The following is a 114,130-nucleotide window of genomic DNA, read 5'->3' as shown; positions in this document are numbered from 1 at the left end:
CAAACTGCCGGCCTGGTTCATCAGCCACAGCACGACAAACAGCAACGGCAGGCCGAACGCGGCGCCGAGCAGCACGCCCTTGATGCGGTCGAGGAAAAAGATCCCTTTGCTCATGCGGTTAAAGCCAAAGCGTTGCTCGACCACGAATTGCCGGTAATAGTCGAACGGCAGGTCGATCACGCTGGTGATCGCGATCACCGCGGCAACCAGCGCGATCTGGCCGGCATAGCCGCGGCCCAGCCAGTCGGAGATCGCCAGATCGAGCGCCTGCACGCCGCCCAAGAGCGTCAGGCCGATCAGCACTGCGGCGCTGACGACGATCTCGATCATGGTCAGCCGGGTGCGCTCGACGGTGTAGTCGGCGGCGCGTTGGTGCGCGGTGAGGGCGATGGTGCCGGCAAACTGGCTCGGCACCTGCTCGCGATGGCCGGCGACGAAGCGGATCTGCCGCGACGCGAGCCATAGTTTGGTGCCGACCATCGCCACGACGGCGACGACGAACAGAACGGTGAAGTACAGGGTAGGCATCCGGGGATTCCGTGGTATCTATGCGAGAATTATATGTTTCTTCCCGCCTGCCGGCGGGGACGCGCTCAAACCAATCTCAAACGAACCATCGCCGCGGCAAGCGCGCTTCCAGCAAGCTGCCTGCCCGGCCCTCAGGGCTGCCTTCATGACTGACATCCTCGCATCCACCGACCAGCCGCCGCTCGTACGCAGCGACATGAACCTCGTCTGGCTGGACATGGAAATGACCGGGCTCGAACCGGATTCCGACCGCATCATCGAAATCGCGGTAGTGGTGACGAATTCCACGCTGGAGCGGCTTGTCGAAGGCCCGGTGCTGGCGATTCATCAGAGCGACGAAACGCTCGCCAAAATGGATCAGTGGAACCAGAACACGCATGGCCGCTCGGGTCTGATCGACCGCGTAAAGGCGTCGACGGTCAGCGAGGCCGACGCAACCGAGCAGATTCGCGAGTTCCTCGCGCAATACGTGCCGCCGGGCAAATCGCCGATGTGCGGCAACTCGATCTGCCAGGACCGCCGCTTCATGGCGCGCTGGATGCCGGATCTGGAGCGCTTCTTCCACTACCGTAATCTCGACGTCAGCACGTTAAAGGAACTGTGCCGCCGCTGGCAGCCGGCCATCTACAAGGGCTTTCAGAAGCGCGCCATGCACACGGCACTCGCCGATATCCACGAATCGATCGACGAACTGAAGTACTACCGCGAGCACTTCCTGATTCCGTCGGCTCCGCAGGCTCAGGATTCGCAGGCAGACGAATAAGCTGCCGGCCGTTTCAGTTTCAACCCTGCCGAGGCGCGCGCACCGCGTTCTTCGGCCGGAACGCCTTTACCACCTCGGCGTTGGTCTCCACATACGGACCGCCGATCAGGTCAATGCAATAGGGCACCGCGGCGAAAATCCCCGGCACCTTCACCGCGCCGCTTTCGCCGTCGCGCAAACCCTCCAGGGTTTCCCTGATCGATTTCGGCTGACCCGGCAAGTTGACGATCAACGCCGCGTGCCCAGCCGTTTCGCGGATCACCGCCACCTGGCGCGACAAAATCGCCGTGGGCACGAAATTCAGGCTGATCTGGCGCATCTGCTCGCCGAAACCCGGCATTTCCTTTGTGGCCACCGCGAGGGTTGCTTCGGGCGTCACGTCGCGGCGCGACGGGCCCGTGCCGCCGGTGGTCAGCACCAGATCGCAAGCCACTTCGTCCACCAGTTCGATCAGCGTCGCGGAAATCGTGGGGGCGTCGTCCTGAATCAGGCGTGTGACCACCTGGAACGGTGAAGTCAGCGCTGCGCCGAGCCATTCCTGCAGCGCCGGAATGCCCTTGTCCTCATACACGCCGGTGGACGCCCGGTCGCTGATCGACACGAGGCCGATCACGATTTCGTCCGGATGATTACGCGTGGGCTTACGCGTCGCGGTCGTCATCGTCGTCTTCCAGGCCTTCTTCAGCGTCGGAATCGGTCGCGGTGGACGGGCCGTCCGCGTTCTTGATCCACTGGAACAGCTCGCGGAAGTACCGCGGCGGCTTGCTCTGCTGCGCTTCCTTGCGGGCGTTGCGGATCAGCGTGCGGCCTTGCTGCGGGTCGGCGTTCGGGTGCTGGCGGATGAAATCGGTCAGCGCGACGTCGTCAGCGAGAAGTTTCTCGCGGGTACGCTCGATCCAGTGCAGCTTGGCCGTTTCCGCCTTGTTGACGCCGTTATAGGTGTCCAGCGCGGTGCGCAGCGCGGCGGTTTCCTCGTCCAGCAGCGAGCGCATCACGCGACCCACATACTGCACCTGGCGGCGCTTGCCTTCGTGATCGGTGATGCGGCGCGCTTCGCGTACTGCGTCGTCGAGCTTTTCGGGCATCGGCATGCGCTTGAGCGCGTCTTTCGGCAGGGCGATCAGCGCCGAGCCCAGTTCCTGCAGCTCGTGCATTTCGCGCTTGAGCTGGGACTTGCTGGGACGGTCGTAGCCGTTTTCGTCGACTTCCGGCTCGGCGGATTCGATGGGTTGAATGCGGGTTTTGCGTGTCATACCGATATTGTAGCGTGCCGCGCCCACCGTACCCTCCGTGCTGCTGTGCACAAGGCGTCGCGCCCGGCGCGAGCTCGTACGCGAAGGCTCAGCGAATGCCAGGTACGGCAGCGCGTACCTTGCTATGATCGCGGGATACGTAGCGACGCAAATGCGGACGCAAATGCGCATACAAGTGCGCACACAAATGCGCGCGCACGAGCGTGACATGTGCAAACACCCAGGGCCGCTCGGCCCCGAACAGGACGGCAACGACAATGGCAGCAGACATGGACGTCAAGCAGCGCTTTTTTCCGCATACCCAGGATGAACTGAAGGAAATCGCCTCGGACATCCTTCGTCACGCGAAGTCGCTCGGCGGCACCGACGCCGCGACCGAAATTTCCGAAGGCGACGGCCTGTCCGTCTCCGTGCGGCGCGGCGAAGTCGAGACGATCGAACACAACCGCGACAAGATGGTTGGCGTGACGGTGTTCATCGGCAACAAGCGCGGCAACGCGAGCACTTCCGACTTTTCGTCGCAGGCCCTGAAGGACACGGTTGCGGCGGCCTACAACATCGCGCGCTTTACGGCGGAAGACGACTGCGCGGGTCTCGCCGAAGCCGAGCTGCTCGAAACCGCGCCGCGCGATCTTGATCTGTATCACCCATGGAATCTTTCCGCCGACGAAGCAGTGGAAATCGCCCGCCGTTCGGAAGACGCCGCTTTCGCAACCGATCCGCAGATCAAGAATTCCGAAGGCGCGAGCGTCTCGGCGCAGCACTCGCAGTTCGTGCTCGCCACCTCCCGCGGCTTCCTCGCCGGTTATCCGTACTCGCGCCACTACATCGCCTGCGCGCCGATCGCCGGCAGCGGCCGCAATATGCAGCGCGACGACTGGTACACGTCGACCCGCAGCGCGGCGGATCTAGCCGATCCTGAAGCGGTGGGCCGTTACGCGGCGCAACGGGCGCTGTCGCGCATCGGCGCGCGCGGGCTCGACACCCGCAAGGTGCCGGTGCTGTTCGAAGCACCGCTCGCGGCCGGCATTCTCGGCGCCTTCGTGCAGGCAACCAGCGGCGGCGCGCTGTATCGCAAGACGTCGTTCCTCGTCGACAGCCTCGGCAAGCCGGTGTTCGCGCCGCACATCCAGGTGGTGGAAGACCCGCACGTCGCGCGCGCCATGGGCAGCGCGCCGTTCGACGAAGAAGGCGTGCGCACCAAACAGCGCTCGGTGGTGAAAGACGGCGTGGTGGAAGGCTACTTCCTGTCCACCTACTCGGCGCGCAAGCTCGGCATGCAGACCACCGGCAACGCGGGCGGCTCGCACAACCTGTCGCTGCGCAGCTCGAACACGCGCCCCGAAGACGACTTCGAAGGGATGCTGAAGAAGCTCGGCACCGGCCTTCTGCTGACTGAATTGATGGGGCAGGGCGTGAACTACGTGACGGGCGACTATTCGCGCGGCGCGTCGGGCTTCTGGGTGGAGAACGGCAAGATCCAGTATCCGGTGGAAGAAATCACCGTGGCGAGCACCTTGCAGGAGATGTTCCGCCATATCGTCGCGATCGGCGCGGATACCATCACGCGCGGCACCAAGCAGACCGGCTCGGTGCTGATCGAACGGATGACGATCGCTGGGCAATAAACGGCGTACTCAGCTCAGTTGCGAATCTGCTGCAAATAAAAAAGCCACGCAAGCGCTTGCGTGGCTTTTTTATCGTCTGTCTGCATCACATGCGGCCTGCGTGTCCTGCAGCCGTACCGCAGAAACCTTAAACGCCCTTGCGCTTATAGGTGACGAACGCGTAGTCGAAATCGTTCGGCGCATCCGCGCGATGCGTTTCGTGCGCGACTTCTTCCCATTCGTTTTCATCGAGTGCGGGGAAGGTGGCGTCGCCGTCGAAGTCGGCGGAAATCTCGGTGATGATCAGTTTGTCCGCCTGACGCAGACCTTCCGCATACAACTGCGCCCCGCCGATCAGAAACGCCTCCGGCGCCTGATCCTGGGCGGCCAGCGTCAGCGCGTCCTCGAGGGTGGTGGCCGCGTCGCAGCCCTGAAAGCGCCGCGTGGCATCCCGTGTCACGACAATGTTGCGGCGTCCCGGCAAAGGCCGGCCGATCGATTCATGCGTCTTGCGGCCCATGATGATGGGCGCGCCCATCGTGGTGCGCTTGAAGAACGCGAGGTCTTCGGGGAGTCGCCAGGGCAACTGGTTGTCGCGGCCGATCACGCCGTTATTGGCGCGAGCGACGATCAGGGTGAGCGTCGTCATCGAGTGGAAAGGAGAACGTAACCGGATTGATTCTACCTGACGCGCAAGATGGCGCGTCAGCGCCGCCAGGCGGCGAGTCGCAACGCGGCGCCGGCGGGCCGCACGGGATGTAGCCGGCGCGGCGTCATTCCTGGATGGGGACGTCGGCGGTGCTCATTTCGCGCAACCCATGCTGACCCATCAACCGGTACAGCGTCACGCGCGAAATATTCAGATCCACCGCCGCTTCATTGAGCCGATGACGATGGCGCAACAGCGCCGCTTCGATCGCCCGCTTCTCGGCGGCCTCGCGCGCCTCTGACAGGCTCATGGCCTGCTGGCCGGTGAAGTGCGCGAGATCGAGGTCGTCGGCGGAAATCAGTTTGTTCTCCGCCATCACGATCGCGCGGCGCACCCGGTTGATCAGTTCGCGCACATTGCCGGGCCAGTTGTAGTTGTACAGCGCCTCGATCGCCGATGGCGTGAAACCGCGAATCTTGCGCGCGCTGTCAGTCTTGAACTTGTGCAGAATGTGATGCGCGAGGATTTCGATGTCCTTGCCGCGCGCGCGCAACGGCGGTTCATCCACGCGCAGCACGCAGAGGCGATGGAACAGGTCGGCACGGAAGCGTCCGTCGCGCATCGCGCCTTCCAGATCGACGTGGGTGGCCGAAATGATGCGTACGTCCACTGGAATCGATTCGCGGCCGCCAAGGCGTTCGATCTTGCCTTCCTGCAGGAAGCGCAGCAGGCTCGCCTGGCTTTCGAGCGGCAAGTCGCCGATTTCGTCGAGCAGCAGCGTGCCGCCGTCGGCCGCTTCCACCCGGCCGATCTTGCGCTGATTCGCGCCCGTAAAAGCGCCGCGCTCGTAGCCGAATAGTTCGGACTGCAACAGATGGTGCGGAATCGCGCCGCAGTTGATCGCCATGAACGGCGCCTTGCGGCGCGGTGAGCGTTCGTGGATCGCCAGCGCGGTGAGCTCCTTGCCGGTGCCCGACTCGCCGGAAATGAATACGCTCGCATCGGTGTTCGCCACCTTGCGAATAGTGCGAAAAAGATGCTGCATCGCTTCGCAGGTGCCGACCATCTCCTCGTCGCCTGACTCGCTCGCGGGCGGGGTCACATCGGGGTCGCACAGCGTCACCATGCCGAATGCGTGACCGACCAGATAATCGATCGTCGCGTGCGCCACGGGCGTCTTCACGTAGTCGAAGCAGTAGTGGCGCACGAGGCGACGTACTTCCGGATCGGTGAGCCGTTCGCTGGTGGCGAGCGCGATCCAGCCGACCTGTTGCTGGCGCAGGCTCGCTTCGAGCCCGCTCAGGTCGCGTGGCGGAAAGCTCGCCAGATCGACGATACCGGCACACGCCACATCCGGTTTGACGAGCTTGCCGAGTTCATGCGCCGAGCGCGCCGCCGCGACCTTCCAGCCGTGGCTTTTCAGATGCGCGACGAGGGTCTCGTCCGGCGTGCGCGCCAGATACAGCAGCGTGCGTTCTGCCTGCGCACAGGCGCCCTGAGCCGCGCCCATGGCAAGCGACGCGACTGCCGTCCGGTTCGCCAGCGCTTCGACGGAACGGCCCGCGGGCACTTCCTTCGGCCGTGCAAGCGTCATATGCGATCCCGCGCCCGCAACCGGCGCAATACTAGTCAGATGAGGTGATTCACGCACGTTCGACCTCGTATCGTTGACACGTCAGAAGGTGTAGGGAAACCGCACGCCGACCACGAAGTTCGGCGCATCCGGCGTCATGCCGACGGATACCGAGCCGTTGATGGTGAGGTGCTTGTTCACGACGTGGTTCAGGCCAAAGTTCAGCGCAGCCGCAGTGGTCTCGCTGCCCGGCACTTTTTCGTAGGAGCCGCCCGGCGCACGGGTCTTCGATTCGGGTTCGAGCGCCATGGTGAACGAAATGCTGGCCGAGTCCTTGTCGGAGAATGCCAACGCCACGCCGCCGCCGAACTGCACGATGTCGCCGAGCTTGACTGTGGCCGGCTGGGTTTGTCCCTGCACCGACGAGATGTCCGCAAACGAGCGCGCGATGTTGTAGGTGTACGAAACACTGCCGAACAGCACCACCGGGTCGTAGGTTTTCAACAGCGACACGCCGGCCGTGATATTCCACATGCCGGTGCCGGTGGGCAGCTTGTTGGGCGCCACGAGGTTGGTGTTGTTGGCGTCGATCTGCACGAGCTTCTCGCCGAACGGCGAGGTGCCCGTCGGCGCCCTGACGCGCAGACTGCCGACCACGTCCGGCAGGCTGTTGGTTTCCTTCAGGAACTGGTAGTAGATCCCGAAATTCACGTCGCCGATATTGCTGCCGTTCACCGAAGCGTCGGACAGCGTGCTTGCCGAGCCGCCCGCGCCGCCGACAATGAAGTTGCTATGCCGGTAGATGTACGGCACGTCGACATCGATACTCATGCGGTCGGTCAGGCCGTAGCGCGTATCGAGATCGGCCATCACCTGGTGCGACTTGGTTTCGCCGAGGTTGATGTTGCCGAGGAAAATCGCATCGAGCGCGAGGAAGCCGGACAGTTGCAACTGACGGCGATCGTAGTACGTGTCGCTGATGCCCCAGTCCATCGTCAGTTTGTGGTCGAAGAGCGGCGCGTGTTCGCGCTGCACGACCGCTTCCTCGGCCTGCGTGCGCACGGGTTCAGCGGCCTTCTGGGTCTGGCCGACCGCGCCGTTGCTGCCGCTGCCGTCGGTGGCGGCCGGCAGGCCACCCGCCGTGTTGCCCACCGGCACCGGCGGATTGACCGGCACGCCGGTCGCCGTGCCGGTGTTACCGCCCGTTGCGGGAGCGCCGGGCGTGATCTGCGCGAGTAGCGGCAGCGGCACGGGCAAGCCGTCCGCGCCCGGCTGTTCCGCCACCGCTTCGCTGCCTGCCGGCGCCCCGTATCCTGGCGCGCCGCGGCCGCGCTGCGCCATCTCCAGACTGGTCACCTGGCGCTCAAGTGAATGAATCTGCCGCTGCTGTTCGTCCACGACCCGCATCAACGTATTCAAACGATCTTCGACGGATTGTCCAGCGAGCGCCTGCGCGCTCGCCCCTTGTGAAAGTGCAAATAGCATGACGGCGGCCGGAATGGCCGCCAGTGCCATGCGCGGCACCCTGGTCGATGAAAAATTGTTCATTATGTGTTCCCCCGGTGTTCCCCCGGCCGCGCGTCACCTGCCTCCTGGTTGTGCGCTACCGAATCTGTACTGCGTGTACTGCTTGTGCTGCGACAGGCGGGTGGCGGCCCGCGTTTTTATCTCCTTGAATTTTGCAGAGCTTGTAGTACGCCGAGCTGACGAATCATTGCGGCCGACATTTGCTGCGTCTGCAAATGCAACTGCAACTGGTTGGCGACTTGCTGGTTATTGCCTGCAATCTGCAGCAACTGGGCGATCTGCCCGTTGCCTGGCATGATGGTCTGCGAGGCGAGCCCGGCTGGCGTCTGTAGCGCGACGCTTACGCCGTTGCTGCCGAATGAAATGCCGGCTTTGATCGAGCCGGTCGAATTGCTGGCCGCCGCGGACGGTGCATTGGCGGCACCCGCGAGCGACACGACGTTACTATTGAAATCAATCAGCGCGGAGTTGGAACCGGCGTTCCGGTCGCCGGCCACTTGCGTGACTTGCGAAACGCCGTTGACCGTGATGCTTTGTCCGCCGCTTACCTGAGCGTTGGGGTTGGCCCCCGAGTTGGACGCGGCATCGCCGAGCCTGCCATTGGTCACGCGCGCGAGCGTGTTGACAGTGCTGGCGACCTGGCCGGCCGCGCTCTGCACGGCGGTGAGCGTGCCCTGGGCGAGGGCGGTCGCTCCGTTGGGCAGCTGCCACTGTGAAAGGACATTCAGAACGAAGCCGGAAATCATCGTGCCGCCGACATATTTGCCGGTCTGTCTGGCGAGGACCTCGTCGTCAACCATCTGCACCTTGATGGCGGCGGAGTCGATATCGTGTGAAGCAAGGAACGCAGGCACCGGTGGCGAGCCGGCATCTGACGCATAGGCGCTGCTGGTCAGGCCGCACAACATGGCGCAGATCGCGAGGCCTGATGGTGAGAGTGGGTGCTTCATGGTTGGGTCAGAACAGGTCTGCCTTGATCAAGCCGTACTCGACAAAGGGAGTCGCCGCGGTACCGTTGGCCAGTGCGTTGGCACGCAGCTTGAGCGCGAGCGACTCGTTGTCCTGCAACAGCGGTGAATCCTCCCTGAAGGGTTTGCCGAGGACCGCGAATACCAGGCCGTTCCAGGTTTTGGCGAAGTCCTCTTCGAGCACGATGCGATTGCCGAGCGCCGGATCCGCAATGAAGACGCGGTCATCCTGGACGTGCTTGACGATCACGAAATGCTCGTACCCGTCGATGTTCATCAGAACCATCACGGGGATCTGTAAGTGTTCAAGCGCGTCGGCGTTGACCCGGAAGCCACGGCCGCGCAAGCCGATGGTCTCGACGAATTTCTTCATGTCGAGCATCGAGAAGCCGTTTTTGACGACCACTTCGGGCGTGGAGAACACCATCATCCGGCGAATCAGTTCGGTCTCCGGAATGTCGATGCCATAGCCGTATTTAAGGAGGGTTGCAAGCGCGGCCGCACCACAGCTGTAGTCGAACTGCTGGCTGACGATGTGGCTGTAACGAATGTCTCTCATCGAACGAACCGTCTTGTGCAACGGAACGCCCGCGAATGTGGACGTGTCGACGCTCGCCTGTGCGTAGCTGTTGGTCGCGCACAGAGTGAAACCGGTCAGCGCTACCGCGAACTGTAGCGCCGGGAACCCCTTGAACCCGGACATGCTGGTCTCCTGCTTATACACGCGCCGGCCGTTTCAATGACCGCCGGCGCGTGTTCCTCCCGATTACTTCTGGCTTCTTTTTGCCTGCCGACTGCTTAGTGGCCGCTGTTGAGCGCGGCGATTGCAAGGCCGTTGTGTTGCAGGTTGCCCGCGCCGCCGGCGATGTTCACGCCGATGTTGCCGGATGCGTTGGCCAGTGCGCCGGCGCCCAGCATGGCGGTGCCCTGGAATTGACCCTTGACCGTCATACCGGCCGACTGCGAGTTGTCATCCGTGGCGACCATCGCCGTGGTCAGCGCGTTACCCGGCGTGGCTGTCGTCACGGCACCGGCGAGGCTGTTGTTCTGCACGTTGCCGATACCCGAGGCGACGTTCACCCCGACATTGCCCGTCACACCCGACAGCGAGCCATCCCCGATCGACGCGTTCAGATTGAAGTTGTTGATCTTCGCGGTACCGGCCGACGATTGCGCGTTGAAGATCTGCGCGTTGCCGAACACGTTGCCGATATCGACCGAGGCGAGCGACACGTCGTTGCTTTGAGCGTTGCCGATGCCTTCGGCGATGTTGATGCCGAGGTTGCCTGACACGCCGGTAGCCGCATTGGCGCCAGTGGTGGCGTTCAACGTCCCCGCGACTTGCGTGTTGGTGTGCTGCGTCACCGAACCCGTGGTCGTCACGTCCGTGGTGGCGAGGCTGGCGTTGACGCTCCAGGCGGCGGCAAAACCGTCACTGGAGGACGACTGGCTGCTCGTGTGGCTGGACGATTGTTCGGCGACCGCGGCGAAGCCCGAACCCTGATTGGCCTGGAAGCCCCATGCCCTGGCTTGCCCGGAGGCTTCCGCTGCCTCGAAGCCGCCCGCTACAGCCGACTGGCTGCTGTGACTGGATTCGTTATAGCCGGCATGGAAGCCGCCGCTTGCGTGCAGCGAGCCCGAGCCGTGGCTGGGCGTATTGTGGTCCTGATAGCTGTAGCTGCCGCCGATAGCGCCGCCTGCCGCGATATGGCCGCCCGAGCTCGAGCTCGTGTGGCTGAAGCCGCCTTCAACGGCCGCTGCCTGCTGGCTGGCTTCATACCCGCCACCCACCACGGCGCTGCTCTGGTTGCCGTACGTATAGGCGATCGCTGCCTGGGCGTCTTGCGAGGTCGACGACGACGACGTGTGGCTTCGCGCGGCCGCCGCGAGGATCGAGCCGCTGCTCGTGAGCGAGCGCGAATTGTTGTTGTAGGTGGTCGTTACCTTGCCGGTGGTGTAGCTCTGTGCCTGCGGATCGAGCGAGGCGTTCAGGTTGACCATCTGGCTGTTGTTGACGACCGCGCCCGCCGTGCTGGACACGTGCACGCAGCCATACAGGCCCACCATGCCTTCAACGCCGACCGCGTCGCCGACCAGCGTCGCATTGAACAGGTAGGCCTTTTGCGGTGCGGCGAACACGCTGCTGGATGCGGCGACGAGGACCGCTGCGGCAATAAGAGTGCGCTTCATGATTCGCTCCGATACTTTAAGTGTGGTCAGTTAAAAAAAGTGCCCGCCGGGGGACGGAGCACAAAACTGTTTGCCGTGGCATTACCGGCGCCGGCTGTCTGGTTGATCTGCACGATCCCGCTGACGTTTCTGAAGGCGTCGTTTGAGATGCTTGCCTCACGTACGCCATGAACGCCGCTGGATTGACCTGGACTGCCGTTTTTCGGGGCCGTCGCGGATAGCTCCCCATCCGAGACGGTCTCGACTCCGAGTGCAGCAGTCCCCAACTGGGTGCTGTTGCGCTGCAGATTTCCTGCTCCGGCGGACTGGTTCACCAGCACCGCACCGGATGAATTCGAAAATGCATTGGCCTCGATCGACGCCCGCGCACTGGTGACTCTCGCGGCCACCGTGGCGCTTTGCGAACTGGCATTGTCGTTGCCCACCGCGCCGCCGTTCGTGACCGTGATCTGGTTGATCTGCGCGTTGTTGATGCCGGCGGTCTCATTGACCGCGAATGCGCCGGTGACACCGGCGCCCGCGCCGTTGGCGATGGTTGAGTCCGTACCGATCTGCGGCACCGATTGCGCGTAGGCGTGGCTCGCCATCAGAGCCGAGCTGCCCAGGCACACGCAGAGCGCGGCGCGCAGCGGCAGAAATTTGAGGGGGCTCATTTCAACCCTCCGAGCGCGCCGGAGAGCGCATTCGACAGCGGCGCCAGCGCGCCCGTCACCGACGAGGTGATGGTGCCGCCGATGCCCGCAGCCGGCATGCCGATGCCGCCGGCGTTCAGCGCGACGTTGTTGCCCGTCGCCTTGCCGCTCAGGATCTGCGTGACGGCCTGCATGCCGGTGCCGCCGAGCACCCCGCCGTCGGCGACGCCGCTCGAACCGTGCGCGTTCGTCAGGTCTGTGTCGCCGACCAGCTGGGCGACAGCCGGATTGAACGTATTCGCTGGGAAAGTGGTGGCGCGCACCGCGACCGGGTCCTGGTTCTTCGGCACCGGGATAAAGGCATCACGCGCAGTGACGGTGCGCTCGACGATGATGTCGCCCGGGTTGACGGCCTGCTGCGCAACAGCGTCGAAAGTGAGACCGGCGGTGAGCAGGGCGACAACGGTTGCCGCGGCAGGAGGTAACAGCGAGGGCAACAGCGAGGGCAACGCGGCCAGCGAACTGCGTGGGCGCGGCGTCCGGATTGAGGTGGTCATGTCGGTCCTTGCTTGTGTCTTGTATTCGGCGGGTGTGTCAGCTGCGCCACAGCCGCCGGTGCACCGCTAATTTGTTCGGCTACTTTCTTTGGTAACTGGCGACGTTGCCCTGGGCAGCGCGCGCGGCGTCGACCGGAATCGGCAGCGGCGAGGGCGGTGCGATCTCGTCCCACAAGGTCACGCTGTTACCGCTGCTACCCGTGCCGCGCATCAGTTGCGGCGTCGCGGCCACCATCAGCATGCCGACCGCGCCGCCGCGTTGCCGCGACAGCACCTGGTCGTCGAGTGAAAAATCGTTCGTGGGTGCCGCATCGGCTGGAATGCTCAGCGTGTTGGCCGCGAGCTGGCTGCTGTCCGTTGCGGGGGCAACCTCGTCAGCGACCGTCGCAGCCGGCGAAGCCGCCGCTGCGGGCGTCGTGCCTGCGAGGGTGGCGGAGCCGGCATGGGCGGTATCGGTGGTGTTGGCGGATTGCGCCAGTACGGATTCCTGTGCATTGACGCCAACGGGCAGCGCAATCAGAGCCACTGCTGCACACAGTGCGGCACAGGGTGCGAGGCTGCTCAGGTCGATGCGCAAAGCGAGTCGCATGATGTGTCTCCTTGGTGCACAGCATTTAGCGAAACGTGTGCCATGAGTCGCAATCCATTGGTGCATCTGGATGTGACCCGCAAACCGTGGAGTAAGCATTGAGAAATCGGACAAAAACGTTTCAGCGCTGAAACGGCAGGCAGAAAATACCGGGTATTCGTAAATTCGGACGGTATGTACTACCTTGGGGAGAACGCTAGGAAAAGCGCTTCCACAATCCTTTTATTCATCGGCTGAATAACTTTTTATTGCCCGCTAAGCCTTACGGGGTAAGGAGTCTCCGATTAAATTCGCATAATTGTTTTCCAAGCGGCGCGCGTATAGTAAGCTCTCGAAAACAGCTTCAGATTTAAAAAAGCCCGCTAACGGGCCGTCTCAAACACACACGCCGCTTTCTTGGGGATCAGCTGTCCGCACGGAATGGAATGGCCGTTCGGTTTTTGCTATTAGCGAATCCCGGACGAGTCAGCGTGTCTGAACCTTGGTTCAGGTGCGTGCGTCATCCTTAACGTTCGTTGACGAGAGGATCTGAATAATGGAACCCGCAACGCGGCAACTGATTTATGTCTCGCGCGATCCGAGCGCGGAACTGAATACGCGCTTCCTTCAGCGCGGCTGGCACGTCGAAGTGGTGGGATCGGCGCGCGATGTGCGCCGTGCTGTTCGCGCCGGAATGGCGGCGGGCGGCTTGCTCGATCTGTCTAGCCATTTTCAGCCACATGAAATTGCCGCCTTCGAGTCCTGCCTGACCATGCCGAACGTCGGCTGGGTGGCAGCCACCATGCCCGGACAACTGCAGGACGCCGCTTTGCGCCGGCTCGTGCGCGACTATTGTTTCGACTATGTAACGGTGCCTTACTCCGGCGACCGGATCGTGGATTCGGTCGGTCACGCGTACGGCATGATCTCGCTGGGCGAGCCGGCTTCAAACGATGCATCGCAGGGCGCCGAAGGTGAAATGGTCGGCTCGTGCGACGCAATGCTCGCGCTGTTCCGCTCGATCCGTAAAGTGGCGATGACCGATGCGCCGGTGTTCATCTCGGGCGAATCGGGCACGGGCAAGGAGTTGACCGCGGTCGCGATTCACGAGCGCTCGGCACGCCGCAGCGCGCCTTTCGTGCCGATCAATTGCGGCGCAATTCCCCCGCATCTGTTGCAATCCGAACTATTCGGCTATGAACGCGGCGCATTCACCGGCGCCAATCAGCGCAAGATCGGCCGCGTGGAAGCGGCCAACGGCGGCACGCTGTTTCTCGACGAAATCGGCGATCTGCCGCTCGAAAGCCAGGCGAGCCTGTTGCGCTTTTTGCAGGAACGCAAGGTGGAGCGGCTGGGCGGTCACGGCTCCATCGACGTCGACGTGCGCATCATCTCGGCCACGCACGTGGATATGACCGCGGCGATGATCGAAGGGCGCTTCCGTTCCGACCTGTATCACCGTCTGTGCGTGTTGCAGATCGACGAGCCGCCTTTGCGGGCGCGCGGCAAGGATATCGAACTGCTTGCGCGGCACATGCTGGAACGTTTCAAGAAGGATGCAAGCCGCCGGCTGCGCGGCTTCGCGCCCGACGCGATTGCCGCGCTCCATAACTATGGCTGGCCGGGCAACGTGCGTGAGCTGATCAACCGGGTGCGGCGCGCGATCGTGATGTCGGAAGGGCGTGCAATTACGGCGCGCGATCTCGAACTGGCCGAGTATGTCGAGATCGTGCCGGTGTCGCTCGCGCAGGCGCGCGAAGCGGCTGAACGCCAGGCAATCGAACTGGCGCTGCTGCGGCATCGCGGACGGTTGGGCGACGCCGCGCAGGAACTCGGCATCTCGCGCGTGACGCTGTACCGTCTGCTGTGCTCCCACGGCATGCGCCATATGGAAGGCGAGCCGCTTTCCGCGCCGCACGGTGAATTGCCGGCTTCGGTGCCGCATCTCTGAAGGACCGCGCGAGTCCCGCTCGCCGCGGCTTTCCCACTGACAGGGTTGTTTCCGCAAGCCGTGACCGGGCGCTGCCCGGCGGCGCTTGTTAAAATCGGGTTTTCCGCTCAATCTCCGTGGCGCGCGTCCACCTGTGTCCGCGCCTCGTCGAAGGAACCCGCATGAAACAATATCTGGACCTCGTCCGCACAATTCTCGACACGGGCACGTGGCAGGAAAACCGCACTGGCATCCGCACCATTAGCATGCCGGGCGCGATGTTGCGCTTCGACCTCCAGCAGGGCTTCCCCGCCGTGACGACCAAGAAGCTGGCGTTCAAGTCGGCGGTGGGCGAACTGGTGGGCTTCCTGCGCGCCTCGCGCAGCGCCGCGGACTTCCGCGATCTCGGCTGCAAGGTATGGGACGCGAACGCCAATCAGAATCCGCAATGGCTCGCCAATCCGTATCGCGAAGGTCCGGACGATCTCGGTGCGGTGTACGGGGTGCAGTGGCGCCAATGGCCGGCGTACAAGATGCTGGACGCCGGCGCGAGCGCGCAACTGGCCGACGCCACCGCGCGCGGCTTCCAGGTGGTGAGTGAATTCGAAGAGAACGGCAGCCCGAAAGTGCTGCTGTACAAAGCGATCGACCAACTGCGGCAGTGTCTCGACACGATCATGAACAACCCCGCCGATCGGCGCATTTTGTTTCATGCCTGGAACCCCGCGGTGCTGGACGAGATCGCGTTGCCGGCCTGCCATCTGCTTTACCAGTTCCTGCCGAATGTGGCGCGCCGGGAGATTTCGCTGTGTCTGTATATCCGCAGCAACGATGTCGGGCTCGGCACACCGTTCAATCTCACCGAAGGCGCGGCGCTGCTGCACCTGGTAGGCCGCCTGACGGGCTTCACGCCGCGCTGGTTTACCTATTTCATCGGCGACGCGCACATCTACGAGAACCAGCTCGACATGTTGCAGAAGCAGATCACGCGCGAACCGTACGAGAGCCCGACCTTGGCGCTCTCGGACCGCGTGCCCGATTACGCGAAAACCGGTGTGTACGAGCCGGAATGGCTTGAAAAGATCGAGCCGTCCGATTTCTCGCTGGTCGGCTACCGGCATCATGAGCCGCTGACGGCGCCGATGGCGATCTGAGCGCTTATCTGCAAGCAGACGCCCTAAAGAAAAACCCCCGCGATATGCGAATCGCGGGGGTTTTTTCTTGCTGCCGTCAGGCGATATGCTCCGGCGCGCTTAGCCTTTGTGGTGCTCGTCGTGGTTGCCGCCCCCCGAATGCTGCTCGGCATGCTGCGGTTGGGGGCGCGGCTGCTGCGCCTGTTGCGGACGCGGTTGCGGCACCTGCTGCGGGTGGAACTCCGGACGTGGCTGCTGTGGCGCTTGCTGTACGTGCTGCTCAGGACGCGGTTGCGGCACCTGCTGCGGGTGAAACTCCGGACGCGGTTGCTGCGCCTGTTGCATCGGCTGCGGATGGTATTCCGGCTGCCGCGGCGCCTGCGGCTGGGCGCGGACTTCCGGCACACGCGGCGCCTGCGGTTCAGGCTGGCGCTGCACCGGCTGCGGTTGCGTCTGTGGCTGTGGGCGGAATTGCGGCTGACGCCCCTGTTCCGCCGCAGCCGGGTTTTCCGCTGGACGCGGTGCGCCGTGCTGTTGCATGCCGGCGTTTGCCTGCGCGCCCGGTTGCGGCGTGAAACCGGGTCGTCCTGCCTGCTCCTGCTGGCCGCCATGTTGTTGCGCCTGCTGCGCCATCGGCGGATGCGGCTGCGTCCATGCTGGCTCGTGGCGTCCATCCGCGCCGGCTGGCTGTCCCGCTTGCGCCGTTACACCGTGCTGCTGGGCGTAAGCGTTCGGGTTGCCGCCGTTCGGCAAGTTCGCGACAGGCGGACGCGGCACGCCATTGGCGGGATGCGCTGCCTCGCCGGGCTGCGGCCGGCCGTTGGCCATTGGCGGCGGCATTCCCGGCCGCGCCTGCATTTCACCGCCGCGCTGCGGTTGTCCGTTGAACGGCGCTTCGCCCGGGCGCTGTCCAGCCTGCTGCGTTCCGTTAGCCATTCCCGGGTTAGCCATACCCGGCGCGCCTGGCGCCATACCCGGCGGCCGCCCCGGGATATGCGACTGCACGACCCGCACGTTCTGCGCCGGCAGCGCACCCGGGCCGCCTGCGAAATGCGCCGGCACCGAGGTCCGCACGATTGGCTCGCCTGCACCCCGCACACGTCCTCCGCTCTGCGCAAAACGTTGCGCGAGGCTGTCGTGATACGCCGCCGGCATCGCCGGACTGCGCGTGGCGACCACCGGGCGCGCCATCACGCCGGCCGGCGGCCGGTAATTCGCATTGCGCAGACCCGATCCGAAGCTGTCCCGCACCGGCGCGATCCCGGGGCCGCCCGGGTTGATCTGCGCGTTGCGCCATTGCCGTGGATCGACCTTCTGTGCGAAGCGCCCAACCGGCTGGCCATGCACGAAGGCGGTTGCCGGCACCGCGGTCACGGCGCCGGGCGCGCGATAGTTGATGTACGTGTTGTGAATGTTGGTCACATTCACATTGCGGTTGTAGTTGTTGACGATCGTCGTCTGGTTGACGCGATTGTAGTAGTGCGGACTCCAGTGATCGCCCCAGCGCGGATGCCACGGTTCGCCTGGGCCGAGCGGGAACCACGCGACACCGGCCGCCACCGCGCCGCCAATCGCCAGATCCACGCCCCAGTTGACTCCGCCGCCACCGCCGCCGCCCACGAAGGCGACCAGTGCCGGCGCGTAGACGGGCGGCGCGCTGACCACGATCGGTCCCGGCACCCACGCCCACGCGTCGTCGACCTGGGCCCAGCGGCCGTAGTGATAGGGCGCGAAGCCCCACGGCGCGTCGTCGACCCAGGTCCAGCCCCACGGCGCCTGCCAGACCCAGTGACCGTCGTGATACGGCGCCCAGCCGGCGGGCGTCGAGCTCGGCACCCACACTTCGCCGTATTGGGGGCTGCTGCGCCACGTGCCGTTGGCGTCGAGATCCTGATAGCCGGGGACGTCGCGCGACACGTAGCGGGCCGACACCGAACGGTCTTCCGCCGCATCGCGGCTCGCTGCCCATTGATCGAAGCCGTCGAGGCCCGGCGCGCCGTTGTCCGCCACCTGCTGCAGGTTGGTGCCGGCAAAGCGGATCTGCTGACCGGCGGCGACCGGCACCTGGCCGGCGTCGCCATAGACGGTAGCGCTGCCGCTGCGCACGGTGACGGTGGTGCTGGTGCCGTCCGGTGCGACATCGACCCGATAGTCGCCGGGACCGTTCAGGCCCAGCGCGAGATTCGGTGTGTCGATTTCATAGGACGAGCCGGGTGCGACTTCGCGTATCCGCGCCGACATCGTGCCTTGGGCGATTTTCAGTTGCGCGCTGTTGTCGTCGAGATTGAGCAGGTCGAGACTGGTGGACTCGCCGAGACGCACGGCGGTCGAGCCGATATGCAATTCGGAGCGCGCGTTCTGATCGTTCCACAACTGGTCGCCGGTGGTGAGCGGGCGGTTGATCTGCGCATACGACCAGTCGGTCGCGCCGGCCGGTTCGGTGGTCACGGCGCCGGCCGTGTAGTTCAGACGCGCTACGCGTCCGGGCGGATCGTCGGTATTCTGCGTGGCGGCGCCCGGCGGCGGCGGCTCGGTTTCCTGCGCGATGGTGGCTTGTGCAGCGAACAGGAAGGCTGCTGCCGCGATCAGTGTATAGCCGGTGAGGCGACGGTTCGAATGCAGGGGCGTGGTGTGTGTTCTCATGACTTATCTCCAACGGAGGCGGCATTTTGCTGCATCCGTGAATCACTGTACCCGCACCGTTTGTTTCAAGGCCCCCACTTTTGTAAGGCCACCCCACCGGCGTGTAACAAAATATCTCGACAAGGATGTTCGTAAGCAAATTGCGGCATTTCCGTCATCGCGCGTAGTACGCGGGACGGCCTTCACGCGGCGAGAAAGGCGTCGAAATGCCGATGGCCGGCCGGCGTGATGCGCAGGATCCGTGGCCGCTCCGTGCGCTCGACCCAGCCATGAGACGACCAGGAGTCGAGCAGCGCCGCGCCGAGCGCGCCGCCCAGATGCGGGCGCCGCTCGCTCCAGTCGGGGCAGGTACAGGCAAAGCGGCGCCGGCGGCCCTTCTGGGCGGACATGTCGATTCCCCATTCGGCGAAGCGCGCGGTACCCGCGGGCGTGGCCTCGAGCGAGCTGCCGTCCAGCGTCAGCAGGCCACGCTCGACCAGCCGTTCGAACACCTGCACCGACAATTCTCCCGCCATATGGTCGTAGCAGGTCCGGGCGTAGCGCATGTCGACCGGCACCGTGCGTACCGGACGCGGCACGGCCCGCTGCGGCGCGCTGACCTGCGCGACGTTGGCGAGCGCCTCGATCGATGCGGCGATGTCCGACGACGCGATCCGGAAATAGCGATGCCGCCCGCGCACTTCGAGCGCGAGCAGGCCGCCGTCGGTCAGGCGCGCGAGATGGGCGCTCGCCGCCGACGGCGACAGCCCGGCGATCATCGTGAGTTCGCCGGCGGGCCGGGCGCTGCCGTCCATCAGCGCCCACAGCATCGCGGCGCGGCCGGGGTCGGCGAGCAGCGCGCCAATCCGGCTCAGGCCTGGGAAGTGATTCTGTTCGTCTGCGAGCGAAGCGGGCATGGGGCGTCTCCGGTTGGCGGCGCGGGCAGGGCGCCATAAGTCCACTGTATCCGTCAGCGGTATTCGATGTTTCAGCTTAGCGTGAAATATCGAATGCAGCAGCTACGAAAAGACGGTGTGCGCGGCGGGCCTGCGTGCTTTGCGTGGCGCGCCGGGCCGCCAGGCTAGAATCAAAGTCTGTCTTTGCAGGAACACGCTGTCATGAAACTTCTTTTCGCCGTCGCTGCCGCGATTCTGCTGTTCAGTGCCTGCGCGCAGGGCGGTGCCGGTTCGTCGGGTGCGGGCACGGGCAGCATCACCATGTACGGCACCATCGACGAAGGCGTGACCGTCCGGAAATAGGCTCGCACGGGCGCGGCTCTCCGATGCGCCAGCCGAGCGGGTGGGCCGCTGGCTGGAATTGATGCATCATTGTCATTTCTGCCATCATCGGGCATGTGACGATCAAGCTTCGCCACTCCGACCGCCGAGGCTTACCGATGCCGCCGTCCGCCGCTTCCTCCTTGCCCGCCGGACAGACCGGTTTCCATTCCGACCCGCACGGGCGGCGCGCCGCCCGCGTGCTGGCGGTGTGCCAGGCCCTGTACACCTCGTCGGTGTCGATCGACCTGACCTTGACCGGCCTGGTCGGCTACACGCTTGCCGACGACAAGGCGCTCGCCACCCTGCCGTTTTCGCTGATCACCGTCGCCGCCGCGCTGACCACGATCTTCGCGTCGTTCCTGATGGCGCGCATCGGCCGGCGCGCGGGCTTTGTCCTCGGCGCGGGTGTCGGCGCGCTGGGCGGCGCGGTCTCGGTATGGGCGATCTTTCATCACAGTTTCTGGGCGTTCTGCGCCGGCACGGCGACGGTCGGCGTGTTTCAGGCGTTTGCGCAGTATTACCGTCTGGCCGCGGCCGACGCCGTCGGCATGGAAGCGAAAAGCCGCGCGATTTCGACCGTGCTGACCGGCGGCGTCGTGGCCGCGGTCTGTGGGCCGCTCCTCGCCGCCTGGAGTAAGGACTGGCTCGCGCCGGTCGCGTTCGCGGGTTCGTATGCGCTGGTTACCGTCTTCGGCCTCATGACAATTGCCTTGCTGGCGCTGCTGTACCGTGACGCCGCGCCATCCGCGAACGCGACGGCGACGCATGAGCCGGCGCGACCGCTCGGCGAGATCGTGCGGCAACCGATCTTCGCGGCGGCGCTCGCCAATAATGCGCTCGGCTACGCCGTCATGATGTTCGTGATGACCGCCACGCCGATCGCGGCAGTCGCCTGCGGCCACACGATCGGCGATGGCGCGGCGATCATTCAGTGGCACCTGGTTGGCATGTTCGCGCCGTCGCTGTTTTCGGCGCGCTTGATCAGGCGCTTCGGCGTGCTGCAGGTGATCGGCACGGGCATCGCGCTGTCCGCGTTGTGCGGCGTGTTGGCTTTGCGTTCGACCGATCTCCCGCACTTTTACGCCGCGCTGGCCTGCCTGGGTGTGGGCTGGAATTTCATGTTTGTAGGGGGCTCGACGCTGCTCGCGCAATCGTACCGGCCGTCCGAGCGCGCCAAAACGCAGGCGACCAGCGAATTCACGACCTTCGCGTTTTCCGCGCTCGGTTCATTGCTCGCGGGGCAACTGCTCGCGCGCTTCGGCTGGGCGACGATCAATGCAGCGATCTTTCCGCTGCTCCTGGTGGCGGCGCTCGTGACGCTCGCCTATGCATGGTCGCGCAAGCGGCAAACGGCGGAGATGCTGTCCTGATGACCGTTCGTCATATCGTTTTTGCAGTCGCGCCCGAGCTTGTGTTACTCGACGCATGCGGTCCGCTCGAAGCATTCTGGCGCGCCGAACTGACGCTCGCCGCTGCGGTTTCATCCGGATCGGACGGCAAGTCCGCGGCCCCGGTGGCCTACCGCACGACCGTTGCGTCGATCGACGGCGGCGTGCTGCAAACATTCCCTGGGCTGCCCGTCGTCACCGAGCGGCTCGACTCGCTGGACGATCAGCCGATCGACACGCTGATCGTCCCCGGCGTGCCGGTCGATGAGCAGGGCACGCTGCAGCCCGAACTCGTCGCGTGGATCCGGCGCCGTGCGCCGGATGTGCGGCGCGTGTGTTCGGTATGCACCGGCGCGTTCTATCTCGCGGCAGCGGGCCTGCTCGACGGGCGTCGCGCGACCACGCATTGGCGCGACGCGGCCCATCTCGCGCGCCGCTTTCCCAACGTGCAGGTGGACGCCGATCCGATCTTCATCCGCGACGTGCGTCCGGGCGACGGCGAGGGCCGCGCCGTCTGGACGTCGGCGGGCGTGACGGCAGGTATCGATCTGGCGCTGGCGTTGATCGAGGAAGATGTCGGCCATGCGGCCGCCATGCAGGCGGCGCGGCGTCTCGTGGTGTTCATGAAGCGTCCGGGCGGGCAGTCGCAGTTCAGCGCGGCGCTGGCCGCGCAGGCCTCGGCAGGCGGGCCGTTCGAGGCGCTCCATAGCTGGATGGCGGCGCATTTGCGGGACGATCTGTCGGTGGAGCGGCTCGCGGAGCGCGCCAGGATGAGTCCGCGGACCTTCGCGCGCCGCTATGTCGACGAGGTCGGCCGGACGCCGGCTAAAACCGTATCGGCGCTGCGCCTGGAAGCCGCCTCGCGGGCGCTCGCGGAATCACGCCGGCCGCTCAAGCGGATCGCGCTCGACTGCGGTTTCGGTAGCGAGCAGAACTTGCGGCGGGCGTTTATCCGCCGTTTCGGCGTGCTGCCACTCGATTATCGCGAGCGTTTTGCGTCGGCGGTTGCGCCGCAGCGCGTGGCGGCCCACGCCGCGCGATGAGTGGCGCTGCGGGCCTGAAGTCGTCCCGTCAAGTGAAAGCAAACGGAAAGCATGGCGGAAATTTGTGCACTAACTCGAAGCGCGCGGCCTACGTAACGCGCGCCGCAGTCAATATTGCCCTCGTATAATCGGCTCCTTTCCATGCATGCGATCGACCGGAGTCAAGATGAGCACGCCTGCCTTATCGCCGTTGGACCGTTCCGAAACCACGTTCCGTTTTCTCGCCGAGCCCACCTCGGTCAACTTCGGCGGCAAGGTGCACGGCGGCGCCTTGATGAAGTGGATCGACGAGACCGCGTATGCGTGCTCGGCAGTGTGGTCGGGACGCTATTGCGTGACGGTTAGCGTGGGCAATATCCGCTTTCGCCGGCCGATTCTGGTCGGAAACCTGGTCGAATTGCGCGCGCGCATCGTGGCTACCGGCCGCACCAGCATGCACATTCACGTGTCGGTGCAGGCGGGCGATCCGAAGGGCGGCGAGTTGCTGCAAACCACCGATTGCCTCGTCGTGATGGTGGCGGTGAACGAGAACGGTCACCCGGTGCCGGTGCCTGCATTCGTGCCGGAGACGGACGAGCAGAAGCGCCTCGCCAAATATGCAATGGACGTGAAAGAAGCGCTCGACGCGATCGTCGAACTGAAGCCGGAAGAAGTGGCGCAAGGGAAGGTTTAACCCGCGCGGGCACGCGCGTCGCTGGTACTTTGTTGCACCGTCCGGCGGGCTGCGCGAAGTTCTGATTCGCGCGGCCCGTCGTTCAAATCAGGGCAGGCTAGCCGCTCATCCAACCGATTACCCCGCCGAATGCCCGACCATATCTTTCGGGCGCACCCATTCGTCAAACTGCTGCTCGCTGACAAAGCCGAGCGCGAGCGCCGCCGCCTTCAGGGTCGTGCCTTCCTTGTGCGCTTTCTTCGCGATCTTCGCCGCCTTGTCGTAGCCGATGTGCGGATTGAGCGCGGTCACCAGCATCAGCGATTCATTGAGCAGCGTATCGATGCGCTCGTGATTCGGCTCGATGCCGATCGCGCAGTTGTCGTTGAAGCTGTGCGCGCCATCGGCGAGCAGACGGATCGACTGCAGCACGTTGTGGGCGATCATCGGCCGGAATACGTTCAACTCGAAGTTGCCGCTTGCGCCGCCGATATTCACCGCGACGTCGTTGCCGAATACTTGCGCGCAGAGCATCGTCAACGCTTCGGACTGGGTCGGATTGACCTTGCCCGGCATGATCGAGCTGCCCGGTTCGTTCTCCGGAATCGATAATTCACCCAGGCCGCAACGCGGACCGCTCGCCAGCCAGCGGATGTCGTTGGCGATCTTGTTCAGGCTCGCCGCGACGGTTTTCAGCGCGCCATGCGCGAAAACCAGCGCATCGGCCGCGGCCATCACCTCGAATTTGTTCGGCGCCGAGACGAACGGCACGCCGGTCAGCTTGCCAATGGCCGCCGCGACCTTGTCCGCGAATTGCGGATGTGCGTTCAGACCGGTGCCGACCGCTGTGCCGCCCTGGGCGAGTTCATACAGATGCGGCAGCGCGGATTCGACATGGCGAATGCCGTGGTCGAGTTGCGCGACATAGCCTGAGAACTCCTGGCCGAGCGTGAGCGGCGTCGCGTCCTGCAGATGCGTGCGGCCGATCTTGACGATGTCGGCGAACGCTTTTGCCTTGCTGTCGAGCGTGCCGCGCAATGTCTTCAGTGCAGGCAGAAGATGCTTGACGATCGCGTAGGCCGTGGCCACATGCATGGCGGTCGGAAACACGTCATTCGACGACTGGCCGCGATTCACGTCGTCGTTCGGATGTACCTTGCGCGCCTCGCCGCGCTCGCCGCCGAGCAGCTCGCTTGCGCGATTTGCGATCACCTCGTTCAGGTTCATATTGGTCTGCGTGCCGGAGCCGGTTTGCCAGACCGCGAGCGGAAATTCGTTGGGGTGCTGGCCGTCGATGATCTCGTCGGCTGCCTGCATGATCGCCTTCGCTTTGCTTTCATCGAGCACGCCCAGACCCTGATTGACCTCGGCCGCCGAGCGCTTGATCACGGCCAGCGCGGTAATCAGTTCGGGCGACTGTTTCTCGGTCGAGATGCGGAAATTCTGCAGTGAGCGCTGAGTCTGCGCGCCCCATAGGCGAGCGTTCGGCACGGCGATTTCACCGAACGTATCGCGTTCCATTCGTACGTCGTCAGTCATGTTCCACTCCGCTTCTTAAAGTTCTGCGTTGACAGGCAATAGGGAGAATAGACCCGTTAGCGCATTCCGGTAAAAACCCGCTTGCGGGTCGAAGATATAGGTGCGCGGGGTGCCGTCTTCGACGTCGGTCCAGACGAGCGGCGAGAGCGGCGCACCGATCGAGCGCAGATACGCAAACTGTGCCGGATCGGCGAGTGTGACGCGATAGCTGACTTCCGGCTTCGTGGCGCGATCGAAGATCTGCGCGACCTGTTCGGCGAGCGGCGCGCTATGGATCACCAGTGCCAGTTCGGTATTCAGATTCGCCGAGCGCGGGTCGAGATTCATCGAACCGATCACCAGAATCCTGCGATTGATCACATAGGTTTTTGCGTGCAGGCTGGCACGCGAGCGGGAACCCGCGAAGCCCACGCGCGGCGTGTTCTGCTGCGGTTTGAATTCATACAATTCGACGCCCTGTTGCAGCAGCGGCACGCGAAACGGGCTGTAGCCTGCTTGCACGGCGACTGCATCGGTGGCGGCGAGCGAGTTGGTCAGGATCGCCACCCGCACGCCGCGCTGCGTCAGTTGGCCGAGCGCCTTGACGCCGGTTTCGTGCGGCACGAAGTAGGGCGAAACGATGAGGAAATCTTTCTGGGCGTCGTGCATCAGATCGACAAGGCGCTGCATGGGCGGACTGACGTAGTCTGGCGACGGATGTTCGATTTTCTCCGGGGCGTCCGCTTTGAATTCGGCCTGCGCCCAGGTCAGGCCGAGTTGATCGTTGGCGATTTGTGTGGCGAGCGGCGTGGCGTTCAGTGGCTTTGCGTTGTACGGATCGGCGTTGGTGCGCCAATGCTGGCGCAGGTCGTTGCGGGTCTGATCGAGCTCTTTCGCGTCGAACTTCTGCTTGTTCAGCACCCGCAATGGATAGGCGATGCTGCTGTTCCAGTAGTCGTCGAAACTGGCGGAGATGTCGGCGGTAATCGGGCCTGCGGCCAGCACATCGAGGTCGCGGAACTGCAGGGTTTCGCTTGCGCTGAAGTATTCGTCGCCGAGATTGCGACCGCCGACGATTGCCAGCTGGTTGTCCGCGATCATGGCCTTGTTGTGCATGCGGCGCGTGAAGTGGCCGATTTGCGTGAACAGGTTGGTAGTGCGTTCGAACATGCCTTCCTGCGCGCTGCCGAACGGATTGAAGACGCGGATTTCGATGTTGTCATGCGAGTTCAGGCCCGCCATGATCTGGTCGATGTCCTTGAAGTTCAGGTCGTCGACCAGCATGCGCACGCGCACGCCGTGATCGGCCGCGTAGAGGGCTGCGCCGAGCAGGAGTTTGCCGGTGGTGTCTTCGTTGGCGATGTAGTACTGCATGTCAAGCGTTTTTGTCGCCGCGCGGGCGAGGGCGATGCGCATTTGCAATGCGTCGGTGCCGCTTGATAGAACGCGGAAGCCGGACTGGTCTGGATGCGTGGTTTCTAGCGGCGCCAGGGCCGTGTGGAGCGGGGTTGTTTCGGTGGGGGGCAGCGCGTGGGTGGGCTGGCGCTCGAATGCTGTGGCGGGTGGTTTGCTCGCGCAGGCGGTTAAAAGTGCCGCTGCGCAGCATAGCAGGAAGAAATGTCTCGTTCTGCTGACTATGTGAGGGGGGGCTGGCCGCTGGGCGGGGTTGGTGTTTGCGTTTTTCTCGTTTTTCTCGTTGTTCTGGTTGTTGTTCTCATGCCCCGGCACGGTGGTCTCTCCCTGAGTGGCTCGCATGTGATGTTTGCGAAAACATTCTAAGGGGAATCAGGGATTTGGTTTTGCCTTTGATTTTGCCTTTTGCGGCGGCATTTCCTTGTGCCTACGGTGTTGGCCTTTCCTTGTTTTGTTATTGGTTTATTAGTGTTCCTGTGCGGGGGGGGGACGCTAAAAAAACCAGAAACAAAACAAGGAAAGGCCCAGGAAGCCAGACCAAGGAAAGGCCACCGTCATAGGCATACAGAGAATTCAAGATCAGTTGCGCGAGCAACAACCACATCATGTTGGGCGGGCGGGCGAAGCAGGAGCCCCAACCGGCACACGCCGCAAGCTCAGCTTATGAAACCGCAGCGTCATCAACATGGCCACGCTGGCAAGCCCAGCCGCGAGCCCCCACCAAAGACCGCGCGCACCAAGCCCAAAATGAAACGCCAGCGTATAACCAGTCGGAAAACCAATCACCCAATATCCAAATGAAGCGGCAATCATCGGCACCCGCGTGTCCTTCAACCCGCGCAAACACCCCGATCCAACCGTCTGCATCCCATCAACGATCTGAAAGATCGCAGCCACCCCAAGCAGCGAACTGGCGAGCGTAACCGTAGCCGCGTTGGCCGGGTCGTCGAGATGCAGATACAACCCCACGATCCAGTGCGGCGCGGCAATCAACACGATCCCCGACAGCGTCATGAAGCCAACGCCCAACGCCAGCGCAACGAATCCCGCGTGGCGCGCCGCCAGCGGCTGGCCGGCGCCGGACCAGAAACCCACCCGCACATTCGCCGCCTGGCCAATCGCGAGCGGCACCATGAACGCCACGGAGGCTACGTTCAACGCGATCTGATGCGCGGCCAGTTGCGACTCGCCCAGCAGGCCGACCATCAGGCCGGTTGCAAGGAACAGCGTCGATTCGACACCGTAGGTGATCGCCACGGGCCAGCCAATGCCAAACAGCTCGCCCATCAGCGGCACGTTCGGCCGCGTCGCGACGACGAAATGGCGATAGCGCGGCCGCAGATGCAGCAGCGCCATCAGCACCAGCGCGCTGAGCCAGACCGTGATCGACGTGGCGGCGGCCGATCCGAGAAAGCCCAGCCGCGGCAGGCCCCAGGCGCCGTGGATCAGCCCGTAGTTGAGAAAGCCGTTCACGCCCACGCTGGCAAGCGATACCCACAGGAGCCGCTTGGCCGCGCCGATCGCGGGCAGGAACGAGCGCATCAGGCCAACCCCGATCAGACTGCCGAGCGCGCCCCATCGCAGCACCGCCGCGTATTCGCCGACGTTGTGCGCGAGCAGGGCGGGCTCGCCGAATGCCAGCAGGATCGGCGTGGCGAACGACAGCAGGAAGAACGCCGGCACCGACAGCAGCACCGACAACACAAAGCCGGTCCAGTAGATGTGCGGCACGCGGCCCTCGTCCTGCGCACCGCGCGCATGCGACACGCTCACGCTGACGGAGGTCAGCACGCCTTGCAGCAGCGTGACGACGACGAAGAACAGGTTGGCACCGAGGCCGCCGGCCGCGAGCGAATCGGGGCCGAGCGAGCCGAGCAGGATCGTGTCGGTGACGGCCATCGCCATCTGCGAAAGTTGCGCGATGGCGAGCGGCGCGGCGAGCCGGGCCGTATCGGCGGCGTGGCGGGAAAGCGTCGGCGGCCGGGTGGCCACCCGGGAGAAGCCGGATTGAGTCATGGAGCGCTTTAAGTCGGAAGTGGCGACAGAGCGGCAACGGGAGCGAGTGGCACGGGCGGAGCGTCGACGGCGGCGCAATACAAAGCACCAGGAGCCACCGGAGCGTAGGGCGGGCTGTCAGCTAACTGCTTGTCTGTCGAAACTGACAGCTTATTGCCTGGGCGCGGCAATGTCGATGGACGAAGCACGATTCTGGTGCGTACCAGACTCCGAATTTCCGGAGTGCGCCGCAGCCGAAGCCTGGCGCGCTTCGGGGCGCATCACGCTTCGTGAACGGCGATCCGGGTGTCGCCGAGCAGCACCACCTGGCCCGCGCGGATCTTGCAGGTTTTACGCGTTTCGACCCGGCCGTCGACGGTCACCGCACCATCCGCGACCATCATTTTTGCCGAGCCGCCGCTGTCGGCGAGGCCCGTTATTTTCAGGAGATTGTGCAGTTCGACGTAGTCGCCGGTCAGTGTGAAATCGAGGTTGGGCATGGCGTTTGCACTTTCAGGCAAGGGGTTCGCATCATAAGCCAGAAGCTTGCCCTGGATGGAAGTGCGCGTGAGGGCGCAGACCGCGCTCCGGCAATCGCAGGCAGGCGTTATGTAGTTGTCAGAAAATGAAACGTTCCGTAACAGGGGTCGTTTATTGCGAACTTCACTCGTAAAGTGCGTGTCTGTAGGAAGACCTGCTGGATTTTTCCGGCAACGAGCAAACCGGGCGAGGCAGAGGACGATGCGCTGCCGGACAGAACGCCCGTGTCACAACAACCTTAGAGAGGATTAGCCATGACCCAGATTCGTTCGCTCCTGATCGGTACCGCCCTGACCGCTTTTGCCGCCAGTGCCGCGTTCGCGCAGACCGTGCAGCCGGCTGCCGGCATGTCCGGCCAGGCGCAGATCCAGGCCCAGGGCGCTGATGTCGCGCCTGCGGCCCCGGCCGCGCAAGGCGTGCAGCCGGTGACGCCGGCGCCGACGCGTCTGACGGCAGCCGGCTCGACCGATCCGCTGGTGCAGAAGCGCGACGCCGACGCGCAGGCCAACGCCGAATATCGCGCATCGAAAAAGGCGTCGAAGGCGCAGTTGAAGGAACAGCAGAAGGCCGCGAAGTCGCAATACAAGGAGCAGGTGAGCGACGCCAGGATCAACCAGAAGGCGGATAAGCAGACCGCCAACAACGAAATGAAGATGAACATGCAAGGTCAGGCAACTGATCAGGAAGCCGGCGCAGACGTGAAGCGCTAAGCGGCGGCGCATCGCCATGCGATGACAGGCCGGACGCGTGACAACACACCGTCCGGCCCGGTTCGACCGGTTTCATCGGTGGTTCCAGCCGGCATTGCGCGCGGCGCGTTTTGCCGCCTTGCACGCCGGCTCGTAGGCAGTATCCCGTTTCACGGAGGTATCGTATGAGCACCCATAAACTAATGATGACCAGGATTTACGCTGCGTTGATGGTCGGCTGTCTGTCGTCGGTCGCGTTCGCGCAGACCAGCGATCCGGCCGCGGCGCCCGTGACCCATGCCGACAAGAAGGCGGCCAAGGAACAGGCGAATGCGAACAAGAAGGCTGCCGTCGCGCAAGCCAAGGCCGATAAGAAGAAAACCGACGCCCAGGCCGACGCCGACAAGGCGAACGCCGACGCCAATCTGAAGGACGCGAAGAAACAGTAGCCCCAGGACGGAAGCAGGGCGCGCAAGCGGCCTGCTTTCATGCTTCGTGAAAAATAGCCCGGCGTGCACACGCGCCGGGCTATTTTTTTTCGTCGGCCCGGCGCATGCGAATGACGGGAGGAATGACGGCGCGGTGCCAAAAATGGGGCGCTTGTCGGCGATGGTTGTATGGATATACAGTATGCGTCGCCTGCTTCCAACTCTATCTGACGTCAATCCACTGTGCTCTCCGTCGCCGAATCTCCGCCGCCGTTCGATACCGCCGCCTGGCTGGCGAAGCTCAATGACGCGCAGCGTGAAGCCGTCGAATATGGCGCCGACAAGCCCCTGGAGCCGCCTGGCGCGCTGCTGGTGATCGCGGGAGCCGGCTCGGGCAAGACCAATACGCTGGCGCATCGGGTCGCCAATCTGGTGGTGCAGGGCGCCGACCCGCGCCGCATCCTGCTGTTGACGTTTTCGCGCCGCGCGGCGCTGGAAATGACCCGTCGTGTGACGCGTATCGCCGCCGCGGCGCTCGGCACGCGGGCGGCGCTGGCCCAGGGGCTGACGTGGTCAGGCACTTTCCACAGTGTCGGCGCGCGGCTCCTGCGGGAGTACGCGGATCTGATCGGTCTCGCGCCGGCGTTCACGATCAACGACCGCGAAGATTCGGCCGACCTGATGAATCTGGTTCGGCACGAACTCGGTTTGTCGGCGAAAGAGCGGCGCTTTCCGGCCAAGAGCACCTGTTTCGCGATCTATTCGCGCGCGGTGAACACGGGCGCGGCGCTGGCCGACGTGCTCAACGGCGCGTTCCCGTGGTGCCGCGAGTGGGAGGCCGATCTGCGCATGCTATTCGCGGCGTATGTGGAGGCCAAGCAGAAGCAGAGCGTGCTCGACTACGACGATCTGCTGCTTTACTGGTCGCATATGGCCGCCGAGCCTGCGATCGCGGCCGATCTGTCGGCGCGCTTCGATCATGTGCTGGTCGATGAATATCAGGACACTAACCGCCTGCAGGCGTCGATCCTGCTCGCACTGAAGCCGGACGGCCGCGGCCTGACCGTGGTCGGCGACGACGCCCAGTCGATCTATTCGTTTCGTGGCGCGACGGTGCGCAATATTCTGGATTTCCCGGCGCATTTCAATCCGCCGGCCAAACAGGTCACGCTCGAGCGTAACTACCGCTCAACCGGGCCGATTCTCGCCGCCTCGAACGCGGTGATCGAACTCGCCAGCGAGCGCTACACGAAGAACCTGTGGACCGATAAGGCATCGGCGCAGCGCCCACGCCTCGTGACAGTCGCCGATGAAGCGGATCAGGCCCGCTACATCGTCGAACAGGTGCTCGAAGCGCGCGAACAGGGTATGAAGCTCAAATCGCAGGCGGTGCTGTTTCGGGCCGCGCACCATAGCGCCGCGCTCGAAATCGAGCTGACCCGGCGCAATATTCCGTTCGTGAAATTCGGCGGCCTGAAATTTCTCGACTCGGTGCATGTCAAGGACGTGCTTGCAGTGCTGCGCTGGGCGGAGAATCCGCGCGACCGCGTCGCCGGTTTTCGGGTGGTGCAACTGTTGCCGGGTGTCGGTCCAGCAACCGCGGCAAAGGTGCTCGACGAGGTCGTGGCCCGCGCGGGCGCCGGCAATCCGGCCGACACTGCCGGTGGCGCGCTGGCGGCGTTCGCGCCGCCCGCACGCGCACAGGAAGACTGGCATCCGTTCGTCAGACTGATGTCGAGCGTGTACGGCCGGCAAACGCCCTGGCCGGCCGAGTTCGAGATGGTGCGGCGCTGGTACGAGCCGCATCTCGAGCGCAATCACGAAGACGCGGCAATCCGTCATGCGGACGTACTGCAGATGGAAAGCATCGCCGGCACGTATGCGTCGCGCGAGCGCTTCCTGACAGAACTGACGCTCGACCCGCCCGATGCCACCAGCGACGAATCCGGCGTGCCTCTGATCGACGAGGACTACCTGATCCTGTCCACGATCCATTCGGCGAAAGGGCAGGAGTGGCGCAATGTGTTCGTGCTGAACGGCGTGGACGGTTGCATCCCGTCCGACCTCGGCACCGGCAGCGAAGCGGAAATCGACGAGGAGCGGCGGCTGTTATACGTGGCTATGACGCGCGCGAAGGAGGATCTGCATATTGTCGTGCCGCAACGTTTTTACGTGCACAACCAGACCCACATGGGCGACCGTCACGTGTGGGCATCGCGTACGCGCTTTATTCCGGCGCATCTGATGCCCTTGTTCGACGCTTATGCGTGGCCGCGCGTGCCGGTGGCGAGCGCGCCCAGCGCGGCCGGGCTCGCCGCAGCGGCGCAGGCGAAGATCGAGATTGGGGCGAAGCTCAGGAAGATGTGGGACTGAGGGCGCGGCGGCGGGTTGGAATGCGGCTGGAATGTTAGCAGGCCACACTCGCCACCGCGGCAACCGCCCCTCGGGGGCTGCCAGCGGCGGTTAGCGCGAGTGCCGTTGCTGCTGCTGTTGCGGCACCGGGCGCGGCGGCACGAAGAAATTACGTAGCCACGCAGCGAGCCGCGAGAACACGTCATACGGCTCTTCCACGAAAATTTCCGGCTTCAGCAAGCGCAGGTATTCCATGATCTGCTGCGCTTCCTGCTTCTGGAACGAGCCGTGCGAAATGCCCAGGCGCAGGAGCCCGCGCAGTTCGCCGAGTTTTTCGCGCGCCGTGCTGCCCACGCCGGTTTCGCACGCCACTTTGGCTTCGTACACGCGTTGTCGCAACGATTCCACCAGCCGCCAGGCCGGCGTTTGCATGATTTCCTCGAGCGCCTGGATGTCCTGCGCGGCGCTCTTGATCTGCGCCGCGAGCGGATCGACCAGCACCGCATCGCCTTCCGCTTCCTTGACGATGGCCGCCGCCCAGTCGCGGCACTGCTTGGCGAGCTCTTCAGGCGTCCATTCCGAACGTGCGGCAAAGCCGAAGCCGAACTCGCCCGCCTGGCGCATCAGAATCGCCACCACGTCCGGGAATTCCTTGTCCAGCGTACGTTTGGCCCACGCGTATTGGCCACCCTGCAGCATCCGCTGAACGGCGTGTTCGGTCAGCGGAACCATGTTGTCCAGCAGCTTGGCGCGCAAAAAATCCTCAAACGACGGCGTCGCGAACTGCGGATCGAGCTTCAGCGATACCCGCAGAAAAGCGTCGAAATCCTTGCGCAGTGTCGCGATGGTCTCGTCTTTGAGCGTGAGGGTGATTTGACCCATGTGTTATCCCGTTTGGTCCTGCCGCGCGGCATTGTCGTGTCGTCCGTTGGTACACGGACCGTGTGTGACGCGACGCCCATGCCGGCGCGGTTGATTCCTGCTTGTTGCCGCATAACCAGCGGGACGTATCCCGACGAGCGGACCTCGACTTCATATCGGCGGATTCAACGGAAACTTAAGGGCACGCGGGAGATTGGCGGTGGTTTAGAGGGGGGAGTCAGCGCGGCCACGCTACGCGTCCGGCAGTGGCCGCACAGGAAATACGCCGTTTTTTCTTATTTGAGCACGACGCATTGCCAGACAAAAAAGACCGCCAGACCGACTGCGATGGTCAGAAGTGGCCGCCGCGTCAGCGCGCTGACCGCGACGGCGGCCAACGCTCCGACCAGTTGCGGGTTGCGCCAGGTCAATTCAGCGTGGGTGCCGTGCGGCGAGACCGCCATCGGCACGATGATTGCGGTCAGCACGGTAACGGGCACGAAGCCGAGCGCGGTGCGCACGAGCGGCGGAAACACCAGCCGGTCGCCGAGCACGAAGACGGCGGCGCGGATGATCCACGTGATTGCCGCCATGCCGAGAATCAGGACGACATAGTTCATCGTGACGCCCCCGCGGTTTTATGCCCGCTCTCCTGAGCAGATTTGTGCGCGGGTTTTTGCGCGGTTTTTTGATCGCGCCGCGTGCCTGGCCGCAGGCGCGGCACTGACAGCAAGACACCGACTGCGACGCCGGCGAACACCGCGCCGAGCAGGCCGAGCTTGTACGGCCACGCCTGCCAGAAGAACGCCAGCGCACCCGCGGTGACGGCCGCCGCGATATAGCGCAGCGCGACGAGTTGCGGCACGACGATCGCAATGAAGGTGGCGACCATCGCGAAATCGAGTCCTAGCGACTGCAGACCCGGAAAAGCGGCGCCGAACAGCAGGCCGGCGACGGTCCAGATCTGCCAGTTCAGGTACATGGCAAGGCCCGCGCCGAAGAAGTAGTGCGGGCTGACCGTGCCGGGCTCCCGATGCCGGTAGTGCTCCCAGGCGACCGCGAAGACTTCATCGGTGAGTAACGCGCCGAGCGCCCAGCGCCAACGTGCCGACAGGTGCGCGACATGCGGCGCGAGGGTCGCGCTGTACAGCACGTGACGCAGGTTGACGACGAGGGTGGTCGCCCAGATCACGGCAAAACTCGCGTGGCCGGCGATCAGTCCCAAGGCGATGAATTGCGCTGAACCGGCGAACACGAGGAGCGACATGAGCTGCCCGTGCCACAGATGCAGCGGGCCGGACGCAACCAGGGTGCCGAAGATCACGCCGAAGGGCGCCGCGCCGACCATCATCGGGATGATGTCGCGCGCGCCGGCGGTGAATTCTTTTAAGTGGCCTGGGCTCGAGGGCCGGCCGGGGTTGGGGTGGGTCAAGCTTGCCTCCTTGATTCCGGGAAGCATAGCGGGCGGCGATCGGCGCGGCTTGTACATTCTTGCTGTGATGCGCGGGGCGCTGCGGAGGACGGTTCCTGGCTAACCGGATGGTTCCCATGCGCGAGGGGGACGGAGGGCCTCACCGATTGGAAGGGACTGTGTGAAAGTCACAGCACGCTGACGAGCTTTGAACACGGCAAGATACTGGCCGACGGCCCGCAAGATGCGCATAGCTCAGCCGATATCGTCAAATGGCTCGCGGACTGCCTTGCCAGCGTCCCGGCGGCACGCCGAACATGCGTCGGAAATGTCGCGTGAAATGACTTTGATCCGTGAAACCGCTTGCAGCGGCGACATCTGTCACGGAGACACCCGCGCGCAATGGTGCGAGCGAGCGTTGCAGGCGTACCTGGTTGCGCCACGCGTGCGGCGGTAGGCCGGTAGCCTGGTTGAAAAGACGAGCGGCGTGAAAGGGCGACAGCCCCGCTGCCCGCGCGACATCGGCCAGCGTGACCGCTTCGGCCAGATCGCCAGTCAGGCGCTCTTGCATGGTCGCGACGCGGGCGTCGTCAGTAGCCAGGCGCGACGGTTCCGGTTGCGTCTGCGAATAGCGGGCCAGCAAGGTGGACAACGCGTCGAGCATGGCAGCCTCGGCGGCGAGAGGATCGTCGCCGGCTTCCAGCAGACGGTGCGCGTGCGCCAGTCGCCGCGCCAGATCGGGATCGCGGATCACGCCCGGCGCGAACCACGGTAATGCCCGCGGCTTGCCGACGATCTCATTGGCGAGTTCGTGGATGAAATCCACCGGCGCGTACATCACGCGATACCGCCAGCCTGCCTCGACGGCCCTGGAGCCCGTGTGCAGCTCGCCGGGATTGATGATCGGCACGCTGCCCGCTTCAGCGACGTAGTCCGAGCCGCGATACCGATAGCCCTCCGCGCCCGCGACGATCACCGGAATCGTGTAGGCGTCGTGCCAATGCGGCGTGAACTCATGGTCGTGATATTCGGCCGTGAGCAGGTCCGCGCCGGGTAAAAGTGGCGTACGCCAATAGCGGGCGGAATCCTGGAAGCGATGGGCAGTCATGATGAAAGTCTGGCGGTCTGGCGCTCCGGCATGGCTGGTCAGTGTAACGCGCTGTCGCTGCTTCCGGTGCCGTTACTCCTACCGTTCATGCCTTTGGCCGGTGCGTTTTGCCGTAGGGCGATGATCACTTGACCGGGATCGTCGTGCCGGCCGGCACTGGCACGGCGCTCACGCTGTTTTTCGCGCTGCCGCTGACGACGCGGTCGCTGTAGGTCATGTACACCAGCGTGTTGCGCTTTGCGTCGACCACCCGCACCACATGCAGCGATTTGAAGATCAGCGACATGCTCACGGAGAACACGTCGGCCTGCTTCTTCACCGGTCCGGTGAAATTGATCGCGCCAACCTGACGGCAGGCGATCGACGCTTCGGTCGGATCTTCGGCAATGCCGAGTGTGCCCTTGACGCCGCCGGTGCGCGCCCGCGACACGTAGCAGGTCACGCCTTGGACAAGCGGATCGTCATAGGCTTCAACGACCACACGGTCAGAGCCTGTGATGCGGAAGTTGGTATTGACGCTGCCGACTTCTTCGCTGTGTGCGCAAGGCAGCAGCAGGACGCTGGCGGCAGTCGCGAGCGAGACACGCATTAACAGGGTGGATTTCATGGGATCGCCCAAAAACTCCCATGCTATATCGGCTAGCGCTTTATTTTTTGGATGAGCGCTGGCCGCGACTTAATTATTTGCGCATTTCGCGTTATTGGTTTGGAAAAATCCATGTCCCTGGCTCTGCTTTCGGTTTGACTTATGGCACAGGGGCAACCTGGCGAGGGGGATTGTGCGGGCCGCCGTAGGTACGGGCTTCGCGCTTAGTTGTAATTCATCGTGAAGGTCGCCAGGGCCGTGAGGGTGCCGGGCGTTAACACCGCGCCTGTCTGGATGTAACGCGCCATCAGAGGGACGTTTTGGGTTCCCGAGCGCGTGCCGAGTGAAACGTTGCTGGTACTCGGCGTGTTGCTGGTAGTGTAAGTGTAGTTTGCGGGGCCAAAAGAAATCGGCGTCATCTGATACAGCAACTGGACGCCAAGGCCTGCCGCGGAGGAGCCCGAGGCCAGCGTCAACGCGTTGGTCTGGTTCGACGGCGTCGTGGCGTCCATCAGGCTAATGGCGGGTTTGGCATTGGCATCGCATTGAAGTCCCAGATTCAGCATGGTCGTGCCCGCGTACGTGCCGACACCTTGAAAAGCGGAGCCTGATACGGTGGGCAGCGCAACGGCGATGTTTGTCGTGGTGACCGAGCAACTGGGGACTGAGTTGTTAAGGATCGTGTATTTGAAGTTGATGGTACTGGGCCCTCCTGACCCATTAGCCCATTCCCTGTAGGGGGCATGGGCCCAAGCAGAGAATCCGAACGAGCCTGGGGTTGCCGTGCCGGTCTTGACCAGCTCGAAACGACCCTGCAACACGTTTGAGCCTATCTGCGAAGGTCCCATGTCATACGTGCCAGTCGTGCCCTGGTAATAGATCGGCACCATGACGTTGCCTGCAGCGTTGCGCATTCGGAATCCCACGCCGGCTCCCATTCCGCTGGTGGTGTAGACGTCCGAATAACTTGGGACCAAGGTGATTGCTGCGGCAGGGTTGGTCGTGATATTCCAATTGACGCCTGGGTTTACTGTGCAGGTCACCGGAATCGCAAAGGCCGCGCTCGCCCCTGGGATAGGTTGTCCAGCAGGGAGGTTAGCGGGAACGCTAACGGCTGGAAGGTTGATGGTAAGAGGCATCGGGCCGGAGCAATCGTTATCTCGTGCAAATGCATATGCCGATGTGCACGCTATGGCAACGAGCAACGCTTTCCTGAAGCCACGAGATAGAGGCTGAGACATGATTCGAACCTTTTAATCTTGAGGCGTCCCTCAGCGGCACGAGACGGCGTTCCGGGAGGGATTTTGGTGTGGACATTGTCTGGCGGTGGGGAGCCGCGAGCCATCAGAGGATTCTGAAAGTAGTCAGATAATCCCTACTCATGCTTGCGCAGGTAGACCTTGCCAGGTGCGTTGCGACGACAGGTGTTTGAGGATGAGCAGACTTGCCGCCGTAGGTCCGATCGACCTCACCGGGATGAATGACGCGTTGCATACGCTCGCCGTGACGGAAAGCGTGATTACGCCGTTATCGGAATGGCGTCGCCAAAACAAAAAGGCCCGCACGGATGCGGGCCTTTCAAATTTTGGCTCCTCGACCTGGGCTCGAACCAGGGACCTACGGATTAACAGTCCGGCGCTCTACCGACTGAGCTATCGAGGAACAGCAGTACAACTTGATCTACATAAAAAAGCCCGTCTTGGTTAACGGGCTTTTGCAATTCTTGGCTCCTCGACCTGGGCTCGAACCAGGGACCTACGGATTAACAGTCCGGCGCTCTACCAACTGAGCTATCGAGGAACAGAACAACAACAGCAGAGAAGCGAAATTGTAGGAGGAGGTCAACCGCCTGTCAATACCCCTCGTGCATCTCTATTTAATCCGAATGCAACGCCGGTACCCAGGCCGCGCCGCTTCAGCGAGCGAGCAGGGCCAGCTTTTCCTTCACGTCCTTGAATTCGTCGGCTTCCGGCAGCGGCGCCTTGGTCTTGGTGATGCTGGGCCAGTTCTTCGCCAGATCGGCATTCAGTTCGGTGAAATGCTGCTGGTCGCCCGGCACGTCTTCTTCGGCATAGATGGCGTTCACCGGGCATTCGGCGACGCACACAGCGCAGTCGATGCATTCATCGGGGTCGATCGCGAGGAAGTTGGGACCTTCGCGAAAGCAGTCCACCGGGCACACATCGACACAGTCGGTATAGCGGCACTTGATGCAGCTTTCGGTCACAACGTGAGTCATTCAGGCAGCTCCTGCATGCGGTATCTGGGAAGGCGAAAACGCCAAAAGCGCTATTGTAACGTAGCGTCAAGAGCCGCGTGTTGTGGCGGCCCGCCCGGTTTATATGTTTTCGTGATTAGTTTATGGCCCACGACGCAGGCGGCCGGCGGCGCGCTGAAGCCGCGCGCATTCGGGTAACATGCGTCAGGTCGGCGCGCACGGGGCGCGTCGCACGCGCATGGGTGAGTCGGGCCTTCCGTGTCAGGCCTTCCGTTTTTCCTGCAGTCCAGTTCGCGCCATCATGATTATTACTTCGCTGCTCGACACCGATCTGTACAAGTTCACGATGATGCAAGTGGTGTTGCATCACTTTCCCGCGGCGAACGTGGCGTACCGATTCCGCTGCCGCACGCCCAATGTCGATCTCGTGCCGTACATTGGCGAGATTCGCGATGAAGTGCGCAAGCTGTGCGAGCTGCGCTTCACCGACGACGAGCTCGACTACCTGCGGCGCATGCGTTTCATCAAGGGCGATTTCATCGAATTTCTCGCGCTGTTCCATCTGAGCGAGAAATACATCTCGATCGAGCCGTCGCCCAAGGGCAATGGCGAAATCGACATCGAGATCAAGGGGCCATGGCTGCATACGATCCTGTTCGAGATCCCGATGCTTGCGATCGTCAACGAGGTCTACTTCCGCAATACCCAGCAAAGCCCGGACTACAGCGAAGGGCGCGGCCGCCTCGTCGAGAAGATCAAGCTGCTGGGCGCGCGCCCGGAATTCGCCGACTGCAAGATCGCCGACTACGGCACCCGCCGCCGCTTCTCGAAGCAGTGGCACGAAGAGGTCATTCTCACGCTCAAAGACGGACTGGGCGAGCAATTTGCCGGCACCAGCAACGTCTTTTATGCCATGAAGCACAGCCTCACGCCGCTCGGCACGATGGCGCATGAATACCTGCAGGCGTGTCAGGCACTTGGGCCGCGGCTGCGTGATTCGCAGATCTTCGGCTTCGAAATGTGGGCGAAGGAATATCGCGGCGACCTCGGTATTGCGCTGTCCGACGTGTATGGCATGGAAGCCTTCCTGCGCGACTTCGACATGTACTTCTGCAAGCTGTTCGATGGCGCGCGCCATGATTCCGGCGATCCGTTCGACTGGGGCGAGCGTCTGCTCAAACACTACGAAGCGAACCGCTGCGACCCGCGCACCAAGGTCCTTGTGTTCTCCGACGCGCTCGACATCCCCAAGGTGTTGCAACTGTACGAGCGTTTCCGTGGCCGCTGCAAGCTGGCATTCGGCGTAGGAACCAATCTGACAAACGATCTCGGCTACAACCCGCTGCAGATCGTCATCAAGATGGTTCGTTGCAACGGGCAGCCGGTGGCGAAACTGTCGGATTCGCCGGGCAAAAACATGTGCGAAGACAAGGCGTATCTCGCCTATTTGCGGCAGGTGTTCGGCATTGCGCAACCCGACGAAGAGGCCGCAAAGTAGCGCCTCAGATGCGCGTCGCATGGCCGTTCGGCCAGGGTGTTCGCGCGCGGGGCGGCCGGTATAATCCTCGTCATATCGCACGGCTGTCGACACGAGGATTTCGCATATGGATACATCGATTGCCCGCCGCAACATTCTGGCGCGTATCCGCGCAGCGCAAGGGCGCGAGCCTGAGCCGGCCGCATCCGAGCGCGAGGCTGCCGCGGACTATCTGGCGCGCCATCCCGCTGGCCCGCGTCCGCCAATCCCGGCCGAGCTGACCGCGCGCTTCATTGAAGAAGCGCAGAAAATGGCGACCACGGTCGATACGGTCGAATCGCTGGGCGACGTGCCCGCCGCCGCGCATCGCTACCTCACTCAACACGCTTTACCCGTGCAGGCGATTGCCTGGCAAACGCTGCAAGATCTGCCATGGGCCGCAGCCGGCCTCACGGTCGAATTCCGCAAGCCGGTAGACGGCGACGTGGTTGGCTTCACCGGCTGCTTCTGCGCAACGGCGGAGACCGGCACGCTCGTGTTGTTGTCCGGACCGGAAACTTACGCGTCCGCGGGCTTGCTGCCGGAAACGCATATTGCGATTGTGCCGGCTTCGCGGATCGTTGCAGGACATGAAGAAGCGTTCGGCCTGATCCGCAGCGAGCGCGGCGAGCTTCCGCGTGCGGTCAATTTCGTTTCCGGGCCGTCGCGCACCGGCGATATCGAACAGACCATCGTGCTTGGCGCGCATGGACCGTATCGGGTGCACGTGATCCTCGTACTTGGCGCGTGAGTTGGGCAGGCGTCTGCCTCTTGCGCCGCGCGACTTTGCGTGTGCTGTCGCCCGCAATAACAAGGACTTCAATAATATGAAACGACATGCCGGATGGGCGAGCATGGCGCTTGCCGCTGCACTGACGCTCGCGGTCTGGCCCGAACTGGCGTCGGCGGCAACGCTCGACGGCGCGACCTTGCCGGCGCTATGGGGCTTGCCGTTTGCGGGCGTATTGCTGTCGATCGCGGTGTTTCCGCTGATCGCGCCGGCGTTCTGGCATCACCATTTCGGCAAGATCGCGGCAGCGTGGGCGCTCCTGTTTCTGGTGCCGTTCGCGCTGACATTCGGTACGGGCGTCGCCTTCGGCACGCTGGTGCATGCACTGCTTGAGGAATACATTCCGTTCATTGTCTTGCTGACCGCGCTTTACACGGTGGCCGGCGGCATCTGCGTGCGTAGCAATCTGCACGGCACGCCGCGCCTTAACACCGCGATTATTGCGTTCGGCACGCTATTGGCGAGCATCATGGGCACGACCGGCGCTGCGATGCTATTGATCCGCCCGCTGCTGCGCGCCAACGACAATCGCAAGCATGTCGTGCATATCGTTGTGTTCTTCATCTTTCTGGTGGCGAACGCGGGCGGTTCGCTTTCGCCGCTCGGCGACCCACCGCTCTTTCTCGGTTTCTTGCAAGGCGTCAGTTTCTTCTGGACTACCACGCATCTCGCATTGCCGATGCTGTTCGTGTGTGGCGTGCTGCTGGTGGTTTTTTTCGCGCTCGACTCGTACTATTTTCATCGCCGTGAGGAGGCGCGCCCTCGTGCTCTCGACCCCACGCCCGATTCACCGGCCTTTAGCGTCGAGGGTAAAGTCAATTTTCTGCTGCTCGCCGCGGTGATTGCGCTGGTGCTGATGAGCGGGCTCTGGAAGCCGGGTATCGAGTTCGATGTGTTCGGCACCCATGTCGCCTTACAGAATGCCGTGCGCGATATCGCGCTGATCGGCGTCACCTTGCTTTCGCTGGTCTTGACGCCGCGCCCGGCGCGCGAGGGTAATGACTTCAACTGGGCGCCGATTGAAGAGGTCGCCAAACTGTTCGCCGGCATCTTCGTGACGATCGCGCCGGTCATCATGATTCTGCGCGCCGGCGAGGCGGGTGCGTTCGCGGGTATCGTTCATCTTGTCAACGACGCCTCGGGCCAACCGCACGACGCGATGTACTTCTGGGCGACCGGCCTGTTATCTTCGTTTCTCGACAATGCGCCAACCTACCTGGTGTTTTTCAACCTGGCCGGCGGCGACGCGCAGGCCCTCATGACCACCGGCGCCACCACGCTCGCCGCGATCTCGGCCGGCGCGGTATTCATGGGCGCGAACACGTATATCGGCAACGCGCCGAACTTCATGGTGAAAGCGATAGCGGAATCGCGCGGCGTTCGCATGCCGAGTTTTTTCGCGTATCTCGGTTGGTCGGTCGTGGTGCTGATGCCGCTTTTTCTCGTCACCGGCTGGCTCTTTTTTTGATGCTGATTTTTGACGCCGAGGCCATTGAACTCGACGCGCTATTCGGAGAATTGCAATGCAGAAGATCCTCGTCGCCCGTCCGATCTTTCCAGACGTAATCGAACGGCTGAAGCAATATTTCGACGTCGACTGGAACCAGGGCGACGTCCTGGCCGCCGACGAACTGATGAAACGGCTCGCCGATAAGGACGGCGCGCTGACCGCCGGCGACCCGATCGGTGCAGCAGCGCTTGCGGCGGCGCCGCGTTTGCGTGTAGTGGCGAACATGGCGGTGGGTTACAACAACTTCGACATGGCGGCGTTCAACGCGGCGAACGTGCTCGGCACGAACACGCCTGACGTGCTGAACGAATCGACCGCCGACTTTGGCTGGGCCCTGATGATGGCGGCGGCGCGCCGCATCGCCGAATCGGAACACTGGCTGCGCGCGGGCCAATGGCAGAAATGGGCTTACGACGCATTTCTCGGCTCCGACCTGTACGGCGCGACGCTTGGCGTGATCGGCATGGGCCGGATCGGCCAGGCGTTGGCGCGCCGCGCGAAGGGCTTCAACATGCAGGTGATCTATCACAACCGGTCGCGCGTCGCGGCGGAAATCGAAGCTGAGTTGAATGCCGAATACGTGTCGAAGCAGGACCTGTTGCGGCGCGCCGATCACGTGGTGCTGGTCTTGCCGTATACGCAGGAAAACCATCACACCATAGGCGCGGCCGAATTCGCGCGGATGAAGCCGACCGCTACGCTGACCAATATCGCGCGCGGCGGCATTGTCGACGACGCGGCGCTCGTCGAGGCGCTGCGCACGAAGCAGATTGCCGCGGCCGGTCTCGATGTCTACGAAGGCGAGCCGAATCTGAATCCGGCGCTTCTGACAGTGCCGAATGTCGTGCTCACGCCGCACATTGCCAGCGCAACCGAGGCAACGCGCCGCGCCATGGCGAACCTTGCCGCGGACAACCTGATCGCCGCCCTCGGTGAAGGTCCGCGCGCGGGCCGTCCGCCGAATCCGGTCAATCCTGAGGTCATCGGCAAGGCGCGTTCATGACAATGATTCTGGTGGCGGCCGTCGCGGTGCTGGCGGTCGCATTGGTCATCGCGTTGGCTTTGCTGGTGCGCGGCAATAGCCGCGCTGACGAAGGCGAGCAGTTCCAGATCCTCAGCGAGCGTATCGACGCCGCCGCGGATGCGCAGTCGCACGCTTACGAGCGGCTCGAACGGCAACTGCGCAATGACATCACCGAGACGGCGCGCGTGTCGCGCACCGAGTTGAGCAGCGGCTTCTCGCACTTTCAGCAGACGCTGGCGTCGCAGTTCACCAGTATGACAACAGTGCAGGGCGGCAAGATCGACGGCTTTGCGCAGCAACTCGACGCGGTGCGTCACAGCCTGCAGCAGCAGGCGCAACAGGCGCGTGACGAACAAGGGCGCACCCTCAAACAGTTTGGAGAGACGCTCAGCCTGCAACTGGGCCAGCTCACCGAGGCGAACGATCGCCGCTTTGCCGAAGTGCGCGCGACAATCGAACAGCGTCTGAAGGATATCGAGGCGAACAACTCGACCCGGCTCGAAGAAATGCGCCGCACCGTCGACGAAAAACTGCATGCCACGCTGGAGCAACGGCTGGGCGAATCGTTCAAGCTGGTGTCCGACCGGCTAGAGCAGGTGCATCGGGGTCTGGGCGAAATGCAGACGCTGGCTGCGGGTGTCGGCGATCTCAAGAAGGTGCTCACCAACGTCAAGACACGCGGCACGTGGGGCGAGGTGCAGCTCGAAGCGTTGCTCGAACAGCTGCTTACGCCGGACCAATACGCAAAGAATGTTGCGACGGTGCCGAAGAGCGCCGACCGCGTCGAGTTCGCGATCAAACTGCCGGGCCGTGCGGAGCCGGGCGGCCCCGCCACGCCGGTCTGGCTGCCGATCGATGCCAAGTTCCCACGCGAAGACTACGAACGCCTGATCGAAGCGCAGGAGCGCGCCGATCCGGTTGCGGTGGAAGAGGCGTCGCGCTCGCTCGAGGCGCGCATTCGTGCCGAGGCGCGCACGATCGCAGAGAAGTATGTGTCGCCGCCGCACACCACCGATTTTGCATTGCTGTTTCTGCCCACCGAAGGCCTGTACGCCGAAATCCTGCGACGGCCAGGCCTGACGGACATGCTGCAACGCGATTTTCGCGTGACGATCGCCGGGCCGACCACGCTGACCGCCTTGCTCAACAGTTTGCAGATGGGTTTCCGCACGCTCGCGATCGAGCGGCGCTCGAGCGAGGTGTGGCAAGTGCTTGGCGCGGTCAAGACAGAATTCGGCAAATTCGGCGACGTGCTGGCGAGGACCAAGGCGCAGCTGGAAACCGTCACCCGCTCAATCGAAGCCGCTGAAACGCGCACGCGTGTGTTGAACCGGAAGCTGCGCGACGTCGAGGCATTGCCGGGAGAAGAGGTGAGTGGGGTGCTCGGCGATGCGCTATCGGGTGTGGACCCCGACGAGCAATAGCGTGGGGCCGGGTGCGCCTGGTGGTCCGGGTGGTCCTGATGGTCCTGGTGGTCCGGATGGGAGAGCGGCCCGACTCGAAACTGAACCGCCGTCGGCTCAGGTTCAGGCGCCGGCCGTGCCGGTCATCACGCTTCTTCCGGCGCGTCGGTCAGCTGGATTTCGATCCCGCCAAAGCGCGAGGCAACCCAGTTGTACGCATGGCATGCAATCCACAACAGGATGAAGCCGAGAATCGCGTTCAGCAGCAACGCGCTGAACACCGTGCTCAACTCCACCGAGCCGTAGCGCACGAACGCGACCAGTACGCCGAGCAGCACGATCGGCACCGAGAATGTCAGGTACACGAGGATAAGCGCCTTTGCCGTCTGTCCCGGTGCGATGAACGAGATCTGTTTTTTCATGTAAGTCAAACCCGTGAGTCGTGGTGGTGATGGGTAACGCGTGGGTGGTGAGTCCAATGCTGCGTCCAATGCTGCGTCGGGTGATGCGTCAGATGAGACCGTCGAACAGCATGATCTGAACGCTTTCGCCCTCGGCTATATCGGCTTCATCATGCCCGAGTACGATGAAACAATTCGCTTCGCTCATCGAACTCAGCACGCCGGAGCTTTGCGAACCCGTGGGCGTGACGCGCCATTGACCGTGCGCATCCCGCCCGGCAACACCGCGTTGAAACTCAGTGCGGCCGGCGCGTTTGCGGATGGCCTGGCGGCTGGTTGCCTGAAATACCGGCAGCGGCTGTGGCGTCGCGCCGGCCATCAGCAGCAGCGCCTCGCGCACGATCTGATAGAACGTCACCATGACGGCCACCGGATTGCCCGGCAAGCCGAAGAATAACGCGGGTTGCCCGACGCCCGGGCGCTCGCCAGACCACACGCGGCCAAAAGCAAGTGGTCGGCCGGGACGCATCGCGAGACTCCAGAACGCGACGTCGCCGAATGTCTGAAGCAGTTGCCTGGTGAAATCCGCCTCGCCCACCGAGACGCCGCCGGAGGTCAACACCACGTCGGCGCTGGCTGCCGCGCTGCGCAATGCGGCCTCGAGCGGAGCCGGCTGATCGCGCACTACGCCGAGATCGAGTGCCTCCACGTTCAGGCGCCGGAGCATCGCAAACAGCGTGTGGCGGTTGCTGTCGTACACGCAGCCCGGGTCGAGCGGTTCGCCGAGCGAGCGCAGTTCGTCGCCGGTCGAGATGAATGCGACGCGCAAACGCCGCCTTACATGGACTTCGCCGATGCCGAGCGACGCCAGCAAACCGAGGTCCGATGCTCGCATGATGCGCCCGGCGCGCAGCGCGGCGTGCCCGCGCGCGAGGTCCTCACCGGCCAGGCGCCGGTTGGCGCCGCCCAGCACCGCGTTGGCGGCAAAGCGGATCGAGCTGGAATCGGCGCTGCGCTCGACAAGTTCTTGCGGCACGACGGTGTCGCAATCGGCCGGCATGGAGGCGCCTGTCATGACGCGCACGCATTGTTTTGCGTCGGCGCGTCCCATGAATGGATGGCCGGCCAGCGCTTTGCCGACGATCGTCAGGTTCAGCTCGGACGCGCCTGCCGCAAGGGCGGCGCGGTTGAACGCGTAGCCGTCCATGGCCGAGTTGTCGTGCGAAGGGACGTCGATTGGCGACACGATGTCGTTGGCCAGCACGCGATCGAGCGCGTCGCGCAAGGGCACACGCTCAACCGCGGTGACAGGCGTGGCCCACTGACGGACGATCGCCTGGGCGGCCGAAACAGGTAGCGCGTGAGGATCGTACTGCGCGACGCAGCGGGAAAATTCGTTAAGCGTGGTCATGAAGAGCTGGACGTCGCGACCGGAGCCTGGAGCGGCGGTTGCCGTGCGGCCGGAGCGGGATTTCAACCGTGACCTCAGCCACGTTCGAGGTCGGCGAGTTCTTGTAGCGAATTGATATTGTAAAACGCGCGCTCGTCGGCAAAGACGACTTCCACCGTCTTGTGGCGTGCGTACCACGCGCGAACCTTGCGTTCGCCGGCTTCCAGAAAGGCCGTGAGGTCGTCAGCAAGGCTCGTGCGCAGCAACGCGAACACGGGGTGGAGGGAGACGTTGCCCGCGGCGTCGGCGGTCGTGACGGTGGCGATGTCGGCGTGGTTCGAGTCCAACGCCTCGCCGAGGCGCACCGCGAGCTCATCGGGCAGCCCCGGTGTGTCGCACGGCGCGCTCAGCACGTATTGGGTGTGTGCCGCGCGCAAGCCGGCAAGCAGGCCTGCCAGTGGTCCGGGGAAGCCGGCCAGGGTGTCGGCAATGACCTCGGCGCCGAACGGCGCACCCAGCCCGGCGTAAATGTCTGGATGGCGATTGGCGCTGATCAGCAAGGCGCCCGTTTGCGGGGCGAGGCGCTTCAGGACATGAGACGCGAGCGGCTCACCGCGCAGCGGTTGCAGCCCTTTGTCGACGCCGCCCATGCGCATACCGCGCCCACCCGCGAGGACCAGACCGGTGACGTGTTCGCGCGTTGGACTCATGCGTGCGACCGCTCAGCCGCCGATGTACGACATTTCAACGCGGCGGGTGTCCTGTGCGTGCGAATGCGCCGCGCCGCTGCCGCGCAACTGCGAGTAACGATCGCCGCGGGATTGCCAGATTTCGGCCACGGCGGTGGCGATATCGGCATCGTTCGAGCCGCTGCGCAACAAGGCGCGCAGATCGTGACCCGACGACGCGAACAGGCACAGGTACAGCTTGCCCTCGGTCGACAGGCGCGCTCGCGTGCAAGCGCCGCAGAACGCGCGCGTCACGCTGGAAATGACGCCGATCTCGCCGCCGCCGTCCACGTAACCCCAGCGCTGGGCGGTTTCGGCGGCGCTGTGGGCTTCGAGCGGCACCAGCGGGAAATGTTCGGCGATGCGCGAGACGACGTCTGCGGACGGCAGCACTTCCGTCATGTTCCAGCCATTCGAGGTGCCGACGTCCATGTATTCGATAAAGCGCAGCACGGCGCCTGAGCCTTTGAAATGGCGAGCCATCGGCACGATTTCGCTGTCGTTGGTGCCGCGCTTGACGACCATGTTGACCTTCACCGGGGCGAGCGCGACTGCCTGCGCCGCGGCAATACCGTCGAGCACGTCGCCCACGGCGAAGTCGGCGTCGTTCATGTGGCGGAACAAGGTGTCGTCGAGCGCGTCCAGACTGACGGTGACGCGGTTCAGGCCGGCGTCTTTCAGACTGCGCGCCTTGCGCTCCAGCAGCGAGCCGTTGGTGGTCAGCGTCAGATCGAGCGGACGGCCTTCCGGCGTGGTCAACTGCGCGAGCCGCTCGATCAGGAACTCCAGATTTTTGCGCAGCAGCGGTTCACCGCCCGTCAGGCGGATTTTCTCGACACCATGTGCGACGAAGAGCCGCGCGAGGCGCTCGATTTCCTCGAAGCTCAGCAGCGCGCCGTGCGGCAAGAACGCGTAATCCTTGTCGAACACCGCGCGCGGCATGCAATAGACGCAGCGGAAATTGCAGCGATCCGTCACCGAGATGCGCAGGTCGCGCAGCGGGCGCGCCAGCGTATCGTGCAGCGCGCCGCGCGGTGCTTGCACGGGGCCGGAGATGACCGGCACCGCACTCAGATCGGCAACAGGGATGATGCGTCGGGACATGAATTGCTTCGTTTGGTGCTTGAATTGGGAACCTGATTATTCATTCTAGCGGAAATGCATCGGGCGACTGCCGCCTAAGGCCGCTGTCGGGGTATACGGGGAGCGGCATGAAACGTCCGATCCGGGTGCGCATCCGGCGCTCATAAAACAAAAAGCCCGCCGGGTAGGGCGGGCTCTTTGCGGGACGGCGGGCAGCTTACTGCGGGTGCTTATCCGTTTCCACTTGCTGCATCGGCGCGCTGTCTAGCGGCGGCAGCGGCTTGCGTTCGCGAACCACACGAGCCGGCTTGACGGCCAGTGCAGCAGCTTCCTGAGCGGCACGCAGCTTGCCGGCGTCGGTATTCACCCAGACGAGACCGGCCTGTTCCAGCACCGGTTGCAGGGCTTCCGCCGACACTGCGGTGTGGCGGGGTGCCTGCGGTGCTTGCGGCGCAGCGGCGACCGGTGCCGGCTCGACCACTGCCGGTTCCGCTACCGGGGCGACCGCTGCAGCGGCCGCAACAGCCGCCTGCGGCTCGACGATCTCGGCTTGCGGCGCTGGCTGAGCCGCCGGTGCTTCCACCACGGCAGCCGGGGCTACGGTTTCGACCGGAGCCGGCGCGGCGTGAGCTTCCACGACCGGAGCGGCTGCAGGTGCTTCAACCGGAGCTTCAACCGGAGCTTCGGCACGAACGACCGGCTCGACCAGCGAAACAGTCTCGCTGGCTGCGGGCGCGGCTTGTGCGGCTTCGATCGGTGCAACAGCGGCTTGCGCCACCGGCTCGACCACAGCAGGTGCCACCGGCGCTTGCTCGACCGGTACAACCGCTTCCGTCGTCGCAGCCTTCTCGACAGCCAGAGCCGGCGTTTCGGTTGCGGCGTGCAGCTCGGTGACGACCGCGGTTTCGGTCGCGACAGCTGCAACCACCACTTCCACCGGCGCCACGGCCTTCGCTTCGCTCACTTCCGCCGTACGCTCGGTCGGCTGATGCGCCGTGCGCACCGGTGCTTCGTCGGCGACGTTGGCGCTCTCGCCTTCAGCTTCCGCTACATCGGCCGCCAGGTTGCCATTCACGTCTTCTTCACGCTCACGACGACCACCACGACGGCCGCGGCGGCGGCGGCGGCGCTCTTCACCCTCGCGCGCCACTGCTTCCTGATCGACCGGCGCACCGTTCTCGCCCAAGGCGAGCTGGTTTTGCGCCAGTTCTTCGGCCGATTGCGTGTCGTTCTGCGTCAAGGCTTCCGCGGCTTCCGGCTGCTGCTTGCGGCGCTCTCCGCGTTCAGCACGGTCGCCCCGTTCACGACGTTCGCCACGTTCCGCACGCGGTGCACCGTCCACGGTTTCGGTACGGTCGCTGCCACGATTGTCGCGGTCGCGGTTTTCACGACCTTCGCGCGGCTCACGAGCCTCGCGCGGTTCGCGGCCTTCGCGTGCCTCACGCGGCTCGCGATTGCCACGCGGTTCGCGCGACTCACGTGCCTCACGCGGTTCACGCGGTTCACGGCCTTCGCGTGCCTCGCGGCCTTCGCGCGGTTCGCGTTCTTCACGACGCTGCGACGGTTGTTGGCCTTGCGCCTGACCTTGACGGCCAGTCGTCGCGCCTTCGCCACGGCCGGCTGCATCGCGGCCGCCTGCGCCGCCTGCGCCGCCACGGCGGTTGCGGTTGCGATCGCCACCGCGTTCGCCGGTGCGCTCACCGCGTTCCGTGCGCTCGCCGCGTTGCGGACGCGTCTGCTTTTCCGTCGTAGCCGGTGCGACAGGCGCCGGCGCGGCCGGCTGCATGCCGAACAGATTCTTCAGCCAGCCGATAAAACCGCCGCTCGCCGGCGTTACAGCGACCGGAGCCGGGGTGGTGGCCGCCGGACGAACCGGTGCGCTAGGCGCCGGTTTCTCAGGCGTAATGCCCTTGACCGCGGCTTCCTGCTTCGGCTTCACTTCTTCGGCACGCTTGCTGTAACCGGTTTCCGATTCCATTTCGCGGGCCGCTTCTTCAGCCATCTTCCACGAAGCGCGCGGTTCGTCGAGGCGCGCATCGTCGTGACGCAGGCGCTCGAGCTTGTAATGCGGCGTGTCGAGGTGCTTGTTCGGGATCAGGACGACATTGACCTTGAAACGCGACTCGATCTTGTTGATTTCGGCGCGCTTCTCGTTCAACAGGAAGGCGGTCACTTCGACCGGCACCTGGCAATGAATCGCCGCGGTGTTTTCCTTCATCGCTTCTTCCTGAATGATCCGCAGCACTTGCAGCGCGGACGATTCGGTATCCCGGATGTGGCCCGTGCCATTACAGCGCGGGCAGGTCACGTGGCTGCCTTCCGACAATGCCGGACGCAGACGCTGACGCGACAGTTCCATCAGGCCGAAGCGCGAGATCTTGCCCATCTGGACGCGCGCACGGTCGTGCTTCAAAGCGTCTTTCAGACGTTGCTCGACTTCGCGCTGGCTCTTGGCCGATTCCATGTCGATGAAGTCGATCACGATCAGGCCGCCCAGGTCGCGCAGGCGCAACTGGCGGGCCACTTCGTCGGCGGCTTCGAGATTGGTGCGCGCAGCGGTTTCCTCGATGTCGGCGCCCTTGGTGGCGCGCGCCGAGTTCACGTCGATCGCGACCAGGGCTTCCGTGTGGTCGATCACGATGGCACCGCCCGAAGGCAGGGGCACGGTGCGCGAGTACGCGGTTTCGATCTGGTGTTCGATCTGGAAGCGCGAGAAGAGCGGCACGTCGTCGTGGTAGCGCTTCACCTTGCTGACATTGTCCGGCATCACGATATCCATGAAGGCGCGGGCCTGGTCATGGATTTCAGTGGTGTCGATCAGGATTTCGCCGATATCCGGCTGGAAATAGTCGCGAATCGCGCGGATCACCAGGCTCGATTCGAGATAAATCAGCATCGGCTGGCCAGTCGAGCCGCTCTGCGACGCGGCCTCGATGGCGCGCCACAGTTGCATCAGGTAGTTCAGGTCCCACTGCAGTTCTTCGGCGGAACGGCCAATGCCGGCCGTGCGCGCGATGATGCTCATGCCTTCCGGCAGTTGCAGCTGCGCCATGGTTTCGCGCAGTTCCTGACGGTCGTCGCCTTCGATCCGGCGCGACACGCCGCCGCCACGCGGGTTATTCGGCATCAGAACCAGATAGCGGCCGGCGAGCGAGATGAACGTGGTGAGGGCTGCGCCCTTGTTGCCGCGCTCTTCTTTTTCGACCTGAACGATCAGTTCCTGGCCTTCGCGCAGCGCGTCCTGGATGCGCGCGGAGCGCATGTCGACGCCGTCACGGAAATACTGACGGGCGACTTCCTTGAACGGCAGAAAACCGTGGCGGTCTTCGCCGTAGTTGACGAAACAGGCTTCGAGCGAGGGCTCGATGCGGGTAATGATGCCCTTGTAAATATTGCCTTTGCGCTGTTCGCGCCCGGCGGTTTCGATGTCGATATCGATGAGTTTTTGCCCATCGACGATGGCGACGCGCAGTTCTTCCTGCTGCGTCGCGTTGAACAACATTCGTTTCATTGAACGGCTCCAGAGCGGCTTAGCCTTGCCCACGCTGCGCGGTTGTCAGTCGCGAGAGCGAAGAGGGCAGTGGCATGCCGCGCTTTATTGTGTTTTCACAAGCACGCTGGAGCGGGAAAAATGGCGGGAGAATTGCCTGAGAGGGCCCGGCCCCATTAACAAACGGGCGCGGTGCCGCAGGGCACATGCGAACACGGCTTCAAATAACGACCCGACACGCCGCGGGTTCTGCCGGATGACCTTCTTACGCCTTCGTCCACTCGCGCCGGTGCGCCAACTGGACGCGTGACCGGAGGGTCTAAGGCATGCGGTCATGCCGCAGCGGGAAGTTCGCGCAGTCGGCGCGTCTTTTCTCGCTGGGGGTGTCTCGCCTCATTTTGACGTCGCCATGTCTTGTACTTTCTACAAGACGCCACGGGCGCACGCCGTATTTTCGCAACCGGCAGCTTCTTGCAGCAAGGCGTCAAACCGCCCGATACCGAAGCTGACAGTTAAATTCTTTTTTACCAAAATTCCGTTACCGGCGAAGCCGACCTTGACCGAACGCGCCTGTGGGCGCCGTCCCTGCCGGGTACTGACTTCGTGCGTGCAACTTGTTGCATCTCATTTTCAGGGTGAGCAACCAGACCCCGGCGCAAGTAAAATAACGGTTTATCGCTTGCACCTGCGCAATCCGCCCGAATTCCGGACACTGCGCCGGCCGCCGCAGACTGCTGGGCAAATTATATTCAGAATGAAAGAGTTAGGCAAAATATCCCAGAAATCGGTCGCAAGCGACCAGGTCTCGATCATCGAGATCGACGACAGTGCGGCCGGACAGCGCATTGATAACTTCCTTTTGCGGGTTTGCAAAGGTGTTCCAAAAAGCCATATTTACCGCATCTTGCGCAGCGGGGAGGTGCGGGTGAATAAGGGTCGGGTCGATGCGCAGCATCGGCTCGAACTCGGCGATCTGGTGCGTGTGCCGCCCATCCGCGTCGCCCAGCCGAACGCGGCCGCTGCCCACGCGCCGGTACCGAGTGCGGAGTTCAGGATCATTTTCGAAGATGAACATCTGCTGGTCATCGACAAACCGGCCGGCGTGGCGGTCCACGGCGGTAGCGGCGTCGCTTTCGGCGTGATCGAGCAGATGCGTGAAGCGCGGCCGCAGGCAAAATTCCTCGAACTGGTGCATCGGCTCGACCGCGAGACCTCCGGCATCCTGATGCTGGCCAAGAAGCGCACCGCGCTGGTCAATCTGCACGAGCAGATTCGCGAGAACAGGATGGATAAGCGCTACTATGCGTGCGTCCACGGCGAATGGGCGAGCGACTGGGGCCGCCGCCGGGCGGTCAAGGAGCCGCTGCACAAGTATCTGACCGCGGACGGCGAGCGGCGCGTGCGCGTGCAGGCGGATGGTCTCGCCTCCCACACGGTGTTCAATCTGATCGATCGCTGGCCGGAGTACGCGCTGCTCGAAGCGGAACTGAAGACCGGCCGCACGCATCAGATTCGGGTTCATTTGCAGCACCTGGAACTGCCGATCGTCGGCGACGCCAAATACGGCGACTTCGCGCTGAACAAGGCGCTGGCGCGCGCCAACGCGAAGCCGGGCCTGAAGCGCATGTTCCTGCACGCGTACCGGCTGAAGCTGACGCACCCGGCAACCGGCGCGCCGTTGCAGCTGGAAGCGCCGTTGCCGGCCGAATGCCGCAGCTTCGTCGCGCAACTCAACGAATTACGAAATGGGTCACACCCGGAGACGACACCGCATGGCTAGAGAGCAATTTGATCTGATCGTCTTCGACTGGGACGGAACGTTGATGGATTCGACCGCGCACATTACGCGCAGCATCCAGTCGGCGTGCCGCGATCTTGGCTTGCCGGTCCCCGCTGACGAGGCCGCGAGCTATGTCATCGGTCTCGGTCTGCGCGACGCCTTGCAAATCGCCGCACCCACGCTCGATCCGGCCGAGTACCCGCGTCTGGCCGAACGTTATCGCTTTCATTATCTGGTCAAGGATCAGACCACCGAACTGTTCGTTGGGGTGCGCGATATGTTGCAGGCGTTGCGCGACCAGGGTTATTTGCTGGCCGTGGCAACCGGCAAGAGCCGCGTCGGCCTGAACCGCGCGCTCGACCAGTCGCGCCTGACGAGCCTGTTCGACGGCACGCGTTGCGCGGACGAAACCTTCTCGAAACCCCATCCGGCCATGCTGCATGAGCTGACGCGCGAATTGGGGCAGGATCCGGCACGCACGGTGATGGTCGGCGATACAACACACGATCTGCAGATGGCGATCAACGCGGGTGTCGCGGGGATCGGCGTAACGTACGGTGCGCATCCGGCCGGCTCGCTGACGGCGTTGTCGCCGAAATTCGTCGCTTCGAGCGTCGGCGCTTTGTCGGGTTGGCTGCTTGAGAACGCATGAGTGAGTGTATGAGCGAAGCGCCAATGGAAGCGGTGCGCATTTGCGCAGCCGAAGAACTGGTTGACGGTGGCGCCGGCGTGCGGCGTGCCGCGACGCTGGGTGGCGGTGAGGTAGTGGTATTTTTTGTGCGCTACGATGGGCGCGCCTACGGCTACCTGAACCGTTGCGCTCACGTGCCGATGGAGCTCGACTGGTCCGAAGGGCAGTTCTTCGAATCCTCCGGTTTATACTTGATGTGCGCCACACATGGCGCGATTTACGCGCCGGATACCGGCAAATGTGTCGGTGGCCCGTGCCGTGGCGGCAGGTTGCGTCCTGTTCAGGTCGACGAACGGGATACGCCCGAAGGCCGCGCCGTGTTCTGGCTGCCCGATGGCGAATTGCGTCCGGCCGCGCCCTGACTTTCCTCTTCTTCGATCATTCCACTGCAACGCATGTCCGACAATTTGACTCCCGAACCGAAGGAACCGTCCCTGACAGGCCGCACCCGCTCGCCTGCCGATGAACCGGGCTGGGAGCGCGCGGCGCTCGAGCGCATTGCGCTTGCGGCGATCAACGAGCAGCGCGCAGCACGTCGGTGGAAAATTTTCTTCCGCTTTGTGTTCCTGATCGTCCTGCTGCTGGCGGTGTGGGGCGCACTCGACTTCTCCGGCGACAAAGTCTCGACTACCGGCCGCCATACGGCGATGGTGTCGCTTGATGGCGAAATCTCCGCCGATACGAACGCGAACGCCGAAGATGTCAACACCGCGCTGGAAGCCGCGTTCGACGACGCCGGCACCGCGGGGGTCATCCTGCGGTGCAACAGCCCGGGCGGCAGTCCCGTGCAGGCCGGCATCATCTATAACGAAATCCGCCGTTTGCGCGCCAAATATCCGTCAATTCCGCTCTACGCGGTGGTAGGCGACATGTGCGCGTCGGGCGGCTATTACGCGGCGGCCGCAGCGGACAAGATCTATGTGGACAAGGCGAGCATCGTCGGCTCGATCGGCGTGCTCATGGACAGCTTTGGTTTCACCGGCCTGATGGACAAGCTGGGCGTGCAGCGCCGACTGCATACGTCGGGTGAGAACAAGGGCTTTTTCGATCCGTTCTCGCCGGAAACGCCGAAAATGGACGAACATGCGCAAGACATGCTCGATCAGATCCACGCCCAGTTCATTGATGCGGTTCGCCAGGGCCGCGGCAAGCGCCTGCACGAAACGCCGGAAATGTTCTCGGGGCTTTTCTGGACCGGCCAGAAGAGCGTAGAGCTTGGGCTGGCGGACGGTTTCGGCGACGCGGACTACGTCGCACGCGACCTTTTCAAGGCTCCGGATATCGTCGATTACACGGTGAAGGAAAGCATTACTGACCGCGTGGCGCGCAAGTTCGGCGCGGCGGTCGGCAGCGGAGCCGTGCATGCCATGGCGCTCGGCGGGAAGCTGAATCTGCGGTGAACGAACACTGACTGCTAATAGAAAGCCCCGCGCGATCAGGTGACAATCGCGCGGGGCTTTTTGTTTCTTGGCGGTCCGTTCGCCCGTGAAAGGCGCTTAAACGGCGAGGATCAGGAAAATGGCCGGACGTTTATGCAGATCGATCGCGGGCTTTTTCTTCCACTCGGCCACCGTGCGGCTCGCGATCGTTTCCGATTCCAGGGTCAGGTCGACCGCGACGCATACAAGCGTCGATGGCGCGCAGGTCGCGAGCAGGGTGTCGAGCAAAGCGCGGTTTCGGTAGGGCGTCTCAATGAAGATCTGCGTTTGCTTCGCCTTGCGCGATTGCTGTTCCAGATCACGCAGACGCTTGGCCCGTTCGGTCGCGTCGACCGGCAAATAGCCGTGGAACGCGAAGCTCTGCCCATTCAGGCCGGAGGCCATCAAGGCCAGTAAAATCGAACTCGGTCCGACAAACGGCACGACTTTGACGCCGCGTTCATGGGCGCGGCGCACCAGCAGGGCGCCGGGGTCCGCGACCGCCGGGCAACCGGCCTCGGAAACCAGCCCGGCGTCGGTGCCGGCCAGCAGCGGCGCGAGCAGCTTGTCGATCTCGCCAGCCGGCGTGTTGACATTCAGTTCGCGAATTTCGATTTCCTGGATCGGCCGCTCGGTGCCGACTTTCTTCAGAAACGCGCGCGTGGTTTTGGCGTTTTCGCCTATGTAATAGTGCAGCGAGGCCGCACGGGCGCGCACCGGCGCCGGCAACACGGCGTCGAGCGCGTCGGTATCGCCTTCGCCAAGCGTGTTCGGAATCAGATACAGCGTGCCGCTCATTGCGCCCCCAATAGTGGATAGCCGGCTGCGAGCAGCATGCGCGACAGTGCGATCAACGGCAAGCCGACGAGGGCAGTGGGGTCGTCGGAGTGGATGGCGTCGAGCAGCGCGATGCCGAGGCCTTCGGACTTGGCGCTGCCCGCGACATCGTAAGGCGTTTCGGCGCGTAAATAGGCATCGAGCGCCGCATCCGGCAGATTGCGGAACAGCACGCGCGTGATCACGTCGACAGATTGCGCGGCGCCTGAGCGGCTGTCGAACAGGCAAAGTGCACTATGAAACAGCACCTCGCGGCCGCGCATTGCCTGCAACTGGGCGAGTGCCTTGTCGTGAGTGCCGGGCTTGCCGATCTGCAGACCGTCGTAAGTGGCGACCTGATCTGAGCCGATCACGAGCGCGGCTTCGCCGGCGCTGAGGCCGCCGGCAATCGCGCGGGCTTTCGCCTCGGCGAGCCGCAGCGCGGTCACTTCGGGTGTTTCGCCCGCGAGCGGTGTTTCGTCGATCGCCGGTACGACGACGTCGAACGGGACGCGCAGCCGTTCGAGCAGTTCGCGGCGATAGGGCGAGCTCGACGCCAGAATCAGGCGTGGCGGGCGATTGGGGGAATCTGGCATGATCAACCAACGGCTAGAGAGGCAAGGCGTACGGAGCAGCGCGGACCTTGCGCGCGTACGGGCTTAAGTGTTTGACTCGAAAAGACAAAACGGATATGATTTCGGGCTTTTCATCGGTATGCTATTGAGCAAGCGGGCCTTTTCAAAGCGCTCGCGGGCTACATTGCCGACCGGTTTACCCCGGCGAAATCCTTGCCGACGCAGGAGCGCACATGACTCAACATCCTGGCAACCCTGCTGGTCTACCCGACCCGCATGATCTCGATCTGTTCGAATTTGCGCGGAGTGGGCGTCAGGCCGCGGGTGTCGTGCGCGTCTCGCAACTGCCGCGCATGTTAAACGAAGTCCCGGCAGAAGCGCCAGAGCGCGATACCGCGTTCACCTGGCAAGCCGAGGGGACGACGCAGCCGGAATTGCAGGATGACGGCACCGAGGGCCCGCAGCCTTATTTGAGGATGGCGGTTCACGGCGCCGCATGGCTCGAATGTCAGCGTTGCATGACGCCGTATTTGCAGGCATTCAACGTCGATGCAACCTACCGGATCGTCAGCACTGAGGCGGAAGCCGAAGAGTTTCCGCTCGACGAGGATGAAGTCGAGGTGATCGTGGGCTCGCGCCAGTTCGATCTCATCGACTTGATCGAAGAAGAGTTGCTGCTTTCCTTGCCGCTCGTGCCCAAGCACGAGGTGTGTCCGGAAGTGCACGAGAGTCTCGTCTCTGGTGTGGCCGGAACAGAAGGCGAGGGCGACGAGGCTGCGCCGGATGAAGCGGGTGAGGGCGGTGAGCCCGAGCGGCCTAATCCGTTCGCGGCGCTCGAAAGTCTCAAGCGCGGTGAGCCGGGCGACAAGAAGCACTGAACAGTTGCATGGGAGCGCGATGCGGGCGCATTGGCCATTCGGCCAGTGGCGGAGACCGGATCGGGCTGTGTTAGAATTCGGAAAATTTTTAGGAGTTAGTCATGGCAGTTCAACAAAATAAGAAGTCGCCGTCGAAGCGCGGTATGCACCGTTCGCACGATTTCCTCACGGCAGCGCCGCTGGCCGTTGAGCCGAGCACGGGTGAAGTGCATCTGCGCCACCACGTTAGCCCGAACGGCTACTATCGCGGCAAGAAAGTCATCAAGACGAAGAACGACTAATCGTTTCACTGCGTTGCGCCCCTTGGCGTTTCGCGTGGCGATCGGCTCGCTTGACATTTTCCCGGCTCGGCAAAAAGGCGGCATTCATCTGCCGCTTTTTTGTGTCGATCGCAGTTGGCGCTTTAGCGCTGACGGCGGTCCCATCCAGGGCGCCTGAAATTCGTCGCACTCCATGACAGTAAAGCTCACGATAGATTGCATGGGAGGCGACCACGGCCCGTCCGTGACCGTTCCCGCAGCCGTCAACTTCGTTCGTTCGCATCCCGATGCTGAGTTGATGCTCGTCGGCATTGAAAGTGCGATCCGTGCGCAGCTGAAGAAGTTGAAGGCTCAGGACCTGCCGGCGCTGACCGTTGTGCCTGCTACCGAGATCGTCGCCATGGACGATCCGGTGGAAGTCGCGCTGCGCAAGAAAAAAGACTCGTCCATGCGTGTGGCGCTCAACCGCGTCAAGGAATCCGAGGCGCAAGCCTGTATTTCCGCCGGTAACACGGGCGCACTGATGGCGGTCTCGCGCTATGTGCTGAAAACGCTGTCGGGCATCGAACGCCCGGCCATCGCGTCGGCACTGCCCAATCCCAATGGCTACACGATGATGCTCGACCTGGGCGCCAACGTCGATTGCGAGCCGCAGCATCTGCTGCAGTTCGCGGAGATGGGGCACGCCCTTGTGTCGGCGCTCGAAGGTAAGGAGCGGCCCACCATTGGCCTGCTCAACATTGGCGAAGAAGTCATCAAGGGCAACGACACCATCAAACGCGCCGGCGAACTGCTGCGCGCGAGTACACTTAACTTTCACGGCAACGTTGAAGGCAACGACATCTTCAAAGGCACGGTCGACGTGATCGTCTGCGACGGTTTTGTCGGCAATGTTGCGCTGAAGACGTCGGAAGGCCTCGCGCAGATGCTTTCCAACATCATCAAGGAAGAATTCGGCCGTTCGTGGCTGACCAAGGTGATGGCGGTGCTCGCATTGCCGGTATTGATGCGCTTCAAGAAGCGCGTCGATCACCGGCAATACAATGGCGCCGCGCTGCTCGGTTTGCGCGGGCTGGTGATCAAAAGTCACGGCTCGGCGGATGCCTACGCGTTTGAGTGGGCTATCAAACGCGGGTATGATGCCGTCAAAAACGGCGTGCTGGAGCGCCTTGCGCGAGCGATGGAAGAGAACGCGGGTTCTCTCGCACAGGCAGCGCGCGACGCAAGCGGCGCGGGCCACGCAAGCCCGCTCGCAGGCCAGCCGGCCGAGCCCTACGCTGCGCAATCCTCGAAGGCATAATGGCTCAATCGACAATTTATTCCCGCGTGCTAGGCACCGGCAGCTACCTGCCGCCCGCGCGCATCACCAATCAGGATCTGGCTGAGCGTCTCGCCAGAGAAGGCGTCGAGACGAGCGACGAATGGATCGTCGCCCGCACGGGCATCCATGCGCGTCACTTCGCCGAACCCGATGTCACGACCAGCGATCTGGCCTTGGTCGCCGCGCAGCGCGCGATCGAAGCGGCCGACATCGATCCGCAATCCATCGATCTGATCATCGTCGCAACCTCCACGCCGGATTTTGTCTTTCCGAGTACGGCGTGCCTGCTGCAGAACAAGCTCGGCATCAAGAACCACGGCGCGGCATTCGACGTGCAGGCCGTGTGTTCCGGCTTCGCTTACGCGGTGGCGACGGCTGACAGCTTCATTCGCAGTGGTCAGCATCGCACGGCGCTCGTGATCGGCGCGGAAACCTTCTCGCGCATTCTCGATTTCAAGGATCGCACCACTTGCGTGCTATTTGGCGACGGCGCGGGCGCGGTGATCCTGCAGGCGTCCGAGGAACCGGGCGTGCTGGCAAGCGCATTGCACGCCGACGGCAGCCACTCGAACATTCTCTGCACGCCGGGCAACGTGAACGGCGGTGTGGTCGCCGGCAGCGCGTTCCTGCATATGGACGGCCAGGCGGTGTTCAAACTCGCCGTCAACGTGCTCGAAAAGGTCGCCGTCGAAGCGCTCGCCAAGGCCAATCTGACGGCTGAGCAGATCGACTGGCTGATTCCGCATCAGGCCAATATCCGCATCATGCAAAGCACCTGCCGCAAGCTCGGCTTGCCGCAGGAGCGCATGGTCGTCACGGTGGGCGAGCACGGCAATACGTCGGCTGCGTCCATTCCGCTCGCATTTGACGTCGCGGTGCGCGACGGCCGCATCAAACGCGGCCAGAACGTGCTGATCGAAGGTGTCGGCGGCGGCTTTACGTGGGGCGCGTCGGTTATCCGCTACTGATCAGCGCGATGCCATGGCGCGTGCTGTCTGCGGCGCTCGCCTACGCCTGAGCGCGCTGGTTGCTGCTTGTCAGCCGCGCGCGCCACCCACATCTGACAACATAGAAATTGGGGACGATATGAAATTTGCGTTCGTTTTTCCTGGGCAAGGATCACAATCGGTCGGCATGCTGAACGCCTTCGCCGATCACGCGGTCGTGCGTGAGACGATTCAGGAAGCGTCCGACGCGCTCAATCAGGATCTCGGCAAACTGATCGCAGAAGGTCCCGCCGAAGATCTGAACCTCACTACCAACACCCAGCCCGTCATGCTGACCGCCGCCTACGCGATTTATCGCGCGTGGCAGGCAGCGGGCGGCCCGCAGCCGGTTATCGTGGCCGGCCATAGCCTTGGCGAATACACCGCGCTGGTCGCGGCGGGTGCGCTGCAATTCCGCGACGCGGTACCGCTCGTGCGTTTCCGTGCGCAGGCGATGCAAACGGCGGTGCCCGTTGGTGAAGGCGGCATGGCCGCGATTCTCGGTCTCGATGACGACACAGTGCGCGCGGTTTGTGCTGAGGCCTCGGTTGCAGGCGTCGTCGAAGCGGTGAATTTCAATGCGCCCTCGCAAGTCGTGATCGCCGGTCATAAGGCCGCGGTGGAAAAGGCTTGCGAAGTCGCCAAGGCGAAGGGCGCCAAGCGCGCGTTGCCGCTGCCGGTGTCGGCGCCGTTCCATTCGTCGCTGCTCAAGCCCGCTTCGGATCAACTGCGCGAGTATCTGGCGAGCGTCAACGTGCAGGTGCCGTCGATTCCCGTGATCAACAACGTCGACGTTGCCGTGGTCAACGAACCCGCGAAAATCAAGGATGCGCTCGTGCGCCAGGCGGCCGGCGCGGTGCGCTGGGTGGAAAGCGTGCAGGCCATGGCGTCGCAGGGTGTCACGCATGTGGTCGAGTGCGGGCCGGGCAAGGTCCTTGCGGGTTTGACCAAGCGCATCGATGGCAATCTGATCGGCGCTTCGGTGTTCGATCCGGCCTCGCTGGAAGAAACGCTCAAGCTCGTGACCGCAGGCTGAACGCCGCGCCAAACGTGCCGTAAAAGCAGACGTTAAAGTAGCCTTAAGAATCAATCAGCCCTCCGAAGGGCATCCGGACTGACAGATGGAAAAGACTCTCGACAAGCAGATCGCAATCGTGACGGGCGCTTCGCGTGGCATCGGCCGGGCGATCGCGATGGAACTGGCGCGCCAGGGCGCGACGGTGATCGGCACGGCGACCAGCGAAAGCGGCGCGGCCGCCATTACCGAAGCGTTTGGTGCGGCTGGCGTGAACGGCCGCGGCGCGGTGCTTAACGTGAACGACGCAGCCGCGGCTGAGGCGCTGATCGACGGCACCGTGAAGGAATTCGGCGCGCTGCACGTGCTCGTGAACAACGCTGGCATCACGCAAGACCAGTTGGCCATGCGCATGAAGGACGACGACTGGGACGCGGTGGTCGACACCAATCTCAAGTCGGTGTTCCGTCTGTCGCGCGCCGTGCTGCGTCCGATGATGAAAGCGAAGGGCGGCCGCATCATCAACATCACGTCGGTGGTCGGCTCGGCCGGCAACCCGGGCCAGGTTAACTACGCCGCTGCAAAGGCAGGCGTGGCGGGCATGACGCGGGCGCTCGCGCGCGAGATCGGCAGCCGTGGGATTACCGTGAATTGCGTGGCGCCGGGCTTCATCGATACCGACATGACCAAGACCCTGCCGGAAGAGCAGCAAACGGCTCTGAAGACGCAGATTCCGCTTGGCCGCCTCGGCAGCCCGGAAGACATCGCGCACGCCGTGGCGTTTCTGGCGTCGCCGCAAGCAGGCTATATCACCGGGACGACATTGCATGTGAACGGCGGGATGTACATGTCGTAACCGTTTTCGGTTACTATCCGCGCCTTGACGCGTTTGCAAAAGCGTAAGGCGCATGCCTTGACTGGAACCCGATGCGCCGCTTTTTTGCCGGGTCAAACCTGATAAAATGCGCGCACCTGTATTTTTGAACTTCTTTTCCCTTGGAGGGGTTAATGGACAATATCGAACAGCGCGTCAAGAAGATCGTCGCAGAACAACTGGGCGTTGCGGAAGCTGAGATCAAGAACGAAGCTTCGTTCGTGAACGACCTCGGCGCCGACTCGCTCGACACCGTTGAGCTCGTGATGGCCCTCGAAGACGAATTCGGCATGGAAATTCCGGATGAAGAAGCCGAGAAGATCACCACCGTTCAGCAAGCGATCGATTACGCTCGCGCGAACGTCAAGGCCTAAGGTCATTCGCGCCTGCGTTTCTGCGTTGGCGGCGTATGACGCCCTGCCGTGCCGGTTGCCGGCGCCAGCAGGGTTGGCGCTTTTTGCCAAGCAGGAGCCAGCGATGTTGACAGCGCAACTTTTCGCGCGATTGCCGACTTTCAAGAAAACGCCGGGCCGCCCCGCGTTTTCCGCCCCGCAGGAAGTCCCCGTGGGGGATTGCCACTCTCGGGGGGACCTGGTGCGAAGCACCGGGTGTGGGGGCGCTTAACAGCCACAGGGCACACAGGGCACGTTCCTGTAGCCGCTGTGGCTTTTGTTTTTGTCAACTATGAAAAAGGGGTTACCGTGAGCCGCCGTCGTGTTGTTGTTACAGGCCTGGGGCTGATTTCGCCTGTTGGCAATAATGTTGCCGACGGCTGGGCCAATCTGGTCGCCGGCAAGTCGGGTATTGCCAATATCACGAAGTTCGATGCGTCGAACTTTTCGACTCGTTTCGCCGGCGAGGTGAAGGGCTTCAATATCGAGGACTACATCCCCGGTAAGGAAGCGCGCCATATGGATACGTTCATCCATTACGGCGTCGCAGCCGGCATCCAGGCGATGCAGGATAGCGGCCTCGAAGTCACCGATGAGAATTCGGAGCGCATCGGCGTCGTGGTCGGATCGGGCATTGGCGGTTTGCCGATGATCGAAGTGACGCAAACCGAGTTGCTGAACCGCGGCCCGCGCCGTATTTCGCCGTTCTTCGTGCCGGCGTCGATCATCAACATGATTTCCGGCCATCTGTCGATCAAGTTCGGCATCAAGGGCCCGAATCTGGCCATCGTCACCGCATGTACCACCGGCCTGCACTGTATCGGCGAGGCTTCGCGCCTGATCGAATACGGCGACGCCGACGTAATGATCGCCGGCGGTGCGGAATCGACCGTCTCGCCGCTCGGTATCGGCGGCTTTGCGGCGGCACGCGCGCTGTCTCAACGTAACGACGATCCGGCAACGGCCAGCCGCCCGTGGGACAAGGATCGCGACGGTTTCGTGCTGGGCGAGGGCGCCGGCGTCATGGTGCTCGAAGAGTACGAACACGCGAAGGCACGCGGCGCGAAGATTTACGCCGAGGTCAGCGGCTATGGGATGAGCGGCGACGCCTATCACATGACCGCCCCGCTGGAAGATGGCGACGGTGCACGGCGCTGCATGCTGGCCGCCATGAAGAACGCGGGTGTCAACTCGGATCAGGTGAATTACCTGAACGCCCACGGCACGTCCACGCCGCTCGGGGATCTGGCCGAAACCACCGGCATCAAGCGCGCTTTCGGCGACCACGCCAAAGACATGGTCGTGAACTCGACCAAGTCAATGACAGGTCACCTGTTGGGCGGTGCCGGCGGTCTGGAATCCGTGTTCACCGTGCTCGCCGTGCATCATCAGGTGTCGCCGCCAACCATCAACATCTTCAATCAGGATCCGGCCTGCGATCTCGATTACTGCGCCAACACCGCGCGGGAGATGAAGATCGATGTCGCGCTGAAGAACTCGTTTGGGTTCGGCGGCACGAACGGCACGCTGGTCTTCAAACGTTTCTGATCGGCTGACCGCTTGGTGACGCGCCACTCGACGACGCCGGCTCAGCCGGCGTCGTCCCTCGAATCGGCCACGCCCGGCGGAGCGACGCAACGGATCACGTTGCGTCGCTCCGCCGCATTGCGCGCGGCGATGGGGGGCTTCATCCTGATTGCCGCTTTGGCGGTCCATACCTGTCTGGCCTCGCGTCTGGGCCACTGGCAGGCCGTCCCGCTGACGCTGGCCGTTCTGGCGCTGCTGTCGCTATGCGCGGCCAGACATGAACGCGAGCAGCCCGTCGCGCTCAAAATCGGTCCGGAAGGGCTATCGGCGTGGGGCCGCACAGGGCATTTGCTGGTCCAGGGACGCATTGCCGGCTGTTCGCAATGGAGCGGCCGTCTGCTCGTGCTGGCGCTCGTGCCGGATCACGGGTGTTCGCGCACGCTGCTCATTACCGCCGACGCGCTGCCCGCCACTGTCTTTCGCCAACTGGCCGTACTGGGCCGGCGCGGCGCGGGCGTCTGACTGTAACGACTGTAACCGCTGTTACCGTAGTAACGTGCCGCGATGATGGGGACGCTACAATGGTCCCCCGCCATGCGCCCAATAGTTAACGGATTTATCAGGTGAGCGAAAAAGAAATTGATCAGGTGCTGGTCGAGCGCGTCCAGAAGGGCGACAAGGCCGCGTTCGAGCTTCTGGTCTCCAAATACCACCGCAAGATTCTCCGGCTGATCTCGCGCCTCGTGCGGGATCCCGCCGAAGTGGAAGACGTCGCCCAGGACGCCTTTATCAAGGCGTACCGGGCGTTGCCGCAATTTCGCGGGGAATCGGCCTTTTATACGTGGTTGTACCGGATTGCGGTCAACACGGCAAAGAACTACCTTGCGACCCAAGGGCGGCGCGCACCCACTTCGACCGAAGCAGATGCTGAAGAAGCTGAAACTTTCTCGGACGCCGACCAACTAAGGGATATCAACACGCCTGAGTCGATGTTGATGAGCAAGCAGATCGCTGAGACGGTCAATGCTGCGATGGCGGTTTTACCGGAAGAGTTGCGCACCGCCATTACTCTTCGTGAAATTGAAGGTTTGAGTTACGAGGAAATCGCTGAGATGATGGGTTGCCCAATTGGCACAGTCAGATCACGAATTTTCCGCGCTCGCGAAGCCATTGCGGCAAAATTGCGTCCGTTGCTTGACACACCTGAAGGCAAGCGCTGGTAAGAGACCAGCCGGCCAGAAGGGGCGCGGGTGCAATATCTGGGTTAGTGGTGTCACTACGGGGTGTTTGTAAGATGGGGAGCATCATGGGGTCGGTCTCGATGCAATCGCAAGTCAGCTCGCGCGGCGAGCGTCTGTCCGCTTTTGTCGACGGTGAGTTATTCGGCGAAGAGCATCTGAATCTGGACAAATTTATCTCGGGGCTGGACGGTGAAGATCGTGCCGCCTGGTCGAGCTATCACCTGATCGGCGACGCATTGCGTTCGGACGAACTGGCAGTCAGCCCGGCGGCGAGCAGCGCGTTCCTGAACGGTTTTGCTGCACGTTTCGAAAACGAGCCGCACGTCCTCGCGCCTGCCGCGATGCCGGTCGCGCGCCGTCTGCTGGCCTTGCGCCGCCGCGTCGTGCCGGCTTTTGCCGTCGCCGCCGCCGCTGCCACGCTGACGTGGATTGTCGTGCCGCAACTGCAAGGCGTGCCGGGCGGCCCGGGTATGACGCAAGTCGCGTCGGTCCAGTCGCATGGCGATTCGCTGCAACGTGTGGCCATGGCCTCGGTGCCGGCCGCCACGGCCATGCCGGTTGCCCAGGACGCCAATATCATTCGTGACGCAAGTCTCGACCAGTATCTGGAAGCTCACCAGCAATTCGCGCAACAGCCGGTGATGCCGGGTTCGATGCCGCTGATTCGCGCTGCCGCCGTCTCTACGCAAGGCCAATAGTTTGATGCAGACTCCGCGGTTGAATAAAACGACTATCTGGGGGCGGCTGCCGGCATTTCTGTTCTGCGCAGCCGTGTTGTTGTCCGCTACGCCGCGGGTCTTTGCGCAAACCAACGACCCACTTGTCGCCCGTCGTACGGCCGCGGATCTGCTCGACCGGATCCATCAGGCCGCGCAGCAGCAGAACTACGAGGGCGCGTTCGTCTATCAGCGCGGCAATTTCGTTCAGACATCGCGGATCGCGCACTATGCAACCCGCACGGACGGCGAATTCGAGCAACTCGAAAGCCTCGACGGCAAGCCGCGCAAGATGCTGCGTCATAACGAAGATCTCTACACATTCGTGCCGGAGCGGCATCTGTGCGTCGTGGAGAAGCGTCAGAATAAAGACTCGTTCCCGGCACTCCTCGCAGTGAGCGGCGAACAGGTACTCTCGGTGTACGAGCCGAAGCTGCTGGGTGACGACCGCGTGGCGGGCGTCGACAGTGAGGTGATCGAACTCGATCCAAAAGACGCGTATCGCTTTGCTTACAAGCTGTGGGCCGACAAGAAGACCGGCCTGCTGCTGCGCGCGCAGACACTGGATTCGAACGGTCAGGTGCTCGAACAATTGTCGTTTTCGCAGATTCGCATTGGCGTGCCGGTGGACAAGACTGCCATCGTCAACGGTATTCGTAATACGGCAGGTTGGACGGTCGTACGTCCGCCGGTCGAACCTGTCGATATGGAGGCACAAGGCTGGCAGATCGCGCCGACCGTGCCCGGCTTCCGCAAGATTCGTGAGTTGCGCCGTCCAATGGCTGCGCGGGACGCGGGCCAGCCGACCATCCCGGTCGACCAGGCCGTGTTCTCCGACGGTCTCGCGGCGATTTCGGTGTTCGTCGAGCCGGTCGAAAACAATACCCGCAAGGAAGGCGCGGGCAGTAGCGGCGCGACGCATGTGCTGGTCAAGCGTCGCGGTGACTTCTGGATTACTCTGCTCGGTGAAGTGCCCCAGACCACATTGCAGCAGTTTGCGTCTGCCATAGAATATAAAGCTCCGAAGTAACCCTCCGACTCCTCGAATTCCTCGGCTCGCTACGATATGACGACTTTCTCGGTACGCAAATTCCTCGCGGCCGCGGTGGTAGCGGCGTGTTTGCCGCTCGTACCGCATATGGCGTCGGCGGCTCCCGCAGCCAATCTTCCCGACTTCACCGACCTGGTCGACAAGGTCGGTCCAGCGGTCGTCAACATTCGCACGACCACCCGTGTGTCGAACAGCGGCGCGCGCGGCGGTCTGCCGCCGGGCATGGACGACGGCGACATGTCCGAGTTTTTCCGCCGCTTCTTCGGCATTCCGTTGCCGCAGTCGCCGCAATCGCCCGGTTCGCCGCGCGGCGGTGATAACGGCGGCAGTGGCGGCAGCCAGGACACGCCGGATAACACCGACCCCGAACAGAATAGCGGCGTCGGCTCTGGTTTCATCCTGTCGGCCGACGGCTACGTGATGACCAACGCGCACGTCGTCGACGACGCGGACACCATCTACGTCACGCTCACCGACAAGCGCGAATTCAAGGCGAAACTCGTCGGCGTCGATGATCGTACCGACGTCGCGGTCGTGAAGATCAGCGCCGCCAATCTGCCGACCATCACCATCGGCGATTCGAACAAGGTGCGCGTCGGCGAGTGGGTGGTCGCGATAGGTTCGCCGTTCGGTCTCGAGAACACCGTGACCGCCGGTATCGTCAGCGCGAAAGGGCGTGACACGGGCGACTACCTGCCGTTCATCCAGACCGACGTGGCTGTGAATCCGGGTAACTCGGGCGGTCCGCTGATCAATATGCAGGGCGAAGTGATCGGCATCAATTCGCAGATTTACAGCCGTACCGGCGGGTTCATGGGTATCTCGTTCGCGATTCCGATCGACGAAGCCATGCGCGTAGCCGATCAGCTCAAAGCCTCGGGCAAGGTCGTGCGCGGCCGGATCGCGGTGGCGATTGGTGAAGTGACTAAAGACGTGGCCGATTCGCTTGGCTTGCCAAAGGCGCAGGGCGCGCTGGTTAGCAGCGTCGAGCCAGGCGGCCCGGCGGATAAGGCCGGCGTGCAGCCGGGCGACATCATCCTGAAGTTCAACGGTCACCCGGTCGAAACCGCAACGGATTTGCCGCGCATGGTCGGCGACACGAAGCCTGGCACCAAGTCGACGATTACGATCTGGCGCAAGGGTCAGACTCGCGATCTGCCGGTCACGATCGCGGAGATGCAACCGGACAAGACCGCCAAGGCGGACGAAAAGAAGGCGCCGGTGCCGAAGCAACGCGCAACGAACGTGCTGGGTCTCGCCGTCAGCGATATTCCTGCCGATCAACTGAAGGCGCTCAAGCTGCGTGGCGGCGTGCAGGTGGACGCGGCTGACGGTCCGGCGGCTCGTGTGGGTCTGCAAAAGGGCGACATCGTGCTGCGCGTCGGCGATACGGATATCACGAGCGCAAAGCAGTTCGACGATGTGACCTCGCATCTCGATTCGCAGAAAATGGTCGCACTGCTGGTTCGCCGCGGCGAGAACACGCAGTTCGTGCCGGTGCGCCCGCGCAGCGCGCAGAAATAGGCATGGTGGCGCCACTCACACCGCCGCTCACCCTTTATGGGCGTGCGTGGTGCCACCTGTGCGAGGACATGCGCGAGGCGCTCGAGCCGTTGCTGGCCGAATTCGGCGCGCAAGTCGAGATGATCGACGTCGACGCCGATCCCTTGCTGGAAGCCCGTTACAACGAATGGGTTCCGGTTCTGGTCTGCGACGGCGTCGAGCTGTGTCACTATCACCTTGACGCCGCGCGGGTTCGTACCGCGCTCGCCGCACGTGTGGCGCCGGCGCCCTAGGGACCTTCGGCGCGCTCCAGATGCCCGAACGCCGGGCGCTGTTCACGCGCTGTTCACCTTACGTTTCACGCCTCTCCTGTCGCCCAGAGTTGGCGCTTCAGCGCTTACTCTGGTCCCATGCATGTTAGTTGCTGAGCCGTCTTTTCCGCCCGGTCCTCGCAAGATGCGCCGGGCGATAGCCTTTTCGGCTAAAATAGATAGGTTTTTCACCTACTTACAAGGCGTGCTCCGCTATTGTCCGAGCGCGCCTTTTTCGCTTGATCGGTACTGAATGGATCATATTCGTAACTTCTCGATCATTGCGCACATCGACCATGGCAAGTCGACGCTCGCCGATCGCATCATCCAGATTTGCGGCGGCTTGTCCGACCGCGAGATGGAAGCTCAAGTGCTCGACTCGATGGATCTCGAGCGCGAGCGCGGCATTACCATCAAGGCACAGACCGCCGCACTGACGTACAAGGCCCGTGACGGGCAGATCTACAACCTGAACATGATCGACACGCCGGGCCACGTCGACTTCTCGTATGAAGTCAGCCGCTCGCTGTCCGCATGCGAAGGCGCGCTGCTGGTCGTCGATGCGAGTCAGGGTGTTGAGGCGCAGACGGTGGCCAACTGCTACACGGCAATCGAACTCGGCGTCGACGTGATTCCGGTGCTCAACAAGATCGACTTGCCGGCTGCAAATCCCGAGAACGCCATCGAAGAAATCGAAGACGTGATCGGTATCGACGCAACCGACGCCACGCGTTGCAGCGCCAAGACCGGCCTCGGCGTGGAAGACGTGCTCGAGGCGCTGATCGCCAAAGTGCCGCCGCCCAAGGGCGATCCGGCAGCGCCGCTGCAGGCGTTGATCATCGATTCGTGGTTCGACAACTACGTCGGCGTTGTGATGCTGGTGCGTATCGTCAACGGCACGCTGCGTCCGAAAGACAAGATCCGCATGATGGCGACCGACGCGCAGTACCCGGTCGAGCATATCGGCGTGTTCACGCCGAAGTCGAAGAATCTCGAATCGCTGTCTGCTGGGCAAGTGGGCTTCATCATCGCCGGCATCAAGGAGTTGGCTGCCGCGAAGGTGGGTGACACCGTCACGCTGGTGAATCGTCCGGCCGCCGAGCCGCTGCCGGGCTTCAAGGAAGTGAAGCCGCAGGTGTTCGCCGGTCTCTATCCGGTCGAAGCGAACCAGTACGATGCGTTGCGCGACTCGCTGGAAAAGCTGAAGCTGAACGACGCCTCGCTGATGTACGAACCGGAAGTCTCGCAGGCGCTTGGTTTCGGTTTCCGCTGTGGCTTCCTGGGTCTGCTGCACATGGAGATCGTGCAGGAACGTCTCGAGCGCGAGTTCGACATGGACCTGATCACCACGGCGCCGACCGTGGTGTATGAAGTCCTGCAGCGCGACGGCACGACCATCATGGTCGAGAATCCGGCCAAGATGCCGGAGCCGTCGAAGATCGAAGAAGTGCGTGAGCCGATCGTCACCGTGAATCTGTACATGCCGCAAGACTACGTCGGCTCGGTGATCACGCTGTGCACGCAAAAGCGCGGCACGCAGATCAACATGCAGTACCACGGTCGTCAGGTGCAGTTGACCTACGAAATCCCAATGGGCGAAGTCGTGCTCGATTTCTTTGATCGTCTGAAGTCGATCTCGCGCGGTTACGCGTCGATGGATTACGAGTTCAAGGAATATCGCGCGGCAGATGTCGTGAAAGTCGACATGCTGATCAACGGCGACAAGGTGGATGCACTGTCCGTGATCGTGCACCGCGCACAGAGCCAGTATCGCGGCCGCGAAGTGGCGGCGAAGATGCGCGAACTGATTCCGCGTCAAATGTACGACGTAGCCATTCAGGCCACGATCGGTTCGAACATTATCGCGCGCGAGAACATTAAAGCGTTGCGTAAGAACGTGCTGGCAAAATGCTACGGCGGCGATATTAGCCGTAAGAAGAAGCTGCTGGAAAAGCAAAAGGCAGGCAAGAAGCGAATGAAGCAGGTCGGGTCCGTCGAGATTCCGCAAGAGGCTTTCCTCGCGATTCTGCGTGTCGAAGACAAATAAGACGAACAACGGAACCCTATGAATTTTGCGCTGATTCTTTTTGTGCTCGTCATTTTGACGGGCGTCGCATGGGTCGCAGACAAACTGGTTTTCATGCCGCAACGCCGGCGCGCGGCAGAAGCCGCGGTCGCTGAGTTCGACCGCCAGCAAACGCGCGTGGGCGAGCGTTTCGCCGACGAAAACGCGGCGCAAACGCGGGCCCGTCTGCGTGACGACAAGCTCCGCCAACCGTGGTGGCTCGAGTATTCGGCGAGCTTTTTCCCGGTGATTCTGGTGGTGTTCGTGGTGCGCTCATTCGTGGTTGAGCCGTTCAAGATCCCGTCGGGTTCGATGGTGCCGACGCTGCTGGTCGGCGACTTCATCCTCGTCAATAAATTCGACTACGGTATCCGTCTGCCGATCACCAACACCAAGATCACAGAAGGCCGTCCGCTTGAACGCGGCGACGTGGTGGTGTTCCGCTACCCGAAAGACGAATCGGTCGACTACATCAAGCGCGTGATCGGCCTGCCGGGCGACACCGTCGCCTATCAGGACAAGCAGCTGACGATCAACGGCAAGCCGGTGCCGGAAACGCCGCTGCCGGATTACCTCGACGAAGAACGTCTGGGTTACGCCAAGCAGTTCGAAGAAGATCTCGACGGCCGCAAGAACGCGATTCTGAACAACCCGGCGGTGCCGCCGTTCATTGTCGGTGCTGAAGATTATCCGTATCGCGATAACTGCACGTACAACGCACGCGGCGTGATCTGCAAAGTGCCGCCGGGCAACTACTTCATGATGGGCGACAACCGCGACAACAGCGCGGATAGCCGCTACTGGGGTTTCGCGCCGGACAAGAATATTGTCGGCCGCGCGTTTTTCATCTGGATGAACTTCAGCAATCTGAAACGCATCGGCTCATTCCACTGAGCACGCATGCATTGATTGCACAGCACGCCGCGCGGGTGGCCCACACTGAGGCCACATCAGTCGCGGCGTGTTATCACGCTACTTTAAGAACTCGCGGTAACGTCGCTTCACCACGCTTTTTCCGCTGGCCGTCCCGCGTTTTCGCCGGGGCAGGCGCCCGCGTTATACTCTGCCCATGCCCCTATCTCCGTTGGAAAGCCGTCTGCGCTACGAATTTCGCAATGCGGAATTGCTGCGCCAGGCTTTAACGCACCGCAGTCACAGTTCCACGCATAACGAACGGCTCGAGTTTCTTGGCGATTCCGTCCTAAATTGCGCGGTGGCTGCGCTTTTGTTCCAACGTTTCGGGAAACTGGACGAAGGGGATCTGTCACGCGTTCGCGCCAATCTCGTCAAACAGCAGTCCCTTTACGAAATTGCTCAGGCCCTGAATATTTCCGAGGGCCTGCGGCTGGGCGAGGGCGAACTGCGCAGCGGCGGGTTCCGGCGTCCCTCGATCCTCGCTGACACGCTTGAGGCCGTGCTGGGTGCAGTGTTCCTCGACGGTGGCTTTGACGCCGCCCAGACGGTGATCAAGCGGCTCTACGTGCCGATTCTCGATCATATCGACCCGCGCACACTCGGCAAGGACGCCAAGACGCTGCTGCAGGAATACCTGCAGGGCCACAAGATCGCGCTGCCCACTTACACGGTTGTCGCGACTCATGGTGCGGCGCACAATCAGCAATTCGAAGTCGAATGCACGGTGCCGAAGCTGGACGTGAAAGTGTCCGGGTCGGGCGCCAGCCGTCGCGCGGCGGAGCAGGCGGCCGCCAAGAAGGCGCTCGACGAAGTGATGGCCGCGGCGCCTGCCGTGGTCGCCAAACCGAAGCGCTCCAAAGGCGCCCGTGCCGCGAAGAATGCCGAGCCAGAGATCGTGCCTGGCGTGACCGGTGTGCAGGCCGCGCTCGATTTGCGCAGCCCGGATCGCAAGCATGAGCGCGGAGCAGGGCGCGGCGAAACGCGCGCAGCGGCGGCGGAACCCGCAGCCGATCGTGCCACCGAACGCCCGGTACCGGCCCCAACAGCCGCGCCGCTGGCGGTGATTCGCGCCGCGCACGTTGCCCACAGTGGCGAGAACAAGTCTGCTGACAAGCCGGCCGAGAAAGTCGACGCCAAACTTGCTGACGTGAAGCCTGAAGGCGTCGCCGTGCGTGGTGTCGACAAACATCGCGCCCGCGAAACCACACCAGGTGCAGTGGTGCCCGCGCCTGGCGCGCCGGCCGCCGCACAGACCGAACACGAACCCGGCGTAGCCGACGCGGTGCAAACACGCGTCGCCGATGCGGGCCATTGATGCCATCGGCGCGTTTTCCGCGCGCCGATCTGAACTGCCGTAGCCCGAATATGAACGCTCCCACTCCCACTGGTTTTCGCTGCGGCATGGTCGCGATCGTCGGCCGCCCGAATGTCGGCAAGTCAACGCTGATGAACGCGCTGGTCGGCCAGAAAGTCAGTATCACTTCGCGCAAGGCGCAGACTACGCGCCACCGCATCACCGGCATTCACACGCTTGATGACGCGCAATACATTTTCGTCGACACGCCGGGTTTCCAGACCAAGCACAGCGGCGCGCTGAACCGTTCGCTCAATCGCGCGGTCACGTCCACGCTGACATCGGTCGACGCGATCCTGTTCGTGATCGAGGCCGGCCGCTTCGGTCCGGACGATCAGAAGGTGCTCGACCTGATTCCGCCGTCGGTGCCTACGCTGCTGATCGCCAACAAGCTAGATCGCGTGTCGGATAAGGATTCGCTATTCCCGTTCATGCAGCAGGTGAGTGCGCTGCGTCAGTTCAACGAGATCGTGCCGCTGTCGGCGAAGCACCCGGACGACGTCAAGCGTCTGATGGAGACGGTCAAGCCGTTCCTGCCGGAAGGCGCGCCGATCTATGGCGAAGACGACCTGACCGATCGCAGCGAGCGGTTTCTCGCCGCCGAGATCCTGCGCGAAAAAGTATTCCGCTGGACCGGCGACGAATTGCCGTACACGAGCACCGTGCTGATCGACAAGTTCGAAACCGAAGGACGTCTGCGCCGCATTTTCGCCACCATCATGGTGGAGCGCGACACGCACAAGGCGATGATCATCGGCCAGAAGGGCGCGAAGCTGAAGCAGATCAGTACCGAGGCGCGCCTCGACATGGAAAAGCTGTTCGACGGTCCGGTCTATCTGGAAACCTTCATCAAGGTGAAGAGCGGCTGGGCCGACAACGAAGCCGGACTCCGCGCGTATGGGTACGAATGACGCGTGGATGACGCTGAATTCCGACGCTGACCCGGACGACCCGGAGCCGGCCGCACCGGCACGCGAGCCGTCCAAACCGGCTCGTACGACTAAAAAAACTTCCAGCAAAAGCGCCCAGGGCGCTGAAGGCGAGCCGCGCAAAATGCCGGTGCGCCGTGCGCCGCGCACCTCCGCCTCCGCCTCCGACTACCGGATCGCGGAGCAACCTGCCTTTGTCCTGCATAGTTACCCGTACCGCGAGACCAGTCTGATCATCGACGTGCTCTCGCGCGATCACGGCCGTCTCGCGCTCGTCGCGAAGGGCGCGAAGCGTCCGCACTCCGCGCTGCGCGGCGTGTTGCAGACGTTTCAGCCGCTGGCGCTCTCGTGGTCGGGCAAATCCGAAGTGCGCACGCTGACCGGCGCCGAATGGGTCGGCGGCATGTTGCCGCTGGCGGGCGACGCGCTGCTGTGCGGCTTCTACGTCAACGAACTGCTGGTCAAGTTCTGTGCGCGCGAAGACCCGCATCCCCAGTTGTTCCATCACTACGTGGTCACGATGACGCGTCTCGCGCACGACGAACCGCCCGTGCAGGTGCTGCGCTCGTTCGAGCGCGTGCTGCTGCGCGAAACCGGCTATGCGATGGCGCTCGACCGCACGATCGCGCGCCGGGCGGTGCTGGCTGACGGCCGTTATGTGTTCGATCCGGAGCGCGGCGTGCGTGAAGCATCCGCCGATCTGCCCGCGCAATGGCCGGTGATTGCCGGACAGACCTTGCTCGATATGGAAAAGGACGATTACCATCGAGCGCAGACCGTGGCGCAAAGCAAGACGCTGATGCGCTTTCTGCTCAACACTTACCTTGGCGGCACGCCGCTCGCGACGCGCCAGATCCTGATCGACTTGCAGAACCTATGAGCTTCTTTCTTACGTCGCCGACTGTCATTGACCTGGGCGTGAACATCGATCACGTCGCCACGCTGCGCAATGCGCGCGGCACGTCTTATCCCGATCCGATCCGCGCCGCATTGCAGGCTGAAGAGGCGGGTGCCGACGTCATCACGCTGCACTTACGCGAAGACCGTCGCCATATCGTCGACGCCGACGTGCGCAAGCTGCGGCCTCTGCTCAAAACCCGCATGAACCTCGAATGCGCCGTCACCCAGGAGATGCTCGATATCGCCTGCGAAGTGCAGCCGCATGACGTGTGCCTCGTGCCGGAAAAGCGTCAGGAACTGACCACCGAAGGCGGCCTCGATGTCGCCGGTCAGTTCGAAGCCGTGCGCGCCGCCTGCAAGCAGCTCGCCGAAGCGAATTCGCGTGTGTCGCTCTTCATCGATCCGGACGAAACGCAGATCCGCGCCGCGCACGAGGCCGGCGCGCCGGTAATCGAGCTGCACACGGGCCGTTATGCCGAAGCGCACGATCCCGCCGAACAGCAGCGCGAATATGAGCGCGTGGTCCACGCCGTCGAATTCGGTGCGACGCTCGGCATCAAGGTGAATGCCGGTCACGGCCTGCATTACACCAACGTCCAGCAGATTGCCGCGATCGAGGGCATCGTCGAGCTGAATATCGGTCACGCGATCGTCGCGCATGCGATCTTCGCCGGCTGGGACAACGCAGTGCGTGAGATGAAGGCGATCATGGTCGCCGCGCGTCTCGCCGCACGCGCGTAACGCCGCGGCGCCGAGATGGCGATCTACGGCATCGGCACCGACATCGTTCAGGTCAGTCGCGTGGCCGCGGTGATGACACGTACGAACGGCCGATTTGCCGAAAAGGTGCTCGGGGCGGACGAACTACGTGTCTATCACGCGCGCACGGCACGCTCCGCGGCGCGCGGCCTCGCGTTTCTCGCCACACGTTTCTCGGCGAAAGAAGCGTTTTCCAAGGCGATCGGCCTCGGTATGCGCTGGCCGATGACCTGGCGCGCGTTGCAAACGCTCAACAAGCCGAGCGGTGAACCGATGGTGGTGGCTTCCGGCGAGCTGGCCGAATGGCTCGACGCGCGCGGCATCACGGCGCGCGTCACGATCAGCGATGAGCGCGACTACGCCGTGTCGTTCGTCATCGCCGAAACAGCAGAAGCGGCGGAAGCGACCGCGGCGGTGGAACCTTCGGGCGCGGCGGTGGCTCAAGCGTCGCCAACGCCGGACGCCCCGTACGCCCCCGCGGCTGATGAATAAAAAATAGTGTGAACGCGGCGCGGGCCGGCCGTGTCTGTCTTTGCCCAAAGCTTTCTTCTAGCGGAATTCGATGAAAACCACTCCCGGACCGGTGATGCTCGACGTGGTCGGCAAAACGCTGAACGACGACGACAAGCGCCGCCTCGCCCATCCCATGACCGGCGGCGTGATCCTGTTCGCGCGCCACTACGAGAGCCGCGCGCAACTGATCGCGCTGACCGATTCGATCCGCGCGATCCGCGAGGATCTGCTGATTGCCGTCGATCACGAGGGCGGCCGCGTGCAGCGTTTCCGCACGGACGGCTTCACGGTGCTGCCGGCGATGGGCAAGCTCGGCGCGCTGTGGGACAGCGACGTACTGCATGCCACCAAGGTGACCACCGCAGTCGGCTATATCCTCGCGGCGGAACTGCGCGCGTGTGGCATCGACCTGAGCTTCACGCCGGTGCTCGATCTGAACTACGGGCAATCGCAGGTGATCGGCGACCGCTCGTTCCATAGCGATCCGCGCGTCGTGGCCTTGCTGGCGAAGAGCCTCAACCATGGTCTGGCGCTGGCCGGCATGAGCAATTGCGGCAAGCATTTCCCGGGGCACGGCTTCGCGCACGCGGACTCGCACATCGCGATGCCGGTCGACGACCGGACGCTCGACGAAATTCTGCGCGACGACGTGGCGCCGTATGACTGGCTCGGTTTGTCGCTCGGGGCAGTGCTGCCCGCTCACGTGGTGTATCCGCAAATTGACTCGAAGCCTGCGGGTTTTTCGCGCGTCTGGTTGCAGGACATTCTGCGCACGAAACTGCGCTTCGAGGGCGCGATTTTCAGCGACGATCTTTCGATGGAAGCCGCGCGCCAGGGCGGCACGTTGACCGAAGGCGCGACGGCGGCGTTGCAAGCCGGTTGCGACATGGTCCTGATCTGCAATCAACCGGACGAAGCGGGGAAGGTGCTCGACGCGCTGCGCTTCACGCCGTCGAAGGAGTCGCGGCAACGCATCAGGCGCATGCGGCCGCGTGGCAAGGCGCTCAAGTGGAGCAAGCTCGTTGCGGATCCGCAGTATTTGCAAGCCCAGGCGTTGCTGCGTAGCGTGTTTGCCTGAACGATCTCTCGGCACGCAGAAGCAGCATGAAAAAACGGCGCCCCGAAGGCGCCGTTTTTCGCTTTACTGCCGCGCTCAGTTCAAACGCATCCGTTGCAGCTTGTTATAAAGCGTCTTCGGACTGATCCCCAGCAACGACGCCGCGCGATGGCGCGTACCGCCGACGGCATCGAGCGTCGCGCGAATCAGCATTTCTTCCACATCGGCGAGCGGTGTGCCGACTGTCACCTGCACACGGCTGCCGTTCAGATCGCGGCCGTTCACCGAACCCGTTTCGTCCGCGCGCAACGTTTCCAGCACATCGCCCGAGGCGTGATAGGCGCGCCGCACGCGCTCCTGCAATTCGCGCACATTGCCCGGCCATTCGTACGTCAGACATTCGCGCAGGAAGTTCGGGCCCACCTGCTTGGCCGTTTCCGCCGTTGCGCGTGTGCTGGCTTCCTGATTCAATTCGTCGACAGTCGCGAGAGCGATCAGCGCCGCGTCGTCACCGCGTTCGCGCAGCGGCGGTAGCGTGAGCGCCGCGGCTTCGAGGCGTAACGCGAGGTCTTCATGCAGGCTGCCGTCGGCAACTGCCGCGCGCGGTATCTTGCGCGTGGAGGCAATCAGCCGGAAGTCGGTCACGACCTGATGCGTGCCGCCGACCCGCATGAAGGTCTGCGAATCGAGCGCGCGCAGCAGAGCCTCTTGCTGGGCCCGTGGCAGTTCGGCGATTTCGTCGATGAACAGGGTGCCACCGCTCGCCTGCTCGAACAGACCCGATTCGCGCTGCTCGGCGCCGTTGAAGGCGCCGCGCTCATGGCCGAATAGCAGGCTGTCGAGCGAGCCTTGCGCGGCAAGGCTTGTCGCGCTCCGGCAATCGAGCGTCACGAACGGCCCCTTACGGCGGCGGCTCATGTCGTGCAGCGTGCGTGCCGCGATCTGCTTGCCGGTGCCGGCTTCGCCGGCGATCAGTACCGCGGCTTCGGTCGGCGCAACATGTTCGATCGTGTCGTACACATGCTGAATCGCACCGCCGCGGCCGAGCATCGAGCCAAAGCGTCCCAGCCGACGCAGCGACGCACGCAGTGTCTGGACTTCTTCGGTCAGTTCGTACGGACGCGGAATGCGCGCCAGCAGGCTGCGCAGGCGCGGAATATTGACCGGCTTGAGCAGATAGTCCCAGATGCCGTGCCGCAAACCTTCAATCGCGCTCTCGACCGTTGCATTGCCGGTCATCACAATCACCGGCAATGCGCCGCCGGGCGGATGCGCGGGCAGATGCTGCAACAGATCGAGCCCGCTGCCGTCCGGCAGATTCAGGTCGACCAGCACGACGTCGGGGATGAAACGCGTCAGCGCGGCCCGGGCCTCGGCGATCGTCGTCGCGGTGTCGACGGAGAAACCGTCAGCGGCGAGGATGGCGGACAGACCGGACAGGCTATTGGGATCGTCTTCAACAATCAGGGCGTGTGGCATAGCGAGCGCAATTTTCTTGGATGAATGGAATACTCGTTTCGCAGCGCCGTTATTCCGGCGCGCAGCACGAGCGCGATGGCTGGCCGATACTGTCGGTCGAACGCCGAGGCTCGTGCGCAACATGTGTCCGGGCGGCGCGGCAACGGCCGGCCAGCTGGCATGAATGCGGCGCGCGATTGTCCAGACGGCCTACGGCGGTTCGACTCATATAGTTCTGGTCCTTTGCGGTGCAGCGGGACGTCCGGCCTGACCAACGTAACGGCAGTGACGACAACGTCGTAACGGGTCGGCGAGGACGCCTGTACTTCCTTCATTCGGGCGGTCAGAAATCCCGGTTGCTGTCGAAGAAGCGCCGGACTTCGAGTTCCGCCTGCTCGCGGGTCTTGCCATAACGCTCCTGGATCAGCCCGGCGAGCTTGTCGGCGCGGCCTTCGGCCTTGGCCAATTCGTCGTCTGTCAATTCGCCCCATGCCGTTTTTGCCTTGCCGAGCATCTGCTTCCACTTGCCTTCAGCGATGTCGTTATTCATGGCGCATCTCCGGAGTTGATGAGAATAAAAGCCATCAGGCTCATGTACCTTCTCGAAGCATGGACCGTGCCAAAGGCATTTACTTAAACTTATCAATGATTTGACGAATGGGAAGTCAGGCGCCAGGTCACGCAGGCTGGCATTTTTGCGAAGCCTGCCGGTAAAGATTTCCTCCACCATACACGGCGGCGCAAAAAAGAAAAAGCGCCCAATTTGGGCGCTTTTTTAACGACTTTTTTCTTCGCCGCGCCGCCGGTGCTGTGGCGCGGGAATCAGTCTGGCAGGCGCTTACGCGCGGCTGCGGTACTCGTGCGTACGGGTGTCGATTTCGATCTTGTCGCCGATGCTGCAGAAAAGCGGCACTTGCAGTTCGAAGCCGGTATTCAGCTTGGCGTTCTTCAACACCTTGCCCGACGACGTATCGCCCTTGACAGCCGGTTCCGTATAGATGATTTCGCGGACCAGCGTGGTCGGCAGTTCGACCGAGATGGCTTTCTCGTTGTAAAACACGACTTCGCAAGCCATGCCGTCTTCGAGGTAATGGAGGGCGTCGCCCATCATTTCGCCTTCGACTTCGAACTGGTTGTAGTCGGCGTCCATGAACACGTACATCGGGTCAGCGAAGTACGAGTACGTCACTTCCTTGCGTTCCAGCACCACGACGTCGAACTTGTCGTCTGCCTTGTACACGCTTTCCATGCCTGCGCCGGTCAGCAGGTTCTTGAACTTCATCTTGACGACGGCGGAGTTGCGGCCCGATTTGTTGTATTCGGCCTTTTGCACGACCATTGCGTCGCTGCCGATCATTACGACGTTACCGGTGCGGAGTTCCTGTGCGGTCTTCATAAAACTGTCCTGTACGAAATAAGTAGCTTCAACTTTTGCTCAACGGCATACGGCGCAAGCGGCTTCGGCGCTTCTCGCACAGTGGCGCCACGCCTGATGGGAGCGGTTGGGCCGGGAAATATGCGTGAAGCGTGGCCGGCTTGCCGCGGTGACCCACGGCGGAGCTGCAAATCTGTAGCCCCTGCAATCCGTTACCTGCTTTTTACCCTGTGCGGGCGTGTACACGAGTGGCGCCGATGAACAGCATGCGCCCCTTTTTTGACATTTCTGCCAACTCACCCGTCACTCATGTACTGATTGAGAACGGATGGCGCATCGTTCGATGCGGGTTCGCCGGGGTGTACTGCTGCAATCGGGCCGCGCTTGCGTCGTCGGCCGTTGGATAACCGCTTATTTTAACTGACTTTTTGCGAACAAGGCCAGATTTCCGGCGAGGTCGCCGACCTGGGCCAGTTCGGCTGCCCATTTGGCCGCGCGTTGCTTCAAAGCAGCGCGGTGCCGCTGCAAATCCGCCCAGTCGGCTTGACCGACGCCGTTCCACGCATGCCAGAAGCGCGCGAGGGCGTCCCGCGCGTCGGCGGACAAAGTGTGGGCATAGTGGGCGAGCGCGGCGTCGAGCTTCGGCAGATGGGCGTCGTCGGCCTGCGGGTAGATGTGCCAGACAAATGGCCTCGCGGCCCATTGCGCGCGTACGAACGAATCTTCGCCGCGAACGAAATTGAAGTCGCTCGCCCACAGAAGCGCGTCGTAGCCGGGCTGCTCGGTGAATGCGAGCGCGTGGGCGCTCAGGCTGCCGCGCGCGGCATGCGAGCCGGCGGCGAACGAGGGCAGACGGAAAAAGCGCGCGAGGGCGCCCGAAATGCGGCCCTCCGGTACCAGCAACACCACCGGCTCGGCGCTATCGCGCCATTGTTCAAGCAGGCTGTCGACGGCGGGGTTCTCGTAGGCGAACAGCGAGACGACGGTGGCTTCAGCAGGCGGCGGCGCGCGGCCGGTGGTTTTCAGCCACCAGGCCTCGCGCGCCGGTTGCGACGCCTCGAAAGCCGCTCGCGAGGCGTCCAGCTGCGATTCCTTCAGTACGCCGCCGGTGCCGGGGCCGAGTCCCGGGAAAAAGAAGGTCTTGGTCAGCGGGTAGTGTGGATGCGGCGACGGCCGCAGATGGAAATCCGCGACCCAGTCTTCCGCGCTCAGATATTCGAGGTTGATCCACGCCGGCTTGCGCTCGCGCCGCGCCATCGCCGCGATGTAGATTGGCGGCAACTCGCACGCGAAGGCTTCGATCACCACATCGGCCACTTCCAGCGTCTCGCCGGCGTGGGTCGGCTCATGCCAGTGTTCGATGACGATGCCGCCGATCGCCTGGCGCGCCCGATCCGGCACGAGCGATGGGCACAGCTTCTGGAATGCGTGCAGATCGTCGACGAACACCCGCACCTGCCAGCCGTGCTCGCTGGCCAGTTGGCGCGCGAGTCGCCAGCACACGCCGATGTCGCCGAAATTGTCGATCACGGCGCAAAAGATATCGCAAGCGATCGCCGTGGGCGCGCCGACGGGTTGCGTGGAGGGGGGCGTGGCGGAGGACATGGTGGCCTGGGTTGCGGGGTCGAACGAGGGCGCGGTCCGGTAAGCGAGCGGCGAAGCTTCACCGGGTGACGCGCACCGGGTGACGCCGCCGCATGGGGTGATTCCATGCGGCAGGGTTCGAACCCACGCGGAATGTTCTAAACTGGCGATTCTAGTGCGACACGCACGCTCGTGTCCGGGTAGCCCCAACGTAAGGGGCATCGACTAGCGGCAAAGGAGGCGTCTATATGAGCCTAACCAGTCGCGAAGATATCACGCGGAGCATCGGGAAGGGGCGCGAGTCCCTCGACGCAACTGCTCAGAAGCGGGGTATCTCTTTTAGCGAAGCGAGAGCCGGTAGAGGTCTGCCGGGTCTCGTTCATACGAGTCTCGGTAGAGCACATTCTCCGAGAGCTCGCATTGCATTGACCTGATTACCGTCAGGTTCCGCCCCGTCAGCGGCTTCACCTCCGCCGACAGGGTGGAGTGATGTATGTAATTCCTGCGCCGTCAGCGGCAATGGATTCGCGAACCGATACGAGCGAAAGCTCGGTGTGTCATTGTTTGGCCTCGTCAGTTGTACGGCGAGGATAGTGAACCTGCTGTACGACCAGCAGTAGCCTAAGAAGACATGCGTCACTGGTAACGGTGGGGTGTGAAGCTCTTCTGACAATGTAGCCTCCGGATGTTTCGGGCAGGCCGTTCCCGCGAGGGATTGGTCTGGACACTCCTAGCAGCAAAGGGGTCGAGGAGCTAGGCTGGCCGATAGGGTTAACGTATGTGAACTGCTGATAAACCTCGTTACCAGTGAGGAGCCAAAGCTGCTTGAACACCGGGCTCTAACCAAAAGGTACGTGGCTGGTTAGTCCACTTAGAATTTGGGCTACGTCGTTGTTAAGCCACCGGGGGATAGGCAGAACCTACGTCGGTCGTGTGACATGCCGGGAACGTGGTAAGCCTGTATGGTTGCCAGCGCAGTGAGGCTGGCAGGCGAACCGCAAGGGACGCTGTTGATTGTGCAGGTATGGGATGACGGAGAAAGCGAATGCCGGGCTGTAACGGTCCGGATAGGGGTTGAGACATTACCCCACGCGATAAGCGGGCAGACTTCCGTCTGGTCTACCGTCGCAAGGCGGCTGACTACCCTCAGCAACTTGGTCAGGTGCGAGCGCATGCGTTCGTACTGAGGTGTTTGTCCGAGATAGGGGCGCATGCGCTCCTGTTTAGGTGTCTGTTGTTCCCCAGCGGGGTGTGTCTGCCCCTCTGGGGGAGATGCGCCTTCTGCTTGGGGACTTCTTCCAAGTAGGAGAGCAGCATGAAAGTATCTGGTCGAAAGACCGGGTCTGCGCTTTCCCACGCGCCGGACAATTGGCACGCCATCGATTGGCGTCGAGTTGAACGGAACGTGAGAGGGATGCAGATTCGAATTGCGAAGGCGACGCGGGAACGTGACTGGCGCAGGGTGAAAGCTCTGCAACGGATGCTGACTCGCACGTTGTCCGCGAAGCTGTATGCGGTACGACGTGTTACGCAGAACCAGGGTGCGCGCACGGCGGGAGTCGATCGCGAACTGTGGGACTCGCCTGAGAGCCGATGGGAAGCCATCGGTGGGTTGAAGCGGCGCGGATACAAGCCTCTGCCATTACGGAGAGTCTTTATCCCCAAAGCCAATGGAAAGGAGCGCCCTCTGGGCATCCCGACCATGCGGGACAGGGCGATGCAGGCCCTCTATCTGCTGGCTTTGGAGCCGGTGTCGGAATCGACGAGCGACCCGAACTCTTATGGGTTCAGGATAAACCGTTCGACGGCTGATGCTATGGGTCAGGTACGCGCTTGCACGTCCCGGAAGGATTCGTCCCGATGGGTACTGGAAGCGGATATCAAAGGCTGCTTTGACCACATCAACCACGACTGGCTGGAGAACCATGTCCCCATAGACAGGGAGATTCTCCGGAAGTGGTTGAAGGCTGGCCTGATTTACAAGGGTCAGCTACAGGCGACTGAGGCCGGTACGCCTCAGGGAGGGATAATCTCCCCGACGCTGGCAAATGTGACGCTGAACGGGCTGGAGCGTGAACTGGTTGCGCACCTCGGTGCGAAATTCGGGATCGTCAAGGCTAAGAAGTTGAAGGTCAATGTGGTGCGATATGCGGATGACTTCGTGATTACCGGCGACTCGAAAGAGATACTGGAAAGCGTGGTCAGACCTTGGGTGGAAGCGTTCCTTGCGGTTCGGGGGCTGCAACTGTCGGAGGCGAAAACGCGGATTACCCATATTGACGACGGCTTCGATTTCCTTGGGTGGAATTTTCGGAAGTACTCGGGAAAACTGCTCATCAAGCCGAGCAAGAAGAACGCGCAAGCGTTCTATCGCAAGGTGGCGGAAACGATCAGCGGCAACAAAACGGCAAAGCAGGGGGATCTAATCCAACTGCTGAACCCGATGTTGCGCGGATGGGCGCAGTACCACCGTCCGGTCTCGGCCAAGCAGACGTACAGCCGCATGGAGCATCTGATTTTTCGGAAGCTCTGGCGGTGGTCGAAGCGGAGGCACCCGCAAAAGAGCGCTGTGTGGGTGAAACAGAAGTATTTTCACTCTATCGGTGCCCGGCACTGGGTGTTTGCGGTTCGTACAGAACGCGAAGACGGCAGTTGGGGGCTGAATGAGCTATACCAGCTTAGCGGTATGGCTATCAAACGGCACACGAGGATCAAGGGCGAGTTCAATCCTTTTGATCCGACGTGGGAGCAATATGGCGAAACCCTGCGGCAGGGGCGCATGTGGGAACAAATGCGCTACCGAAAGCAGTGGGCGACGCTGTATATGTCACAAGGCGGGTTATGCGCGCATTGTGGCTGTGCGCTGACGGACGAAACCGGCTGGCACGACCATCATCTGGAGTATCGGATGCATGGTGGTACCGACGCTCTGTCCAACCGGGTGCTGCTCCATCCGCACTGCCACCAGCAAGTGCACATTGGTAAGCTGGTTGTAACTAAGCCGGTTCTGTCGTAGACAGAACTTTGTTTGTAGATTTGAGCCGTATGCGGGGAAACTCGCACGTACGGTTCTCGGGGGGCCCGGCTTTCGTAAGAAAGTCGGGCTACCCGACAAGCACTCGCCAGCCGTTTCGCGTGTCAGCGATCGGTGAGGTGCGCCGCGCGGGCCAACGCTTCGCGACACTGTCCCAGCCAACTGATTCTGCATGACCGAACCCGAAGCAATCGACGCTTTCGAGCCGAAAAAAGTGCTCGCCCAATTGCCGCATCTGCCCGGTGTCTATCGCTATTACGATACGCACGGCACGGTGCTCTACGTGGGCAAGGCACGCGACCTCAAGAAGCGCGTGTCGAGCTACTTCACGAAGACGCTGCTCTCGCCGCGTATCGCGATGATGGTGACGCGCATTGCGCGCATCGAAACGACTGTCACGCGCTCCGAGGCCGAAGCGCTACTGCTCGAAAACAATCTGATCAAGGCGCTGGCGCCGCGTTACAACATTCTGTTTCGCGACGACAAGTCGTATCCGTATCTGAAGCTGACGGGCCACAAGTTTCCGCGCATGGCGTATTACCGTGGCTCGGTGGATCGCAAGAATCAGTACTTCGGGCCGTTTCCGAGCGCGTGGGCCGTACGCGAGAGCATCCAGATCCTGCAACGCGTATTCCAGCTGCGAACCTGCGAAGACTCCGTGTTCAACAATCGCACGCGTCCGTGCCTGTTGCATCAGATCGGCCGCTGCACCGCGCCGTGCGTCGCGGCCATCAGCGAAGAAGACTACGCGCGCGATGTCGCCAACGCGTCACGTTTTCTGCTCGGTCGGCAGGGCGAGGTCATGAAGGAACTCGAGCAGAAAATGCATGCGTTCGCAAGCGAGCTGAAGTTCGAGCAGGCGGCGGCGGTGCGCAACCAGATGAGTTCGCTCTCGACGGTGCTGCATCAGCAGGCGATCGAAGTCGGCAGCGATAGCGACGTCGACATTCTCGCCGTGGTGGCGCTCGGCGGGCGCGTGTGCGTGAACCTCGCGATGGTGCGCGGCGGCCGGCATCTCGGCGACAAGGCGTATTTCCCGGCACATGTGGAAAGCGCGTTGACCGCGGACGAAGGTGGGCTCGAAGAGGACGGTGACCCTGTTCTGGTCGACGTGGCCACCGCTGCCGATTCGACGGCGCAACAAACCGGTGCCGGCGGATCGTCCGATACTGCCGACGCGCTCGCCATCGCGCAGGATCTGCCGCCGGAAGATGACGACCAGGATGCCGCGCTCGATTCAGACGCTGACGCTGACGCGGACGCCGCCGAACCCGCCAAGCCGCGCAAAGGCCGCGCCACGGGCGGCATCGAGTCGGAAGTCCTCGAGGCGTTCATCGCACAGCATTACCTGGGCAATCGCGTGCCGCCGGTGCTGGTAGTCAGCCACGCGCCGGCAACGCGTGAACTGGTCGACGTACTGATCGAGCAGGCTGGCCACAAGGTGACAGTGCTGCGGCAGCCGCAAGGCCAGCGGCGCGCCTGGCTCGCGATGGCCGAGCAGAACGCGCGGCTCGCACTCGCGCGCCTCCTGTCCGAGCAAGGCTCGCAGCAGGCCCGCACACGCGCGCTGACCGACACGCTCGGCATGGAGTGCGACGACCTCGCGCATCTGCGGATCGAGTGCTTCGACATCAGCCACACGATGGGCGAGGCGACGCAGGCGTCGTGCGTGGTCTATCACCATCACAAGATGCAGTCGTCCGAATATCGTCGCTACAACATCACCGGCATTACGCCCGGCGACGACTACGCGGCGATGCGTCAGGTGCTCACGCGCCGCTACGAGAAGATGGTCGCGCAGGCCGCCGCGAATGCCGCCGACGAAGCCGCGGAACTGCAAACCGATGCAGCCGCCGATCCCTCGCTCACACCCGATGCCGCGGAGCCCGCGGCGGCGGGCGGTATCCTGCCGACTATCGTATTGATCGACGGCGGCAAGGGCCAGGTCGAAATCGCGCGGCAAGTGTTCACGGAACTGGGTCTCGATACTGGGATGCTGGTCGGCGTCGCGAAGGGCGAGGGGCGCAAGGTCGGCCTCGAGACGTTGATTTTTGCCGACCACCGCGCACCGCTCGAACTCGGCAAGGAAAGCGCGGCGCTGATGCTGGTCGCGCAGATTCGCGACGAGGCGCACCGTTTTGCCATCACCGGCATGCGCGCGAAACGCGCCAAAACGCGGCAGACCTCGCGGCTCGAAGAGCTTGAGGGCGTGGGCGCGAAGCGGCGTCAGCGGCTGCTCGCGCGCTTCGGCGGCCTGCGTGGCGTGGTTGCTGCGAGCGTTGAAGATCTCGCGAGTGTCGAGGGGATTTCGCAGGCGCTCGCCGAGCAGATCTACCGGCAATTGCACTGATTGCAAAGGCGCCGGTCGCGTGGCGGCGCGCGGTGGTGCCTCCCGTCCGCGGCGCATGCGCCGGGCCCCGCGCGCCGCTTTGCTTGTGGCAGGCCTTGTGACACGGCACAATTGCATCTCCCTTGTCAGACGCTGCGCCTGCCCATGCCGTTTAATTTTCCGATTTTCCTGACTTGGCTGCGGATCGTCCTGATTCCGCTCGTCGTCGGTGTGTTCTATCTGCCCGACATGATGATGAGCCCCGCGCACCGCAACGTGGCGGCCGCGTCGATCTTCATTCTGGCCGCGCTTACCGACTGGTTTGACGGCTTCCTCGCCCGCAAATGGAATCAGACCTCGGCGTTCGGCGCGTTTCTCGATCCGGTCGCCGACAAGCTGATGGTGACGGCCGCGCTGCTGGTGCTGGTGCAACTCGCGCGAATCGATTCCGCGATTGCGCTGGTGATTGTCGGACGTGAAATCGCGATCTCGGCGCTGCGCGAGTGGATGGCGCAGATCGGCGCATCGAAGAGCGTCGCAGTGAATTCGCTCGGCAAGTTCAAGACCGTTTGTCAGATGGTCGCGATTCCGATGCTGCTGTTCTATGGCCCGTTGCCGTTCGGTGGCGGCGTTTCGGTCGATACGCGCGTGTGGGGCCTGTGGCTCATCTACCTGGCAGCCGTCCTGACGATCTGGTCAATGCTTTACTACATGAAACTTGCGTGGCCGCAGATCCGCGAGCGGGGCGGCGTGGCGTGAGTGAATGGCGGGTGGAGGGAGCCTGCAACGTAGTGAAATCCGTTCAGTTCAAGAGATTCGCAAAAGGGGTTGACACGTTTCGGGCGTTTCTCCATAATCTCGTTTCTCCGATGCACGCAGTTCGAAGCGTCGGTGGCAGTAGCAGTGAAATGGCAGCAGTTAGTGGGTAGAAAGCGGGTAAAAAGCAAGAACAAAGCAGCAAATATGCGGGAGTAGCTCAGTTGGTAGAGCGCAACCTTGCCAAGGTTGAGGTCGCGAGTTCGAGCCTCGTCTCCCGCTCCAGTTTTTGAAGCAGCGCGTTGTTTGGCTTAGTAAAAGTGCAAGGCGTTGTGAAGTAGTGCAATGCGGGAGTAGCTCAGTTGGTAGAGCGCAACCTTGCCAAGGTTGAGGTCGCGAGTTCGAGCCTCGTCTCCCGCTCCATACACAAGGGGAAGCAACGCTTCCCTTTTTGTTTGATGGGCTGGTTGTCCAGATCGCCCACCAGACAAACCTGCGAATCTGAAGCTAGGTTCCAGTCCGCTTGCGGCGCGATAGCAAAGCGGTTATGCAGCGGCCTGCAAAGCCGTTTAGGCCGGTTCGACTCCGGCTCGCGCCTCCAGTAGTTGATGTAAAGAAAAGCCCCGATATGTCGGGGCTTTTCTTTTTTGTGCGCCAGCTTCGCGCGAAGCAGTGTGTTGTACTGCCGCTGTCCGTCAATCGAGTTCGTGAGAACGCCAACAGCGCTGTTCCTGAACAAACTCGTCCGGCGAGGCAGCAATCGGGTCAGGCCTGCTATCGGCACGTTGCTGTCAGCGGAGCGGAGCGAGGTACGGTCACGGGTTTGCCGTCGGCCACCAGATAGTTTTTTTGCGCATTCCGCCCTGCGTCGCGCATCCGGATTTGCGGAGCAAACGTGTCCGCATAGGCGGCGACACTCTCGTACTTCTTTTGGGCGTCGCTCAGGTTCGACGTATTTGCACTGGATCCGCAGTGCTCCGAAGAGCCTCCGCCGCCTGCCGATAAAGGACGCTTGCATGTGCAGCCAGAAGTGCATGTTTATTTACTAAATACTCTTAATTCACTTTCATTTTTTTGCTTATATCTTTCAATTTTATTTTTGTTGATTTCACAAAGCCCAGAATGAAGTATTGATCCGCGGAAGTTTATGGCCGATCAGGTACAGTATCCGGCGCGCGTTACGCTTATTGGAAAATCCTTTTGCCAAGGGATTCAATCACATCCGGCGTGCGTCAAAACCCTTACTACTACAACGCTTAGACCAATGAAAAGAAACCTGATCGCTGCGGTATTGTTTGCCATGGGGTTACCGGTGCTGGCAATGGCGCAATCGGCGCCGTCGCCCGCCATTAAAAGCGGGGATACATGGACCTACGTGACTACGTTTGAAAAAGCGCCTTCAATCTGGCGCCAGACGCACGACGAAGTGACGGTCTTGCGTGCGACACCGGCCCACATTTATTACGCGTCAAAGCAGGCGGGTTCGACTCAGCCGCCTAACGAATTGATCGCGGGCGCCGACTGGAGCCGCGCACGCAATGTGAATGGCGCGGACGTGGTCGTCAACCGGCCCTTTGTTTTCCCGCTATCGCCGGGCAAAACCTGGAACCTGGACTACACGGAGCAGCATCCGAATAAAGCGTTCGCCTCAGAAAAGTGGAACGCTCAATATCGGGTGGCGGAGTTTGAAACCGTCGAGGTGCCGGCGGGGAAATTCCAGGCGATCAAAGTCGAAGCGGAAGGCACGTGGGTCGCTGAACTCGAACCGACGCAAACCGTCACTCAAGCGGTGCAGACCCAGCAGGGCGACACGGCCATGATTACCCACGCACAGAAAACGGGCCCGGTTCAGGTTACCGGCCGTACCTATAAAGCGTTCTGGTATGTGCCCGAGATTGGCCGCTGGGTGAAGTCAGTCGAAGAGTATTACGGCAGTAATGGCGTGCGAAATGAACGCTATACGAGCGAACTGGAGTCGTTTAAAAGAAGCGGCAACTGATTGGGTCGTGATTTCCGCACTTGCCCGGCATGTCCATTCAACTTCTTGAACACCGGGCCTTCTATCTGCGCATGATGTACCTGCTATGCCTCGCCGGCGCCATCCGGGCGCATCTGCAAGTGGCGCTGGCTCACGTTCTCTGGTGAGGCTACGGCGGCGATGCGCCGCTCACGCGAATCTACCGGACCGTGCTGTTCTTCATCGATCCGCCGACCGCGCTACTCTTGATAGTCAGGCCGCGAGCATGACTGATCCTATGTGTGACCGTGACCGTAATCGTGCCGGACGTGGTGCACAATTCATGATTCGCGTCGCATCGTCCGATCCGGATGCCTGTTCACACCGAGGCTGCATGTACCTACAACTCACTGGCACCGCCATTCGTCTGCTGGGCTCGATGCATCTGTTTCCCGCGACGAGTCGCCGGACACCGCCATGGATTGCCGAAGCGTATGACTGGGCCGAAGCATTGGTGTTCGAATCCGATCCGCCGGCAATCCTGCCTTTTCTGAAAGCCGGGCCGCACGACGGCGCGGACCAGTTGCAGCCCTTGTTATCCGCCGACGCATGGAGTCAACTCCAGGCAGCGTGGCCCGCCGACGGCCTGTTGGCGCCACTCGCCGGACTGCGTCCGTGGGCCGCGCTGATCGTCGCGCCGACGCTGTTCCAGCAGGTCGTCGAAGGCGTCGAACCGCGCATGCTACGCTCCGCGATCGCGCAAGCCAAACCGTATCAGTATCTCGAGACCGCACAGGAAGTCGTCGCATCGCTCGAAACGATTTCGCTGGAAACGGTCGGCGCCGCGTTGGGTTTGCTGATGGCCGATCTCAAGGAGCCTCAGCGCACGCTCGAGCGCATGCATGAAGCGTGGCTGCACGGCGATCTGCCAGCCGTGCACCAGATCGCCACGGAATCGCCGATGTTCGATCTGCCCGGCATCCGCCACGCGATTCTCGATGCGCGCAATCGCGCGTGGGCGGCGCGTGTGAACGCGATGCGCGGACGGCCGGAGCGGACTTTGGTGGTGGTCGGCGCGCTGCATCTATGCGGACCGGGCAACCTGATCGAGTGTCTCGCGCAGCCCGTCGAGCCGGTCTTCCAGGGCGCATAACGGGTTGATCCGCGGGCGGGCCGTCCCGCCCTATCCTACGAAAACGCAGTGAGTGCGGGGACCTTGAGGGCGAATGGAGGGGGAACTTCGGCAAAGCGCTTCAATCCGACTGGAATGGAAGAATGCGCTATGCACTATGCGCCCATCACTTCGGTCATCCACGAAGGCCGAACGGAACACGACATGCTTGTCCCACCGACGCCCAGCAATGAAAGCGCCTGTCTCGACACATTGCGTGCACTGCATATTCTCGATACTTCCCCCGAAAAGCGTTTCGATCGTCTGACCCGGACGCAACGGCTGACGAACTTGCTGGCGGCACGCAACGCCGACGCGCAACGTGGCTATCAGATCCGCTACAGCGTCGGGCAGATTCAATACGATCCCGCGCGGCACGCGTCGGTCGCTGAATTGCTGGCCGCGGCCGACGCTGCGATGTACAGCCACAAACAGGCGTCAAAGGCCCGCACAGCGCAGCGCGGGTGAGCGTCCTCTGCAGTGTATGGCGGGTAAAATGACGCCCTGCGCGCCCAGGTTATCGGCGCAGATTCAGGCAATCTCGACGTAGCGTGGCTCGGCGCCACGCTGCACGGCATGACTCCGATCACCGCCCGGCGTCCACGTACGCATCCCCTTTGAAACTTTAGTCATGACTGAACCGCAGCAAACCGCCGCCGCCCGGCTGGCACAGCTCGAATGGCGCTGGAAGTCCTTCGCTGATCTCACCGCCACCGAAGTCTATGACATGCTGGCCGCACGCAGCGCGGTGTTCATCGTCGAGCAAGACTGTCTGTATGGCGATATCGATGGGCTCGACTTCGACGCCTGGCACCTGTTCGCCTTCGGGCCGGGTGAGCCGCGTGCGCCGCTGGCCGGCTATCTGCGTGTCCTGCTGCCGGATACGGAGGACACCGATATCCGCATCGGCCGCGTACTCACCACAGCGCCATTTCGTGGTTTCGGTCTGGGCAATGCATTGCTCGAACGGGCGCTGACGCATATCCGCGCGCAATGGCCGGGAACGCCGATCCGTCTTCATGCGCAGGCGCATCTGCAAGGCTTCTACGGTGCATTCGGCTTTGCGCCCGTCTCGGAGATTCACGACGAGGACGGCATCCCGCACGTGTGGATGCGCTCGGTCTGAATTTCAACGCAGTCTCGGCACGCCAGGCCGGCGCCCGTGCAGCGGGCCTGTTTATCGCTTCAAAGTTGCCGCTACGTCGCGGTATTAGCGATGCCCGCTCGCCGGCACCGAGCCCGCTTGCGCCAGGCCTTGACTGGCTATCGCGCGGCGTTCGTTGCGCAAGCGCCCGCGCGCCGACAGCCGCATCCAGTGACGCAGCGCGATGAGCGCGCCGATCACGCTCATCATCGAACCTGGAATCCACAGCAACAGCCCGCCGATCTGTTGATCGCGCATCGGGCTCAACCACGTGAAGGCGCGTCCACAGATCGAATAGATCGGATACAGCTCGCGTGGCGTAAAGAAGATGAAGGCGCCGAGGATGATCTGCGGCGGAATCGCCGCGATCACCACCAATACGCGCTTGCCGGGCGATAGACGAGCCGGCGGGGCCGGCCGTGGGTCGAGTACGAGCCACCAGAACAGCAGGCCGTCGATCACCATGCTCCAGTTCATCACGCGATAAAGCCGCCAGTCGAGCATCGCAACGAAATGAATCGGCGACATCAGCCAGAAGTAAATCAGCCCGACAAACAGCGTGACGGCGACGACCGGATGCATCACTACGTCGAGCACCTTGCGCACAATAGGCGTGTTCAGCGCAGGCTGCACGAAGCGCTGCCGCCAACTGAACGGAATCCCCGCGCGTAACGCCGCGCCCGGATAGGAGAGGGCAATAAAAAACGGGCCGAGGTGATGCAACACCAGATGCTGCGCGCGATGCATGAAGAACTCATGCTCGAAGAAATAATCGAGCCGGGTATGCAGCGCCACGTACAACGCGATCAGCCCGAACCAGAAAGACACACGCCGGGCAAGCGACACCTTCGCCTTGCGCGCGCCGCGCACGAACAGGATCGCCGGCACCAGCAAAGCGATCACGACGGTCGGCGAAAACTCCCAGGGATCGAGCCAGTAGAGCAGGTTCATCGTGGGGGTATTACTTGGTCTGCGCGGGCGATTTGACGGCGAACGGCGTTTCGAGTGCTTCGCCGTTGGAGAACTTGAGCGTCAGATGCACGGTATCGCCAGGCGCGACCTTGTGCTTCGCCTTTTCCAGCATGACGTGGTAACCGCCCGGCGCGATCGCGACCTGGCCATGCGCGGGCACCGTGAGCTTGTCGACCATCATCATCTTTTGCGTGGAGCCATTCGACACGGTTTGATGCAGCATCGCATCGCCGTAGTCGTTGCTCGAAATATCGACAAGGTCGACCGGCTTGTCGCTCGCGTTCACCAGCGTCGCGTAGCCGGCGGCGGGCAGGTCACCCGGCAGCCAGCGGACCCATGCGTCCTTGACGCTGATCGCCTGAGCGCCGGCGGCATGTGCGGCCGAAACGAAACCGAACGAAAGGGCGAGGGAGCAACTCAATGCAGCGAACGTTTTGATCTTGATCGACATGAATGGACTCAGGAAAGGTCAGGAACGGTCATCGATGATGCGGCGCAGATCTTGTGCGATCGCATCAGGGGTGTCGTGATCGGTGGCCAGCAGGCGCGCGTGGCCCTCCTGATCGAACACGTAGACAGCGGAGCTATGGGTGACTTCGTAGTTGCCGTTGGGGTCGCGCTTTTCCATCTGATAGGCAACCCGGTAGCGCTTCGCGAGTGACTCGATTTGCCAGTCGGTGCCGGTCAGTCCTTCGGCGTGTTGCGAGTCGAAGGCGTCGACGTAATCGCGCAAGGCCCTGGGTGTGTCGCGCGCCGGGTCGACGGTGATGAACAGAATGCGCACCTTTTGCGCGTCCGGGCCAAGCTTGCCGATCACCTGCATCAAACGGCCCATGGTCTCGGGGCACACATCCGGACAATGCGTGTAGCCGAAGTAGACGAGCGACGTGCGGCCTTTATACGAGTCGCCAGTGACGGGGCGGCCATCGTCGCCTGTCAGCGTGAAATCGAGGTCCGGCAAGTGGCCGGTCACGTTGGTCAGCTGCCACGTTTCGGCGCGGTGCGTGCAGCCGGCGAGCGTGGCCAGCGCGCCGACCACGAGCGTCAGTCCAAGCAGGCGCCGCGCCCATGTCCTGCTCATGGCAGCGAGGCGGGTCTGCTGGGGTTGGCGGAAGAGGGTGGGGAACAAAGCAGGGTTCAATTACTCGATTAAAGAGCGGCGCATGGCGTGGCAAGCGAACGGTAGCGGCGTTACTCGCATGCAGCAGCGCGGCCCTTCATAGTGTGCAAATATGGTCGTCAACGGATGGCTCTGTGTGGCAGCGACTGTATCGCAAAATGTTCGACGGCGTGGCGCAGCGCCCGTGGGCGCACGGTTTGCGGCGCAATTTGACGCAGGTGGCTGAAAGCTGGCTGCAGCCGGAATGTTCGTTTTTTGAAGGTCATTCTGAGCGGCATCTGCCCGTAACGGCAGGCCTGGCTTGTGTCCCGGCTTACTTTCTCGAAAAATTGATGGATGCGCGGTAAGATGCGCACACTTTTCCGGCCGCAGAAGGCTGAAAGGCAAAATTAACCGATGCAAGCACTTCCGGCTGTTCTGTCTCCGAGCGAGACGGCATTTTTCTTCGACTTCGACGGCACGCTCGTCGAACTCGCGCCCACGCCCGACGGCGTGCTGGTGCAACCACGGGTCATTGAGTTGCTGACCGAGTTGCGGCGTCTGACGAACGGCGCGGTCGCGATCGTGTCGGGCCGCGGCATCGACAGTATCGACAGTTTCCTCGGCATGCCCGATCTGCCGATCGCGGGTCTGCATGGCGCCGAGCGGCGGGATGCGAATGGCGACACGCAACGCATCGGTTTTCACGACGAGCGGCTGTTGCGCATGGAGCAGGTGCTCGCGCAGGTCGTCAATGAACATCCCGGCATGCTGCTCGAGATCAAAGGCGCGGCGCTGGCGCTGCACTACCGCAATGCGCCCGATCGCGAGCCGGTGGCGCGCGAGGCGACCGGGCGGCTGGTCGCCGATTACGCCGGCTCGTACGTCCTGCAGCCAGGCAAGATGGTTTACGAAATCAAACCGAAGGACGTCGATAAAGGCCGTGCGATGCGCGCGTTTCTCGACGAGCCGCCGTTTGTGGGCCGCCTGCCCGTGTTTGCCGGCGACGATCTGACCGACGAGAAAGGCTTTGCTGTCGTCAACGAGCGCGGCGGTCTGTCGATCAAGGTCGGCGCGGGCGACACCATGGCGCATACGCGCGTCGATTCGGTGTCGGCACTGCTTGAATGGCTCGGATCGATCGTCGCGGCGGCGCGCGGAGCATGACGACTACGCCGTCTCCTTTAACCTACAAAGGGTGCATCGCGCACCGCATCGGGAATCGCGTTTCATGAGCCGACTGATCATCGTATCGAACCGGGTTGCGCCCATTTCGGAGGGCGGCCCGGCGGCGGGCGGTCTGGCAGTCGGCGTGTACGACGCGCTCAAGGAAACCGGCGGCATGTGGTTCGGCTGGAGCGGCGACGTGCTCACCTCCGGCCAGCCGCAGATCAAGGTCGAAGAGCGCGGACCGGTGACGTTCGCGACCATCGCGCTGATGCGGCGCGACTACGATCAGTACTACCGTGGCTTTTCGAATGCCACGCTGTGGCCGGCGTTTCATTACCGCGCCGATCTGCTGCACTACGATCGGCACGACTTCGAAGGCTACTGCCGCGTGAATGCGTGGTTGGCGCAACAGCTCGTGCCATTGCTGCGCGACGACGACGTGATCTGGGTCCACGACTATCACCTGATCCCATTCGCGCAGGCTTTGCGCGCGGCCGGCGTGAAAAACCGCATCGGCTTCTTTCTGCATATTCCGTTTCCGGCCTCGCAGGTGTTGCTCGCGGTGCCGCCCCATCGCGAACTGGTCGAAGCGATGTGTTCGTTTGATCTGCTTGGTTTCCAGACCGCGCCGGACCTGCGCGCGTTCTGCGACTACATCGTCAACGAGGCAAACGGCACGGTCGACGTCTCGACAAGCGGTCCGCTGACGCTGCACGCATTCGGCCGCACGCTGCGCGCGGCGGCCTATCCGATCGGCGTCTATCCGGACGAAATCGCCGAACTGGCGAAGGCGGGCGAGCGGGGCAAGCCGGTGCGCACGATGAAGGCAACGCTGCACTCGCGCAAGCTGATCATGAGCGTGGACCGCCTTGACTATTCGAAGGGGCTGGTCGAGCGTTTTCGCGCATTCGAACGGCTGCTTGAACATGCGACAGCACAGCGCAACAAGGTCTCGTTCCTGCAGATCGCGCCGCCGACGCGCGCCGACATGCACGCCTATCAGGACATCCGCTTGCAGCTCGAAGGGGAGTCGGGGCGCATCAACGGGCGCTTTGCCGAACTCGACTGGACGCCGATTCTCTACATCCACAAACAGTACGAGCGCTCGGTGTTGGCCGCGCTGTTCCGTACCGCGCACGTGGGCTATGTGACGCCGTTGCGCGACGGCATGAACCTCGTGGCCAAGGAATACGTCTCGGCGCAGGATCCGGAGAACCCGGGCGTGCTCGTGCTGTCCCGCTTTGCGGGCGCGGCACAGGAACTGGACGGCGCGCTGATCGTGAATCCGGTCGATATCGACGGGATGGCCGAGGCGCTGGCGCAGGCGCTCGGGATGCCGCTTGCAGAACGGCAGGCGCGTTATCGCGACATGATGGTGCAGTTGCGCGAGAACAATGTGTCGGTGTGGCGCGATAACTTCATGCGCGATCTGCAGGGCGTAGCCAGTGCGAAGAGCACCAGAAGCGTGAAGGTGCGGGCCGGCTCGATCAGGAAAGCGGTGCGCGATACGCAGGCCGGATAGCGGTGTCAGCGGGGTCTTCGTAAAACAGATAAGCCGCTCGAAAGTGGCTTATTTGTTGATGCCTGCAGATGCTGCGCGAGTCAGGGAATCAGACCACGTGCTGCTCGTCGACCTTCTTGCCACCGACATGCAGCGTCGTGCCTTTGCCGTATTGCTTCGACAACAGGTCGCGGTAGAGGCCGGGACGCGAGCGCAATTCTTCGGGGCTGCCGTCGTCGATGACCTTGCCGGCGCTCATTACGATGATCCGGTCGAAGTTGTTCAGCGTCGACAGCCGGTGCGCAATGGCGATCACCGTGCGACCGACCATCAGCCGGTCGAGCGCCTTCTGGATCGCTTCTTCCGACGCGCTGTCGAGCGCCGAGGTGGCTTCGTCGAGTAGCAGGATCGGCGCGTTCTTGAGAATTGCCCGTGCAATCGCGATCCGTTGGCGTTGGCCGCCTGACAGCTTGACCCCACGGTCGCCGACGATCGTATCGAATCCTTCCGGCATCGCTTCGATGAAATCCGTGCAGCGGGCTTCCCGCGCGGCGGCGATGACTTCGTCGCGGCTCGCTTCAGGGCGGCCGTATGCGATGTTCTCGTAGACTGTGCGATGGAACAGCGAAATATCCTGTGGCACCAGCGCGATCGCATGACGCAGGCTGTCCTGGGTGATCGCGGCGATATCCTGGCCATCGATCCTGATGGCGCCGCCCTGGGTCTCATAGAAACGCTGCAGCAACGCCAGCACAGTGGACTTGCCCGCGCCCGATTTGCCGATCAGGCCGACCCGCTGACCCGGCTCGATATGCAGGTCGAAATGATCGAGAATCGCCCGGCGGCGCGGATACGCGAAGGTCACGCTTTCGAAATCGACCCGGCCGCCCTGCGGCACCAGTTCGGTCGCGTCGCCGCGGTCCGGCATGCCGTGCGGCTCGAGCAGCGTGCGTACCGCTTCCGCGAGCCGCGCAACATGCTGCGTGACATCGACAAGCGCCACAGCCAGATCGCGCGTGCCGTGCAAAATCGTGAACCCGAGCGAGCTGACCAGCACGATGTCGCCGGAAGTTGCCTTGCCCTGATCCCACAGCCATAGCGCCCAGCCGAGCAAACCCGCGGACAACAGTGCGGTGATGACCGCGTGCAGCAGACGCAGCTTTTCCAGATACAGCAGGCTCTGCTGACGCGCCTCCATTTCCGCTTTGACCGTGGCGCCGAAGCGCTGCTGTTCGCGGAACGTCATGCCGAAGGCGCGCACGAGGCCCATGTTGCTGATCACGTCGACCAGCTCGCCGTCTACCGACGCTGCTTTGGTCGCGAAATGGTGGTGCCGCGCCGAGCCGCGGCCGGCCAGTTTATAAAGCACGACCGAAAGAATGGCCGAGCAAAGCATCAGGCCGCCCGCCATCAGCGGATTCACGGCGGTGATCATGACGATCGCGCCGAGCACCGCGATGCACGGCGGCAGCACGTTCCAGGCGGTCGTGTTCTCGGCGGTGTAGACCGCGTTCGAGGTTGCCGTGATACGGCTTGCGAGCATGCCCGGCTGTTTCTCGGAGTAGTAGGTGGGCGAATGGCCGCTCAGATACTGGAACAGGTCGCGCCGCAAGTCGCCGGTCACGGCGACGAACGTATGCGCGGCGACCCAGCCGCCGACCCGCCACAGCAGGTTGTCCGCGGCGATCAGGCCGACCAGGATGGCGAATGCCCCCCACAGCGGACCAGGGTGATGCCGGCCTTCGCCAAGGACGTCGATCAGGTGCTTGATCGCGTATTGCGAAGCGAGCGCACAGCCCACGGCCGCAAACACGCTGCACAGAACGATCGCGTGCGCGAGCGGATGGCGGCGGATAAAGCGGAAAAGAAACGCAAGCGGCCTGTGCGCATAGCTCGCAAGCTTTGCGTTCTGGGCATTACGCTGGGCGATGGTTAAATGTTCCAATTGATCGTGAGGTCGTATGTTTCGGGTTGTGCGTTGCAAAGCACGGGCCACGGCAAAAAGCGTTTGCCGCGAAGCCGATGCTTCGCATTGTAAACATGCAAAAGCGATTGCGCCCTGTGTATCCGGGCCGTGACGCGATTGATTTCGCGGTAGACGTCCGCGACCTACAGTTGCTCGACCCGAGCAGGGGCCGGCGGTTCATGCAGGCACGGAATATTTCGGGATATAATTACAAATTGCATACAGCCGTGGCAGGGCGTTTCTTCAACGCTTGCCGGCAAAGTTGGCGCAGGAGCTTACAGACACCGCGTTCGGGTTTGCGTTGCAAAGCCAGTTGCTACTGTAGAACTGTCTTATAAAACAAGGGTTTGCAAAGTGTTTCGCCTTTGTAACAACGTAAAGACTTTGAAATGTTGTGGTGCAGCGTGAATTCCGGCACTGATAATGCATGCTTCGTAGGCTCAGCGAAATATCTGACAGTTTGTCAACGTAGGTGTGAGGTGTGCGTTTACCGGCACATGCACAGACTTTGACGACATCGGTCTGGGCCCACTACCCAAGCGATCCATCGCAGGATTTCTCGAAAGAATCAGGCCCGAGCCGGCACGACCGGCCAGACTGCCCTGGCGAGCAAGCGAGTCGCTTTTATCAAACGCAATACTTTTGCCTGATTTTTTACGAGGAGTTCTTCATTATGCGAATCGCTCAAATCGCTCCCCTGCACGAGGCGGTTCCTCCCAAGCTTTACGGTGGTACGGAACGCGTGGTGTCCTACCTGACCGAAGCGCTGGTTGAACAAGGCCATGACGTGACGCTTTTTGCGAGCGGCGATTCGCAAACCTCCGCGAAACTCGAAGCTTTCTGGCCGCAGGCACTGCGCCTCGACCCGACCATCCGCGACGTGATGGCGCCGCACATGCTGCTGCTCGAAGAAGTGCGCCGTCGCGCAGACGAATTCGACGTGCTGCATTTCCACATCGATTACTACCCGTTCTCGCTGTTTGCCCGCCAGCCGGTGCCGTTCCTGACCACGCTGCACGGCCGTCTTGATCTGCCGGAACTGCAGCCGATCTTCAACACGTTCAGCGACGTGCCGGTGGTGTCGATTTCGGACAATCAACGCATTCCGCTGCAACAGGCAAACTGGCTGCAAACCGTCTACCACGGTCTGCCGGAAAACGTGCTCACGCCGATCAAGGAAGTCGAGCCGGGCTACCTCGCATTCCTTGGCCGCGTCTCGCCGGAGAAGGGTCTCGACCGTGCGATCCGCATCGCCGGCCAGGCAGGCATGAAGCTCAAGGTCGCCGCCAAGATCGACAAGGCCGATCGTGCCTATTACGAAGAAGTGATCAAGCCGCTGATGGCGCTCCCGCACGTCGAATACATTGGCGAAATCGGCGAAGCCGAAAAGCGTGAGTTCCTCGGCAACGCGAATGCACTGGTGTTCCCGATCGACTGGCCGGAGCCCTTCGGTCTGGTGATGATCGAGGCCATGGCGTGCGGTACGCCGGTGATCGCGTTCAACCGTGGTTCGGTGCCGGAAGTGATCGAAAACGGCGTGTCGGGTTTCGTCGTCGAAGACGAAATCAGCGCGGTCGCCGCGGTGAAGCGCCTGCACACGCTGCCGCGCGCCAAGGTGCGCCAGGCGTTCGAATCGCGCTTCTCGTCGAAGGTGATGGCGCAGAACTATGTCGCCGCGTACGAAGAACTGCTGCGTCGTCAGCATCGCACGGTACTGCGCGAAGTCAACGCCGGTTAATCCGAGTTAATGCGTCATAGGTAAAAGGCGGTAAAAGCTGGCAGGAGCCGCTTCCGGGCGATTCCACCAGCCGTCACAGCAACGCCCCGCGTGCATCGCGCCCGCGGGGCGTTGTTGCATGTGCGCCGCGTTTTTGCGCGGGAGCGGCAGAAAGTATCGTTTTGGCGCCGGCAAGCATGAGCGCCTTCCGTAATATCCCTATAATGGCCGTGCCGCAAATTTGGCTGCGGCGCCGCCGACGACTGGAGGATGCCTTGGCGAGAACGAAAGAGACGCGTGCGAACGCGGCGCCCGGCGCCGGAACGATTTTCGCGTTGCGCGCCATCGGTCTCGTGCTTCTGGCTCGCTGGCTGTTTTCGATGGCGCAGATGGAGCCGGGCTCGTCGCTGGCGGCGATGCTGGCAATGGTCTCCTCGCCGTGGGCGTGCATCAACCTGGTTTTCCTGTTCCTGCTGATCTTCCTGCCGGGCGCGCGGGCTGTCGCCGAACGTCCGTTTCATCCGCTGCCGCAATGGTTGCGGCAGACACTGCGCCTGTTTGCTTTCCTCGGATTCCTGTTTGCTGCGTGGTCAGTCAGCGCGTTCGCGGTGAGCGCGGGGTGGCGGCGTGCCGCTCTAGCGGTGGCGGCCACGAATGGCTGGCTGCTGGCAGCGCCGGCGCTGTACGCCGCGGTCCTTTGGATTTGCCGGCCGCGCGCGCTGTGGCGAACCAATATTGCCGCGCGGCGCTTCGCAATTGGACGCTATGCGATTGCGCTCGATCCGGTGACGCGCACGGTTGTGGTGTGGGCGGAGCGCCGCAAGGTGGGGCAGTACGATGCGCGCGAATTGTCTGTACGCTGGCCGACCGGGCAGGGCGCGGCGTCGATGCCAACCCCCACGCCCGCCGTGGCGTTCGGCGGTGCGGGCGAGCCGGGCGCGCCGGCGGGCTCGGTCGCCGCGCCTGCGTTGGCGCGTGGCGGCTTCGGCCGTCGTCCGAAAATCGAATTGCTGTGGGATTCACCGGCTGCGGCGGGCCATAACCGTCAAACTGTGTTTCGCGCTGCGTTGACCACCGAAGGCGATCGGGTTGCCGCGCGGGCACTCGACGCGTCGCTGCAACAGGTTTGAATCTATTGCCTCGGGCACTCGATCACGCCCCCGGGCCGAAGCACGCGTCGTAAAGTTGCGTCATAGTCGCTGATGAGCCGTGCCGCCGGGCGTTTCAATGCGGCCGGGTGAGAAAGACATCGATCGTGTCGCGTCCTTTGCAGGAGTCGCTATGCTGGTTCGCTGGTTGCTTGCCGCCGTCCATCTGCTCGCGTATGGCTTTGCGCTGGCGTCGATTCTCCGGCGCACCTGGGCGCTGCGGCGCGCCACCGTGCCTGCCGCGTTGCGATCCGTTTTCCGGGCCGACACCGGTTGGGGCCTCGCCGCACTCGTCCTGATCGTCACGGGTTTGATGCGGGTTTTCGGTGGTTTCGAAAAGGGCTCCGACTACTACCTCCACGAGTCGCTCTTTCACGCCAAGATGACGTTGCTGGTGGCGATTCTGGTCCTCGAAGTTCCGTCGATGCTTGCGCTGATGCGCTGGCGCGCCGCGCTCAGGAAAAAAGCGCCGCCGGATCTGCGGCGAGCACGCCACTACGCGCGCTTAAGTGTGATTCAGTCGGTGCTGCTGGTCCTGATGGTGTTCGCGGCGGCCGGAATGGCGCGCGGTATCGGGGCGGCGGCGGGGTAGTGCAATGACACCCCGCACGCTCAACCCCATTTACTTCCCGACCAGCAGGCTCGAATCGTCCATGTGATTCGCTTTCGCGGCCGAGGTTTGAGGCACGACCTCCGGATCGTTCAAACCTTTGATCAGTTCCAGCGCCTGACGCTCGAACAGGCGCCGGTACAGGCCGTTCTCGAGCTTGATCAACGCCGCGTGACTGCCTTCCTCGATGACCTTGCCCTTGTCCAGCACCAGCAGCCGGTCGAGCGCTCGCACGGTAGATAGACGGTGTGCGACCACCAGGGTGGTGCGGCCCGTCATCAGCCGCTCCATGGCTTGCTGGATCAGCACTTCGCTTTCGCTGTCGAGGCTCGACGTCGCTTCGTCCAGAATCAGGATCGGCGCGTCCGCGAGAAATGCCCGCGCGATGGCCACGCGCTGACGTTCGCCGCCCGAAAGCTTGACGCCGCGTTCGCCCACCAGCGTGTCGTAGCCGTTGGGCAATGCCGTGATGAAGTCATGCGCACTTGCCAGCCGCGCGGCACGTTCGATCTCGGCGCGGCTCGCGCCGGGCCGTGCGTAGGCAATGTTCTCGGCGAGCGAGCGGTGAAACAGCACCGGCTCCTGCTGGACGATCGCGATCTGACTGCGCAACGACGCCTGCTGCACACGCGCGATGTCCTGACCGTCGATCGTGATTCTGCCTTCCGAGATGTCGTACAGACGCTGGATCAGCTTGATGAAGGTCGTCTTGCCTGAACCCGAATGCCCGACCAGCCCCACGCGTTCTCCCGGCGCGATGCGCACGGAGAAATTCTCGTAAAGCGGCGTGGCGTTCGCGCCATAGTGGAAGGTGACGTGTTCGAAGCGGATCTCACCTTTGCCGATCGCCATCGGCCCCGCGCCCGGACGGTCCTCGATGCCAAGCGGCTGGCTCTCGAGCGACACCAGTTCTTCCATGTCGTTGACCGAACGCTGAAGGTTGCGAATGTGCATGCCCACTTCGCGCAGATAGCCTTGCAGCATGAAGAACATGGTCAACGCAAACGTGATGTCGCCGACGCTTGCCTCGCCACGTGCCCACAACAGCAGTGCCGTGCCAAGTATCGCAGCCTGGATCGTCACCAGCATGCCGCCTTGCACGCCGCCGTTGATCGTGCCGCGCGTCCACGTGCGGCGCGTGCGATGACGCCACTTGCCGATCACACGCGCAAGCAGCGCTTCTTCGCGCGCTTCGGCGCCGAATGCCTTCACCACGCCGTTGCAACTGACGGCGTCGGCGAGCGCGCCGCCCATGCGCGTGTCCCATGCATTCGCAAGACGCGCGGCGGGCGCAACGAAGCCGAGCGACATGGCGACGGTCACCGCGATATACAGCAGCGAGCCGATGCCGACCACAGCGCCCATCATCGGCCAGCGCCAGCCCAGCAAAACCGTTGCGCCGACCAGCATGACAAGCGACGGCAACAACGCGATCAGCAGCGTGTCGTTGAGCAGATCGAGCGCCCACATGCCGCGCGTGATCTTGCGCACCGTAGAGCCGGCGAAGCTGTTCGCGTGCCAGTCGGTCGAAAAACGCTGCACACGATGAAATGCGTTCGCGGCGATCTCGCTCATCATCTTGAGCGTCAACTTGATGATGTTGAAGAAGACGCCTTGCCGAAGCAGCGTCGCGCCGAGCCCAAGCGCGCCCAGCACGCAGAAGGCTGTGATCGCCGCGTGCCAGGCGACGGCGTTGCCGGCGGAGCCGGATGCGATCGCGTCGACGAGGCGTCCGGCGAACACGGGCGTGAGCACGTCCGCCACGGCCGAGAGCAGCACCAGCACGGTAATCGCGACGATGCGCCACGGCTGCCGCGCCCAGTGACGGAAGGTGAAGCCGAGGACGTCCTTGAAGGCTTGTCCGCGGAAGTCGAGTTTTTTTCTGGTCATTTGCCACGACCCGGTGTCGCGCTAGCGCACCGAGGTTCCAGTCAGAAGCGAAAGGAAGAGACAGTCCAACCGTGCCAGCAATTGCCGGCCATGAGACTACGAACTGTCTGGGAATTGCGCGGAGAGCCTCTTCAGGCAGAACCGCGTGAGCGACGCAAGCGACGAGTTACGATCGCGAAAGCAGTCGCGGGACCATGTCAGGGACGGCGATATGCACTGTGAACATGTGACGCCTCCCTATGGTTAAGGTGAAGAGAAAGTTTCCGGGGCGGACGCCCGAAAACTGACTATATCAGCAGTATTTGGCGACCGCAATCGTACGAGGTTTCGGTGTTGACGACGAAGCGCCATTGAATGTGCATCGCAAACCGGCTTTGCCGACGCGCTCCATGCGATAGACGCGCCGGCAAGTTTTAGTCTCCAAACAAACTCTGGAGCACCAATGAAAAAGGCCCTCAAGACTTTCGTCTAAGGGCCTTTATTCTTCGGTGATCGACACACCAAGATTCTGGTGGGTAGTACTGGGATCGAACCAGTGACCCCTGCCGTGTGAAGGCAGTGCTCTACCGCTGAGCTAACCACCCGAAGAGAGCCGAATTATGTCAGGGATTTTTCGACTCGTCTAGTGTTTTTTAAGCGGCTTGCTCATCTGCGGCCGGAGCCGGTTCGAGGCGCCAGACGCTCGTGCCTTTGACCGCTTTGTCGAGACCGTCGAGCAATGCCTGGTGCGCGGCGAGTTCTTCATCACTGGCCACGATCACGATCAGATCCAGCGAGTCGAGCGCGACGCGCGGTGCATGTGCATCGCCTCCGCCGTGCGAATCGCCGAGCATGTCGATGACGAGGCTTTCCTGGCCACGCGTCATCGCCAGATAGACTTCGGCGAGCAGTTCCGAGTCGAGCAGTGCGCCGTGCAGCGTGCGGTGCGCATTGCTGACACCGAAGCGGTCGCACAGCGCATCGAGTGAATTGCGTTTGCCCGGGAACATCTGCTTGGCGCGCGCCAGCGTGTCGATGATCTCGCCGCAGTAGGTGCTGACCGGCGGCAAGCCGAGCAGTGCAAATTCGGCATCGAGAAAGCCGATGTCGAATGGCGCGTTGTGAATGATCAGTTCCGCGTCCTGAATGAAGTCGCGAAACTGATCGGCTATCTCGGCGAACTTCGGCTTGTCGCTCAGAAACTCAGTGGTCAGCCCGTGAACCGCCAGCGCGCCCGGATCACTGTCGCGTTCCGGATTGATGTAGAAATGCAGGTTGTTGCCCGTCAGCCTGCGGTTCACCATTTCGACACAACCGAGTTCGAGAATCCGGTCGCCGGTACGTGCATTCAGGCCGGTCGTTTCGGTATCGAGGATGAGTTGACGCATGTCGGATTAGCCTGCTCTAAAAAAGCGAAAAAGAAGGACGCACCTGAAGGTGCCGCCTTGTATCGGGTCGGGCGTCACATCGCTGTCAGCGACGCGACACCACGATTGGCGAGCTGATCGGCGCGCTCGTTTTCCGGGTGTCCGTTGTGACCGCGCACCCAGCGCCATTCGAGCTCATGCTGCGCGACGAGCGCATCGAGCCGCTTCCACAGATCGGCGTTCTTCACCGGCTGCTTGGCCGCGGTGATCCAGCCTTTCTTTTTCCAGCCGTGAATCCACTCGCTGATGCCTTTCTGCACGTATTGCGAATCGGTGTGCACAACCGCCTTGCAGGGGCGCTTCAATGCCTCGAGCGCGGCGATCACGCCCATCAGTTCCATGCGGTTGTTGGTGGTGTTGGCTTCGCCGCCGAACAGCTCTTTTTCCTGGTCGCCGAAGCGCAGTAAGGCGCCCCAGCCGCCGGGACCGGGGTTGCCCTTGCAGGCGCCGTCGGTATAAATGTCGATGATGTCAGTGGTCATTGAGTGTGATTGCGTGTGTTCGGTGTGGCGGCGGGCGCGAGGCCCGCGGCGAGGACGGGTTTCTTCACTTTCAGCGGGCCGACGAGGTGCATGCCGCGCACGCGCTTGATCGCCTTGATCATGTAGGTGGCGCCGAAAATCGGCCACCAGCGGTCGCCGGCGGCTTCCATGAAACCATAGCGCGACAGCCACTGATCGCTGCCGAGCGGCGGACGATAGCAGCCGAAGCGCCCGCGTTCAAGGTCGAAACCGAGCAGCTTGATCCAGTCCTTTAAACGCGTGAAGGCGATCAGGTCGACGGCCGCCGGCACGAATGGCCGGCCGGTCATCTTGCCGACCGATTGCCGCGCGCCCCACAGCGACAGCGAATTGAAGCCGAGAATGATCAGTTGCCCCTCGGGCATCAGTACGCGCTCCGCTTCGCGCAGCAGCCGGTGGGGATCGCTCGTGAATTCCAGCGTGTGCGGCATCACGATCAGATCGACGCTCTGTGCTTCGAACGGCAAATCGAGCAGATCGCACCACACGGCGCTACGCCCGGCCGGTGCCGGCAGGCCAGGCGCGGTGCCTGCGTGCCCGGCGCCGCGCGGAAACGCGTAGGGCGCGCTGGCGCCGCTCGCCGCGTCCAGCACCAGCCCGCGACACGGCATGCGGTTTTCGCGCAAGGCGTCGAGTTGCGGCAAGCCGAGTTGCAGCGCATGGTAACCGAACACGTCCGACACCACGCGATCGAGCTGGGTCTGCTCCCAGTCGAGCACGTAGCGGCCAGGGGGTGAGTCGGTCCACGCGGGCCAGTCTATAATCGCTCGGTCAGTCATATCAAAGAATGCGTCGCCTATGAATGCGCTCGAGTACGTACCGGTCCCGGCGTTTGAAGACAATTACATCTGGGTCGTTGCCGACGGTCACCATGCGGTGGTCGTCGATCCGGGTGAGGCCGCCCCCGTTCACGCGTATCTGGCGAAACGGGGCTGGAGGCTGAGCGCTATTTTACTCACGCACCACCATCAAGACCACGTCGGCGGGGTGGCCGATCTGCTGAATGGCCAGGCCGTGCCCGTGTACGGCCCCGCCGGTGAGGCGATCGAGCATCTCACGCATCGTCTTGAAAATGGCGATCGCGTGACGATCGAGGCGCCCGCGCTCGAATTCAGCGTGCTCGAAGTGCCTGGGCATACGAGCGGTCATATTGCCTACTTCCAGGCCGCCGACCCGCGCGGCACGCCGCACGTGTTTTGCGGCGACACGCTGTTTGCGTGCGGCTGCGGGCGGCTCTTCGAAGGCACGCCGAGGCAGATGCTCGCCTCGCTGGATGCGCTCGCCGTGCTGCCAGGCGCGACCGAGGTCCATTGCGCGCACGAGTACACGCTGTCGAACATTCGCTTCGCGCTGGCCTGCGAGCCGGAGAACGCCGAACTGCAGGCCTGGCGTGATAAGGCGACCGAATTGCGGGCCCGTCACGTGCCCACGCTGCCGACCACCATCGCCCACGAGCGCGCGGTGAACCCGTTTTTGCGCGCTGGCGATCCGGCCGTTCAGGCAACCCTGCAGGAGCAGTTGCACGAAAAGGTGCCGGATCGATTGGCAGCATTTACGCTGATGCGCGAATGGAAAAACCGCTTCCGCTGACCCGAACCGGATCAGGGTATTCCTCACGCGATGAATCGGAAAAATTCGCCAAGCCTAAGATTTGCTTGATTTTTTCGTCATTTTCCGATTGACGTAAACGTTGCCGTTTCGTACTATCGGCTGCAAATTCCAGCCCTTGTGGAAGCCGAGACGTTCATGAGATTTATCTTTAGTGCGTTGCTGGTCCTGACGCTCGCCGCGTGCGCGAGCCAGGGACCGACGACGAATAGCCCGACCACCTCAACCAACCCCGCCAGCCAGCAAGCCGTAGCCGACGCCCTTCGCAAGACAGCCGCCGCCAAAGAGACGATCAACGTCGACCAGGGTTCGGTCGATCAATTGACGAGCCAGGACGCCGATCTGTGGGGCCGTATTCGCCGTGGTTTTCAGATGCCGGATCTGCAAACCGACCTCGTCGACATGCAGGTCAGCTGGTATGCGCAGCGCCCCGACTACGTGCAGCGCATGACGGAACGCTCGCAGAAATACCTGTATCACATCGTCGAAGAGCTCGAAGCGCGTCATATGCCGACCGAACTCGCATTGCTGCCGTTCATCGAGTCCGCGTATAGCCCGCAGGCATTGTCGGTGGCGAAGGCGGCCGGCATGTGGCAGTTCATGCCCGGCACGGGCCGCACCTACAATCTCAAGCAGAACATGTGGCAGGACGAGCGCCGCGACGTGCTGGCCTCGACCAGCGCCGCGCTCGACTACCTGTCGCGCCTGCATGACATGTTCGGCGACTGGCAACTCGCGCTTGCGGCATACAACTGGGGCGAGGGCAACGTGCAGCGCGCGATCGCGCGCAACGAGGCGGCGGGGCTGCCTACCGACTACCTCAGTCTGCGCATGCCGAACGAGACGCGCAACTACGTGCCGAAGCTGCAGGCGGTGAAGAACATCGTGATGAACCCGCAAATGTACGGGCTCGCGCTGCCGTCGATTCCGAACCACCCGTATTTCGTGACAGTGACCACCTCGCACGACATCGACGTGGACATGGCCGCGAAGCTCGCGAATCTTTCGCTGGACGAATTCCGCTCGTTGAATCCGTCGTTCAGAAAGCCGGTGATTCTCGGCACAACGCAGCCGCAAATCCTGCTGCCGTTCGACAACGCGAGTGCCTTCGAGCGCAATCTGAAAACCTACTCCGGTTCACTGTCATCCTGGACCACGTACACGGTCACCGAGCGTTCGGCGCCGGCGGCGATCGCGCAAAAGATCGGTGTGGATGCTGACACGCTGATGGAAGTGAACAAGATTCCGGTCGGCATGCGTCTGAAGCCAGGTTCCACGATCGTGGTGCCGCGCGGCACGGACGACGACGAGGACATTAGCGCGGACGTTGCCGAAAGCGCCGTGCTGGCCATGGAGCCGGACGTTCCCGATACCCGCAAGATGCTGATCCGGGTGCGCCGCAATCAGACCATGGCGGCTATCGCGGTGCGCTACGGCGTCTCGGTCGGCCAGTTGAAGGGCTGGAATCGCACCCATCGCGATCAGGTTTCGCGTGGCCAGGTGATCGTGCTGCACGTGCCGGTGGGCAAGGCCATGCCAAGCGAGCCCGGTCCGGAACGTATCGCGACCGACGTACAGGGCGGCGGTGTCGAGAAGATCGGCACGCGTGTCGCAGACACGAAGAGCGAATCGCGCTACGATAAGAAGAAGGGTCGTGGCCGGTCTGCCGTGGTGAAAGTATCGGAACCGGTGGGTAAAGCCAGTCAGTCGGCGGAATCTGGCGCCAGCAAGGGCAAGGTGACGAAGGTGTCGGCTTCCACATCCAGCAAGGCGTCGAAGGCTGCGGCAGAAAGCCGCCCGAAGACCGCGGCCAACGCGAAGAAGGGTAAGTAGACCAAAAAGCGGCTCACCACGGTGGTGACCACATGCGTTGCGGGGGCAGCGCGTGAATTGCGCTCCGATCACACCGTGTTTCTTCCAACGCCGTCACCTGTGTGACGGCGTTTTTCATTCTGCAGACGAACTCGGCGAACTCGGACCATTTCCTTTATCGTTCGTGTTTCAGCCATCCGGCAGTCCGACCCCTCATTTATGTCGTCAACCCAGCTCCGAGTTTTTCTCCTGTTTTCTGCCGGTTACTTCGTTTCATACGTGTTTCGCGGCGTCAATCTGGGGTTTGCGCCTCTGATTACGCACGATCTAGCGCTGTCGGCCACGGATCTCGGCTTGCTGACGAGTCTGTATTTCCTTGGTTTCGCAGGCGCACAGATTCCGGCCGGCGTGCTGCTCGATCACTTCGGCGCGCGTCGCGTGACAGCGGTTACGCTGCTGTTCGCCGCCGTGGGGATATGGGTGTTCGGCGCGGCGCACAGCATCGGCGTGATGATGGTGGGGCGCCTGCTGATCGGCGTGGGCGTATCCGTGTGTCTCGGGGCGGCCTTCAAGGCCTTGGCGCAGCACTTCCCGTCGGCGCGCCTGCCGCTGATGAACGGGCTGGTGATGGCGATCGGCGGCTTCGGCGGCGTGATGGTCGGCTCGCCGCTCACCTGGGTGCTCACATTCGCCGGCTGGCGCGCGGTCTGTGTCGGGCTGGGCCTGCTGACGGTGCTGGTCGCGGCGGCACAATGGACGCTCACACCGGATACCAAGGAAACGCACCGTCAGGGCAGTGTCGGCGCGCAGTTCAAAGGCACACTGCATATTCTGAGGAGCGCGGCGTTCTGGAAGATCGGGTCATTCTCGATGGTCACGCAAGGCGTGTTCTACGCAATGCAATCCCTGTGGGTTGGCGCCTGGCTGCGTGACGTGCAGGGTTTTGAGCCGCGTGAAGCCGCGGCGCTGGTGTCGGTTCTCGGCTTCGCGATGATGGCCGGCTGCGTCGGCTTCGGCGCGGCGGCGCGCAGTCTCGAGCGGCGCGGCGTGTCGCTTTACGCATTTTGCGGCATCGGCATGGTGCTGTTCGTTTTGACCCAGTTGCTGATCATGTTCAACGTGCCGCTGCCCGCAAGTCTGCTGTGGGCAGCGTATGGGATATTCGGCGGCACGGGCATTCTCAGCTATGCGGTCATGGCGCGGCATTTCCCGGCGCAGATGATCGGCCGGGCCAATACCACGCTGACGCTGATCATTTTTCTGCTGATTTTCGGCTTCCAGATCGGCGTCGGCGCTGTGTTGTCGCGCTGGCCGGCCAGCGGCGGTCACTATCCGGCAGCCGCGCATCTGACCGCATGGGGCATCCTGGTGGCGCTGCAGGTGTTGAGCGCGATCTGGTACGTATTGCCTAGGCGGACGCTGATCCAACCGGCGCACGCGCATGCCGGGCAAGAGGCTTGAGCGTGCCGCGAACCGCGGGGTCGGCATAGGTCATGGTTGCCGCTGCCTATCCCGTTTCTGATCTGTGCAAATTTCGTCCCGCAGCCCCTGAAGCCTTGCGTGGCCAAGCTTCGCGCGGCTTCAGGAGTGGCTCTTCTAAGCCCGTTCGCCATCTCGGATTTGAAGGGAAGGGTAGTTTCGCGCTATAATTTCAAGGTTTGAGCTTATCAACCCGCACCCTAGCGCCTACCTCTCCCATACCGTTCATCCGCCGCGCGCTTCTGACGCCACGCACCCAGCCGATCCGTCCACACAATGGACTCATCGCGCCCCTTGCGACGTCACCAGCAGTACGCGAGCGAGTCTGCGCGCGCATTGCATCAATGCGTTTCGCTGCGGCTCGCAGTCGGACAGACAGGTCGGCAACAGGGTGTTCCCCAAGGAGTCTCCCGTGTTGCCGTCATTTTCTCCCGCTCTGCTCGCGCTCGCCGACGGCACGGTCTTTCGTGGTTACTCGATCGGCGCCCCCGGGCATACGATCGGCGAAGTCGTGTTCAACACCGCTATCACCGGCTATCAGGAAATCCTGACTGACCCGAGCTACGCGCGCCAGATCGTGACCCTCACGTATCCGCATATCGGTAACGTCGGTGTGAATGCTGAAGACGTCGAAGCCTCGAAAGTCCATGCCGCCGGCCTGATCATCCGTGATCTGCCGCTTCTCGCGTCGAACTTCCGCATGGAGCGCACGCTCCCGCAATACCTCAAGGACGAAGGCGTAGTCGCCATCGCCGGTCTCGACACCCGCATGCTGACCCGCGTTCTGCGCGACAAGGGCGCGCAGAACGGCGCCATTCTCGCCGGTTCGGACGACGAAGCGAAGGCCATCGAACTCGCGCGCTCGTTCCCGGGGTTGTCGGGCATGGACCTCGCGAAGGTCGTGTCGACCAAAGAAACCTACGAATGGACCCAGACCGAATGGCGTCTCGGCACCGGCTACGGCAAGCAGAACGCGCCGAAGTACCGCGTGGTCGCGTTCGATTACGGCGTGAAGTACAACATCCTGCGTATGCTGGCCGAGCGCGGCTGCCACGTCACCGTGCTGCCGGCACAAGCCTCCGCGGCTGACGCGCTCGCGCTCAACCCGGACGGCGTGTTTCTGTCGAATGGCCCCGGCGATCCGGAACCGTGCGACTACGCGATTCGCGCCACCAAAGAGTTGATCGAGCGTGGCATTCCGACCTTCGGCATTTGCCTCGGTCACCAGATCATGGGCCTCGCCGTCGGCGCCAGGACCATGAAGATGAAGACCGGCCATCACGGTGCGAACCATCCAGTGAAGGATCTCGACGACGGCCGCGTGGTCATCACGTCGCAGAACCACGGCTTCGCAGTCGACGCCGCCACGCTGCCGGCCAACGCAAAAGCCACGCACATTTCGCTGTTCGACGGCACGCTGCAGGGCTTCGCACTGACCGACAAGCCGGCGTTCTGCTTCCAGGGCCACCCGGAAGCGTCGCCCGGTCCGCACGACATCGCCTATCTGTTCGACCGCTTCACCGCGCTGATGGACACGAAGAAGGCTGGCAAAACCGCAGCGGCAACAGCGGCATAAGCAGCCGCGTGTGAGGCGCCCAGCGGCGCGCGGCTCGCGACGTGAAGCGCGCACTCAGCGCACACGCACAGCGAGCCGCACCCAACAGAGCGCGCGCAACTTGGCAACGACGCGCGCCGACGGAAAGAATTCAGGAATACATTAGCGAGAGCGTTATGCCCAAGCGGACAGACATCAAGAGCATCCTCATCATCGGCGCGGGTCCGATCATCATCGGCCAGGCGTGCGAGTTCGACTACTCGGGCGCACAGGCATGCAAGGCGCTGCGTGAGGAAGGCTACAAGGTCATTCTCGTCAACAGCAATCCGGCGACGATCATGACCGACCCGAACACGGCCGACGTGACCTACATCGAGCCGATCACGTGGGAAGTGGTCGAGCGCATCATCGCCAAGGAGCGCCCGGACGCGATCCTGCCGACGATGGGTGGCCAGACCGCGCTGAACTGCGCACTGGATCTTCACGCGCATGGCGTGCTGGAAAAGTACAAGGTCGAGCTGATCGGCGCCTCGCCGGAAGCGATCGACAAGGCGGAAGACCGCCAGAAGTTCAAAGACGCGATGACCAAAATCGGCCTCGGTTCGGCCAAGTCGGGCACCGCGCATTCGATGGAGGAAGCACTGCAGGTGCAGGCCGATATCGCGACGCAAACCGGCAGCGGCGGCTATCCGGTCGTGATCCGTCCGTCGTTCACGCTGGGCGGCTCGGGCGGCGGTATCGCCTACAACCGCGACGAATTCGAAGAGATCTGCAAGCGCGGCCTGGATCTGTCGCCCACGCGCGAACTGCTGATCGAAGAATCGCTGCTCGGCTGGAAAGAGTACGAGATGGAAGTGGTCCGCGATAAAAAGGACAACTGCATCATCGTCTGCTCGATCGAAAACCTGGACCCGATGGGCATCCACACCGGCGACTCGATTACCGTTGCACCGGCGCAAACGCTCACAGACAAGGAATACCAGATCCTGCGTAACGCATCGCTCGCTGTGCTGCGCGAAATCGGTGTGGACACGGGCGGTTCGAACGTTCAGTTCTCGATCAATCCGAAAGACGGCCGGATGATCGTGATCGAGATGAATCCGCGTGTGTCGCGTTCGTCGGCATTGGCGTCGAAGGCCACCGGCTTCCCGATCGCGAAGGTCGCGGCGAAGCTGGCAGTCGGCTACACGCTGGACGAGCTGAAGAACGAAATCACCGGCGGCCAGACCCCGGCATCGTTCGAACCGACGATCGACTATGTCGTCACCAAAATCCCGCGTTTCGCGTTCGAGAAATTCCGCGAAGCCGACGCGCGCCTGACCACGCAAATGAAGTCGGTCGGTGAAGTGATGGCAATCGGCCGCACCTTCCAGGAATCGTTCCAGAAGGCGCTGCGTGGCCTCGAAGTGGGCGTGGACGGTCTCGACGAAAAGACCAATAACCGTGACGAGATCATCCGCGAGATCGGCGAAGCCGGTCCGGATCGCATCTGGTACGTTGGCGACGCCTTCCGTGTCGGCATGACGGCCGAAGAGATTTTCGAAGAGACCTCGATCGACCCGTGGTTCCTCGCGCAGATCGAACAGATCATCCTGAAGGAAAAAGCCGTGGCTGGCCGTACGCTGGCGAGTCTGTCGAAGGAAGAACTCAAGTATCTGAAGCAAAGCGGCTTCTCGGATCGCCGCTTGGCCAAGCTGCTTGGCG

The 114,130-nt window shown here is 62.9% G+C and carries 105 protein-coding genes and 6 tRNA genes (2 of these 111 only partly in view); 63 read left to right on the top strand and 48 right to left on the bottom strand.

The window, feature by feature from the left end:
* On the bottom strand, positions 1–528 hold the beginning of the coding sequence (locus PQR27_RS15590; RefSeq protein WP_408524493.1) for a M48 family metallopeptidase. It extends 732 nt beyond the left edge of the window; only the first 528 of its 1,260 coding nucleotides appear in the window; the start codon lies at positions 526–528; the stop codon falls past the left edge of the window.
* A 145-nt stretch (positions 529–673) separates the two neighbouring features.
* On the opposite strand from PQR27_RS15590, the gene orn reads away from it, so the two are divergent.
* Positions 674–1,291: an oligoribonuclease gene (orn, locus tag PQR27_RS15585; protein ID WP_408524492.1), complete on the top strand. Its 618-nt coding sequence runs from the start codon at positions 674–676 to the stop codon at positions 1,289–1,291.
* 19 nt (positions 1,292–1,310) lie between these two features.
* On the opposite strand, the gene mog is transcribed toward orn, so the two are convergent.
* Together mog and yjgA are read right to left on the bottom strand one after the other, a co-directional pair.
* The gene (gene mog / locus PQR27_RS15580) at positions 1,311–1,952 is read right to left on the bottom strand and encodes a molybdopterin adenylyltransferase (RefSeq protein ID WP_408524491.1); all 642 of its coding nucleotides are present in this window, start codon (positions 1,950–1,952) and stop codon (positions 1,311–1,313) included.
* On the bottom strand, positions 1,933–2,544 hold the full coding sequence (gene yjgA / locus PQR27_RS15575; protein ID WP_408525501.1) for a ribosome biogenesis factor YjgA: 612 nt from the start codon (positions 2,542–2,544) through the stop codon (positions 1,933–1,935). Before yjgA ends, mog begins: the two co-directional genes overlap by 20 nt.
* Positions 2,545–2,801: 257 nt before the next feature.
* Here yjgA and pmbA point away from each other — a divergent pair, with 257 nt between their 5' ends.
* Positions 2,802–4,172, top strand: a complete 1,371-nt coding sequence (gene pmbA, locus PQR27_RS15570) for a metalloprotease PmbA (RefSeq protein ID WP_408524490.1) — start codon at positions 2,802–2,804, stop codon at positions 4,170–4,172.
* Between the two features lie 127 nt (positions 4,173–4,299).
* Here the strand turns inward: pmbA and PQR27_RS15565 are convergent, their stop codons facing one another.
* From PQR27_RS15565 to PQR27_RS15525, 9 genes are all read right to left on the bottom strand, one after another.
* Complete coding sequence (locus PQR27_RS15565) at positions 4,300–4,800, bottom strand: dihydrofolate reductase (protein WP_408524489.1); 501 nt, start codon at positions 4,798–4,800, stop codon at positions 4,300–4,302.
* A 124-nt stretch (positions 4,801–4,924) separates the two neighbouring features.
* A complete protein-coding gene (locus tag PQR27_RS15560; protein WP_408525500.1) occupies positions 4,925–6,310 on the bottom strand; it encodes a sigma-54 dependent transcriptional regulator in 1,386 nt (461 codons plus the stop codon).
* 165 nt (positions 6,311–6,475) lie between these two features.
* Entirely contained in the window at positions 6,476–7,921 is a 1,446-nt protein-coding gene (locus PQR27_RS15555; RefSeq protein ID WP_408524488.1) for a hypothetical protein, read from the bottom strand.
* 116 nt (positions 7,922–8,037) lie between these two features.
* The gene (locus PQR27_RS15550) at positions 8,038–8,850 is read right to left on the bottom strand and encodes a peptidase C39 (RefSeq protein WP_408524487.1); all 813 of its coding nucleotides are present in this window, start codon (positions 8,848–8,850) and stop codon (positions 8,038–8,040) included.
* 7 nt (positions 8,851–8,857) lie between these two features.
* Positions 8,858–9,571 (bottom strand): C39 family peptidase, encoded by a 714-nt coding sequence (locus tag PQR27_RS15545; protein WP_408524486.1) that lies wholly within the window; start codon positions 9,569–9,571, stop codon positions 8,858–8,860.
* 95 nt (positions 9,572–9,666) lie between these two features.
* Positions 9,667–11,058, bottom strand: coding sequence for a FapB/FapC family functional amyloid domain-containing protein (locus PQR27_RS15540; protein WP_408524485.1), 1,392 nt, complete (start codon positions 11,056–11,058; stop codon positions 9,667–9,669).
* A gap of 26 nt (positions 11,059–11,084) precedes the next feature.
* Positions 11,085–11,711, bottom strand: coding sequence for a FapB/FapC family functional amyloid domain-containing protein (locus PQR27_RS15535; protein WP_408524484.1), 627 nt, complete (start codon positions 11,709–11,711; stop codon positions 11,085–11,087).
* Positions 11,708–12,247 carry a FapA family amyloid fibril periplasmic chaperone gene (locus PQR27_RS15530; RefSeq protein WP_408524483.1) on the bottom strand — a complete coding sequence of 180 codons (540 nt, stop codon included), beginning with the start codon at positions 12,245–12,247 and terminating at the stop codon, positions 11,708–11,710. Before PQR27_RS15530 ends, PQR27_RS15535 begins: the two co-directional genes overlap by 4 nt.
* A gap of 79 nt (positions 12,248–12,326) precedes the next feature.
* A complete protein-coding gene (locus PQR27_RS15525) occupies positions 12,327–12,836 on the bottom strand; it encodes a hypothetical protein (protein WP_408524482.1) in 510 nt (169 codons plus the stop codon).
* Between the two features lie 535 nt (positions 12,837–13,371).
* Between PQR27_RS15525 and PQR27_RS15520 the strand changes: the two genes are divergently transcribed.
* Positions 13,372–14,766: a sigma-54 dependent transcriptional regulator gene (locus tag PQR27_RS15520; protein ID WP_408524481.1), complete on the top strand. Its 1,395-nt coding sequence runs from the start codon at positions 13,372–13,374 to the stop codon at positions 14,764–14,766.
* A 161-nt stretch (positions 14,767–14,927) separates the two neighbouring features.
* Positions 14,928–15,899: a thymidylate synthase gene (locus PQR27_RS15515; protein WP_408524480.1), complete on the top strand. Its 972-nt coding sequence runs from the start codon at positions 14,928–14,930 to the stop codon at positions 15,897–15,899.
* A gap of 99 nt (positions 15,900–15,998) precedes the next feature.
* Here the strand turns inward: PQR27_RS15515 and PQR27_RS15510 are convergent, their stop codons facing one another.
* Together PQR27_RS15510 and PQR27_RS15505 are read right to left on the bottom strand one after the other, a co-directional pair.
* Positions 15,999–18,521 (bottom strand): DUF6600 domain-containing protein, encoded by a 2,523-nt coding sequence (locus PQR27_RS15510; RefSeq protein WP_408524479.1) that lies wholly within the window; start codon positions 18,519–18,521, stop codon positions 15,999–16,001.
* Between the two features lie 182 nt (positions 18,522–18,703).
* Positions 18,704–19,417 (bottom strand): ArsR/SmtB family transcription factor, encoded by a 714-nt coding sequence (locus PQR27_RS15505; RefSeq protein WP_408524478.1) that lies wholly within the window; start codon positions 19,415–19,417, stop codon positions 18,704–18,706.
* Between the two features lie 201 nt (positions 19,418–19,618).
* On the opposite strand from PQR27_RS15505, the gene PQR27_RS15500 reads away from it, so the two are divergent.
* The 4 genes from PQR27_RS15500 to PQR27_RS15485 all read left to right on the top strand — a co-directional run bounded on the left by PQR27_RS15500 (position 19,619) and on the right by PQR27_RS15485 (position 22,884).
* Complete coding sequence (locus PQR27_RS15500; protein ID WP_408524477.1) at positions 19,619–19,759, top strand: hypothetical protein; 141 nt, start codon at positions 19,619–19,621, stop codon at positions 19,757–19,759.
* A 137-nt stretch (positions 19,760–19,896) separates the two neighbouring features.
* Entirely contained in the window at positions 19,897–21,150 is a 1,254-nt protein-coding gene (locus PQR27_RS15495; RefSeq protein WP_408524476.1) for an MFS transporter, read from the top strand.
* Positions 21,150–22,211, top strand: a complete 1,062-nt coding sequence (locus PQR27_RS15490) for a GlxA family transcriptional regulator (protein WP_408524475.1) — start codon at positions 21,150–21,152, stop codon at positions 22,209–22,211. Before PQR27_RS15495 ends, PQR27_RS15490 begins: the two co-directional genes overlap by 1 nt.
* Before the next feature lie 166 nt (positions 22,212–22,377).
* Positions 22,378–22,884: an acyl-CoA thioesterase gene (locus PQR27_RS15485; RefSeq protein ID WP_408524474.1), complete on the top strand. Its 507-nt coding sequence runs from the start codon at positions 22,378–22,380 to the stop codon at positions 22,882–22,884.
* Positions 22,885–23,001: 117 nt separating this feature from the next.
* On the opposite strand, the gene fumC is transcribed toward PQR27_RS15485, so the two are convergent.
* The 4 genes from fumC to PQR27_RS15465 form a co-directional block, all read right to left on the bottom strand.
* The gene (gene fumC, locus PQR27_RS15480; RefSeq protein WP_408524473.1) at positions 23,002–24,402 is read right to left on the bottom strand and encodes a class II fumarate hydratase; all 1,401 of its coding nucleotides are present in this window, start codon (positions 24,400–24,402) and stop codon (positions 23,002–23,004) included.
* A gap of 15 nt (positions 24,403–24,417) precedes the next feature.
* Entirely contained in the window at positions 24,418–26,136 is a 1,719-nt protein-coding gene (locus PQR27_RS15475; RefSeq protein ID WP_408524472.1) for a phospholipase D family protein, read from the bottom strand.
* Positions 26,137–26,397: 261 nt separating this feature from the next.
* Complete coding sequence (locus PQR27_RS15470) at positions 26,398–27,810, bottom strand: MATE family efflux transporter (protein WP_408524471.1); 1,413 nt, start codon at positions 27,808–27,810, stop codon at positions 26,398–26,400.
* Between the two features lie 260 nt (positions 27,811–28,070).
* Positions 28,071–28,289, bottom strand: a complete 219-nt coding sequence (locus PQR27_RS15465) for an RNA-binding S4 domain-containing protein (protein WP_011489423.1) — start codon at positions 28,287–28,289, stop codon at positions 28,071–28,073.
* Positions 28,290–28,583: 294 nt separating this feature from the next.
* On the opposite strand from PQR27_RS15465, the gene PQR27_RS15460 reads away from it, so the two are divergent.
* From PQR27_RS15460 to PQR27_RS15450, 3 genes are all read left to right on the top strand, one after another.
* Positions 28,584–29,039 (top strand): hypothetical protein, encoded by a 456-nt coding sequence (locus PQR27_RS15460; RefSeq protein WP_408524470.1) that lies wholly within the window; start codon positions 28,584–28,586, stop codon positions 29,037–29,039.
* A gap of 164 nt (positions 29,040–29,203) precedes the next feature.
* The gene (locus PQR27_RS15455) at positions 29,204–29,467 is read left to right on the top strand and encodes a hypothetical protein (RefSeq protein ID WP_408524469.1); all 264 of its coding nucleotides are present in this window, start codon (positions 29,204–29,206) and stop codon (positions 29,465–29,467) included.
* 222 nt (positions 29,468–29,689) lie between these two features.
* On the top strand, positions 29,690–31,819 hold the full coding sequence (locus PQR27_RS15450; protein ID WP_408524468.1) for an ATP-dependent helicase: 2,130 nt from the start codon (positions 29,690–29,692) through the stop codon (positions 31,817–31,819).
* Between the two features lie 90 nt (positions 31,820–31,909).
* On the opposite strand, the gene PQR27_RS15445 is transcribed toward PQR27_RS15450, so the two are convergent.
* The 9 genes from PQR27_RS15445 to fdxA form a co-directional block, all read right to left on the bottom strand.
* Positions 31,910–32,680 carry a DUF4088 family protein gene (locus PQR27_RS15445; RefSeq protein WP_408524467.1) on the bottom strand — a complete coding sequence of 257 codons (771 nt, stop codon included), beginning with the start codon at positions 32,678–32,680 and terminating at the stop codon, positions 31,910–31,912.
* Positions 32,681–32,955: 275 nt separating this feature from the next.
* On the bottom strand, positions 32,956–33,279 hold the full coding sequence (locus tag PQR27_RS15440; RefSeq protein WP_408524466.1) for a branched-chain amino acid transport AzlD family protein: 324 nt from the start codon (positions 33,277–33,279) through the stop codon (positions 32,956–32,958).
* Positions 33,276–34,118, bottom strand: a complete 843-nt coding sequence (locus tag PQR27_RS15435; RefSeq protein WP_408524465.1) for an AzlC family ABC transporter permease — start codon at positions 34,116–34,118, stop codon at positions 33,276–33,278. Before PQR27_RS15435 ends, PQR27_RS15440 begins: the two co-directional genes overlap by 4 nt.
* Positions 34,119–34,338: 220 nt before the next feature.
* Complete coding sequence (locus PQR27_RS15430) at positions 34,339–35,178, bottom strand: helix-turn-helix transcriptional regulator (protein WP_408524464.1); 840 nt, start codon at positions 35,176–35,178, stop codon at positions 34,339–34,341.
* Positions 35,179–35,302: 124 nt separating this feature from the next.
* Positions 35,303–35,785, bottom strand: a complete 483-nt coding sequence (locus PQR27_RS15425; protein WP_408524463.1) for a CreA family protein — start codon at positions 35,783–35,785, stop codon at positions 35,303–35,305.
* 203 nt (positions 35,786–35,988) lie between these two features.
* A complete protein-coding gene (locus tag PQR27_RS15420; protein ID WP_408524462.1) occupies positions 35,989–36,807 on the bottom strand; it encodes a fimbrial protein in 819 nt (272 codons plus the stop codon).
* A gap of 543 nt (positions 36,808–37,350) precedes the next feature.
* Positions 37,351–37,426 (bottom strand) — tRNA-Asn (locus tag PQR27_RS15415).
* Between the two features lie 62 nt (positions 37,427–37,488).
* Positions 37,489–37,564 (bottom strand) — tRNA-Asn (locus tag PQR27_RS15410).
* A 115-nt stretch (positions 37,565–37,679) separates the two neighbouring features.
* The gene (fdxA, locus tag PQR27_RS15405; RefSeq protein WP_325047648.1) at positions 37,680–38,003 is read right to left on the bottom strand and encodes a ferredoxin FdxA; all 324 of its coding nucleotides are present in this window, start codon (positions 38,001–38,003) and stop codon (positions 37,680–37,682) included.
* 280 nt (positions 38,004–38,283) lie between these two features.
* Between fdxA and pncB the strand changes: the two genes are divergently transcribed.
* From pncB to PQR27_RS15380, 5 genes are all read left to right on the top strand, one after another.
* On the top strand, positions 38,284–39,480 hold the full coding sequence (gene pncB, locus PQR27_RS15400; RefSeq protein WP_408524461.1) for a nicotinate phosphoribosyltransferase: 1,197 nt from the start codon (positions 38,284–38,286) through the stop codon (positions 39,478–39,480).
* A gap of 106 nt (positions 39,481–39,586) precedes the next feature.
* Complete coding sequence (locus PQR27_RS15395; protein WP_408524460.1) at positions 39,587–40,249, top strand: LutC/YkgG family protein; 663 nt, start codon at positions 39,587–39,589, stop codon at positions 40,247–40,249.
* A 76-nt stretch (positions 40,250–40,325) separates the two neighbouring features.
* The gene (locus PQR27_RS15390) at positions 40,326–41,756 is read left to right on the top strand and encodes a sodium:proton antiporter (protein ID WP_408524459.1); all 1,431 of its coding nucleotides are present in this window, start codon (positions 40,326–40,328) and stop codon (positions 41,754–41,756) included.
* Between the two features lie 55 nt (positions 41,757–41,811).
* Entirely contained in the window at positions 41,812–42,801 is a 990-nt protein-coding gene (locus tag PQR27_RS15385) for a 2-hydroxyacid dehydrogenase (RefSeq protein WP_408524458.1), read from the top strand.
* A complete protein-coding gene (locus PQR27_RS15380) occupies positions 42,798–44,246 on the top strand; it encodes a DNA recombination protein RmuC (RefSeq protein WP_408524457.1) in 1,449 nt (482 codons plus the stop codon). The genes PQR27_RS15385 and PQR27_RS15380 overlap by 4 nt, the downstream gene beginning before the upstream one ends.
* A gap of 125 nt (positions 44,247–44,371) precedes the next feature.
* On the opposite strand, the gene PQR27_RS15375 is transcribed toward PQR27_RS15380, so the two are convergent.
* The 6 genes from PQR27_RS15375 to PQR27_RS15350 all read right to left on the bottom strand — a co-directional run bounded on the left by PQR27_RS15375 (position 44,372) and on the right by PQR27_RS15350 (position 52,272).
* Entirely contained in the window at positions 44,372–44,647 is a 276-nt protein-coding gene (locus PQR27_RS15375) for a hypothetical protein (RefSeq protein ID WP_006053283.1), read from the bottom strand.
* Positions 44,648–44,735: 88 nt separating this feature from the next.
* Positions 44,736–46,037 (bottom strand): molybdopterin molybdotransferase MoeA, encoded by a 1,302-nt coding sequence (gene moeA / locus PQR27_RS15370; RefSeq protein ID WP_408524456.1) that lies wholly within the window; start codon positions 46,035–46,037, stop codon positions 44,736–44,738.
* Positions 46,038–46,111: 74 nt separating this feature from the next.
* A complete protein-coding gene (mobA, locus tag PQR27_RS15365) occupies positions 46,112–46,726 on the bottom strand; it encodes a molybdenum cofactor guanylyltransferase MobA (protein WP_408524455.1) in 615 nt (204 codons plus the stop codon).
* A 12-nt stretch (positions 46,727–46,738) separates the two neighbouring features.
* Positions 46,739–47,848 (bottom strand): GTP 3',8-cyclase MoaA, encoded by a 1,110-nt coding sequence (moaA, locus tag PQR27_RS15360; RefSeq protein WP_408524454.1) that lies wholly within the window; start codon positions 47,846–47,848, stop codon positions 46,739–46,741.
* A gap of 196 nt (positions 47,849–48,044) precedes the next feature.
* On the bottom strand, positions 48,045–51,338 hold the full coding sequence (locus PQR27_RS15355; protein WP_408524453.1) for an Rne/Rng family ribonuclease: 3,294 nt from the start codon (positions 51,336–51,338) through the stop codon (positions 48,045–48,047).
* Between the two features lie 742 nt (positions 51,339–52,080).
* Positions 52,081–52,272, bottom strand: coding sequence for a hypothetical protein (locus PQR27_RS15350; protein WP_408525534.1), 192 nt, complete (start codon positions 52,270–52,272; stop codon positions 52,081–52,083).
* On the opposite strand from PQR27_RS15350, the gene PQR27_RS15345 reads away from it, so the two are divergent.
* Genes PQR27_RS15345 through PQR27_RS15330 form a run of 4 tightly spaced genes read left to right on the top strand, consistent with a single transcriptional unit; the run spans position 52,177 to position 55,188 of the window.
* A complete protein-coding gene (locus PQR27_RS15345) occupies positions 52,177–53,097 on the top strand; it encodes an RluA family pseudouridine synthase (RefSeq protein ID WP_408525499.1) in 921 nt (306 codons plus the stop codon). The genes PQR27_RS15350 and PQR27_RS15345 overlap by 96 nt on opposite strands.
* The gene (locus tag PQR27_RS15340) at positions 53,090–53,749 is read left to right on the top strand and encodes an HAD-IA family hydrolase (RefSeq protein WP_408524452.1); all 660 of its coding nucleotides are present in this window, start codon (positions 53,090–53,092) and stop codon (positions 53,747–53,749) included. The genes PQR27_RS15345 and PQR27_RS15340 overlap by 8 nt, the downstream gene beginning before the upstream one ends.
* 8 nt (positions 53,750–53,757) lie before the next feature.
* Positions 53,758–54,150 (top strand): Rieske (2Fe-2S) protein, encoded by a 393-nt coding sequence (locus PQR27_RS15335; RefSeq protein WP_408524451.1) that lies wholly within the window; start codon positions 53,758–53,760, stop codon positions 54,148–54,150.
* A 33-nt stretch (positions 54,151–54,183) separates the two neighbouring features.
* The gene (locus tag PQR27_RS15330) at positions 54,184–55,188 is read left to right on the top strand and encodes a S49 family peptidase (RefSeq protein WP_408524450.1); all 1,005 of its coding nucleotides are present in this window, start codon (positions 54,184–54,186) and stop codon (positions 55,186–55,188) included.
* A gap of 96 nt (positions 55,189–55,284) precedes the next feature.
* Here PQR27_RS15330 and PQR27_RS15325 read toward each other — a convergent pair whose 3' ends face one another.
* Together PQR27_RS15325 and PQR27_RS15320 are read right to left on the bottom strand one after the other, a co-directional pair.
* Positions 55,285–56,004 carry an SAM-dependent methyltransferase gene (locus tag PQR27_RS15325; protein ID WP_408524449.1) on the bottom strand — a complete coding sequence of 240 codons (720 nt, stop codon included), beginning with the start codon at positions 56,002–56,004 and terminating at the stop codon, positions 55,285–55,287.
* Complete coding sequence (locus PQR27_RS15320) at positions 56,001–56,618, bottom strand: Maf-like protein (RefSeq protein WP_408524448.1); 618 nt, start codon at positions 56,616–56,618, stop codon at positions 56,001–56,003. The genes PQR27_RS15325 and PQR27_RS15320 overlap by 4 nt, the downstream gene beginning before the upstream one ends.
* 212 nt (positions 56,619–56,830) lie before the next feature.
* Between PQR27_RS15320 and PQR27_RS15315 the strand changes: the two genes are divergently transcribed.
* The 22 genes from PQR27_RS15315 (at position 56,831) to nagZ (ending at position 77,185) form a co-directional block, all read left to right on the top strand.
* Positions 56,831–57,475, top strand: coding sequence for a YceD family protein (locus PQR27_RS15315; RefSeq protein ID WP_408524447.1), 645 nt, complete (start codon positions 56,831–56,833; stop codon positions 57,473–57,475).
* Positions 57,476–57,576: 101 nt separating this feature from the next.
* Positions 57,577–57,756, top strand: a complete 180-nt coding sequence (rpmF, locus tag PQR27_RS15310) for a 50S ribosomal protein L32 (protein WP_047844776.1) — start codon at positions 57,577–57,579, stop codon at positions 57,754–57,756.
* 172 nt (positions 57,757–57,928) lie between these two features.
* A complete protein-coding gene (gene plsX, locus PQR27_RS15305) occupies positions 57,929–59,035 on the top strand; it encodes a phosphate acyltransferase PlsX (RefSeq protein ID WP_408524446.1) in 1,107 nt (368 codons plus the stop codon).
* Positions 59,035–60,024 carry a beta-ketoacyl-ACP synthase III gene (locus PQR27_RS15300; RefSeq protein WP_408524445.1) on the top strand — a complete coding sequence of 330 codons (990 nt, stop codon included), beginning with the start codon at positions 59,035–59,037 and terminating at the stop codon, positions 60,022–60,024. The genes plsX and PQR27_RS15300 overlap by 1 nt, the downstream gene beginning before the upstream one ends.
* 118 nt (positions 60,025–60,142) lie before the next feature.
* On the top strand, positions 60,143–61,078 hold the full coding sequence (fabD, locus tag PQR27_RS15295; protein WP_408524444.1) for an ACP S-malonyltransferase: 936 nt from the start codon (positions 60,143–60,145) through the stop codon (positions 61,076–61,078).
* 85 nt (positions 61,079–61,163) lie between these two features.
* The gene (gene fabG, locus PQR27_RS15290; protein ID WP_408524443.1) at positions 61,164–61,913 is read left to right on the top strand and encodes a 3-oxoacyl-ACP reductase FabG; all 750 of its coding nucleotides are present in this window, start codon (positions 61,164–61,166) and stop codon (positions 61,911–61,913) included.
* A gap of 152 nt (positions 61,914–62,065) precedes the next feature.
* Entirely contained in the window at positions 62,066–62,305 is a 240-nt protein-coding gene (gene acpP, locus PQR27_RS15285; protein ID WP_004197638.1) for an acyl carrier protein, read from the top strand.
* 327 nt (positions 62,306–62,632) lie between these two features.
* Entirely contained in the window at positions 62,633–63,871 is a 1,239-nt protein-coding gene (gene fabF / locus PQR27_RS15280) for a beta-ketoacyl-ACP synthase II (protein ID WP_408524442.1), read from the top strand.
* A gap of 15 nt (positions 63,872–63,886) precedes the next feature.
* Entirely contained in the window at positions 63,887–64,372 is a 486-nt protein-coding gene (locus PQR27_RS15275) for a hypothetical protein (RefSeq protein WP_408524441.1), read from the top strand.
* A 101-nt stretch (positions 64,373–64,473) separates the two neighbouring features.
* Positions 64,474–65,073, top strand: coding sequence for an RNA polymerase sigma factor RpoE (gene rpoE, locus PQR27_RS15270; RefSeq protein ID WP_006051939.1), 600 nt, complete (start codon positions 64,474–64,476; stop codon positions 65,071–65,073).
* Positions 65,074–65,156: 83 nt separating this feature from the next.
* Positions 65,157–65,789, top strand: coding sequence for a sigma-E factor negative regulatory protein (locus tag PQR27_RS15265; RefSeq protein WP_408524440.1), 633 nt, complete (start codon positions 65,157–65,159; stop codon positions 65,787–65,789).
* A gap of 4 nt (positions 65,790–65,793) precedes the next feature.
* Positions 65,794–66,837, top strand: a complete 1,044-nt coding sequence (locus PQR27_RS15260) for a MucB/RseB family sigma factor regulatory protein (RefSeq protein WP_408524439.1) — start codon at positions 65,794–65,796, stop codon at positions 66,835–66,837.
* Between the two features lie 36 nt (positions 66,838–66,873).
* Complete coding sequence (locus PQR27_RS15255) at positions 66,874–68,382, top strand: DegQ family serine endoprotease (RefSeq protein WP_408524438.1); 1,509 nt, start codon at positions 66,874–66,876, stop codon at positions 68,380–68,382.
* Between the two features lie 2 nt (positions 68,383–68,384).
* Positions 68,385–68,654 (top strand): glutaredoxin family protein, encoded by a 270-nt coding sequence (locus PQR27_RS15250; RefSeq protein ID WP_408524437.1) that lies wholly within the window; start codon positions 68,385–68,387, stop codon positions 68,652–68,654.
* Between the two features lie 271 nt (positions 68,655–68,925).
* The gene (lepA, locus tag PQR27_RS15245) at positions 68,926–70,719 is read left to right on the top strand and encodes a translation elongation factor 4 (protein ID WP_408524436.1); all 1,794 of its coding nucleotides are present in this window, start codon (positions 68,926–68,928) and stop codon (positions 70,717–70,719) included.
* A gap of 18 nt (positions 70,720–70,737) precedes the next feature.
* Positions 70,738–71,631 carry a signal peptidase I gene (gene lepB, locus PQR27_RS15240; RefSeq protein WP_408524435.1) on the top strand — a complete coding sequence of 298 codons (894 nt, stop codon included), beginning with the start codon at positions 70,738–70,740 and terminating at the stop codon, positions 71,629–71,631.
* Positions 71,632–71,806: 175 nt separating this feature from the next.
* Positions 71,807–72,967: a ribonuclease III gene (rnc, locus tag PQR27_RS15235; protein WP_408524434.1), complete on the top strand. Its 1,161-nt coding sequence runs from the start codon at positions 71,807–71,809 to the stop codon at positions 72,965–72,967.
* Between the two features lie 50 nt (positions 72,968–73,017).
* Positions 73,018–73,917: a GTPase Era gene (era, locus tag PQR27_RS15230; protein WP_408524433.1), complete on the top strand. Its 900-nt coding sequence runs from the start codon at positions 73,018–73,020 to the stop codon at positions 73,915–73,917.
* Entirely contained in the window at positions 73,904–74,815 is a 912-nt protein-coding gene (recO, locus tag PQR27_RS15225) for a DNA repair protein RecO (protein ID WP_408524432.1), read from the top strand. Before era ends, recO begins: the two co-directional genes overlap by 14 nt.
* Positions 74,812–75,576 (top strand): pyridoxine 5'-phosphate synthase, encoded by a 765-nt coding sequence (gene pdxJ, locus PQR27_RS15220; protein WP_408524431.1) that lies wholly within the window; start codon positions 74,812–74,814, stop codon positions 75,574–75,576. The genes recO and pdxJ overlap by 4 nt, the downstream gene beginning before the upstream one ends.
* A gap of 15 nt (positions 75,577–75,591) precedes the next feature.
* Positions 75,592–76,086, top strand: a complete 495-nt coding sequence (acpS, locus tag PQR27_RS15215) for a holo-ACP synthase (protein ID WP_408524430.1) — start codon at positions 75,592–75,594, stop codon at positions 76,084–76,086.
* Positions 76,087–76,156: 70 nt separating this feature from the next.
* On the top strand, positions 76,157–77,185 hold the full coding sequence (nagZ, locus tag PQR27_RS15210) for a beta-N-acetylhexosaminidase (protein WP_408524429.1): 1,029 nt from the start codon (positions 76,157–76,159) through the stop codon (positions 77,183–77,185).
* A gap of 75 nt (positions 77,186–77,260) precedes the next feature.
* Here the strand turns inward: nagZ and PQR27_RS15205 are convergent, their stop codons facing one another.
* The 4 genes from PQR27_RS15205 to earP form a co-directional block, all read right to left on the bottom strand.
* Positions 77,261–78,643, bottom strand: a complete 1,383-nt coding sequence (locus tag PQR27_RS15205) for a sigma-54-dependent transcriptional regulator (protein WP_408524428.1) — start codon at positions 78,641–78,643, stop codon at positions 77,261–77,263.
* Positions 78,644–78,965: 322 nt separating this feature from the next.
* Positions 78,966–79,172 carry a CsbD family protein gene (locus PQR27_RS15200; RefSeq protein ID WP_408524427.1) on the bottom strand — a complete coding sequence of 69 codons (207 nt, stop codon included), beginning with the start codon at positions 79,170–79,172 and terminating at the stop codon, positions 78,966–78,968.
* Positions 79,173–79,460: 288 nt separating this feature from the next.
* Entirely contained in the window at positions 79,461–80,018 is a 558-nt protein-coding gene (efp, locus tag PQR27_RS15195) for an elongation factor P (protein WP_408524426.1), read from the bottom strand.
* Between the two features lie 390 nt (positions 80,019–80,408).
* Entirely contained in the window at positions 80,409–81,602 is a 1,194-nt protein-coding gene (gene earP / locus PQR27_RS15190) for an elongation factor P maturation arginine rhamnosyltransferase EarP (protein WP_408524425.1), read from the bottom strand.
* A gap of 1,294 nt (positions 81,603–82,896) precedes the next feature.
* Between earP and ltrA the strand changes: the two genes are divergently transcribed.
* The 10 genes from ltrA (at position 82,897) to PQR27_RS15140 (ending at position 91,954) form a co-directional block, all read left to right on the top strand.
* Entirely contained in the window at positions 82,897–84,597 is a 1,701-nt protein-coding gene (gene ltrA / locus PQR27_RS15185; protein ID WP_408524424.1) for a group II intron reverse transcriptase/maturase, read from the top strand.
* A gap of 190 nt (positions 84,598–84,787) precedes the next feature.
* On the top strand, positions 84,788–86,965 hold the full coding sequence (gene uvrC, locus PQR27_RS15180; protein ID WP_408524423.1) for an excinuclease ABC subunit UvrC: 2,178 nt from the start codon (positions 84,788–84,790) through the stop codon (positions 86,963–86,965).
* Positions 86,966–87,109: 144 nt separating this feature from the next.
* Entirely contained in the window at positions 87,110–87,703 is a 594-nt protein-coding gene (pgsA, locus tag PQR27_RS15175; RefSeq protein WP_408524422.1) for a CDP-diacylglycerol--glycerol-3-phosphate 3-phosphatidyltransferase, read from the top strand.
* A gap of 206 nt (positions 87,704–87,909) precedes the next feature.
* Positions 87,910–87,985: transfer RNA gene (locus PQR27_RS15170), tRNA-Gly, on the top strand.
* Positions 87,986–88,047: 62 nt separating this feature from the next.
* Positions 88,048–88,123 (top strand) — tRNA-Gly (locus PQR27_RS15165).
* 104 nt (positions 88,124–88,227) lie between these two features.
* Positions 88,228–88,301: transfer RNA gene (locus tag PQR27_RS15160), tRNA-Cys, on the top strand.
* Positions 88,302–88,847: 546 nt separating this feature from the next.
* Positions 88,848–89,699 (top strand): hypothetical protein, encoded by an 852-nt coding sequence (locus PQR27_RS15155; RefSeq protein ID WP_408524421.1) that lies wholly within the window; start codon positions 88,848–88,850, stop codon positions 89,697–89,699.
* 352 nt (positions 89,700–90,051) lie between these two features.
* Positions 90,052–90,810, top strand: a complete 759-nt coding sequence (locus PQR27_RS15150; RefSeq protein ID WP_408524420.1) for a TraB/GumN family protein — start codon at positions 90,052–90,054, stop codon at positions 90,808–90,810.
* Positions 90,811–90,993: 183 nt separating this feature from the next.
* Positions 90,994–91,296, top strand: a complete 303-nt coding sequence (locus PQR27_RS15145; RefSeq protein ID WP_408524419.1) for a hypothetical protein — start codon at positions 90,994–90,996, stop codon at positions 91,294–91,296.
* A gap of 163 nt (positions 91,297–91,459) precedes the next feature.
* Complete coding sequence (locus PQR27_RS15140) at positions 91,460–91,954, top strand: GNAT family N-acetyltransferase (RefSeq protein ID WP_408524418.1); 495 nt, start codon at positions 91,460–91,462, stop codon at positions 91,952–91,954.
* Positions 91,955–92,038: 84 nt separating this feature from the next.
* On the opposite strand, the gene PQR27_RS15135 is transcribed toward PQR27_RS15140, so the two are convergent.
* Genes PQR27_RS15135 through PQR27_RS15125 form a run of 3 tightly spaced genes read right to left on the bottom strand, consistent with a single transcriptional unit; the run spans position 92,039 to position 94,025 of the window.
* On the bottom strand, positions 92,039–92,923 hold the full coding sequence (locus PQR27_RS15135; RefSeq protein ID WP_408524416.1) for a cytochrome c oxidase assembly protein: 885 nt from the start codon (positions 92,921–92,923) through the stop codon (positions 92,039–92,041).
* Between the two features lie 10 nt (positions 92,924–92,933).
* Entirely contained in the window at positions 92,934–93,395 is a 462-nt protein-coding gene (locus tag PQR27_RS15130; protein WP_408524415.1) for a copper chaperone PCu(A)C, read from the bottom strand.
* Between the two features lie 18 nt (positions 93,396–93,413).
* The gene (locus tag PQR27_RS15125; protein WP_408524414.1) at positions 93,414–94,025 is read right to left on the bottom strand and encodes an SCO family protein; all 612 of its coding nucleotides are present in this window, start codon (positions 94,023–94,025) and stop codon (positions 93,414–93,416) included.
* A 197-nt stretch (positions 94,026–94,222) separates the two neighbouring features.
* On the opposite strand from PQR27_RS15125, the gene PQR27_RS15120 reads away from it, so the two are divergent.
* From PQR27_RS15120 to otsA, 3 genes are all read left to right on the top strand, one after another.
* Positions 94,223–94,411: a hypothetical protein gene (locus PQR27_RS15120; RefSeq protein ID WP_408524413.1), complete on the top strand. Its 189-nt coding sequence runs from the start codon at positions 94,223–94,225 to the stop codon at positions 94,409–94,411.
* 49 nt (positions 94,412–94,460) lie between these two features.
* Positions 94,461–95,210 (top strand): trehalose-phosphatase, encoded by a 750-nt coding sequence (gene otsB / locus PQR27_RS15115; RefSeq protein WP_408524412.1) that lies wholly within the window; start codon positions 94,461–94,463, stop codon positions 95,208–95,210.
* Positions 95,211–95,274: 64 nt separating this feature from the next.
* Entirely contained in the window at positions 95,275–96,735 is a 1,461-nt protein-coding gene (otsA, locus tag PQR27_RS15110) for an alpha,alpha-trehalose-phosphate synthase (UDP-forming) (RefSeq protein WP_408524411.1), read from the top strand.
* 88 nt (positions 96,736–96,823) lie between these two features.
* Here otsA and PQR27_RS15105 read toward each other — a convergent pair whose 3' ends face one another.
* The gene (locus PQR27_RS15105) at positions 96,824–98,659 is read right to left on the bottom strand and encodes an ABC transporter ATP-binding protein (RefSeq protein ID WP_408524410.1); all 1,836 of its coding nucleotides are present in this window, start codon (positions 98,657–98,659) and stop codon (positions 96,824–96,826) included.
* Positions 98,660–99,353: 694 nt separating this feature from the next.
* On the opposite strand from PQR27_RS15105, the gene PQR27_RS15100 reads away from it, so the two are divergent.
* From PQR27_RS15100 to PQR27_RS15090, 3 genes are all read left to right on the top strand, one after another.
* On the top strand, positions 99,354–100,418 hold the full coding sequence (locus tag PQR27_RS15100) for a glycosyltransferase family 4 protein (RefSeq protein WP_408524409.1): 1,065 nt from the start codon (positions 99,354–99,356) through the stop codon (positions 100,416–100,418).
* 254 nt (positions 100,419–100,672) lie between these two features.
* On the top strand, positions 100,673–101,527 hold the full coding sequence (locus PQR27_RS15095) for a hypothetical protein (RefSeq protein ID WP_408524408.1): 855 nt from the start codon (positions 100,673–100,675) through the stop codon (positions 101,525–101,527).
* A 151-nt stretch (positions 101,528–101,678) separates the two neighbouring features.
* Positions 101,679–102,137 carry a DUF2214 family protein gene (locus tag PQR27_RS15090; protein ID WP_408524407.1) on the top strand — a complete coding sequence of 153 codons (459 nt, stop codon included), beginning with the start codon at positions 101,679–101,681 and terminating at the stop codon, positions 102,135–102,137.
* A 30-nt stretch (positions 102,138–102,167) separates the two neighbouring features.
* Here the strand turns inward: PQR27_RS15090 and PQR27_RS15085 are convergent, their stop codons facing one another.
* The 5 genes from PQR27_RS15085 to PQR27_RS15065 form a co-directional block, all read right to left on the bottom strand.
* Positions 102,168–104,045 (bottom strand): ABC transporter ATP-binding protein, encoded by a 1,878-nt coding sequence (locus PQR27_RS15085; RefSeq protein WP_408524406.1) that lies wholly within the window; start codon positions 104,043–104,045, stop codon positions 102,168–102,170.
* 509 nt (positions 104,046–104,554) lie between these two features.
* A tRNA-Val gene (locus PQR27_RS15080) sits at positions 104,555–104,629 on the bottom strand.
* Positions 104,630–104,677: 48 nt separating this feature from the next.
* Positions 104,678–105,412 (bottom strand): DNA polymerase III subunit epsilon, encoded by a 735-nt coding sequence (gene dnaQ, locus PQR27_RS15075; protein WP_408524405.1) that lies wholly within the window; start codon positions 105,410–105,412, stop codon positions 104,678–104,680.
* 74 nt (positions 105,413–105,486) lie between these two features.
* Positions 105,487–105,933: a ribonuclease HI gene (gene rnhA / locus PQR27_RS15070; RefSeq protein ID WP_408524404.1), complete on the bottom strand. Its 447-nt coding sequence runs from the start codon at positions 105,931–105,933 to the stop codon at positions 105,487–105,489.
* Positions 105,930–106,751 carry a methyltransferase domain-containing protein gene (locus PQR27_RS15065; protein ID WP_408524403.1) on the bottom strand — a complete coding sequence of 274 codons (822 nt, stop codon included), beginning with the start codon at positions 106,749–106,751 and terminating at the stop codon, positions 105,930–105,932. The genes rnhA and PQR27_RS15065 overlap by 4 nt, the downstream gene beginning before the upstream one ends.
* Positions 106,752–106,770: 19 nt before the next feature.
* Between PQR27_RS15065 and gloB the strand changes: the two genes are divergently transcribed.
* From gloB to carB, 5 genes are all read left to right on the top strand, one after another.
* A complete protein-coding gene (gene gloB, locus PQR27_RS15060; protein WP_408524402.1) occupies positions 106,771–107,562 on the top strand; it encodes a hydroxyacylglutathione hydrolase in 792 nt (263 codons plus the stop codon).
* Positions 107,563–107,718: 156 nt separating this feature from the next.
* Complete coding sequence (locus PQR27_RS15055) at positions 107,719–109,413, top strand: transglycosylase SLT domain-containing protein (RefSeq protein ID WP_408524401.1); 1,695 nt, start codon at positions 107,719–107,721, stop codon at positions 109,411–109,413.
* Positions 109,414–109,611: 198 nt separating this feature from the next.
* Entirely contained in the window at positions 109,612–110,853 is a 1,242-nt protein-coding gene (locus tag PQR27_RS15050) for an MFS transporter (RefSeq protein WP_408524400.1), read from the top strand.
* A gap of 430 nt (positions 110,854–111,283) precedes the next feature.
* Entirely contained in the window at positions 111,284–112,447 is a 1,164-nt protein-coding gene (gene carA, locus PQR27_RS15045) for a glutamine-hydrolyzing carbamoyl-phosphate synthase small subunit (RefSeq protein WP_408524399.1), read from the top strand.
* Between the two features lie 155 nt (positions 112,448–112,602).
* A protein-coding gene (gene carB, locus PQR27_RS15040) for a carbamoyl-phosphate synthase large subunit (protein WP_408524398.1) crosses the window boundary here: on the top strand, positions 112,603–114,130 show its beginning. Its footprint extends 1,727 nt past the window's final position; only the first 1,528 of its 3,255 coding nucleotides appear in the window; the start codon lies at positions 112,603–112,605; its stop codon lies off the right edge, out of view.

The organism is Paraburkholderia fungorum, assembly GCF_046027215.1.
Classification (GTDB): domain Bacteria; phylum Pseudomonadota; class Gammaproteobacteria; order Burkholderiales; family Burkholderiaceae; genus Paraburkholderia; species Paraburkholderia fungorum_D.
This window is presented reverse-complemented; position numbering and strand designations above follow the sequence as displayed.

Excerpts from the sequence above, each read along its gene's own strand:
- orn (WP_408524492.1), top strand. The coding sequence starts at position 674 with ATGACTGACATCCTCGCATCCACCGACCAGCCGCCGCTCGTACGCAGC.
- mog (WP_408524491.1), bottom strand. The coding sequence starts at position 1,952 with ATGACGACCGCGACGCGTAAGCCCACGCGTAATCATCCGGACGAAATC.
- yjgA (WP_408525501.1), bottom strand. The coding sequence starts at position 2,544 with ATGACACGCAAAACCCGCATTCAACCCATCGAATCCGCCGAGCCGGAA.
- pmbA (WP_408524490.1), top strand. The coding sequence starts at position 2,802 with ATGGCAGCAGACATGGACGTCAAGCAGCGCTTTTTTCCGCATACCCAG.
- PQR27_RS15565 (WP_408524489.1), bottom strand. The coding sequence starts at position 4,800 with ATGACGACGCTCACCCTGATCGTCGCTCGCGCCAATAACGGCGTGATC.
- PQR27_RS15560 (WP_408525500.1), bottom strand. The coding sequence starts at position 6,310 with ATGGGCGCGGCTCAGGGCGCCTGTGCGCAGGCAGAACGCACGCTGCTG.
- PQR27_RS15555 (WP_408524488.1), bottom strand. The coding sequence starts at position 7,921 with ATGAACAATTTTTCATCGACCAGGGTGCCGCGCATGGCACTGGCGGCC.
- PQR27_RS15550 (WP_408524487.1), bottom strand. The coding sequence starts at position 8,850 with ATGAAGCACCCACTCTCACCATCAGGCCTCGCGATCTGCGCCATGTTG.
- PQR27_RS15545 (WP_408524486.1), bottom strand. The coding sequence starts at position 9,571 with ATGTCCGGGTTCAAGGGGTTCCCGGCGCTACAGTTCGCGGTAGCGCTG.
- PQR27_RS15540 (WP_408524485.1), bottom strand. The coding sequence starts at position 11,058 with ATGAAGCGCACTCTTATTGCCGCAGCGGTCCTCGTCGCCGCATCCAGC.
- PQR27_RS15535 (WP_408524484.1), bottom strand. The coding sequence starts at position 11,711 with ATGAGCCCCCTCAAATTTCTGCCGCTGCGCGCCGCGCTCTGCGTGTGC.
- PQR27_RS15530 (WP_408524483.1), bottom strand. The coding sequence starts at position 12,247 with ATGACCACCTCAATCCGGACGCCGCGCCCACGCAGTTCGCTGGCCGCG.
- PQR27_RS15525 (WP_408524482.1), bottom strand. The coding sequence starts at position 12,836 with ATGCGACTCGCTTTGCGCATCGACCTGAGCAGCCTCGCACCCTGTGCC.
- PQR27_RS15520 (WP_408524481.1), top strand. The coding sequence starts at position 13,372 with ATGGAACCCGCAACGCGGCAACTGATTTATGTCTCGCGCGATCCGAGC.
- PQR27_RS15515 (WP_408524480.1), top strand. The coding sequence starts at position 14,928 with ATGAAACAATATCTGGACCTCGTCCGCACAATTCTCGACACGGGCACG.
- PQR27_RS15510 (WP_408524479.1), bottom strand. The coding sequence starts at position 18,521 with ATGAGAACACACACCACGCCCCTGCATTCGAACCGTCGCCTCACCGGC.
- PQR27_RS15505 (WP_408524478.1), bottom strand. The coding sequence starts at position 19,417 with ATGCCCGCTTCGCTCGCAGACGAACAGAATCACTTCCCAGGCCTGAGC.
- PQR27_RS15500 (WP_408524477.1), top strand. The coding sequence starts at position 19,619 with ATGAAACTTCTTTTCGCCGTCGCTGCCGCGATTCTGCTGTTCAGTGCC.
- PQR27_RS15495 (WP_408524476.1), top strand. The coding sequence starts at position 19,897 with ATGCCGCCGTCCGCCGCTTCCTCCTTGCCCGCCGGACAGACCGGTTTC.
- PQR27_RS15490 (WP_408524475.1), top strand. The coding sequence starts at position 21,150 with ATGACCGTTCGTCATATCGTTTTTGCAGTCGCGCCCGAGCTTGTGTTA.
- PQR27_RS15485 (WP_408524474.1), top strand. The coding sequence starts at position 22,378 with ATGAGCACGCCTGCCTTATCGCCGTTGGACCGTTCCGAAACCACGTTC.
- fumC (WP_408524473.1), bottom strand. The coding sequence starts at position 24,402 with ATGACTGACGACGTACGAATGGAACGCGATACGTTCGGTGAAATCGCC.
- PQR27_RS15475 (WP_408524472.1), bottom strand. The coding sequence starts at position 26,136 with ATGCGAGCCACTCAGGGAGAGACCACCGTGCCGGGGCATGAGAACAAC.
- PQR27_RS15470 (WP_408524471.1), bottom strand. The coding sequence starts at position 27,810 with ATGACTCAATCCGGCTTCTCCCGGGTGGCCACCCGGCCGCCGACGCTT.
- PQR27_RS15465 (WP_011489423.1), bottom strand. The coding sequence starts at position 28,289 with ATGCCCAACCTCGATTTCACACTGACCGGCGACTACGTCGAACTGCAC.
- PQR27_RS15460 (WP_408524470.1), top strand. The coding sequence starts at position 28,584 with ATGACCCAGATTCGTTCGCTCCTGATCGGTACCGCCCTGACCGCTTTT.
- PQR27_RS15455 (WP_408524469.1), top strand. The coding sequence starts at position 29,204 with ATGAGCACCCATAAACTAATGATGACCAGGATTTACGCTGCGTTGATG.
- PQR27_RS15445 (WP_408524467.1), bottom strand. The coding sequence starts at position 32,680 with ATGGGTCAAATCACCCTCACGCTCAAAGACGAGACCATCGCGACACTG.
- PQR27_RS15440 (WP_408524466.1), bottom strand. The coding sequence starts at position 33,279 with ATGAACTATGTCGTCCTGATTCTCGGCATGGCGGCAATCACGTGGATC.
- PQR27_RS15435 (WP_408524465.1), bottom strand. The coding sequence starts at position 34,118 with ATGCTTCCCGGAATCAAGGAGGCAAGCTTGACCCACCCCAACCCCGGC.
- PQR27_RS15430 (WP_408524464.1), bottom strand. The coding sequence starts at position 35,178 with ATGACTGCCCATCGCTTCCAGGATTCCGCCCGCTATTGGCGTACGCCA.
- PQR27_RS15425 (WP_408524463.1), bottom strand. The coding sequence starts at position 35,785 with ATGAAATCCACCCTGTTAATGCGTGTCTCGCTCGCGACTGCCGCCAGC.
- fdxA (WP_325047648.1), bottom strand. The coding sequence starts at position 38,003 with ATGACTCACGTTGTGACCGAAAGCTGCATCAAGTGCCGCTATACCGAC.
- pncB (WP_408524461.1), top strand. The coding sequence starts at position 38,284 with ATGATTATTACTTCGCTGCTCGACACCGATCTGTACAAGTTCACGATG.
- PQR27_RS15395 (WP_408524460.1), top strand. The coding sequence starts at position 39,587 with ATGGATACATCGATTGCCCGCCGCAACATTCTGGCGCGTATCCGCGCA.
- PQR27_RS15390 (WP_408524459.1), top strand. The coding sequence starts at position 40,326 with ATGAAACGACATGCCGGATGGGCGAGCATGGCGCTTGCCGCTGCACTG.
- PQR27_RS15385 (WP_408524458.1), top strand. The coding sequence starts at position 41,812 with ATGCAGAAGATCCTCGTCGCCCGTCCGATCTTTCCAGACGTAATCGAA.
- PQR27_RS15380 (WP_408524457.1), top strand. The coding sequence starts at position 42,798 with ATGACAATGATTCTGGTGGCGGCCGTCGCGGTGCTGGCGGTCGCATTG.
- PQR27_RS15375 (WP_006053283.1), bottom strand. The coding sequence starts at position 44,647 with ATGAAAAAACAGATCTCGTTCATCGCACCGGGACAGACGGCAAAGGCG.
- moeA (WP_408524456.1), bottom strand. The coding sequence starts at position 46,037 with ATGACCACGCTTAACGAATTTTCCCGCTGCGTCGCGCAGTACGATCCT.
- mobA (WP_408524455.1), bottom strand. The coding sequence starts at position 46,726 with ATGAGTCCAACGCGCGAACACGTCACCGGTCTGGTCCTCGCGGGTGGG.
- moaA (WP_408524454.1), bottom strand. The coding sequence starts at position 47,848 with ATGTCCCGACGCATCATCCCTGTTGCCGATCTGAGTGCGGTGCCGGTC.
- PQR27_RS15355 (WP_408524453.1), bottom strand. The coding sequence starts at position 51,338 with ATGAAACGAATGTTGTTCAACGCGACGCAGCAGGAAGAACTGCGCGTC.
- PQR27_RS15350 (WP_408525534.1), bottom strand. The coding sequence starts at position 52,272 with ATGCTGCGCATCGACCCGACCCTTATTCACCCGCACCTCCCCGCTGCG.
- PQR27_RS15340 (WP_408524452.1), top strand. The coding sequence starts at position 53,090 with ATGGCTAGAGAGCAATTTGATCTGATCGTCTTCGACTGGGACGGAACG.
- PQR27_RS15335 (WP_408524451.1), top strand. The coding sequence starts at position 53,758 with ATGAGCGAAGCGCCAATGGAAGCGGTGCGCATTTGCGCAGCCGAAGAA.
- PQR27_RS15330 (WP_408524450.1), top strand. The coding sequence starts at position 54,184 with ATGTCCGACAATTTGACTCCCGAACCGAAGGAACCGTCCCTGACAGGC.
- PQR27_RS15325 (WP_408524449.1), bottom strand. The coding sequence starts at position 56,004 with ATGAGCGGCACGCTGTATCTGATTCCGAACACGCTTGGCGAAGGCGAT.
- PQR27_RS15320 (WP_408524448.1), bottom strand. The coding sequence starts at position 56,618 with ATGCCAGATTCCCCCAATCGCCCGCCACGCCTGATTCTGGCGTCGAGC.
- PQR27_RS15315 (WP_408524447.1), top strand. The coding sequence starts at position 56,831 with ATGACTCAACATCCTGGCAACCCTGCTGGTCTACCCGACCCGCATGAT.
- rpmF (WP_047844776.1), top strand. The coding sequence starts at position 57,577 with ATGGCAGTTCAACAAAATAAGAAGTCGCCGTCGAAGCGCGGTATGCAC.
- plsX (WP_408524446.1), top strand. The coding sequence starts at position 57,929 with ATGACAGTAAAGCTCACGATAGATTGCATGGGAGGCGACCACGGCCCG.
- PQR27_RS15300 (WP_408524445.1), top strand. The coding sequence starts at position 59,035 with ATGGCTCAATCGACAATTTATTCCCGCGTGCTAGGCACCGGCAGCTAC.
- fabD (WP_408524444.1), top strand. The coding sequence starts at position 60,143 with ATGAAATTTGCGTTCGTTTTTCCTGGGCAAGGATCACAATCGGTCGGC.
- fabG (WP_408524443.1), top strand. The coding sequence starts at position 61,164 with ATGGAAAAGACTCTCGACAAGCAGATCGCAATCGTGACGGGCGCTTCG.
- acpP (WP_004197638.1), top strand. The coding sequence starts at position 62,066 with ATGGACAATATCGAACAGCGCGTCAAGAAGATCGTCGCAGAACAACTG.
- PQR27_RS15265 (WP_408524440.1), top strand. The coding sequence starts at position 65,157 with ATGGGGTCGGTCTCGATGCAATCGCAAGTCAGCTCGCGCGGCGAGCGT.
- PQR27_RS15260 (WP_408524439.1), top strand. The coding sequence starts at position 65,794 with ATGCAGACTCCGCGGTTGAATAAAACGACTATCTGGGGGCGGCTGCCG.
- PQR27_RS15255 (WP_408524438.1), top strand. The coding sequence starts at position 66,874 with ATGACGACTTTCTCGGTACGCAAATTCCTCGCGGCCGCGGTGGTAGCG.
- PQR27_RS15250 (WP_408524437.1), top strand. The coding sequence starts at position 68,385 with ATGGTGGCGCCACTCACACCGCCGCTCACCCTTTATGGGCGTGCGTGG.
- lepA (WP_408524436.1), top strand. The coding sequence starts at position 68,926 with ATGGATCATATTCGTAACTTCTCGATCATTGCGCACATCGACCATGGC.
- lepB (WP_408524435.1), top strand. The coding sequence starts at position 70,738 with ATGAATTTTGCGCTGATTCTTTTTGTGCTCGTCATTTTGACGGGCGTC.
- rnc (WP_408524434.1), top strand. The coding sequence starts at position 71,807 with ATGCCCCTATCTCCGTTGGAAAGCCGTCTGCGCTACGAATTTCGCAAT.
- era (WP_408524433.1), top strand. The coding sequence starts at position 73,018 with ATGAACGCTCCCACTCCCACTGGTTTTCGCTGCGGCATGGTCGCGATC.
- recO (WP_408524432.1), top strand. The coding sequence starts at position 73,904 with ATGGGTACGAATGACGCGTGGATGACGCTGAATTCCGACGCTGACCCG.
- pdxJ (WP_408524431.1), top strand. The coding sequence starts at position 74,812 with ATGAGCTTCTTTCTTACGTCGCCGACTGTCATTGACCTGGGCGTGAAC.
- acpS (WP_408524430.1), top strand. The coding sequence starts at position 75,592 with ATGGCGATCTACGGCATCGGCACCGACATCGTTCAGGTCAGTCGCGTG.
- nagZ (WP_408524429.1), top strand. The coding sequence starts at position 76,157 with ATGAAAACCACTCCCGGACCGGTGATGCTCGACGTGGTCGGCAAAACG.
- PQR27_RS15205 (WP_408524428.1), bottom strand. The coding sequence starts at position 78,643 with ATGCCACACGCCCTGATTGTTGAAGACGATCCCAATAGCCTGTCCGGT.
- PQR27_RS15200 (WP_408524427.1), bottom strand. The coding sequence starts at position 79,172 with ATGAATAACGACATCGCTGAAGGCAAGTGGAAGCAGATGCTCGGCAAG.
- efp (WP_408524426.1), bottom strand. The coding sequence starts at position 80,018 with ATGAAGACCGCACAGGAACTCCGCACCGGTAACGTCGTAATGATCGGC.
- earP (WP_408524425.1), bottom strand. The coding sequence starts at position 81,602 with ATGTCCTCCGCCACGCCCCCCTCCACGCAACCCGTCGGCGCGCCCACG.
- ltrA (WP_408524424.1), top strand. The coding sequence starts at position 82,897 with ATGAAAGTATCTGGTCGAAAGACCGGGTCTGCGCTTTCCCACGCGCCG.
- uvrC (WP_408524423.1), top strand. The coding sequence starts at position 84,788 with ATGACCGAACCCGAAGCAATCGACGCTTTCGAGCCGAAAAAAGTGCTC.
- pgsA (WP_408524422.1), top strand. The coding sequence starts at position 87,110 with ATGCCGTTTAATTTTCCGATTTTCCTGACTTGGCTGCGGATCGTCCTG.
- PQR27_RS15155 (WP_408524421.1), top strand. The coding sequence starts at position 88,848 with ATGGCCGATCAGGTACAGTATCCGGCGCGCGTTACGCTTATTGGAAAA.
- PQR27_RS15150 (WP_408524420.1), top strand. The coding sequence starts at position 90,052 with ATGTACCTACAACTCACTGGCACCGCCATTCGTCTGCTGGGCTCGATG.
- PQR27_RS15145 (WP_408524419.1), top strand. The coding sequence starts at position 90,994 with ATGCTTGTCCCACCGACGCCCAGCAATGAAAGCGCCTGTCTCGACACA.
- PQR27_RS15140 (WP_408524418.1), top strand. The coding sequence starts at position 91,460 with ATGACTGAACCGCAGCAAACCGCCGCCGCCCGGCTGGCACAGCTCGAA.
- PQR27_RS15135 (WP_408524416.1), bottom strand. The coding sequence starts at position 92,923 with ATGAACCTGCTCTACTGGCTCGATCCCTGGGAGTTTTCGCCGACCGTC.
- PQR27_RS15130 (WP_408524415.1), bottom strand. The coding sequence starts at position 93,395 with ATGTCGATCAAGATCAAAACGTTCGCTGCATTGAGTTGCTCCCTCGCC.
- PQR27_RS15125 (WP_408524414.1), bottom strand. The coding sequence starts at position 94,025 with ATGAGCAGGACATGGGCGCGGCGCCTGCTTGGACTGACGCTCGTGGTC.
- PQR27_RS15120 (WP_408524413.1), top strand. The coding sequence starts at position 94,223 with ATGTTCGACGGCGTGGCGCAGCGCCCGTGGGCGCACGGTTTGCGGCGC.
- otsB (WP_408524412.1), top strand. The coding sequence starts at position 94,461 with ATGCAAGCACTTCCGGCTGTTCTGTCTCCGAGCGAGACGGCATTTTTC.
- otsA (WP_408524411.1), top strand. The coding sequence starts at position 95,275 with ATGAGCCGACTGATCATCGTATCGAACCGGGTTGCGCCCATTTCGGAG.
- PQR27_RS15100 (WP_408524409.1), top strand. The coding sequence starts at position 99,354 with ATGCGAATCGCTCAAATCGCTCCCCTGCACGAGGCGGTTCCTCCCAAG.
- PQR27_RS15090 (WP_408524407.1), top strand. The coding sequence starts at position 101,679 with ATGCTGGTTCGCTGGTTGCTTGCCGCCGTCCATCTGCTCGCGTATGGC.
- PQR27_RS15085 (WP_408524406.1), bottom strand. The coding sequence starts at position 104,045 with ATGACCAGAAAAAAACTCGACTTCCGCGGACAAGCCTTCAAGGACGTC.
- dnaQ (WP_408524405.1), bottom strand. The coding sequence starts at position 105,412 with ATGCGTCAACTCATCCTCGATACCGAAACGACCGGCCTGAATGCACGT.
- rnhA (WP_408524404.1), bottom strand. The coding sequence starts at position 105,933 with ATGACCACTGACATCATCGACATTTATACCGACGGCGCCTGCAAGGGC.
- PQR27_RS15065 (WP_408524403.1), bottom strand. The coding sequence starts at position 106,751 with ATGACTGACCGAGCGATTATAGACTGGCCCGCGTGGACCGACTCACCC.
- gloB (WP_408524402.1), top strand. The coding sequence starts at position 106,771 with ATGAATGCGCTCGAGTACGTACCGGTCCCGGCGTTTGAAGACAATTAC.
- PQR27_RS15055 (WP_408524401.1), top strand. The coding sequence starts at position 107,719 with ATGAGATTTATCTTTAGTGCGTTGCTGGTCCTGACGCTCGCCGCGTGC.
- PQR27_RS15050 (WP_408524400.1), top strand. The coding sequence starts at position 109,612 with ATGTCGTCAACCCAGCTCCGAGTTTTTCTCCTGTTTTCTGCCGGTTAC.